The sequence below is a fragment of the Parabacteroides hominis genome, from assembly GCF_014287585.1.
Classification (GTDB): Bacteria; Bacteroidota; Bacteroidia; order Bacteroidales; family Tannerellaceae; genus Parabacteroides; species Parabacteroides hominis.
The window spans coordinates 1-115,343 of sequence record NZ_JACOOJ010000006.1 but is presented as its reverse complement, the minus strand read 5'-3'; the positions used below and the strand labels follow the sequence as shown (position 1 = coordinate 115,343).

Below are 115,343 nucleotides of genomic sequence, written 5' to 3'. Positions count from 1 at the left end.
TGGGCGAACACATGGCGCTCTGGCCATTCCGATAACGGCTTTTGGCGTATGTCAGCACACAGTTTTCTTCCGCACGGGTAATGGCGACGTAGAAGAGGCGGCGTTCTTCCTCCACCGCCCTCGGATTGTCTTTCGACATGGCGGAGGGAAACAGGTCCTCTTCCAGCCCGACAACGAAAACATTCCGAAACTCCAAGCCTTTGGCTGCATGCACCGTCATCATCGTCACCTTGTTTGCCTGTTCTTCCTTATCGTTATCCTGGTCTGTCAACAGCGATACTTCAGACAGGAAGTCTGCAAGCGAGACGTGCTCCGCCCCTTCCTCGCGGCGTATCTCACAAAACTCGGCAATACCTTTCAATAACTCCTGCAAGTTTTCCTGCTTGCTGATTCCTTCCACCGAGCGGTCTTGAAACAAAGTACTGACAATACCGCTTTCCTTCACCACCGCAGAGGCGATTTCTTCGGCAGAGAGTTTAACATTCCGTTGGATAAAGCCGGAGATAAGTTCCCGGAAATCGCTTAGCTTCTTTGCCGTACCATTATTTATCTGCAAGGCATAACCGATCGGATCGTCCAGTACGGTCCACAAGCTGACGTTATGCTCGGTCGCGGCTGCAATCAGCTTGTTCAGGGTGGTATCGCCTATTCCGCGAGCCGGATAGTTTATCACACGTTTGAAAGCCTCCTCGTCATGCGGGTTGATGATCAGGCGAAGGTACGAGATGACATCCTTTACTTCCTTACGCTGATAGAAAGACAAGCCTCCGTATATCTTGTAAGGAATCCCCCGTTTGCGCAGGGCTTCTTCCAAGATGCGTGACTGGGCGTTGGTCCGGTACAGGATGGCAAAATCAGCATAATCGTAATTCCGCATCCGCATATCGTTAATCTTGCCGGCAACGGCATATCCCTCTTCATAATCGGAATAGGATGAACAAATGGACACCTTGTTACCCTCTTCCTTTTCCGAATAAACAGTTTTCTGTATCTGTTTCGTATTCTTATGGATCAAGCTGTTTGCCGCGTTTACGATATTCTGCGTCGAACGGTAATTCCGTTCCAGTTTGAAAATGCGGCAACCCGGATACTGGTTCTTGAATTGCAGGATATTATCGATATTGGCTCCACGGAACGAATAGATGCTCTGCGCATCATCCCCCACCACGCAGATGCGGCGATGCACTTCGCACAAGCGTTGCACGATCAGATGTTGGGCAAAGTTCGTGTCCTGGTACTCGTCCACCAACACAAACTGAAAAAAGCTCCTGTACTTCTCTAATACGTCCGGATGGTCGCGGAACAGGATATTCGTTTGCAGCAGCAAATCGTCGAAATCCATTGCTCCCGCTTGCATGCAACGGTTCTGATACCGCTTATAAATCTCACGCAGCAAAGGAACTTTCGAATCTATATCATGTTGCACCAGCTCCTTGTTCTGCTCGTAGGCCTTATAGGTGACAAGCGCATTTTTTGCATTCGAGATACGGCTCTGTATCATTCCCGGCCGGTACACCTTGTCGTCGAGCTGCATCTCCTTCATAATGGAACGGAGCAGGCTTTTGGAATCGGTCGCATCGTAAATAGTGAAATTGGAAGGATAACCGATACGCTCCGCCTCATAGCGGAGAATGCGGGAGAAGATGGAATGGAACGTCCCCATCCATAGCCGTCGTGCCGTCTGTTCATCCGTCAGGGAGGCTACACGCTCTTTCATCTCGCGTGCCGCCTTATTGGTAAAAGTAAGTGCCAGAATGCTTTGGGGAGGCAACCCTTGTTGCAAAAGATAAGCTATCTTGTAGGTCAGCACACGTGTCTTTCCCGATCCGGCTCCGGCTACCACAAGCGAAGGTCCGTCGGTATAGACAACCGCTTCGCGCTGACTTTCATTCAATTGTTTCAGATATTCTTCCACGTATCTTGTATTTTTAGGGCACAAAGGTACGAATTTTTATTTACCTTCCGACCGTCTTCGTTGTGCATGACCTCGGCATCTCACGGGGATGGCGACCGTCTTTGTGGCTATAAACTGCGCACCTCCTGGCAGGAAGGCCTTTTTCCTCCATAAATCACCGGAATTTGCAGCAATTCACAAAGGATGTGCCTTGTTGTTAAAAAAACAACATTATACAATAACCCTAAAGGAGCTGTGTCAAAATCCACGATCCGAGATGACAGGATCGTGGATTTTGACACAGCTCCTTCACATTTGTCAATATGCAATATCTACCTATTGGTTATACGGCTTATAAGGCGAATGCATCACATTCAATGTCTTCGGCAACCACACCCGGTAACGCTGCGTCTTATCCCAGGTATTCCCGGCAGAGGCAAAATCGCAGAAATGGATCTGCTTCGGGACCCGGTTGCTTTCTAAATCCGTACCTAACACCATCGGAGCGGTAAAAGCCAGCCATGCAAAATCGGGAGCCTCCACAGGAGTCAGTTCCACATACCCGTCTTTGCTTACGATAACAGACGCTTCATCGACAAAACCATCCCCAAAACGACTGTCGCGAGCCAATACAAGCGGACCGCGCACAATGGCCTGTGCCTGGTTCCTTTCCACCAAGCGGGCACGCAAATCGAGCTTGACAGTGATCCGGTCGCCCTTCTTCCACTTACGGCTTACCGGTAAATAAGCTCCTTGCAGGACACCGCTCTCCGGACTTCCATTCACGGAAACCGTTGCAATCTTGCTCCATGCCGGAATACGCAAGGCAATAGTGAAAGCCGCCTCTTTAGCCGGATCGACCTCTATCTCGATCTGGTCCGTTCGCGGATAATCGGTCGTCTGCTTCAACCGGACCGGTTTCTTGCCCGGCAATACCAACTCCGCCTCCGAAGGAGCATAGAAATTCACCCGGACACAATCGTCCTGAACCTGATAGGCGAATTGAGGGATCATGGCAAAAGCACGCGGACCGTTCGCATTGCAACAGTTGATGTGCATGCCGCATTGCTCCTCCCCTTCATGACGCCAGCCTTCCAGCGGGCTATATTTGGCTATCTGCGAAGCATCCGCTTTCAAAGAAGCCATCAAAGCATTATAGATAGCAGTCTCCATATAATCGGCATACAGGGAGTTGCCCGTCATCTGCAACAGGCGGTTGCAAAGTTGCATCCAGGTAAAGGTCACGCAAGTCTCCATCGTATGGTAAGTAGGCTGTGTCTGCCGTTCCTTCCCGCCATACCAGCATTCGAATGCGCTGCCCGATCCGGCCACATTGATCTCTTCGCGTACGATATGCCCGACCGTCTTTTCGACGACGGAGAGATAAAGCGGATTGCCCGTCACCTTATACAGTTCGAGCAAGCCTTCGTAGCAAGACATCATTTCATAGGCTTTCTGCCCGTTCTCCCTTGAAAACCAGGTTTTCGGATGCGGGAAACGGTTGGCTACGGGCACTTCGTCAATCGCTTTGCTGATCAACTGCGGGCCGCCGGGTGTCTCCCACTGTCCGACAATATATTTGGCAAAGTCGAGATAGCGCGCCTCTTTCGTCCGGTTATACAGATACATGACAGGTTCGAGGACAGACGAGCTCGGCATACCGATATAATTGCCCGTCGAGACGATATCCACCTTTCCGGGGCCGACCTGCGTCATCAAATGATCGACAACTTTGCAGGCAGCTTCCAACGCTTTCTTATCTCCCGACAAATCGTACCAGGCAATCAGACCCAGCGAGGTATATTTACGTCCCCAGACATCCCACTGCTGCAATTGGTATTCCGGCGCATAATTTCCGATATATCCGTTTGCCGACTGCGTCGCCATAAGAGATTCGGCTGCATCCTTTATGATCCGGTAGAGTTCCGGGTCCTGGTTATAACGATAAGAAGCGATCGCCCCTTGAATCCATTTCCCCCAGAACTCGCTTTGCCAACGCGACTTCTCCGTCTGGTGACGGAACGGCTCGACCAGATGATCCACATCCTGCGCTTTCACACGATGTTCGATACAATCAGTTATTCGAGTCCCTACATAACCGGATATTTTCACCTGTTTTACAGGAGAGTTATTGACTACCTGCGCCATGCCCGACGCCGAACATGCACAAGCCAACAAGAAGGAAAAGGTTTTCACCTTGAACAGTATCATCATAATATTAAGAAATTAAGCATTACAGAAACAAAAATAGAGAGTTAACCGTGATGTCGTGTTATAAAATTGACAGAATACCTGTCATTTATGATAAGTGTCTTTCCCTCCATAACACTCCGTTAGACCATCTTCGTTAAGGGTACGAATTATAGTGCTTCCAGGTAAAGTCCCGTTTTCGATTGCGCTTTTTATCCCGTTCGCTTTTCCAAAAGGCGTAACGCAACATATCTTCCATTGAAAAATGGAGCGTTATGGTAACCCCTGCCGATCCTCTCCGCTGCCCGTCCTTCACCTCCGGCAGAAAAAGATTCTGTGTCCCGGCTCTTCCGTAAAAAGGTGAATTGCCCAATCGTATCTGATTGCTTATAACCAACGATTTGATAGGCTTCTTATAGTCTCCCCGACTATCAGCATGTAGCATGTCCACCCCTCGATAGAGCCAAAACACTGCCGGAGGAAGGGAGTCGATTTGCAATAATCGCCGAACAGTATCCGCTTTTATATATTCCGAAAAGTCTTTCAGGATCGGCAATCGGGATGATTCGAGTTCCAGGGGTTGTCCCAGATTTATCAAGGTTCCGTTCCCGATCGCTTTCAGATATTCCGGATTAAGCCGTATCGTATCTTTGCCTGCCAGCATCTCGGACACCCATACCGAATCCTGGTACAAGGAATTTTGTGCCAAGAGAAACGTCGTAGACAAAAAGAGGGATAAAAAAGCCAATCCGCATCGCCACATATCATCGTTGTTTTTTATAATGACAATAAGAAGTGGAAATCCCCCTACCGGACAGTTCATTAAAAAGCTTAAAGTATCATCTTTTCCACAGCTTCCTCATCCTCAGATCATGCTTAATCGCACGGCGGATAAGCCTGTATCGCGGGTGAAGAGCATGGAACGGGCGGGCGGAATTCTCGTTTATCAGGAAAAGGAAAAGACAAAAGAGACTGACCAGCGTAAGCCAGCCGTACAACTCTTTCATCGACACCATCAACGCCTGCTGGTGCAAAGCACCGTAAAGCTCACCTAATGGCAAATGGTTTGCCAACAGGTTCACATGGTCGAGCGTCGCCCCCAAATGCACAGCATTCTTCTTCATTACGATTGTCAGCACACGTCCGAGCAAGGCTGTTCCCAATGCGCCCCCGAAAGCCGCACTGACAAATGCCTGTACCGATACAGCTTCAAAGAAGTTCTCGAAAGGGACGCGGGACAATGCCGTGATAAAGCAGATCGCAATAATCACATACCCGAAACTCCTCAGGAACAAAGGCAGCATCAACGACTCTTTCGGCAGGTTGTAATCGAGCGTAAAATAGAACATCATCAGATAGGCCGTTATCAACAGGAAAGCGATAACCGTCATTTTCCGGTACGCCCATTTATGGCGGGCAAACGTCAAATAGGTGAATATGCTTCCTGACACAATACCTAAAAGTACGACCCAGTTCAATGAAATCAGATTCAGCGAATCATATTTCAGGATCGATTCCATATAAATATGCTCGAACAGATGCTCCGGCGCCAACAAAATATCGACTATGATATAAAGCAAGAAAGTCGTGTAGACCGCTTTGAACCGCCAGGTCCTCAACGCTATGAACGGATGCCGGATGAAAGAGGCGCGCCAGAGATTCAGAAGCAGCAGGACTATTCCCGCCAAGGCCGCCATCCGGATATAAACAGAATCGAACCAATCATAATGCTCCCCGTATACACAAATGAAGATCAAACACATCAAGATCGCTCCCCACATAATCGCACCCAGCCAGTCGATCCCGTAAAGAGGCAGTTTGGGCATCGAGCGGTAGTTGCGGAAGATCAGCATGGTTACGATCATCACCAGCAAAAGAAGTCCGATTATCAGCCAGTGCATAAACTCCCATTTCGCCCAGAACGCCGTATAGACCGTGATCAGCCCTGACAGTTGGATACAACTTTGCACCAACAGGTAGATATAACAAAAGAAAACAGACAAATCGCGCTTAGGCGTTATCCAGAGCTGAACCGTTGAATTGCATTCGAACGTCCCCCACATACGGAAAAAGCCGGCAATAAAACTGACCGTAACCAGTATCGGGACACTGCGGGTACACATACAGATCAGATTACTGGCTATAAGCACGGCACTGCAAACCAGCAAAGCCGTCTTCGACGGAAACCGGAACTTCAGCCGGAACATCACGGCAAAAGTCAGCGACATTCCCACCAAAGAAGCATATCCTGCCATCATCACATCTTCCTGCAACAAAGCTGTCGATCCGACCATCTCGCTGACGGCCGCTAAATAGACACCTCCCGAAAGCTGAAAGACAATGACTATGGCTATCACAATCCACGGCCTTAGCTTTTCAGGAACAAAGTCGCGCATGGCAGGAATCGAGAAAGGTCCTATATCATGCATACATCAATAGTTTACGATACATTCAACATTCATACCGGCACGCAAACGCTTCATATCTTCCGGCTTATTATTCTCCGCAAACTCGATACGCACAGGTATGCGCTGTTCCACCTTGACAAAATTACCAGCCGAATTATCCTGCGGGATCAGTGAAAAACTGGCTCCCGTAGCCCGTGAAATAGATTTGACAACCCCTTTAAAGACCACGCCGGGAATGGCATCCACTTCCAGATCGACCGGCAGTCCTTCATAGATATTGGCCGTCTGCGTTTCCTTGTAGTTGGCAACTACCCATTTTTCATTCTCGTCCACCAGATCCACCAATGTCTGTCCGGGCTGCACCAACTGTCCTTCCTGGATTTCCTTGCGTCCGGTAGTTCCGTCGCACGGGGCGATGATAACCGTATAGGACAAATCCAGACGGGCAATCTCCAAAGCTGCTTCCGCCAACTTGATACCGGCCTCTGTCTGTTCCAACCGCCGGGTCTGCTCCTGCTTGACAAGCGCCGTCGAATGTTTCTGCCGGGACAACAGTTCGTAACGGGCTTTCGACGCTTCATATTCCGTCTTGATGGCATCATACTGCTGGCGAGTAACGGCATCCTGGGCCAAAAGGTTCTTATAGCGTTTATATTCACGCTCCGCATTTTCCAGCCTGATTTTAGCCTCCTGTACCCCGGCATCGGAAACGGAGATATTGTTCTGAGTCGTATGGATAGTCGACGTCATCACCGTCTTTCCGGACAGGGCATTTTGATAATCAGCCTCCGCCTGTGCCACCCGGAAACGGAATTCGGCCTCTTCAATCAAAGCCAACGTATCGCCTTTATGCACTTCCTGGTATTCCGTGAAATAGATTTTCTTGATAAAGCCCGGTACGCGGCTGTTCACCGGCACGATCTGCTGGCGAACCTGCGCATTATCGGTAAATTCGACATTCCCTAAATGGATAAAGCGAGAACAAACCCATGCAAAGGCGGCTACCAATAGAATAATGATACAGATATTGAATGCTATTTTCTTATTTCTTCGAGTCATGACTGTAATATTTATAATGTTCCTGATATATAAAGAAGTTTGTAATAATTGTATACGGTATTAATCTGGGCGTTTACCAGTTGCAGCTCGGCTGCCAGCTTGGAGTTGCTTGCATCCAGCATATCGGTGATGAGTGCCATGTCATTCTTATAGCGGTTGCTGACAACGGCATAATTCTGGTTAGCCAGTTCCACACTCTTCTCCTGCGTATTGAGTTCGACAAAAGATTCCAGATACTTGATATGCCCGGCTTTCACTGCCAATTCGGTCTGCTCCTTTGCATCGTCATACTGCTCGATGTTACGGCGTATGGCATATTTGCTCCGGTTCAGGGATTTATTCGTCTTGTAGAGGGAAGAGAAATTATACTTCACACCTACGCCCACATACCAGTAATTAAAGTTCTTGTCGATTGGCGGCACTTCTATGATGATCGGCCCGTCCAACTTATTACCGGCAAACAAAGCGACTTTGGGTAAACGCTCCGAACGGATGATTTTATCTTGATGCTTGCTCATCTGTACACCCAATTCCAGTTGTTTCAGGACAGGAGAATTAGAGAATGCCGTATGGGTCCAACTTTCGGTATCTTCTACCGGCAGGACTTTAGACAACAGCGCCGTATCGGGTTCAAGCATGACTGTTGCCGGCAGTCCGAGTGTCGTCGTCAGATTATTATTCAGGATCACGATCGTATTTTCAATCTGCGTACGGGTCAGTTCGAGGTTAGACAGCAACAGCTCATAACGGGTAATGTCGTTCTTCAGCACGATTCCCTCGTTGCCTTTCGCCCGGATGTCCTTCAGCACTTGCCGGGTCTGTTCGATATTCTTTTCATACACCCGATACATGTTCTGCTGCTTAAAAAGGTCGAGATAATAACCGACCAGCATAAAGCGTATCTTATCGCGGTTGTTTTCCATATCCAAGCCGGCAAGTTCTTCCTGCAACTTGGCGATCGCTATCCCGTTGGAGACGGCCCCTCCCGTATAGACGGCCTGCGTAGCTTCGATGGCAAAATTATTGCCAAAATGCGGCATCGGTGCATTAAAACCATCGGAGAAATTCCGGTCCATCATACGGCCGTCCCCTAAATAACTAAAAGACAAAGAAGCATCAATCTCCGGCAACCGGGCATTCCTGGCCACCCTTACTCCTTCCCGCGCTTCTGCCATTCCGGTAGCAAACGGGCGTAGTGATTTACTGTTTTGGTCGGCAAGCGAGAACATCTCATCGATGGACACGACTCGCCGGGCCACATTCTGGGCATGCGAACCCATAGGACATAATGACGCGCAAAGCGACATTATGAACAAAGTGAATTTGCTCATACGTTATTGTTTACGAGTTTTAAATTATAAGAATCGGATAATAAAGATCAAGTAAAGAAATTACTTAATCGGAGTTTTCTCTTCCCCACTGGTGGAAGAGTGAAAGCTTGGTTAGTACATCTTTCAATAAGGGAAAATACGCTATTCTATTTTGCTTTTTCATTTATCGCATGAGACTGTATGCCCCATTCAAGGGGCAAAGGTACGAAAAATCTTTTTGATGAAAAAAACAGGCACGTGATTATATTATTCCTATATTTACGAAAATTATATATGGGAAACATGGAAGAATACATTGGTACAGTCATAAAAGTCGGAGGTATCGTGATCGGAAGCGTCATGGTACTGTTCGTCATTTGGTACATAGTCAAAGACATACTGGATATTAGCGGAAAAGATTCATCCGACGGTAAATAACCCCCTCGAAATCCTCTCCGCTACATGACTTTCTGTTCAACGAAAATAAATGAATATTTAAAACGGGACCTCATTATTTCCCGGTGCTAAGAAATCTGCGCCGGTCGGCGGTATGGGCGGCATAGCTCCCATCGGGGCCGAACCATTCATATTGGAAGAGAACTCACGGACCGGGACATCTTCGTCCACATTCATAAACTTGGCGAACTCGCTCTTGAAACGAAGGCGTACATCCCCGACCGCACCGTTACGATGCTTGGCTATAATAATCTCGGCCAGGCCGATCAGGGAATTACCCCGTTCATCTTCCGTTATCTTATAATATTCAGGACGGTGGATGAAACAAACCATATCGGCGTCCTGCTCGATAGCACCGGATTCACGCAAGTCGGCCAGTTGCGGGCGTTTCCCTTCCACTCCTTGACGCGCCTCCACACCACGGTTCAACTGCGAGAGGGCAATGATCGGAATGTTCAGTTCCTTCGCCAACCCTTTCAAAGATCGCGAAATGGTACTTACTTCCTGTTCACGGCTGCCGAAGCTCATGCCACTCGCGTTCATCAACTGGAGGTAGTCGATAATGATAATCTTAATGCCATGTTCACGCACCAGGCGGCGGGCTTTCGTACGCAGTTCGAATACCGAAAGGCTCGGCGTATCGTCCACATAGATCGGAGCGTCGTACAGTTCTTTTATCTTGAAATCCAACTGTTCCCATTCGTAGTTTTCCAGACGTCCGCTCTTGATCTTCTCGCCCGGAATCTCGCATACGTTCACGATCAGACGGTTTACAAGCTGGACGTTACTCATTTCAAGGGAGAACAGGGCTACCGGCGTGTTATGGTTCACCGCCATATTCTTAGCCATAGAAAGGACGAAAGCGGTCTTACCCATCGCAGGACGGGCGGCAATAATGATAAGGTCGGAATTCTGCCATCCGGAAGTCATCTTGTCCAATCCTTCGAAGCCGGTGCGCAGACCGCTCAACCCTTCTTTTTGATTGGCTGCCTTCTCAAGCAAGACCATCGCTTCCTTGATGACGGGGTTGATCTGGGTAACATCCTTTTTCACGTTGCGCTGGGAAATCTCAAAGAGTTTTCCTTCGGCTTCCTGCATCAGGTCTTCCACATCGATCGTCTCGTCGAAAGCCTTGCCTTGTATCATGGCAGTGAAGGAGATCAACTCACGCGCCAGATATTTCTGGGCGATGATACGGGCATGGTATTCGATGTGGGCGCTACTGGCCACCTTACTGGTCAGTTGGGATATATAGAACGGCCCGCCTACCTCTTCCAGTTCGCCGCGCTTTTTCAATTGCTCGGTGACAGTAAGCATATCCACCGGGCGCTGGCTGATCGCCAGATCTACGATAGCGGCATAAATTTTCTCATGCGCCTTCTCATAGAAACACTCCGGCTTCAATATTTCACTGACTATCGAATAGGCATCTTTTTCAAGCATCAGAGCGCCTAACACAGCCTCTTCCAACTCACGGGCTTGCGGCTGCAAGCGCCCCATATCGGGTACTATAACCGGTTTCTGCTTTCCTTTGCCTCCTGTATTTTTTCCTTTTTCTGCCATTGTTCTAATTATTATCGGGCATCAAAAGTAATACTTTTTATCCGGTTCTCCGAACCCTGCAAGGTTGTATTAAGGCAATCCTTTCAAATTTATTCAAGGGGGAGGAGGTCTTATTTGTCGAAATCAGCATGTACAGGTCCCGCTTTTCTTAAAGCAATACTTATTGTATAGTTTCCTCAAATACCCGCTGGTCCAAATCGAAACAGTAGCGCATAAAAATTGATTTTATACCCCATATAAATCGAATTACCCGCAAGGATAATATTTTTTAAGAAACAAGCTATTCGACAATACATTATCAATCAAGCGAATACGAAATAATGCCTTTTCAAGGGGGATATTGTAAGTTTTAACATATCCCCCAAAAGAATTTACCGATGCAAGACGTGGATAATACGGTCAAATCACATCGATTTTCCGAAACGGGAAGCATCCACCGCTTCATGCTCTTTCTTCTTATAACCACCGAATTTCCAGACAAAAGAAACCGTCACGCAACGCTGGTCGTCCAGTTTCCAAAGGCGGCTATATTGGCCTGACTGGTTGATTTCCATCGTATGAGGCATATTGCTACGGAAGATGTTGTTACATTTCAGGATCAGAGTAGCACGATCGTCGGCAAACTGCCATTTCAATGCAGAAGAGACATCGTAGAGATAACCGAGATCATAAACGCCCTGCACAGCACCTGTCACGAAATAGCCATTCAAATCCAGTTTCAGGTTCGGACGGGACTTGGAAAGGGTAAACGTATTATCCATCTTGAACTGCCCGGTGTATTTCTCATTGTTGAAAGACAGATCATGAAAATGGTCCAGCTTCTCCTGTATACGCTGGCCGGTCAAGGTCACCTGGCTGTTCCAGAACTCGCCGACACGGAAAGGAACGATCACCCCCACTCCGAATTGCAACAGGTAGTCCATGTTCTCAAACCGGAAAACGTTTTTCAGTTCCGAGGTATTCTGATAAGGCAATTGGACGAAGTAATCGGGCACATAATCACAAAAAGCCAGGATCGTATATTTCTGCTTCAGGATATAAAGCAACTGCCCGCTATAGGAACGGTAAGGTTTCAAAGAAGGATTGCCCAGGACAACGGAATAAGAATTGATCGGGCTTGCCTGCGGCGTCACATCCCAGTAAGACGGATAGGTCTTGTCGCTGCTTACATTCAATTGCAGGATGTTCATCGGATCGATCATATAGCTGAGTGTCGCATTCGGGAACAAAGTCCAGTTATTCCAAAGCGTGGACTTCACGCCGTTAGAGATATAATCGGATTTAAAATATTCTGCTTTCAGGGAAGCGGTCCCTGAAAAGTGAGAACCAAAATCCTTAGACACTTCCAGGAATGCATTTCCGCTATACTCTTTCTGGCGGTTATTTTCAAGCTCGTCGGGAGCCAATTCATAACCGTTGCCTTTATTATACAGATAGTCGATGTAGGTTTTCGAAGAGGTGAAACCGCCGTGGACACCGTAATTCAGTGCCCACCCGGTCTCAAAAGTGTGGCTATGGTTAATAAATAGTGCTCCTTGTGAAATATTCTGTTTGGAATTATTCTGCATATCCGTCACTGTCGTTTCACGGCTTTGATCGACAAATGTCTGGAAACCGGGTGAATGATAACGCGTAAAATCGGCCCCTGCCATAAGCCCTGCATGGCCGTCATACTGGATACGGACATTGTGCAACGCACTGTTTCCTTCCACATAAGTACGGCTAAAACGTTCTTCTGCCGATTGTCCGGATTCCAACGCCTGGAAGGTAGTGGTTGCCATCCGTTCGATATCCGATTTACCGGCTTTGAGATAATAGGCGGCGGATAGTTCGTCGTCATTCCTAAAAGTATAGTCTACGCCTAAACGCATCGTCCCATCCATGCCATTCCGGATTCCGCGTCCCGATTGGTTGACCTCCGTTACCTGATCTTTCAGGGTGTGGCGGGCCAGGATCTCTTCTCCCATATAATTCCGTCCCTTAGCCCCGTTGACCAAAAAGTCTATATTGAGGCGCGACGTGGAGTAAAGCAAGTTGCCGTGCGCTTTCCCTTCTGCGTAATGACGCTGCAGATAATCGACGCCGGCTTCTCCCTGAAAAGAATTATTTCCGGTCGTTTCCTTATCCAGCACGACATTGATCATGGCTCCTTTGATGTTATATCTGGCAGGTGCATTATACATGATCTCAACATTGCTGACAAACGAAGCAGGGATAGTCTTCAACAAACCGACTAACTGGTCGACCGACATAGTGGTTAGCTGTCCGTTGATCACAATACTCGGACTGCCTGCCCCTAACAGTTGGATGTTATCATCCGTACCGATCACACCCGGTATCTGTTTGACTACTTCAAAGGCATTACTTACAGCCTTGTCCTTCATGAGTTGAGGAACATCATATTTCAACGCGCCATTCTCTACTTTCACCTGCGGACGTTCGGCTTTCACTACGACGCCTTCCAGTTCATAATCTTTCCCCTTCAGGAATATCGTGCCGGCCTCAGCAGTCGATATTTCTTTACAGGCCGGTTCGTACAGCAAATGCTGGAACAAAAGGCGATAAGCCTGGCCGGCTTCCTGGTTCAACCGGAAAGTGCCGAGGCTATCCGTAACCGCTGCATCTATATAGATGGAATCCAATGTTTGCAATACGACAGCCACCCCGTCTACCGGTTGTTCTTCCTTATCGACCACTTTTCCATGAATCCAATCCTGCGCCTGTATCATTTCGCTACCGGCTACAAATAAAACCAAAGAGTAATAAAGTATTCGTTTCATCTTCGTTCGTTTTTTTTAATTGACACTGCAAAGGAAAAGCCTTCTGATGAGAAACTGTGTTATCACTCGCTTATGGAGTGTTATTTAGTCTTACCACGCTTATGTTGCAATATATTTTTAGAAGTTTATCTACCCGAATTGGAAAAATATCAGATATGGATATATGCCATAGATAATGAGGAAGACTATGACGAAAATCAAGATGAATCCTGGTTAAAACCAATGATGATCTTTGGATCAGGTTGCAGTCGAATTTCATGTCTAATACGGTTTATAGCGCACAAAATCACTATATTTTGCAGACGTTTTTGTATTGCAGACTATCCATTTCACTATTTAGTGTTATTTAGTCTTACCGGATTCGTGGTAAATTGAATCGAAACATATACTTTTGTTACAAATATAAAAGGGAATGAAGACACGTCTCCGATTCAAAATAATAGCAACACTCATCTGCCTTTCTCTTGCCGGGTTACTGATATCGCAGGGCTACTGGCTAAAAGGTTTGTATGTTTCAAATAAGAAAAGCACGTGGGAGAAGATAGAAGAATCCATGCGGATGGCCGATTATATGGAATTATTCCTACGCCTGGATTCGCTTAGCCAAAATAATTATCATGATGAAATATCACCCAAGATTTCGATCAGTCGGGATACGGATTGGGAAGACAAAAAAGATTCCCTCAGCCAGGATCAAACCATATCGTCTCCACCTGGCACTACAGTCCAATATATAGCAGCAGCCCAGACCCTTAAAGAATACCTGCAGATGATCAGTACAATGGAAAGAGGCGTCCAGATCATGATGCACCAGAAAATAGACTCACTACTACCTATTGATTACACGCAATATAAGAACTTGCTGCAAATAGAATTGCAGAAAAGAGGGATTGCAGCACCGTTCGTCCTGCAAGTGATCCGGCAAGGAGCAACCGACTCCGTCATTTACACCGGCGGTGATTCGATATATAGAAAACAACCCTGGAAGAATATGGTCTGTTTTACTCACACAATCGAGCCGGAACAGTATTATTATAGCCTGAAACTACCATCCCCCGACCGGATCGTATTCCGTCAAATGGCAGGTATCCTGACATCTTCATTCCTGCTTATCGTTATTATTCTGATAGCCTTCATCTACCTCCTTTATACCATCCTTCGGCAGAAAACGATAGAAGAACTGAAAACAGATTTCACCAACAACATGACGCATGAACTGAAAACGCCGATATCGGTAGCCTATGCCGCCAATGATGTACTGCTGAATTACAGTGACACCACTAACGAGAAGCAAAAGAAATATCTGAATATCGTACGGGAACAACTCAACCACCTATCCGGACTTGTCGAACAAATATTGACCCTTTCTGTCGAAAACAGGAATACTTTCCGCCTACGGCCCGAACCGATATTGGTACTGGAACTGCTCATTCCGCTTATCGAGCAATTCAAGCTGAAGACAGACAGACCTATCAACCTGACGACAGAGATACCGGCTAAATTAGTTGTAACGGCCGACCGGACCCATCTGTACAATATGCTCAGCAATCTGATCGGGAATGCAATCAAATACTCTGGCGAGAAGCCTTGCCGTGTCACAATCAAAGGTGCTGTATCACCCAAAGAAACAGTTCTTTCAGTTACAGACGAAGGAATCGGCATCAGCGAGACTAACCTGAAAAGGATTTTTGACAAATTCTACCGCGTCCCAAACGGCAACTTGCATGACGTAAAAGGTTTCGGGCTTGGATTATACTATGTACACGATATGATGTCCAAGCACGGCGGAAGCGTTACCGTCAAGAGCCAGCCGGGGAAAGGTTCCACATTCAGCCTTCATTTTAAAAATTAACGACAATGGATAAGATCAGAGTATTATTGGTAGAAGACGAGCCGACGCTCGCCATGATTATAAAAGACACCTTGGATGGTGAAGAATTTGAAGTGATTCTCGCCGCAAACGGAGAAGAAGGGTTGTCACGATATAGAGAGACAAAGCCGGACATCATCGTCACAGACATCATGATGCCGAAAATCGACGGCTTCACGATGGTCCGGCACATCCGGAAAACGGATCAGCAGATACCGGTTCTTTTCCTTTCCGCCCGTTCCGCAGCCAACGATGTGGTCGAAGGTTTCGAGCTGGGGGGTAACGATTACCTGAAAAAACCGTTCGGCATGGCGGAACTTATCATCCGTATCAAGGCATTGTTGAACAAAATAAGTGTCCGTAAGGAAGAAAGCAGCAACTTCACACTCGGACAATATACATTCGACTCCATCACACAAACGCTTCAGTACTGCGGAGAAAAGCAATTGCTGAGCAACCGCGAATCCGAAATACTGAAGCGCCTATGTGAGAACAAAGACCATGTACTGCCCATGAAAGACGTCCTATTAGAACTTTGGGGAGACGATTCGTTCTTCAATGCCCGCAGCCTGCACGTATTCATTACCAAGTTAAGGCATAAACTGTCGGAAGACGAATCGATCAAGATATTAAATGTACGCGGAATCGGCTACAAGTTGATTATTGACTAAAAAAGCATCGGCCATCCATAATAACCTATACTTCTACTTTTATTCAGCCATAATTTTATACATTTGCACATAATTTGAATTATACCGATAGCTGATGAAAAACAATATAAACAGAAAACGAGGCAGAACTAAAGTTATCAACCTGTTATCCAAGTCGAACAAGCAGAATAATATTGAGGAATCGTTAGAATTTTTCAGGCACAACCTTCTGCGTAGCGATACTCGTTTCCGGATGATCTTTAAAAATCTGCCTATCGGAGTAGAATTATACGACACAGACGGCATCATGATCGACACCAACCAAGCGGATGCCGATATATTTGAAACGACTATAGACGAACTGATCGGCATCAATATTTTCGACGACCCGAACATGAAAGAACTGACCAGCCAGATGAAAAAAGAGGAAAGCATAACCATCGACATGCCGATCACCTACTCTTTCAAAAAGGTGAACGACACCTCATACTTTAAAACTAAAGGAGGGAATGCGGTCAAATATCTTCAAATGAAAGGCATCACTTTATGGGATGACGAAATAGGACAAATCGGTTACCTGCTTATTATAAACGATAACACCGAAAGCCACCGGAAAGCCGAAATGGAAGATAAACTCAGGAAAGCCGAAGAAGAAAAAATCAGGACCGAACTGGAAATGCAAAAAATCATGGAAGCCGATAAACTGAAGTCTGCATTCCTGGCCAACATGAGCCACGAAATACGCACTCCGCTGAACTCCATTGTCGGTTTTTCCAGTATTATCACTGAAACGGAAAGCCGGGAGGAACGGCTGGAATACCTCGATATCATCCTAAAGAACAACGAACTGATCCTGCAACTCGTCTCCGACATTCTCGACTTTTCGCAGATCGAATCGGGCGAATTGGACTATCAATGGTCTGATGTAAAAATGAAAGAGATATGCGATGAGGTTTTCTTGCAATGCTCGCAACTCCATTATTCAATTCCGCTCCTGTTTACGCCGGACGCACTCCCGGATATAACTCTCCGGACAGACCGTAAACGGGTCAAGCAGGTATTGACAAACCTCATCACAAACGCATTCAAGTTCACCGAAGCAGGGAAAATCACGCTGACTTATCAGAAAGAAGACGGTAAAGTCTGCGTTTCAGTGATAGACACCGGAATCGGCATCGCCCCGGAATATATCGATTCTATCTTCGAACGTTTCATGAAAATAGATAATTTCAGCCAGGGAACCGGCCTGGGGCTTACCATCTGCAAGACCATCATCAAGACACTCGGCGGGGAAATCGGTGTGGAATCCGATTTGGGAAAAGGCTCGACCTTCTGGTTCACCCTTCCCACCCGTTAACATTACCGGATCTGCTTCAATGCCTGTGCCAACTGGTCCGGGCATGAAGTTCCCCGTTCGCGGCAATCGATCCCTTCGAGACGCCGGATCGCATCGTGAACCTCCATGCCTTCCAGCAGCCTGGACAAACCTTGGGTATTTCCCTGGCAACCGCCAATGATCTGTACATTCTTAATTACGTTGTCTTCCGAGTCGATAATCATCATTTTAGAACATACTCCGCCGGTCGGAGTATAGGCTACGCGTTGTTTATTCATCCTTTTCTGTTTCTAATTCATTAATGTAACGGGGCACAAAGATAATAATAATTTGAGATAACGTCCAATCCTTAAGTATTGGCTTAATTTCACAAAAGAAACAAATTATTCAAGATATATCGGAAAGCATAGTATTTTATCCGAAAAGAATGCTTTCCTTTGTATCGACAAACAATGAGAGATTATATCGATTTGATTTTTCACATGTATCATCTCAATTATCTATATTGAGCATCTTCATCTCTGATAAATAACTTCTTTAAATTCGATTGTTGGATTATTAATTTTTTTATTTTTATATTTATGAACATGTATATTGGTAACCTTAGCTACAATGTTAAGGAATCGGATTTGAGAGAAGTAATGGAAGAGTTCGGAACAGTTGATTCAGTAAAACTTATTATTGATCGCGACACAAGAAGATCTAAAGGTTTTGCATTCATCGAAATGCCGGAAGTTTCAGAAGCACAAAATGCAATCAGAGAATTGAACGGAGCTACATACGAAGGCCGTCCTATGGTTGTAAAAGAAGCACTCCCAAGAAATTAATTCACTGAATTATAAAAGCTAAATTGAAAAGGATATCCGTTTCGGGTATCCTTTTCTTGTTTTTGATAGCTGAACATCCGCAAGAAACGTCTTGAATGAAAAGCTTTCCGCATTCAAGTCGATAAAGTAGTATTTTAAGCAATTCCTTTTTTCCTAAAATATTTGTACCTAACTTTGCGAGACATAAATTCTAACAGCATGACATACGAAGAGACGCTACACTATCTATATACCAGTATTCCTGTTTTTCAGAATGCCGGACCTTCAGCTTACAAACCCGGATTAGGAACCAGCATCGCGCTGGACGACCATTTAGGCAATCCGCATAAAGCATACAAAACAATACACGTTGCAGGCACAAACGGCAAGGGCTCCGTCAGCCACCTGTTAGCCGCGATCCTGCGCCAGTCGGGATATAAAGTCGGGCTTTACACCTCCCCGCACCTGATCGATTTCCGCGAACGAATCCGGGTAAACGGCCAAAAGATCCCTAAGGAATACGTTATGGATTTTGTAGAACGCAACCGTTCCTTCTTCGAGCCTCTCCAACCTTCCTTCTTCGAACTGACTTCCAGCATGGCATTCGACTATTTCCGTGCCGAGCAGGTGGATTATGCCGTTATCGAAGTAGGCATGGGCGGACGGTTAGACAGCACCAATATCATCACTCCTATCCTGAGCATCATCACGAACATCAGTCTGGACCATACCCAGTTCTTGGGAGATACGGTCGAAAAGATTGCATTTGAGAAAGCCGGTATCATCAAGAAAGATGTTCCGGCACTGATCGGCGAAGTAGACCGGCACAGCGTGGCACAAGTTTTTGCAGATGCAGCTGTCAAAGCCGGCACATTGGTTTATTTCGCCCAGGACGAAGGGCTGCTGAAAGAATCGTATCTGATGGATACGGGCGAATGGTATCTGGATTCTGCGGAATACGGGCAGCTATTCGGTGAACTGGGTGGCGTCGTGCAGTTCAGGAATGCCACTACCGTATTGGGAGCCATCAACTTGCTGAACGCAGCCGGCGCAGACATTCCGGTCGAAGCGATACGGGAAGGATTCGAACATGTGGTCGAGTTGACCGGACTGATGGGACGCTGGCAGGTTTTACAGCAAAACCCGAAAGTCGCATGCGACACCGGGCACAACGTCGGGGGCTGGCAATATTTGCAAATCCAACTGGAAGAAGAACTGAAATATCACAAACATCTCTATATGATTGTCGGCATGGTAAACGACAAAGACATCAACGGCGTATTGGAACTGATGCCGAAAGAGGCATTCTATTTCTTCACCCAAGCCTCCGTACAGCGGGCAATGCCTGCGGAAGACTTTGCCGCACTGGCCGCAAGCCACGGACTGTCGGGCGTAGTCTGCAACTCCGTACCGGAAGCAGTAGAAAAGGCACTGGCACGTGCCGGACAGGACGATATGATCTTTATTGGCGGCAGCACGTTTATCGTTGCAGATGCCCTGCCCTTGTTCCTCAAAGAAAACAAATAACATAATTCAAAAACAAATATCATGACAGAACAAATTCAGAGAAAACTGAGCGAATCGAAGACGGCGAGATGGTCCGTACTGGCGCTCGTTGCATTCACAATGCTCTGCGGATACTTCATCACGGATATGATGGCTCCGCTACAGGACTTATTACAAACACCGGTCGAAGGTGGCGGATTAGGATGGACAGCCAATGAATACGGCAAATTTACCAGCGCCTACGGTTGGTTCAACGTATTCTTCCTGATGCTTATCTTCGGAGGTATGATCCTGGACAAGATGGGCGTACGTTTCACCGGTTTGATGGCAACCAGCATCATGCTCGTCGGTGTGTTTATCAAATGGTTCGGCATATCACATAACTTCGACGGCGCAACCGTTGCCGTTTTCGGTACGGAATACGGATATCCGCTGGTGGTCGCTTCATTAGGATACGCCTTGTTCGGCGTCGGCATCGAGATTGCCGGTATCACCGTTTCGAAGATCATCGTAAAGTGGTTCAAAGGAAAAGAGATGGCATTGGCAATGGGGCTGGAAATGGCTTGTGCCCGTATCGGTACAGGTTTGGCAATCGGTGTTACGCCTTTGTTGAGCCGTGCGTTCGGTAACTCCATCAGCATGCCGATCTTCATCGGTTTGATTTTACTTTGCATCGGCCTGCTGTCCTTCATCGTATTCGTTGTCATGGACAAGAAGCGCGACGCGGAAGACGCCGCCGGTGCTACCGGGGAAGAAGAGGCAGAAGAACCGTTCCGTTTCAGCGATATCCTGGATATTATCACGTTAAAGGGCTTTTGGTATATGGCGCTCCTTTGCGTTTTATTCTATTCGGCAGTCTTCCCCTTCCTGAAATATGCTCCGAACCTTATGATCAACAAGTTCGGTATCGATCCGGAATGGTCCGGTGTCATTCCGGCTTTGCTGCCATTCGGTAATATCCTCTTGACCCCGTTCTTCGGGAACTTGTACGACCGCAAAGGCAAAGGTGCTACTATCATGATTATCGGCTCCATCATGTTGATATTTATTCACTTGACTTTCTCCATCCCGATGTTGAACAACTGGTTGATAGCCTTAGGACTGATCTTGCTGTTAGGTATCGCCTTCTCACTGGTTCCTTCCGCCATGTGGCCTTCCGTTCCGAAGATCATTCCGGAAAACAAATTAGGGACTGCCTATGCTCTGATATTCTGGGTACAAAACTGGGGACTGATGGGCGTTCCGTATATGATCGGTATCGTATTGGATGCATACTGCATCACCGGAGAGATCAACGGTAAACCGACATACGACTATACGATCCCGATGTTGATCTTCACCTGCTTCGGTGTTTTAGCTCTTGTGATCTCCCTGTTGCTGAAACGTGAAGACCGCATCAAAGGTTACGGCCTGGAACTTCCTAACATCCAAAAAGATGCCGACAAAGTACTGGCAGAAGAGATGATCGGCGAAGGACAGAGATAAGAAGAGAAAAAAAGAGACTGTGTCAAAATAACCTTGTTCCCGCGCTTGACGGCTATGAGAGCCAAGCGTGGAAACAAGGTTATTTTGACACAGTCTCTTTTTTTGTTACCGGATTACGATCTTATATGTCTTCCCTCCGATCTTCACAAGATACATGCCTCTGCCCAATTGTATCTGTGTACTTCCTGCGGATAAATCCTGTTGCCCGTAAAGAAGTCCGGAAAGCGTATAGACACTGACGGTTTCTGCTTTCGGGAGGTAGATATGCAAGGTTGAACCGATAACCTGAACCTTGACCTCTCCTTCAATCGTCGCATTGCCCGTCGGATCGTCTTTTATGATGCCTTCGATCGTTATTTCTATATCTTCCTCTATATTCCGAATGATGTATTTACCGTCGCTTTCACGGGGTTCCACTACTGCTCCGTTGGCTTTTACTACTGGCCGGGAGTTTTCGTAACCTTCATGAAGCGTCAGGGCAAAGCTGAACGAATAGCCTTCCTCGACGGTCCGCGTACCGGCTTTCGGATCGGTGGTGACTCCTTCCACTTCGGGGAGGGTAACGGTATAGTAAGTCGGGACAGGCGGAACATACGTGCTTTTGAAGGTAGCCTTGAAGGTCACTTCATTTTCAGGCATCACATAGGTTCCGTTGTTTGCCAATGCCACAGCCTGGCCATCTTTGGGAGTGGCGGTGATCGTTTCCAACCGATAGCCGCCTGCCGGGGTTGCCAGGACTGCCAATACCGTCTTATCGGCTACTTTGTCGTTAGACTTGATTTCGATATCTCCGGCTTTTACCGTAAAGGTATGGCCGTTGCCCGGATCAGCGACCGTAACCAAGTAGGTCTTTTGCAAATCCTCTCCTCCTTCGGTCTTGGCCTCAGCACCCTCTTTCACGACAACAGTCCCTTCATTACTCAGGCCGGAAGTGGTAAGAGTAGTGCCTGTCTCAGACACAATGACCGCGCTATTGCCAACTTGGATTCCTTTATCGCTACCTCCATTCGTATTGGTCGATGTGATCGTTGTCGATGCACCTGCAATGGTCAGGCTTCCTTCGTTCCGGATACCGTATTGGTCGGCATTGCCTGTCTTTACTTCCAAGCTGCCGCTGAAGGAAACGTTCGCTCCGTTCTCGATTGTCAATGCCGGAGCCGCGATCGATGTCGAGTTGATCTTTGCGCTCTCAAAGATCAAAACACCCTGTGCGGTGTTATCGATCAACATGCGTTTGCCATCGGCAAGAGTGTTCTTGATTGTACCGTTGAAAGAGGTTGCTGCCGTAGCGGTTTTTGTAATGGCGGCTTCCGTATATTTCCAATCATCACCATCTTTCGAGATCGTGACATCATTGCTCCGCAGGGACAAATCCAACGGTTGGACTTCTGTTTCCACCGTTATATCGGCATCAGCGGACAAGGTCAGTTTTTCGCCGCTCGTTATCGTTTGACCGTTGTTTTTGAGAACAGCAGTAATACCTGCATCCGCCGGGGTGACGGTAACGGTCAACTGAGTATTTGCCGGAGCCTGGTCGCCATCTTCCAGCTCGACATCTTGCCCATTGACTTTATCCCACACAACAGACAAAGTTCCGAGTTTTCGATCCGGTTCCGTAATGTTTACCGTATAAAGAGTTTCACTGTCTTTTTTCAGGCGATAGGTGTTTCCGGCTTTGTAGACGGGGATAGTAACGGCATTGCCGTTCTCCATCTTCACATGTTTAGCGAATGTGGTAGTTTTGGGAAGGTTGCTTGCAATTACCAACGGGAGGTTTTCCGGCAAGTTCTCTGTCCCGAACTTATTAAGAAGAATATCGGTCCCGACAAGTTTCCCATCCCCGCTTATATTTAGCGGATGGTCCTTATGCAAAATAAAACTATGCACTTTGTAAGCACTCGAAACCAACTCAATAGGTTTAAGTTTCACAGTCGAGCTCTCAAGTACGAGATCGGTAATAGCATATATCCCCGGCAACATAAAAGGAGCACTCTCCGAACCTGTATTCCGGATCGTCAACGTACAAGATTTATATTCGTTTCCATGAGGTTCATTGCCCGATTGTATCACATACGTCACTTCTCCCCCTTCGATTGTGATATTCATGTTTCCGCTGACCGGAACGGCTTTTCCGGACTCCTGCCCTCTGGCGGCACCGACAGTCCCGATCGTTCCTCCTTTGATAAGCACGTCTACATTGCCGGCAACGCTACCGCTTGTGTTGGTATAGTTATAACCGCCCCCGTAGACGGCATTGATATTTCCTCCTTCGACCGTTACTTGCGTATTTCCTCCTACATTTGAATACAGGCCGCCGCCAAAGACAGTTACATTACGGCTATCCTCTGCAAGGCTTTTGATAAGGACTTGTGCAGAGCCGACTTTTCCTTTGTCACTTTCTGCCACTTCTCCAAAACCGCCGCCATAAATGCCTCCTCCGCTATAGGTTCCAGGGTCTATTACTATGGGTACGATATGAGCGTCGTCGATTTCTACATATGTAGCTCCGGTCACAGTTCCCAACTCGCCACCGCCATATATTTCACCGATAAATGTTCCACCTGAAATTCTCACTTCCGTATTGCCACATGTACCTTCATAACCACCTCCGAAAATAGATCCGTTAACTGTTCCGCCACTCATCGTTATTTTAGCAGTTCCAGTGACAGCTCCGGTAGAAGCGCTGCCGCCAAGTATCCAACCAAACTGGCCGCTTTTGATCGTAATGTCGGAACTTGCAACATCGCTCGATGAATCTGTTCCTCCCCAGATATTCCGGATACCTGTTAGAGTCGTATATCCATCATACTCATTACCAATCCTATATGTGCTCACAACAGTGACTCCTTCGTCAAATGTTAACGCATGCCCGTTCGAAGCAATCTGCCATATCTGAAGCGTAATGTTCTTAAATGTCAATGGAGCCGACATTTGTATTCTCGTAAGATAGCTCTCATCATTAATATAGGCGAAATTGATCGAAGACGTACTTCCGCTAATCGTACACGCTTTAGACGGCATTATCTTTGCATCCATTACGTGATTCAACAATACGATATCGAACGAAGTCTCTGTCGCATTTGAATTGATCGCTGCAACAGCATTTGCCCAGGTATCGTATTCCGTACCATTTACAGAAACGGCATTACCTCCGCTTTTAGTCATACGGGGCATTACCGGCTTTTGTGGCGACACAACACTACTGGCGGAAGAGCCGCTCCCTCTCTCCATCGGGTTTTGTGCCCCGGCTCCCTGGCTTCCTGCCAGACATAAAAAAGACAGCATCAATATCGTCACACGTGCTGTCAAACTCTTTAAGTACCTATTTTTCATACGCTATAATTATTATGTAATTTATAAATATGTGTTACTTGTTTTATTACGGCCATCGTAACAGAGGCTTTACGGGGATCGTAACAACCCGGTTACGATAGTCGTAACAGAGGCTTTACGATGACCGTAACCTCTCTGTTACGGTCATCGTAAAAAAAGAGGGCATCAGAGTTCGCCCGGTCTTTCCTCATCCTCGCCAACTCTCAGCTTATAGGGGAAGCGGTTACGGCGCACCTCTTTAAGGACTGTTTTACTGTTACCGCCATATTGGGTAGCGATTTCGAGATAGTAGTAGCCTTTTGCCAGTTGTGGAATCGTAAAAGAGAAGAACGACGGATCGTTGCGGGAAATAGAAGTTTTCGGAACGGCAGTTTCTTCTTCCGTCTCGGCATTGATAAAGAAGAATCCGACGATCGAACCTTCCGAACCTACCACTTTGACGCGCTTGCCTTCGCCGTTGAGGTTGCCTAACGGGGTGAGCTGCGAGTTGACCTTTTCGGTCACGACATCGGTAACGGTGGTGATCGTAGGGAGATTTTCCTCGATACCTGAAATGATTACATTTATACTCTTCAAATCTTCACGGAAAACCGAGCGGGTGGTGCTGCGGATGGATACCTTGTTCTTGGCAGGATCAAAAGTGGCTCCCGGTCCGATAAACGGCCCGTCGACTCCAAGAGAGTTGTTCGTAAAGCCAAATTCTACGGTAGAACCTGAGTACATTTCTTCTTTCGCCGTCTCTTCAAGATCGTTGTACATGCTCTCATACTCTGCGGCAGTGTACTTGCTCCCTTTGGCCGCTCTTATCCGGCAAAGGTCTTTGATAGAACGGTTTGCCACATAGGTTACATTACATGTGAAGTCGTCTTCACGTTCGGTCAGTACGTTGGCTACCAATTTGCCTGTGATACTGCGCTTTTTAGGTTCGTTTGCCATGATAATCTAATTTACTTAGTTCGTTATGAACTAAGTCGATTACTCAAAATCAAGGCCTGATATAGTTCTTGAAATCGGCTACAGTAAAGAGAAAGGCGATAAAAAGCCAGCGGATGATCCCCCTGTTTATACCATAATCAGAGATTCAAAGTATAATCTAATCCGTTCACAGGCAAAATAAACTCATAAAATGCCAGATAAATAGGAACTATATATAAGCAGTTATGGGATATTTACTATCTTTGTCAATAGTATAACCATAGTTCATAACGAACTAAGTAAACATTCCCCATCTGCAAACTTATCAGATTCACCTTCCACAAGCCATAATTTAATACAGTTACCCCATGATTTGTATGGAAAAGTTTGTATTAATACTTACATTTGCCAATCATTAAAAGTAATTAGATATGATCTGTTTTCCTAATGCCAAAATAAATCTGGGGCTGAATGTCGTAAGCAAACGTCCCGACGGCTATCATAATATCGAAACGATTTTCTATCCGATTCCGGTGAAAGACGCGCTGGAAATAGTTGGAGCCGGAAGGTTCTCTTTCACGCAAACAGGCATTCCGGTAGATGCTCCGGCAGAAAAGAACTTAGTTGTCAAAGCGCTGAACCTGCTGAAGTCACGGCATGAAATTCCGGAACTGGAAGTCCATCTGCTGAAAGCTATTCCTTTCGGAGCCGGACTTGGGGGAGGTTCGGCTGATGCAGCCTTTATGCTGAAGTTGGTGAACGACTATTGCGGGCTTCATATCCCACAGGATGATTTGGAGGAACTGGCTTCCTCGATCGGGGCGGACTGCCCGTTCTTTATCCGCAATAGGCCGGTATTCGCATCGGGCACGGGAAATATCTTCGAACCGGTGGAACTGTCGTTGGCTGGTTATCACCTCTGTCTCGTCAAACCTGATGTAGCCGTTTCGACTCCCGAAGCCTATTCGATGGTGACGCCCGAAGCTCCGGAAACCTCTTTAAAAGAAATTATCGGCAAACCGGTCGAAGAATGGCGGGAACTGATGGTAAACGATTTCGAGAAAAGCGTCTTCCCGAAGCATCCGGTCATTGCCGGGATTAAAGACACACTGTATGAAAAGGGAGCCGTATATGCTTCGATGTCCGGTTCCGGCTCTTCCGTATTCGGACTGTTCAGAGAGGCAACCGACCTCAAAGCCCTCTTTACCGGTTGTTTTGTCTGGGAGGGGCAATTGCCATGAACAAGGTGGCGGACTTCTTCGATACTCTTGCCGACCGGTGGGACGAACTTTGCTACCATGATCCGGAAAAGCTGAATGATATCCTGCAAAAGACCGGACTGAGGAAAGGGCTTCGCATACTGGACATAGGATGCGGAACCGGTGTATTGGAGAGTTACCTCCTGCCCCATTCTCCCCGGCAAATTGTGGGAGTGGATATCTCTCCGGGGATGATCGAAAAGGCAAGGAGCAAATATGCAACACCGATCGTCGACTTTCGTTGCCAGGACGTGTGGGATATACAGGGAGAATCTTTCGACTATATCATCGCCTACAGTGTTTTCCCTCATTTCCCGGAACCGCAGAAGCTGATCTCCCATCTGGCCGGCCTGCTGCCGGAAGGCGGCGAACTGGTGATCTGCCACAGCGAAAGCCGCGACAAGATCAACGGACACCATGACAAGCACGCCGGAAAACTGTCGGAAGGACTGCCTCCCGTAGCCGAACTGGCTCGCATGTTGTCTCCTTTCTTTAGCGTCAACGCGATGGAAGACAATGACCGACTCTATATGGTCAGTGCAACCCGCAAATAAACATTCTAAATATACACAATACATGAATCAGAAGATTAAACTTATCCCGTTACTCCTCTTTTCGGCTTTCGCCACGCAGGCGGCGGAAGACGTCAAAGTGATGCAGTACCTTCATGCCGGGCCGATAGCGGTCAACAAGCCGATCCTGGCAGACAGCCTGAATGTCAATGGCAAACCTTTCGAGGCCAAAAACCTGGTCAAATCGACTATTCCCTTCGACCGCGCCCTGAGCAATGCGGGCGTTATCGATGCAGATACCGCCGGACTGATCACCGTCCCGGCGCCTGAAAAGGGATATGCCTTGCACCTCTATTCGTTCTACCTGAACAGCGACCGCTACACGAAAGGCTCGCTTGAAGTCTCCGGACCGGGCACATTCGAAGTGTTTGTCAATAATAAACCGGTAGGCGCGACTTCCGAACTGGCGCTGGAACCGCATCGTTACGAAGTGGTGGTCAAATACCTGACCGCCGACACCGATACATGTTCGTCCACCCTGAAAGCCATCTTCAAAAGCGAGGAAGAGGCACAAGTAATCGCTTCCCTTAATCCGGAAAAGCGATATACGTCGCGCGATATCCTGGAAGGGACACAATTCCGGGGAACGAGCGTATCGCCTAACGGGAAATATGTGCTGGTAAAATACTATACCCGCATGGAAGGAGGAAAAAGCGAACAATACGCCCAATTGCGGGATGCAGCGACCGGACGGATTTTATTGCAGGACAAAGGATTTATCCTGACTGCCGACTGGATGCCGACGAGCGACAAGATGTATTTCACCCGTACCGGAATGAACGGGAAAGAGCTGGTAACCGTCGATCCGGCAACCATGCAGGAAGAAGTCTTGGCGGAAAACCTGCCGGAAGGCAGTTTCAGTTTTACACCGGATGAAAAGACATTGCTCTATACCATCCAGGAAGAAGGTCCTAAAGACGGTCCGGATATGCTTCGTATCCTGGAACCGAACGATCGCCTGCCGGGATTCCGCAACCGTTATTTCATCTGGCGCTACGACCTTCAGACCGGCCTGTACGAACAGTTGACATACGGGCATAACAACACCTTTATTAATGATGTCAGTGCCGACAGCCGTTACCTGCTGTTCAGCACCAGCGAGATGGATTATACTTCATTGCCCCACTCCGGCAATTCCATGTATAAGTTGGATTTGCAGACCATGGCGATCGACACTTTATGGGAAAAAGCCAAATACATCAATGGGGCGACTTTCTCGCCGGACGGCAAGCAGTTGATGGTGTTCGGTTCGGGCAATGCATTCGACAATATCGGCCTGAACATCCAAGAGGGACAGATATCCAACACCTACGACGGACAGCTTTTCCTGTACGATCCGGCAAAACGGAAAGCAAAGGCGCTTACCAAAGACTTCAATCCGAACGTCACGACTGCGCAATGGAGCAAATTCGACGGACAGATCTATATGCTGACGGAAGACCAGGATTACCAGCGTGTCTATACCTGCAATCCCGCCAACGGCAAGATCCGCCGCCTCGACCTGCCGGAAGACGTCATCTACAATTATTCGCTGGCCGAAGCTGCTCCGGTCATGTATTACTACGGACAGAGCGTATCCAACGCCAACCGCCTGTACAGCTACAACACCAAGAACAACAAGACGCAGTTGATTTACGACTTGTCGGCCGACAAGCTGAAAGACATCAAATTCGGGGAAGTGCACGACTGGAATTTCACCTCTACCGACGGGACTGTCATTCAAGGCCGCTATTATCTTCCGCCCAACTTCGATGCATCCCGGAAATATCCGATGATCGTCTATTACTACGGCGGAACCTCTCCTACTAACCGTGCGTTGGAATTCAGCTACTCCATGCATATGTATGCCGCCCTCGGCTATGTGGTCTACACTTTGAACCCAAGTGGCACGACCGGCTTCGGACAAGAGTTCGCCGCCCGCCACGTAAACGCCTGGGGAGACAAGACTGCCGATGAAATCATTCAGGGGACAGAACAGTTCTGCAAAGAACATTCGTTCGTCAATCCGAAGAAAATCGGTTGTGCCGGCGCAAGCTACGGCGGTTTCATGACGCAATATCTGCAAACAAAGACCGACCTGTTTGCTGCCGCAGTCAGTCATGCGGGTATCAGCGCCCTGAGCAGCTATTGGGGTGAAGGTTATTGGGGATACGGATATTGCTCGGTTGCCAATACGGGCACTTACCCGTGGAATAATCCGGAGTTTTTCACAAAGCACAGTCCGCTGTTCAATGCAGACAAGATCCAAACGCCTCTCCTGCTGCTTCACGGAAATGCGGATACGAATGTGCCCATCGGAGAAAGCATCCAGATGTTCCTGGCTTTGAAGTTACTTGGGAAAACGGTTGAGTTCGTCCAGGTAGACGGTGAGAACCACGGAGTGGCGGATTACAAGAAACGTCTTGAATGGCAAAACACCATCTTCGCCTGGTTTGCCAAATACCTGAAGGACGAGCCGCAATGGTGGGATGCACTTTACCCGGAAAGACATTTATAATTGCAAAAAAAGGAGTATGTCGGGGATGAAAAGCCCTTTTGACATACTCCTTAAAATAAATATCTACAACCTATTTTCTGATAACCTAAATCTCTTTACCTGTCTTTTTGACTTTTCACTTAATATTCGGATTCAATGCATGCCACTCGGAGATCGGAGGCAAAACACCCATTGCGATCACTTCGTCGCGCAATGCGCAAAGATGTTCGTAGCTCTTTTCCAAAGCAGCTTCTTCTTCCGGAGTTCCTTTTACTTCTTTCAATGCTACGCCGTCTTTTGTAATGGAAGTTTCCCACGCCATCATGATATGGTCGAACTTGCCATTGGAGACATAAGCGCCGGCAGGCCAGCGGAACGGTTTACCGCCCATAGCGGCAGCAATCATCTCGATGGAAACATAAGACGGGCTTTGGAAAGAAGAACGGCCGCGCAAAGCAATGATATTGGCGCCACCTTTCGTCACCTTCGTCTGGATTTCAGCCCACTGGTCTTTAGTCAAGGCATCCGTGCCGATCATGTCAGCCAACGGTTTGCCTTCCACTTTCGCAGTAGAAGCGTAAACAGCCATTTGTTCGCCATGGCCGCCGTATGTACGGCAGTTCTCTACAACATCCATAGATACGCCGAAATGTTTAGCCAGTTCGCTACGCAGGCGGGTAGAGTCCAAAGCAGCCAAAGTCGTCACCTGCGAAGGTTTCAAACCTGAATACAACAGTGTGATCAAACCGGTGATATCGGCCGGATTGAAAATAACTACGATATGCTTGACATCCGGACAATAAGCCTTTACGTTCTTACCGAATTCTTCGGCGATAGCGGCATTTCCTTTCAGCAAGTCTTCACGGGTCATTCCTGCCTTACGGGCAGCCCCACCGGAGTTTACGATATATTTAGCACCAGTCAACGCTTCTTTGATATCGGAAGTAAAAGTGATATTAACGCCTTCGAAACCGCAATGGAACAATTCTTCAGCTACTCCTTCCAAACCCGGAGCGTACGGATCATACAAACAAATATTAGAAGTAAGTCCCATCATGATGGCTGTCTGAGCCATATTCGAACCAATCATACCTGCTGCCCCTACGATCGTGAGCTTTTCGTCTGTCAATGTTTTCATATTGTATTGTTTTTTAATGTATGTCTTCCTATAAAACATTCCGAAGAATCATAAAGTTCTCTTGCAAACCTTATTTTTCTTTTCCTTTGCAAAGATATGGGATTTAAGGATCACTTGCTAATCATTAATTCCTATCTCCCATAAGCAAAAGTTATGGCTTGGCCCCATCATGACGGACAGAATATAATTCGTATCTTTGCCTGCATGAAAACATTCAGACCGGAGGCATGGCTGCCTACTACAAAGAAAGAAGTTGAAGCCCGCGGATGGGACTATATAGATGTGATACTTTTCAGCGGAGACGCATATGTGGACCATCCTTCATTCGGGGCTGCCGTCATCGGGCGGACACTCGAAGCGATGGGACTGCGCGTAGCAATCGTTCCGCAACCGGACTGGCGCGGGGATTACCGGGACTTCAAGAAACTGGGAGCACCCCGCCTCTTCTTCGGTGTCTCTGCCGGAGCGATGGATTCGATGATCAACCACTATACCGCCAACAAACGCCTGCGCAGCGATGATGCTTATACGCCGGACCGCCGCGCCGGCATGCGCCCGGATTATCCCAGCATCGTTTACACGAAGATACTGAAAGAAATCTACCCGGATGTTCCCGTCGTATTAGGAGGTATAGAGGCTTCCCTGCGCCGAGTCACGCATTACGATTACTGGCAGGACAAGCTGCTCCCCGGAATCCTGAAAGACAGCCCGGCGGATTTACTGATATACGGCATGGGAGAACTTCCCCTGAAAGAACTGGTCAGCCGGTTACAAGCCGGAACTCCCTTCCATGAGATCAAAGATATACGGCAGACCGCCTATTTAACTGATACGGTAGAGCCGCTACCTGACGATATCAATCTCTTTTCCCATGAAGAATGTCTGCGCGACAAACTGAAACAGGCCAAGAACTTCAAACATATAGAGGAAGAATCCAACAAGCAGCAGGCTTCCCGCATCCTGCAAAAGGTAGGCAAACAGACGATAGTCGTCAATCCCCCTTTCCCGCCTATGACGGAAGAAGAGATAGATGCGTCATTCGACCTGCCCTACACCCGCCTGCCCCATCCTAAATACAAAGGGAAGACGATACCGGCTTTCGAGATGATCAAGTTCTCGGTAAACATCCACCGGGGATGTTTTGGGGGCTGTGCTTTCTGTACGATCTCGGCGCATCAGGGAAAGTTTATCGCCTCACGAAGTAAAGAGTCCATATTGAAAGAAGTTAAGGAGATCACCCAAATGCCGGACTTCAAAGGATATCTGAGCGACCTGGGCGGCCCTTCGGCCAATATGTACCGGATGAGAGGGAAGAATCCGGATATCTGCGCCCAGTGCAAGAAACCTTCTTGCATCTCTCCTGTCGTCTGCAAGAACCTGAATGCAGATCATACGCCGTTGTTAGATATATACAAAGAAGTGGACAGCATGCCGGAAATCAAACGTTCGTTTATCGGTAGCGGCATCCGCTATGACCTGCTCTTGCACCGGTATGCGGATGACAATCTGAACAAGGCAGCCCATACCTATATGGAGGAACTGATAGCCCGCCATGTCTCCGGCCGTCTCAAAGTCGCACCCGAACATACGGAGGACAATGTCCTGAAGATGATGCGCAAACCTTCATTCGAGCTTTTCGGACAATTCAAGAAGATATTCGACCGTGTAAACAAGCAACACGGATTGAACCAGCAATTAATCCCTTATTTCATATCCAGCCATCCCGGTTGTACCGAGGCGGATATGGCAAACTTGGCTATCCAGACCAAGAAGCTGCATTTCCAGCTCGAACAGGTACAGGATTTTACACCTACCCCCATGACACTGGCAACGGAGATGTACTACACAGGGTATCATCCCTATACATTGGAAAAGGTATATACGGCCCATACGAAAGAACAAAAACTGGCACAACGTCAGTTCTTTTTCTGGTATAAACCGGAGTTCCGCCGCCAAATCACACAAGCATTGCAGAAGATAGGAAAGAAAGACTTGATCGGAAAGCTATTCGGAAAGTAATTTCACTTCTTTGAGCGAAGAGGAACAAAAAAATTGCATGACCGATACAAGTTCACGAAATACATTTAGCAAAAGCTGTCTTTAATTACGAATATAACTGTCTTTGAAATCAAAAGCAGTTATATTCGTAATCAAAGACAATTGTTTTATTCCTTTACGGCAATCACTTCGATTTCCACCAGGCCATTCTTCGGCAATGTCTTGACTGCGACAGCTGAACGGGCTGGGAAAGTACCTTCGAACTGAGAAGCATATACTTCGTTCATAGCAGCGAAATCACTCATATCAGCCAGGAATACGGTTGTCTTTACGACATCGTCGATGCTAAGACCGGCTTCTTCCAGAATTGCATGTACATTCTTGAATGCCTGTACGGTCTGTTCTTTCACTCCTCCTTCTGCGAAATTGCCTGTTGCGGGAGCAAGACCCAACTGGCCGGAAGCAAACAGCATATTTCCTACTTGTACCGCCTGGCTATACGGACCGATAGCGGCAGGTGCATTTTTTGTTGCGATAACTTTCTTCATTGTTTCTTTATTTTAATAACGTTATTGTGCTTGTTCATTCATCCGCTGGCGAACCACTTCATAGATCAGGATGGAAGAGGCGACCGATACGTTCAGCGAACCGATCGTACCGAACTGCGGGATCTTCACCATGCTGTCGCAGATACGAAGATTATCCATCGAGACTCCCGTATCTTCGGCTCCCATCACGATCGCCACAGGTCCGTCATATTTGATAGCCGTATAATTCTCATAGGCTTTTTCACTGGCTGCATAGACTTTTACTCCTGACGCCTGTAAGAAACGGATGGCCTCCGTAATGCTTTTTTCCTTGCAGACAGGCAATACATGGAGCGCACCGGCCGAGGTCTTAATCGCATCGGCATTCACCGTTACGCTGCCCTTTGAAGGAATCACGATCGCATCCACACCGGCACATTCGCAGGTACGGGCAATCGCACCGAAGTTACGGACATCCGTAATCCCATCCAACAACACGATAAACGGATTCTTTCCCTGTTCATACACAAACGGAATAATATTCTCCAGCCGCTCGTACGTGATAGCCGGGATAAAGGCTATTACCCCCTGATGGTTCTTACGCGTCAAACGGTCGAGACGTTCGGCAGGCACACGCTGTACAGGTATGTCACGTCCTTTCAGAACTTCAAACAGTTCACGAGACAAGTCTCCCTGCAGTTCACGTTTCACCAATATTTTATCAATCTCTTTACCGGCCTGGATTGCCTCGATCACGGCACGGATGCCGAACACCATTTCGTTTTCTTTCATTATTCTATATCTTTTCCGTTTTTTATCACCGGGCAATTCGACTATTCCCGGCTTTATGTGGACAAAGATACAAAGATTTACGCTTTTATTATATACTCTCGTATATATTAGCTATCGCTTTTCAGCTTATGGCGGGACGATGAATAAGCCCGGATCAGGAATAAAATACCGGTAATAATCAAGGCAGATGAGAGTCCGGTATAAAATACCGAAATAAAGGAGTTGGGGAGCAATTGGAAATGACGGATCGTAACGCCGAAAGTAATCATAAAGATCATCACGATCCAGCCTTTCACATCAAAAAATGAAAAAGGACAGTTCTTTTCCCCTTTCTGTGAAATCCGCTCGGAATGTTTAACAAACAAACGACGAAAGACAAACTGGAAGAAAAGCAGGAAAACAACAATTGCCTCTCCGACTTTAAACAGCCAGTAATGGGCATCGTTCAACCACGTGACGATGCCGATCCTTAAGATATTGATGCCTGCTATGATCCAAACGCACCCGGCTATCAAAAGCAGGGTGCGTCGGTTTACTCTAAATCCCATTATCAGATACTTTTCTCTATGCTCCGCCTGTTGCTCGTACGTTGCCGACTATTCGTACGATCCTTGTCAGAGCGTTTGTCCTCTTTTTTGTCCTTATCGTAATGCCTGTCTTTATCCCGGTCCGGACGTTTCTTGTCATATTTGTCCTTATCGTGCTTATTCTTGTGATTATCGGAACCGGGACGGCCTCCCTGAAGGTTCGGACGATCGTATTTGTCGGGTTTCCACTGTCCATTGTCATGGTGGGGACGGCCATTGTTATGATTCGGCTGAGGACGATCATGCCTGTCCGGCCTCCACTGTCCGTTATCATGGCCGGGACGATCGTACTTACCGGGATACCATTTGCCGTCGTCAAAGCGGTCGAACCATCTATTGTTCGTATATTCCCACTGGCAATGCCAGTAATGATCTTCATAACGATGGCAGGAACTGGACGGACGGTAGTTCGGATAATGCGGGTTATTATACCAACCTCTCCAGTCGTGGATGCGTGTCGGTGTCTCACGGACGAAACGCACATATAGACGGAACTGCGAAGGGGAAAGGAGACGCTGCAATTTCCGGTCCCGCTCCATACGCAACTTATAGATCTTCTGGGCGGACTGGTCCCAATAGCGATAATGCTTACGCGCTTCACGCTCGATCTTCTCCCCGTATCGATGAATGATCTTATGATACTCGGCAGCCTGACGGTTCGTCATACGAATTGCCTGTTCCATCCAGAGGCAGTTCTGGCAATGGGGTTCATTCCATCCGAAACTGATCCAAAATTGTGCATGTCCCTGCAAGCTGCAAAAAAGGACCACCATTAATATAATACTCAATCTCTTCATGTCACTCAATTTTTAATTAGCACTTACACTTTGTTGCTATTATGACCAGACAGCGATGAAAAGGTTTAATTTTTAGCTTTCAACAGTTCTTTCGCATTTGCAATAGAAGCACTGGTCAACGAAGCACCGCTCAGCATACGCGCAATCTCTTTCACGCGCTCTTCCTTATTCATTTTCCGGATACGGGTAACGGTCCGTTCATCCGTATCTTCCTTATAAACAAAATAATGGTCTTTTCCCTTTGCTGCGATCTGGGGAAGATGAGTAATGGCAAAAACCTGCATCTTCGTACCTAATTCCTGCATGATATCCCCCATTTTATCGGCGATATCCCCGGAAACACCCGTATCCACTTCGTCAAAGATGATGGCAGGCAACGCCGTAAATCCGGCAATCATAGCCTTAATGCATAACATCAGGCGGGAGATCTCGCCTCCGGATGCCGTCTGAGCTACCGGTTGCAGTTCCGCACTCTTATTGGCGGAAAACATAAACCGGATTTCGTCCATTCCATCGCTTTCCGGCTCCTGTTTAGGCACAAAGTCGATCGCAAAACGCGTATTCGGCATACCTAACGGAACAACCATTTCCACCAATTGGGTGGCGATCGCTTTCGAGGCGATCTTACGTTGTTCGCTCAACACGGCAGCCTGTTGAAGCAATTCCCGATGAGAAACCTCCAACTGCTTTTTCAACGATTCGATCTGTTCATCAAAAGAATCGATCTCCTTTAGCTGCTCGTTATATTTTTCCTGCAATTCTATCAGCTCTTCCACATTGGATACCCGGTGTTTCTGTTCCAGGGAGTATAACGTATTGAGACGTTCGTTCACCCAATCCAAGCGTTCAGGATTAAATTCGATATCCTCCTTCAACACATCCGTTTCGGAAGCCAGGTCGTTCATATCGATATAGGCGGAACGCAGACGCTCGGCTATTTCTTTCGCTTTCGGATAATAGCGTTCCAGGCTGTCTGCGGTGGAAAGGGCTTCTTTTATCAGTTGGACGGCTCCCTGTTCCTCCCCGTCCAGCAGTTGGGTTATCTTATAAAGAGAACCTTTTATCTCTTCGGCATGGGAAAGGGTTTCCAGTTCCTGTTCCAGTTCTTCCTGTTCACCGGCAACCAAACCGGCATCGGTCAACTGCTCCAACTGAAAACGCACATAATCTTCCTCCTGCTTGGTCTGGAGAGCCTTTTCGGTCAGTTCTTTCAGTTCCTTTTTCAAAAACAAATAACGGCTGTATTCCTTCCGGTAAAGGATCAGCAGGATATCGTTTTCGGCCATTACATCGATTACTTTCAACTGAAACCGGTTATCCCCCAACAAAAGATTCTGGTGTTGCGAATGGATATCGATCAGCCGGCTTCCCAATTCCTTCACCACGGAAAGCGGGACAGGCGAATCGTTTACAAAAGCACGGGACTTTCCCGATGCAAACAATTCCCGGCGAAGAATGCAAATCTCCGCATCATACTCCAGGTCATTCGTGAGAAAAAATTCTTCCAGCTTATAGCGGGAGACATCGAAGACAGCTTCTATCACACATTTTTCAGAACCGTTCTTAATGCTCTTTCCATCTGCACGCTGTCCTAAGACCAGGGAAAGCGCCCCCAATATAATAGACTTTCCTGCCCCCGTCTCACCGGTTATCACAGAAAAACCTTTATCGAACTTAATGTCCAGGCTGTCTATCAGAACAAAGTTCCGTATGAATAAAGATTTCAACATAGTTATTCCAGATTACTTTTTAAGCGATTCCATACGTGTCGTGAGGGCAGGATACAGATTGGACAACATTTTATAGCCTTCCTGCTTCTCCGGCGCAGTAGCTTTCGAATAGATCAAAACGACTTCATCCAGTTTGGAATCGGCGAACATCTGAAGCAACGGTGACGTCGGACGGGCACTCTTAACTTGCTCCAAAACCGGAAGCAAACCGATTATAGTCGTACGTCCGCGATCCGGATTTGCGGCCATTTCATCGAGTCCCTTACGATGATAGTTATACCACATATCCCGGAACAATTCGGAAGTATTGTCCGTCAGAGCCGTAGCCAAAGCATGGCGGTTACGGTCGTTTTCAAAAGCTTTCCAACCTGTCCAGGCAGGTTGCGCCTGTGCCAGGCTCACGATCTGCATGGCCTGTCCGAGGAAAGCAGTGCCTCCTTTCGGGGAAAAGCTGTCGAAATCCAGGCCGAGGATCGTATAGATATAGAAAACAACCGTTGCAATCAGATTGTTGCTCAATGTATTTTCCGTATATTCCAACGGTTCGAATTCGGTATAGTCGAAAGAGAGTTCCGTATCACGATAATTCAGCAACGTTGTCGTATAGCTGGAATTATATACCGGACGGCGAGCCTGCACCTGTATCTCGCCTTTAAAACTATTGTCCGATACCATTTCGTTGATGATGAGAGTCATGGAGCAGTCGATACGTTCGTTTATGGCGAAAGTAGCATCCGTCCATTTTTTGTTATTGACGAAATCATTCAATGCATCCTGCAGGGTTTTGAACACCTGTTTATTCGTACTCTGCACCTTATCACTGTTTATGGTGATGCGGGCATTCAACTCCTGCGCCTTACCCATAAAAGGAGCAGCTCCCAACAAGCATATGCATAACAATTTCTTAATCATTCTCATTTTAATAATGTTGCCAATTTATTTATAATATCAACGGCCACTCCCTGTTTGCTCTTCAAGGGATAAACAGTCGTCCCGCCTTCCTTGTCGATGATCGTGATCTTATTCGTGTCGCAACGGAAACCGGCGCCTGCATCCCTCAATGAATTCAACACGATGAAATCGAGGTTTTTCCGTTTCAGCTTTCCTTCGGCATGAGCCGTTTCATCATTTGTTTCCAATGCGAAACCGACTAAGACCTGGTTTTCCCGCTTGATCGCTCCCAACGAGGCTGCGATATCCTTATTCGGAACCAGACGGAGCGTCATTTCCCCTTTCGTCTCCCGTTTGATCTTTTCGCTTGCCTGCTCATCCGGACGATAATCCGCCACGGCGGCACAAAGGATACCGGCATCCGCCCCCGGAAAAGCCGTCATGGCCGCCTGATACATTTCTTCGGCCGACTCGACATCGATCCGTTTGATATTCGGATGAACCGCCTTCAAAGACACCGGCCCTGCGATCAATGTCACTTCCGCCCCCTGCCCTGCACACGCTTCCGCCAATGCAAACCCCATCTTTCCGGAAGAATAGTTACCTATAAAACGTACGGGATCTATCTTTTCATATGTCGGACCGGCAGTTATTACAATCTTTTTTTTTTCAAGCCGGGTTTGGGAAGCGAAGAAATCTTCCAGGACCGCCACGATCCTATCCGGTTCTTCCATGCGCCCCTTACCTACCAGATGGCTGGCAAGTTCCCCTTCGGCAGGTTCGATGATACGGTTGCCGAACGAACGGAGCCGGTCTAAGTTCTGCCCGGTGGAAGGATGTGCAAACATATCCAAATCCATCGCCGGTGCGACAAAAACCGGAGCTTTGCAAGACAGGTATGTCGTGACCAGCATATTATCGGCAATGCCATTCGCCATCTTTCCGATTGTCGAAGCAGTAGCCGGTGCGACCAGCATGGCATCCGCCCAGAGGCCGAGATCGACATGGCTGTTCCACGTACCGTCTCGGTTCGAGAAAAACTCGCTGATCACCGGATGGCTGCTCAACGTGGATAACGTGAGCGGCGTAATGAATTCTTTTCCCGCAGGGGTAATAACAACTTGAACCTCCGCCCCTTTCTTCACCAGGGCACGGATGATATAGGCGGCTTTATAGGCAGCGATGCTCCCTGTTATCCCCAATATGATATGTTTACCTTTCAGACTATTTTCCATAACCTATTTATATATACTTCCGGATAAAACCGAAATTTCGTAAGCATGAAATTACAAGCGCAATGCCATTATCTCGCGAGCCACACGGCTGTCTATATTATGATGTTCGCCCAATTTCCAGCCCTGTTTGTCCACAGGAGCGGCAAGGGTATCCAAATCCTTTTCCGTAATGCCACATTCACCGAGGCGCGTTTTCAGTCCCATCCGGCTGAAGAAATCCTCACAGGCCGCAATTGTCTTGCGTGCCTTTTCCTCTTCCGTCCCATCCGCAATGCCAAAAACGACTTCGCCCATACGAGCTAACTTGGCCTGCTTCTCTTTAAACATATAGGTCATGACGCCCGGCAAGAGAATCGCCAGTGTTTGTGCATGATCCAGGCCGAACTGCGCCGTCAGCGAATAGCCCATGCGGTGGGAAGACCAGTCCTGCGGAACCCCCTGCCCGATCCAGACATTCAACGCATTGGTCGCCGCCCACATCAGGTTGGCACGGATATCGTAGTCGTTCGGATTATCCAAAACCTTCAATCCTTCTTCATGGATGACACGCATCAATCCTTCCGAAAAGGCATCCTGCACCTTCGCATTGACCGGATAGGTCAGATACTGCTCCACCACATGAATAAAAGAGTCGACCACCCCGTTCGCCACCTGGCGTGCGGGGAGCGAGTAAGTCACTTCAGGGTCCAGCACAGAGAATTTCGGGAATACCAACGGACTGGCGAAATTCAGTTTCTCACGAGTCGAGACACGGGAGATAACCGAACGTTCGTTCATCTCCGAACCGGTCGCAGCCAATGTAAGCACCGTACCCAAAGGCAAGGCGCTCTTTATCTCGCCGCCTTTCGAAAGGATATCCCACGGATCGCCTTCGAAACCGACAGATACCGCGATGAACTTCGTGGCGTCGATCACCGAACCGCCGCCTACGGCCAGCAGAAAATCAATCTTCTTCTCTTTGACGACCTCCACGGCCTTCATGCAGGTTTCGTAATGCGGATTTGCTTCGATTCCCGGAAACTCGGTCACTTCAAAACCTTCCAGCGCCTTTGTCACCTGGCCGTAGATGCCGTTTTTCTTTATGCTTCCGCCGCCATACACCATCAGCACTTTACTTCCTTCCGGAATCAAAGCGGACAAACGGGCTATGGAACCTTTGCCGAAAACAACCTTTACAGGGTTACAAAACTCAAAATTATTCATGGTTCTTATTTCGAATTAAAACCTCTCAATTTTATTTCAGTCAGTATTTTCTTGGTGTTCAGAGGAAAGTCGCCATTCATAATCCAGGAATAATATCCGGGATCGTTCTTCAGCACTTCCTCGACCAGACGGCCTTTATATTTGCCAAAGTTTATCACCTCTTCCCCTTTGTCGTTATATACCATACGCCCGGCAAAGTCCACATTATTCGTATAGCTTGAATATTGGGAAAGGAAATTGATATCATTCTGCAAGTCCGGATAACGGTCCAACTGCGCTTTCAACACTTCATAGGTCGCCATCGTATCGGCCTCCGCCGTATGGGCGTTTTCAAGGCTTTTGTCACAGTAGAACTTATAGGCGGCCGAAAGCGTACGCTGTTCCATCTTATGGAAAATGGTCTGCACGTCTACAAACTTGCGTTTGTTCAAATCGATATCGACACCTGCCCGCAGAAACTCTTCCGCCAGCAAAGGGATATCGAAGCGATTGGAGTTATATCCGGCCAGATCGCACCCTTCTATCTGGGTGGCCAGCGACTTGGCTATTTCTTTAAAGGTTGGACAGTCTTTTACATCTTCGTCGGTGATGCCGTGAATAGCGGTCGATTCCGGTGGAATGGGCATTTCCGGATTGATCCGTCTCGTTTTAGATTCTTCTTTTCCATTCGGGTAAACCTTGACAAAAGAGATTTCCACGATACGGTCTTTAACAATATTAATACCCGTAGTCTCCAAGTCGAAGAAGACTAACGGGTTTTTCAGGTTTAACTGCATTTCTTATATTTTAATCATTCAACATCATAGGCATCAGCAGCATCAGCAGATCCTCGTTCTCTTCGTTTTCAGAAGGAACGATCAGGCCGGCACGCGAAGGATCAGCCAATTCGAGTATCACCTCTTCCGAATTGATGTTGCTCAGTATTTCAATCAGATAAGTAGCCTTGAAACCGATGCTTAATTCGGTTCCGTCAAAGCTGCAAACAATTTTTTCTTCCGCCGAAGTGGAAAAATCGATATCCTGTGCGGAAACAATCATCTCGCTCTCCTTCAACTGCAACTTGACAAGGCTGCTTGCCGGGTTGGAGAAAACGGAAACGCGCTTCAAAGCATTCAGGAAAGAGACACGGTCGATCGTCACCTTGAAAGGATTTTCCTGCGGGATCACGCTGTTGTAATTCGGGTAACGGCCTTCGATCAGTCGGCAAACCATTTCGAAATTAGAACAGTTGACATAGGCATTGTTATCATCGAACTTGATGCTGACCATCTCCCCTTCTTTTGATAAAAGGCCTTTCAGCAGGTTAGCGGGCTTCTTCGGCAAAATGAAAGAAGCTCTTTCCGGTGATTTTACCGAAAGGTTGCGCAGGCGCACCAGCTTATGTCCGTCGGAAGCCACAAATGTCAGATCGTCCGTATGAATATCGAAATAGATGCCGTTCATTACCGGACGAAGCTCGTCGTCAGCCGTTGCAAACAGCGAGCGGCTGATGCCGTTCAGCAACATCTGCGCATCCATCATGACAGATATCGCATTCTCATTCAACGGTTTCTGCTGCGGATACGTGTCTCCCTTCTGTCCGATAAAATTATACTTACCGTTCTGGAAATGGATAAAGATTTCCAGGTTATCGTCGTTAATATCGAAAGTCAGCGGTTGTTCGGGCAACTCCTTCAACGGGTCGAGCAAGATTTTTGCCGAGACGGCGAAAAGCCCGCTTCCCTGTGCATTCATCACGTCAACGGATGTAACCAGACGTGTTTCAGCATCCGAAGCTGTTATGGTGAGTTTATTACCTTCCAGGTTGAAAAGGAAACTGTCCAGGATCGGTAATGAATTCTTAGAAGCAATGACTTTGCTAATAGATTGCAAACGTGATAACAGCGCTGTGCTGGATACATCAAATCTCATGGTTCTTAATTATTTATTTGTTTTTATTTATTATTCATCAAATGTATTTTGCAGGTCCGGCTCACGGACAGCCCTTAACCGGACAGCCGCGGATTCGCCCACACAAAATTATGAAAATATTCCATATAACCACCCGAATGGAGACAAAAAAAGAGGTCCTTCCCGCTATGGAGAAGAACCTCTCTTCGTATCTTGATATTACGCTCTCTTATTTAGCGAAATAATCTTTGACAGCTTCGTTAGGAATCATTTCTTCCTGGAAGATGTAAGCACCGGTCTTCGGGGACTTAACCATCTTGATTACTTTAGAATAGGTACGACCGTCACCTTTCTTAAATGTTGCAACCGCTTTTTTTGCCATTGTTTAATCTCCTCTTACTTAATTTCTTTGTGTAACGTCATCTTCTTCAGGATAGGATTGTACTTCATCAGCTCCAATCTCTGAGTTGTATTCTTTCTGTTCTTTGTTGTAATATAACGGGAAGTACCCGGCATACCACTTTCTTTGTGCTCAGTGCATTCAAGAATTACCTGAACTCTGTTACCTTTTGCTTTCTTTGCCATTTCTTATTTCCTCCTCAAATTAAGCGTTTAAATAACCTTTTTCAGCAGCTCTCTTAATTGCTGCATCCAAACCAAGTTTATTGATAGTACGCAAGCCAGCGGCTGAAATATTCAGGCTAACCCAACAATCCTGTTCTACCCAGTAGAACTTTTTAGTAAACAGGTTCACATCAAACTTACGTTTCGTTCTTCTCTTAGAGTGAGAAACGTTGTTGCCAACCATTGCTTTCTTTCCGGTAATTTGACAAATTTTAGACATCGCTAATCTTTCTTTTTAATATTACGAAATTTAAGTCAACTCCTGCTATCTGTCTTCCCTTTTTGAACTGCATCTTGAACAAAAACAAAGATTCTAATAGAGTTTCTCTTCTTTTACGGGGCACAAAGGTACAAATTATTTTGATTCACACACAAGAAATCAGCAAATAAATCAGCACTTTCTGCTATTTTTCTTTAATTTATTCTGTATGAGAGTGTCAAGCCCCGCTGCCGCATAGATTGTTATCGCAAACAAATAAGGATAATGATAGCGGGAAGTGATCACGAACAAAACCGTTACAGCCGTACCTAAAACAGGGATCAGGAGATAGACATTCCGCTCCCGGAACAGATCGCGCCGGTTCGTCCAAACGTAATAAAGGAATAACAAAAGCACGGTGTAATAGACAATGCTCTTCAACGCCAGGACAACGATTAACTCAATCAATTTCAAGCTATTATCCTTCATTTTTGAAAGCACTACTCTAAATCCCATATCCGGCTTCACACGCTCCGTCCAGGTATCTTCACAATATAAAGCGGCCAACTTGAAGGGCAGTTGGGAAATATACTTAAACGGGTGCTCCGATATCCAGCGGACCGACGCACGCTTTAACAGGCTGTCCCGCTCCATATAGGTATAATCTCCGGGAGGAAGGCAAATATAATTGTCAGGATCACCGAAGCCGTTAAAATTGACTAAACCGTTTGCTTCATCAAAAGAACTCATGGCTAAGTTATAGCCTCCGGACACCGCTTGATAGACAAAATGACCGGTTCTCTTCTTCGCACTCTGTCCGATCAGGAAAACAGTCAAGACAAGCGGCAGAGCCAAAGCGACATAAGACTGCCACCGGCGCTTTTGCACGATGAAAAGGAGCAAAATCACGCATAAAAAGACAATTGCCAGAGGACGGAACCAGTTAGCCAGAGCAATCAGCACTCCGGCGACAGCCACAGGAAACAGCCGGCGGAAGTTGCACAACAGCAGGGCTGTCAACAACAGGAAAGTAAAAGGCAAATCAGTCAATACGGCTATCGGAGCATATAGGTTTGAAAAAATCGACATATATAAAATAGCAGCGTAATACCCCGTTTTATTCGAAAACATCCGTCCGGCCAACTTCCGTATTTCAAATACCATTGCAATATTCATCAATAAATTCAGCAACCGGACAAAAGAGAAAGATCCGAAAAGATGATAGATCCCGATCAAAAGGTTTACATAGCCCGGACCGAAAATAAAATCGTCATATTGGTTATGCACGTCCGGATACCAAGTGCCCCTCGCAATACATTCCGAAGCCAGTTCCACATAAGCCAGGGCGTCATCGTGGTTAGGCATATCCCAGTATTTTACCATTAGGCAAACCTGCAGGATCACCCATATGGCAAACACGATCCGAAAAACAGCCGGTATTTTTTTTCCAATCATTCCTCTTTAACTCTTTTTGGGAGACAAAGATACAGCCTTTTCACCAGTAATCCGCCGTGATAGATTAATTCTATCGGCTTATTCGAGAAACAACGGGACGTATTTGCAACAAAACCAGACTCCGGATGGTTTTCTTTTCAAAGAAACATAAAATAAAAACGCATTAATTATGGCACGAGATTTTAAAGAAGCATTGAGACATCGCAGAACTTACTATCACATCACGAACAGTTCCCCGATATCAGACGAACAGATCAAAGAAATCATAGACTTCGCAGTCATGAACGTCCCTTCAGCCTTCAATTCGCAATCGACCCGCATCGTATTGCTGTTAGGCAAGAACCATAAAAGACTTTGGGAGATCACGAAAGAGACATTGAAGAGAATTGTCTCCGCGGAAGTTTTCAAAGGAACGGAAGCTAAAATAGACGGAAGCCTGGCCGCCGGCTACGGAACGATCCTGTTCTATGAAGACAAAGCGGTCGTCGAACAGTTGCAAGACTCCTTCCCTACTTACTACGACAAATTCCCGGTTTGGGCACAGCAAACATCCGCCATGCACCAACTGGCTATCTGGACAATGCTGGAAGATGCCGGCTTAGGAGCATCCCTTCAACATTACAACCCGCTGATCGACGAAACCGTATGTGCGGAGTGGAAACTCGATCCGAAATGGGAACTGGTTGCCCAGATGCCTTTCGGGACGCCGACGGAAGAGCCCGGACCGAAAGAGATCAAGCCGCTGGACAAAAGAGTCCTGGTTTTCGGGTAAAAGAGAAAGTGCCCCATTAGCAAAATGTCACTACGCCCCCATCTAAATCGGATTAGTAGTGCATATAAATGGAATTAGTAGCAAGGATAATATTTTTTAACGTTTCTATTTGGAAGCGATAACCCTCTTTTTGCTGTCGAAATGGCAACGGAGCATCTTTCTCTTTTTAATGTCAAACTAAATTAAGCACAAATATGAATTACGATATTGCAATCATAGGGGGAGGGCCGGCGGGCTATACCGCCGCCGAACGGGCAGCCGAAGGGGGCTTGAAAACCGTCCTCTTCGAAAAGAACGCCATCGGGGGCGTCTGCCTGAACGAAGGCTGCATTCCCACAAAAACGTTATTATACTCCGCCAAAATACTGGACAGCTTCAAAACATCCTCCAAATATGGCATTCTGCCGGAAGGGACGCCGTCTTTCGACATGGACAAGATCATCGGGCGTAAGAACCGGACGGTCAAAAAGCTGACATCCGGCGTGAAGATGCGGCTCACTTCGAGCGGGATCACGATCGTCGAAGGGACTGCCGTGTTGAACGGGGAAACGGACGGAATGATCCGCATAGAGTGCGGAAACGACCTTTTCACCGTCAAAAACATACTCCTCTGCACCGGTTCCGAAACGGTAATCCCTCCTATCGAGGGACTCTCGGACGTAGAATACTGGACTTCGCGGGAAGCACTCGACAGTAAAGAGCTTCCCAAAGAACTTGCCATCATAGGCGGCGGCGTGATCGGGATCGAGTTCGCCTCTTTCTTTACCAGCATGGGAGTAAAAGTGAAGGTGATCGAGATGATGCCGGAAATACTCGGTGCGATGGACAAGGAGGCTTCCGCCATGCTCCGGAGCGAATATGCCAAGAAAGGCGTGGAATTCCATCTGAACACAAAGGTGATCGAAGTCACCCCGAAAGAGGTCATTGTCGAGAAAGACGGCAAGACGGATGCGATCCCGGCAGACAGGATCCTGGTCAGCGTAGGGCGCCGGGCCATCACCAAAGATTTAGGCTTGGAAAGCCTTTCCATCGAGACGGACCGGCGGGGCGTCCGGGTGAACGAATATATGCAGACTTCCCATCCGCACGTTTACGCAGCCGGCGATATCACAGGATTCTCGCAACTGGCCCATACGGCCTATCGGGAAGGCGAGGTTGCCGTCAATCATATCTTAGGGCATGAGGACCGGATGGACTACAGGGCCATTCCTGCCGTCGTCTACACCAATCCCGAAGTGGCGGGTGTCGGCAAGACGGAAGAGGAATTGAAGGCGAACGGAGAATATTACAACCTTGTCAAGATACCGATGACCTACTCCGGCCGTTTTGTCGCCGAAAACGAAACCGGCAACGGGCTATGCAAGCTCCTGACAAACGTGAACGGCCGGATCATCGGTTGCCACCTGTTGGGAAATCCGGCGTCGGAGATCATCGTCATTGCCGGTATCGCCGTCGAGCACGGTTATACGGTCGATGAATTCAAGAAAACCGTATTCCCCCATCCGACTGTCGGAGAGGCGATACATGAAAGCCTCTACCTCTGATTTATGATTTATATCGATAATCCATACACCGATGCCTGGTTCAACCTGGCAGCCGAAGAGTATCTGCTTAAGAACTTTTCGGACGACATCTTCATGTTGTGGCAGAACGAACCGTCCGTCATCATCGGCAAGCATCAGAACGTATGGGACGAGATAAACCGGAACTATATACAGGAGAAGCATATCAAAGTCGTACGCCGTTATTCAGGTGGCGGAGCCGTCTATCACGATTCCGGCAACCTGAATGTCACTCTTATACAAAACAGCAAGGAACTTGCATCCGGCACATTCACAGCCCGGCTGATCGCCTTCCTTGCCACATTCGGCATCCGGGCAGAGGCTGACGAACGGCAGGCGCTCACGATCGACGGGCTGAAAATATCAGGCAGTGCGCAATCCATCCACAAAGGCAGGATCTTGCACCATGCCACCCTCCTTTTCTCCACCGACCTGTATCGCCTGGCGACCGCCCTCAAAAGCACAGGGCGGAGGCCGGAGAAAAACGAGGTGAAGCCCGCTCCTTTTTATGTCAAGTCCGTAAGAAGCCCGGTCACCAACATATGCACCTATACCCGCAAAGCGGTATCTATCGGAGAATTCAGAGACGCGCTTCTGAACTATTTTACAGAAAACAAGACGGCCACCCGTCCTTATTCATTCACTGAAGACGATTTGAACGCCATCCGGACCCTGCGTGACAACAAATATGCAACGCCGGCCTGGAACTTCAATATCAGAACATAAAATACACATTTAAACTATGTCGACATTTGAAATAAAAATGCCCAAGCTGGGCGAAAGCATTACGGAAGGGACGATTGTCTCCTGGTCCGTCAAAGTAGGCGATGCTGTTCAGGAGGACGATGTCCTCTTTGAAGTGAGCACGGCCAAAGTCAGTGCGGAAATACCCTCTCCGGTTGCCGGAAAGGTTCTCGAACTGCTGTTTGCCGAAGGCGATACGGTAGCCGTCGGCACAACCGTCGCCCTGATCCAGTTGGAAGGCGAAGAGGGAGAAGCGCCGGAAAGCCCCGCTCCCGCAGCGGCCAAAAGCAACGAAAGCACAACGGTACAGTCTGCACCGGCAGAACCCGTCCAGCCCGTCAAATCGTCCAAGGAAGAAGACGGAAGATGGTATTCTCCCATCGTGCTGCAATTAGCGCAGGAAGCCAAAATATCGCAAGCCGAACTGGACGCTATTCCGGGAACCGGCTACGAAGGGCGTCTCAGCAAAAAGGATATCAAAGATTATATAACGACGAAGAAAAGCGGAGTAGCTCCACAAAGTGGAACCGAAAACTTGCGCCAACCGTCGACGCAACCCACCGTCGACGACCTACGCAACGCGCCATCACCGGTCGACGGTGGACACCATCATCGGTCGACGCCGCCCACCGTCAACGACCGACGCAATCCGGCAGCTATTGCCGAAGACGAAACAGTCGAAATGGATCGCGTAGCCCGTATCATATCCGACCACATGGTGATGTCGAAAAAAGTGTCTCCGCACGTTACGACCGTTGTCGAAGCCGACGTTACCCGCCTCGTCAAATGGCGCAGCCGCGTGAAAGAGGCTTTCTTCAAACGCGAAGGCGTGGCGCTCACCTTTATGCCTGCCATTGCCGAAGCCACGGCCAAGGCATTGGCTGAATTCCCGTACGTGAACGCATCGGTAGACGGCTACAAGGTCATTCTGAAAAAGCATATCAACCTGGGTATCGCCGTGTCGCTGCCGGACGGCAACCTGATCGTTCCGGTCATACACGATGCGGACAAGTTGAATCTGAACGGTCTTGCCGTCAGTATCGACAGCCTTGCCGCCAAAGCACGCACGGGTAAGCTGATGCCGGACGATATACAAGGCGGAACTTTCACGATCACCAACTTCGGTTCGTTCAAGAGCCTGTTCGGTACGCCGATCATCAACCAGCCGCAGGTAGCCATCTTAGGCGTCGGCTTCATCGAAAAGAAACCGGCTGTAGTGGAAACACCCGAAGGAGATACGATCGCAATCCGCCACAAGATGTACCTGTCCCTGTCGTACGACCACCGGATCATCAACGGTGCGCTCGGCGGAGAGTTCTTGCGGCGGGTTGCGGATTATTTGGAGAACTGGGATAAATGATGATTTATCGGTGAGCAAAAAGACAAAGCAGGCCTTATGCTGCACGCTCTCTTTTGCCGTCTGCTGAAGCAGACGGTTTAAAAGATTTAGAGGCAAAGCCTCTTCCTCTGTGGACTTTAGTCCCTTTCATAAGATTATATTTAAAGGGGTTAAAACCCACAGAGGAACCGGCAAGGCCGGAAGCAATCACCTGTCCGTCTGCTGAAGCAGACGGCAAAAGAAACCTGCGGCATGAGGCTCGCCTCACTTGAATCGCAAAGAAGCAGGTGGTATCGGCCATCCCCAAAGAGCCGTCAGGCTCTATCTCCGGCCTAAGCTGGTGAGCGTTAAGCGTAGAGACCGCAGTGAGCGAACGGAACGTCTGCTGTCCCAAGCGAAGCGAGTTTCAGATGCGACAGCGAACGGAGGGAACGGAGTAGCGAAGCAGGTTCGGCCTTGAACTTTTGGTTACTTTTCTTTCAAGAGAAAAGTAACTGATAAATCAGCATTTATCAGCATTTATCATAAAACAATTAAAACAACACATAAAATAATCAAGTATGAAACGATACGATATAAAAACGACCGATACCGAGACGCTTCGCAAATGGTATTACCTGATGAGTCTCGGCAGGGCGCTCGATGAAAAGGCGCCTTCTTACCTGCTCCAGTCCTTAGGATGGTCCTATCATGCCCCTTATGCCGGACACGACGGCATCCAGCTCGCCATCGGGCAGGTATTCCACCGGGGAGAGGATTACCTCTTTCCCTACTACCGTGATATGCTGACGGTCCTGTCTGCCGGAATGACGGCGGAAGAAGTCATCCTGAACGGTATCTCGAAAGCGACCGACCCGTCCAGCGGCGGACGGCATATGTCCAACCATTTCGCCAAGCCGGAGTGGCATATCGAAAACATATCCTCGGCAACCGGGACACACGACCTGCACGCCGTAGGTGTCGCCCGCGCAATGGTTTATTACGACCACAAAGGCGTTGCGATCACCTCGCACGGTGAATCCGCCACTTCCGAAGGCTACGTCTACGAAGCCATCAACGGGGCGAGCAACGAGCAGCTCCCCGTTATCTTCGTCTTGCAGGACAACGGCTACGGCATCTCCGTCCCCAAAAAGGACCAGACGGCCAACCGCAAGGTAGCCGACAACTTCTCAGGCTTCAAAAACCTGCGCATCATCCACTGCAACGGAAAAGACGTTTTCGACTCGATGAACGCCATGACCGAAGCCCGCGAACATGCGATCAATACGCATAATCCGGTGATCGTCCATGCAAACTGCGTACGCATCGGCTCCCATTCGAACTCCGACAAGCAGACTTTATATCGCGATGAAAACGAACTTGCCTACGTGAAAGCAGCCGATCCGCTGCAAAAATTCCGCCGTATGCTGCTCCGTTACAACCGCCTGACCGAAGAAGAACTGAAGCAGATAGAAGCACAGGCGAAAAAAGACCTGAGCGCTGCCAACCGCAAAGCGATGGCGGCTCCCGAACCTGATCCTGCAACGATCTACGACTATGTCCTGCCCGAACCTTACAAGCCGCAAAAATATACAGACGGCACGCACAAAGAAGAAAATGGCGAAAAGAAAACACTGGTAACCGCAATCAACGAAACACTAAAAGCAGAATTCCGCCATAACCCGGATACATTCCTGTGGGGACAGGACGTGGCTAACAAAGACAAAGGCGGCGTGTTCAACGTCACCAAAGGCATGCAACAGGAGTTCGGACCGAAACGTATCTTCAATGCTCCCATCGCCGAAGACTACATTGTGGGCACGGCCAACGGCATGTGCCGCTTCGACCCGAAAATACACGTCGTGGTAGAAGGAGCCGAATTTGCCGATTACTTCTGGCCGGCCATCGAGCAATACGTCGAATGTACCCACGAATACTGGCGAAGCAACGGGCAGTTCACCCCTAATCTGACGCTCCGCCTGGCATCGGGCGGTTATATCGGCGGCGGACTCTACCATTCGCAAACGATCGAAGGCGCGCTGACCTCCATTCCGGGAGCCCGCATCGTCTATCCTTCTTTTGCCGACGATGCGGCAGGGCTGTTGCGAACCAGCATACGCTCGAAAGGCTTTACCGTCTTTCTCGAACCGAAAGCGCAATATAATTCGGTCGAAGCAGCCAGTTTCGTGCCGGATGACTTCGAAGTCCCTTTCGGAAAAGCCCGTATCCGCCGGCCGGGCAGCGACCTGAGCGTGATCACGTATGGCAACACGACACATTTCTGCCTGACCGTCGCCGAAAAGCTGAAGAAAGAGCATGACTGGGATGTGGAAGTGATCGATATCCGCTCGCTGATCCCGCTCGATACGGAAACGATCTTCGCCTCCGTGAAAAAGACCAGCAAGGTGCTGATCGTACATGAAGACAAAGTGTTCTCCGGTTTCGGAGCGGAAATAGCCGGTATCATCGGCACGGAAATGTTCCGGTACTTGGATGCTCCGATCCAGCGCGTCGGTTCCACCTTCACCCCAGTCGGTTTCCATCCTGTCCTCGAAAAAGCGATCCTGCCCGGAGAAGAACGGATCTACAACGCTGCAAAAGCATTATTAGAATATTAATGAAAGAGACGGGGCAATCCGTCTCTTATAAACAGTATACAGAATGAAGAAAATAGGTTTATTCTATGGTGGCGCAACCGCTAAAACAGCCGTAGTCGCCTTGAAAATACAAGAAGCGTTCGCTGAAAACGAAGTCGTCCTGATCCCGATCGAAGGAGCGACACGCAAGGAATTCGAATCGTTCGACAACATCATTGCCGGAACTTCCACCTGGTTCGACGGAGAACTGCCGACCTACTGGGACGAGTTTCTGCCTGAAATAGAATCTATCGACATGACGGGCAAGAAAGTCGCCCTTTTCGGTCTCGGCGACCAGGAACGCTACCCCGACAATTTCGTCGATGGAATCGGCATTCTGGCGGAAGCCTTTACCAAGAGCAATGCGGAACTGGTCGGCTTCATGCCCGTCAGCGACTACCAGTTCACCCAATCACGAGCCGTTAAGGAAGGGCATTTCCTGGGGCTTGCCCTCGATGTCGAGAACCAATCCGAACAGACAGAGGAACGCATCCTGAAATGGGTGGCGGAACTGAAAAAAGAGTTCCGGTAATCAATCATTATCAGACTAAAGTCCACTCGCTAAGCGAATATAATTTAGGCACGGATTTCCGTGAAATCCGTGCCTAAAAAATTGTAATAAAGGTGTTTTCCGATTACTGCAAGCGGCGAATACCCACCGCCTTATTATACTGGGCAAGGGATGCTTTCTGCTGATACCAGGTCTGGATCAGGCTGCTATAAGACTGAATCCAGGAAAGCTGGGCGGAAAGGACGTCGAGGATCGGAAGTTTCCCCTCGTTATAGCTGAACGTATTCAGGTCGAGGTTTTCTTCGGCGATCTTGCAGGCTTCTTCGGCAACATCGATCTGCTTCGTGTTTTCCGTCAGGCTGGTCCAGGAATTGGCTACCTCCTGGGAAATCTGGTCGCGCGCATAATCCATCGCATATTCCTTACTGCGCAAAATGGCTTTCTGGGAATTGACCTCCTTGAAACGGGCGCCCCAACGGAACAAAGGTATCTTCAGGGAAGCGAATACGGCAGGTGTCCAAAGCTGGTCGGAACCTTTCACGTTCAACATCGGAGTGCCCCAGGTTCCCTGGAAACCGATCGCCAGTGTCGGATTATATTTTGCTTTTGACAAGTTGATCTGCCGTTTCTGGTATTCGATATTCAATCGGGAGATCGTGAAGTCCGGCCGGTTCTGCAAAGCTGCCTCCTCCCCTATGTGCATAGGCAACGGCTGGACCATCGTGATGGCATCGGCAATCTCTACCGGCGTCATAGGAGGAACACCCATCAGCACGTTGAGGTTCTGCAAGGCGATCTGATAGTCTTTGTATGCAGCACTTTTGTTCAATTCCGCTTCTTTCAAACGGGACTGTACCTGCAAGAGGTCGGTTTTACTGATCTGCCCGTCATTGAAACGGGTAGTCAGCACGTTTGCCAATTCCTGCACGATATCGACATACTGGCACATGACATCATACATACCTTTGCGGGCAGCCGCAGACCAGTAGTTCAGGTCAGCGGCATACACGATATTATCCGTCGTCAGGTCTTCCGCCTCGGAAGCGATCTGTCCCTGTATCTGGGCGGCCTTGTAATTGTTGTAGATTTGTCCGCCGGCATAGATCGGCTGGCTTACGGTAGCTCCCAAACTATAGGTGTTATGATCCATTTCGACAGCCATGCCGGGGCCGAAATCCAAGTCGTACTTATTGATACGGTACTGGTAGCTGCCGGAGAAATCGACAGCCGGGAAGAAAGCGGTCTTGGCCGCCTTGATAGCATGCTGCATCGCAATACGCTCTTCCGCACTCTGTTTGATCTGGCGGCTATATTCAAGCACTTTCTGCTTGTAGTCTGCAGCCGTGACAGGCTTTTCCTGTGCTCCCACAGATAAAGCCCCCAACAGCATGCAACCGATAATTATTTTATTTCTCATATTATTATACCGATTTAATCTTAAAGAATATACAATAGGTCACCGGAAGGACGAAAATGGTCAGGATAGTCGAAACGAACAGACCTCCCATAATCGTCGCCGCCATACCGGCAAACATGGCATCGCCCAGCAACGGCAACATACCTAAGATCGTTGTCCCCGATGCCATCGTCACCGGAACGATACGGGTTTTAGTCGCCTCGATAACAGCATTCACCGGCGCCAAGCCGCTGTTAAGCTGCAAACCGATCTCGTCTACCAGCACGATCGCATTCTTGATATTCATACCGATCAGACCTAACAGACCTAACATGGCAAAGAAATCGAGCGACTTGCCGAAGACCAGCAATCCCAATACCACACCGATGAAGATCAACGGCAACATACACATGATCAAGACCGGCTTACGATAGTATTTCGGGAACAGGAACAGCAGGGTGATATAGATCAGACCGAACATCAACGGGATGTTGGCGGCAATCGCCTTGTTACCCTTATCCTGCTCGGACTGCTCGCCGAAATATTGCAGCTTATAGCCTTCAGGCACTTGTACCTCTTGTTCGATCTGTTGCCACAACTGGCTGAAAGCAGCCATTGTATTGGCGCCGCGCTTCGGTTCGCACTGCATCATCATATAACGTTGGCGATTGTAACGCTTCACAACGCTATATTCATAATCGAGCGAGAAGTCGTCGATCACCTGCTCTACTTTCACGGAACGGCCTTTGGCACTATAGACCGGCAAAGTCTTGATGTCGTTCAGGTTCATGGAATCCCGGTCAGCATCTTTCAGCAGGATCGGCATAAACACATCCCCTTCGCGATATTCGCCCAGCGGCACACCATTTGTAGCCGAACGAAGCGAATAGGCCATCTGCTGGCGGGTGATACCTAAGCGGAGGCCTTTCTCCTGCGAGTACAACGGTTTCCATACCGGAACCTTGTTTCCCCAACTGTTGCGCACTTCCATCACCATCTCGTTCTTGCGGGCGATCTCCTGTGCACGTTGCGTCAAGGCCACCAGCGTATCGATATTATCGCCTACGAAACCGATCTCGATAGCGGCATCAGGCACGGGAGACAATGCGAACAAAGCGGAACGCGTCAGGATGTCCGGATAGTTGGCTACCATATATTCATAGAACTTGTTTTCCTCGCCCTGCGCATCTTTCGCATCCTTCGTTTCGATCAGGACATTGGCGAAGTTCGGCTTCGGGCCGATAGAAGAACTTGCCAGGTAATAACGCACCGGCGAGCCTCCCAACGTGAACGAATAGGATTTGATATTCTCGTTGTTCTTCAGATATTCTTCGATCTTGATCACATTCCTTTCCACATCATCGATACCGTAACCTTCCGGGAAGATCAGGTCGGCACGGAAATACGGCTTGTTCATGATCGGGAAGAAGCTCTGCGGCATGATGCTCATGATAAACAGGGACAGGAACAGTGTCGCCACAACCGAGGCCAGCGTAATATAACGGCGTTTGATCAGGCGTCCCAGCACTTTTTCGAATTTATGATACAGCTTCGTGTCATACGGGTCTTTGGATTCACCCGGTTTCGCCTCTTTCAGGATAAAGTTGCCGAATGTCGTTGTCTGTGTCAAAGCCAACACCCAGCTCAGGCCTAATGAGACAGCAAGCACGATAAACAACGGCTTGACGATCTCGGCCACTGAAGCCGGCGCCAAGTACATCGGCAGGAAAGAACAAACAGCGATAAAGGTCGCGCCCAACAAGGCCCATTGCGGCTTGGTGGCTCCGTCGACCAACGCCTGGTAGCGTGACAGGCCGCGCTTGATGCCGACCTGCGCGTTATCGGTCACCACAATCGCGTTATCCACCAGCATACCCATCGCGATAATGAAAGCGGCAAGAGACGTACGGTTCAGCCCGACACCCCAGATCAACATGATCAGCAACGTACCGCCGACCGAGAAAAGCAGCGAACTGCCCACCAGCATTCCGGCACGCGATCCCATCACAAGGAAGATGATCACAATTACGATGAGCAACGATTCGATCAGGTTCAGGATAAAACCGTTATTCGCATCGTTGGCGATCTGGTTTTCCGGATAGATGGTTTTCAGTTCCATGCCGATCGGGAAAAGCTGCTCCATCTCTTTCAGATGGGCGGCAACCGCATCGCCGACAGCTACCACATCGTCTTTCGCACCCGTAGCCACACCGATACCGATAGCCCGTTTGCCATCCACACGCATCAGGTTGGAAGGCGGGTCCATATAACCACGTTCGATGGTGGCGATATCGCCCAGGCGCACCTCGCCGCCGCCTTTGGTGACGATCAACTGGTCGCGTATATCTTCTATACTTTTATAAGTACCTTCGGCACGCACGCGAAGCTGATAAGTCCCGGTCATGATCTCGCCGGTATTGACCAGGAGGTTCTGCGTTTGCAGGACTTGCTGGATCGAATTAGGGTCGATCCCCAAGTTCGCCAGTTTGGGTACGGAGATACGCACATTCACGACCTGCGTTTGTTCCGCAAACAGGTAGACCTTCTGCACGCCTAAGATAGGGGTCAGCTCGGTCTTGATCTTCTGCGCCCAGTCGCGCATATCGTCGTAGGTAAAACCTTCATCGGCAGTCAGGGCGTAATAGATACCGAACACGTCCCCGAAGTCGTCACTCACGTTAATGGCGGAGGCCCCGCTCGGAAGGCGGGGTTGTATGTTAGACACCTTACGACGCAATTCGTCCCACTTGACCGGCATATAATCCGGGGCTAAAGTGGGCTGCAACTCGATCGAGATCTTCGACATGCCGAAATAAGATTCAGACTTGATCTGAAAAACATCCGACATGGACTGAATTTCCCTCTCGATAGGTTCCGTTATCAATTTTTCTACCTCCTGAGGAGTAGCACCCGGATATTGCGTAACCAAAACAGCCTGCTTGATTACGAAAGGCGAGTCCTCCTTCTTCGGCAATTTAAAGAAAGAATATATACCCCCGATCAGCATCACTGCCAAAAAGAAATATATAATCTTCTTATTCTCTAAGGAATATACTGGAAGATTCATTGTTTATCAGCTTAATCTGTTAATACTTTTACCTGTTGCCCTTCAACCAGGCGGGTAGCTCCGGCAGAAACGACCTGGTCGCCGGCCTTCAGTCCTTTGGTGATCACGACATTGTCTTTTCCCACCAGTTCGGCCTCTTCAACCTGGCGACGTTCGACCTTTTGTGACTGGGCATTATAGACAAATACAAATTTGTCGTTATTTTCTTCGCTGGCTACAATGGCGGAAAGAGGCGCTAACACCGCTCCTTCGTTGAAACTTTCACTCTCGATATGCAGGACCACACGACAAGAGAAACCGACGGCAACTTTGTATTTGTCCAGATTAAATTCGGGATCGTCGATATACAGGAAGACGGGAACGCCGGAACCATCGGGAGACGCTTCCACATATTCCTTGACCTTTGCCTTGAAACGGATTCCCTTGTAGTTGTCAAACTCCACATAGATATGATAAGGAGTAGAGAAATAAGTGATGTTCGTCTCCGGCATCGTGTACTGGATCTGCAACTTGTTCGGGTTGATCAGGCAGACAATACCCTGGCCTGCCTGCACCTTCTGATAGTTCTCCACATATTTCTTCTGGATGAAACCATCGAACGGAGCACGCAGCTTGGTTTGTTCCAACTGGTTCTGCGCATATTCGAATGCAGCCTTTGCATTTGAATAGGAGGCTTCGGTCGTTTCATATTCCTGTTTGGAAATAGCCTGTTTGGATAACAGCCTCTCAGCACGTTGCAACTGTGCTTCGGCTGTTTGAAAAGAGGCCTTCTTCGCTTCATATTCCCATTTGAAGTCCTGCGGGTCGATCTCTGCCACGACCTGTCCCGTACGGACTTTTTGCCCTTCATCTACATTCAGCGAAATCAGCGGTCCGGACATTTTAAAGGCCAGGTCGCTGAACTGGTCCGGCGATACGACGCCGCTAAACGACTTTTCCACAAGATTCAATGAGGTCACTTCCGTCAGCTTTACCGGACGGGGACCTTGCTCCTTCACCGGCGGCTGACTACACGACATCAATGCTGCCAATACAAAAACGGGGATTAATTTACCATTCATGATAACTTGCATTTAGTTATTTGTTATTATTATATTCTGATTATTAATTGCATACCTTAGTTCTACACCATAGGAATACAACATCTTTTTAAATTCTATTGTTCCGGTTTCCACCGGATTTCAAAGCGTATCCTCCGATAATTTTCCGGATAGGATGCATTAAAACGACCAACTGCTCCAGTCGACCGCCTTCTCCATTTCTTTCTCCTGATCGTCGGGGATAGACGGGAAGAAGTCAATGCCTGTTACCTTTTCCACGCTGTCGACAGGTATCGCCATCGATTTCAGCGAATTATCTTTATAATCCCTGTTCTCGAAAAGGAATCCGATACTTTTATAACCTTTCTCCGTATGATAACATACTACTTTATAAAAAGATTTGGGGATCGCTACCCTATTTTTCCCCAGCCGCTCCATATCGCCTGCAATGACCGGTCCCGTAACAATCAGTAGCGAACCGTTGTCCAACGCCCACAAACGGCATTGTTCTTCCAGCTCTTTCCAGATGCCCCGGTTCAATTTCGGTTTCTGCAGGCAGATATTACTCAGATAGAAGGATTCGCGCATGGCTTTTGCAGACCATTTCATATCGCCTGCCGGAGCCAGATGCCCCCGGTCGTAGCCTGTGCGTGTATAATCTTCATTGGTTGCCGTCGCGCCTTTTACCAACGGGTCTGAAACAAACTTGTTAGAACGTTCCGTCTTTTTGCTTTTGGCTTCCGTCGCTGTCAATTCGTATGCGACCCAGTTGGCAATACGATATTCGGAATTATAAGAGACCGTATATCCCTCATGCTTGATTACCTGCTCCTGGCGTTTCACCTTTAAGCGGGGTATCTCTGTGCCTGCAGGGATTTTAAATGTCTTTGTGGAAGATTTGGCAGGGGCTTTCTTTGCTGAAATTTCTTTTACGGGGACTTCCTTCACAGGCGGTTTTTCCTGTGCGTTTTTCTCCAAAGCCACCGGTTTACGGCCTGTCGCCGGAGCAAAATAATCATATATAAACAGAAATCCTATAAAACAAGCCACTACGATAAAGGCTCCAATAAACATCCGCTTCACAGTGGAAAGGAAGGACGAAGTCTTTTGAACCTTTTTCCGCGGTTTCCTTGCGCTTTTTCTTTTTGCCATCTCTCTTGATAAAACCTATTCCTATTGGGCGCAAAAGTAGGCAATATAAAGATGCTATACAACACATGTATTGGTTTGGATTGTTAGAAAAGATGGTTTAAATGCAGTTTTTATTCTATTTCTATCTCCCCTGCAATTCCAGTATCAATTTTTGAAAATCCCCCCGATAGCCTCCTATTTTTCACTAAACCACATACAATTCTGTAATCACCGCCGCTGATTATAAAATCACCGCCGACAATTATATAATCTCCGGTGGTGATTACATAATCACCGGCCAAAATTAGGAAATACCATGCCATATAACTATATTTGTATGCAGAGAGCGAAAAGATTTTCTCATAACATTCGAAATAATTTATATACAGCAGTTATGGCAAGATATATCACACAGGAAATGAATGACCTGGACGGCAAGGGCGAGAAGCGCGTGTACTACAGGATGAAGATAGAAGAAAACATCGACGCGAACCAATTTATGGATGAGATCGCCTATCCCGGATCGGGGCTGAGCCGGGCAAGTGTGGTGTCGGTAATGACCGCCGTGGCGGAACAACTGGCACGGTGCATGGCTGACGGACGGTCGGTGACGCTCGAAGGGATCGGGACGTTCAAACCCAAATTAGGTGTAGTGAAAGACAAAGAGATAGACACGTTGGCGGAAGGAGAGCCGCAACGGAACGCACAGAGCCTTAAGGTGAACGGGGTCAGCTTCCGGGCGGACAAGAAATTAGTGCGCGACACCAACCGGCGGTGCAAGCTCACGCGTGGCGGGACAAGCCGCATCAAGTCGTCGCCCTACGCAGAGGAGGAGCGCCTCGCACAGGCTTTACGGTTTTTGGATGAGCATCACGTCATGCACGTGTCCGACTATATGCGCATCACCGGGCTGAAACGGACAAGCGCGACATTGGAACTACAACGTTTCCGCCATGCCCCATCCAGCGGGATCACCTTCTCAGGCAGCGGGAAACACAAAGTGTATATACGCAAAAAAGAGGGCTGAACGCCCTCTTTTCCCTATTTTATTCCGGAATGACAATATTATAACACAGGAATGACAAACGAGTGTTCGCCTGCTTCCAACCGTTCCATCCGGCTTTTCGACACCGGGACTTCGGCAGCCGTCCCTTCGGGGACGGAAAGGGCGACCTGAATCTTTTTTCCCTTTCGCTTCAGCGACACCTCGATCTTGCCGAAATGCGTGTCGATCGTGGCGGAGGCATCGGTCAGGGTTCCCATCTGCGGGCAGACTTTGAAGGAGCGGAAACCTGGGGAAGTCGGTTCTACACCGCATACTTTCTGGCTCAACAAGGTCAGCGGGCCGCCGCTCCAAGCATGGTTGATCGTGCCGCCGCCGAAACCGTCCGGGCCGATTCCCCATCCTTCGAACAGGGTCGTATATTCGGGGTAATTCATCATTTTCGTATAACGCTGTTTAATCCTTTCTAAGGCAAACGCCGGTTCATCCATCCGGAACAAGGCTTCGAGCACATACTTCTCCATATACGGGCTGGCATGATATTCCTTCTTCAAGACTTTAACTAAGGCAGGGTATTTATCGGCGGAAGCCAGGCCGGAAACGACGGCCATCGCCTGCGCACGGTCGTCCGTTTCTCCCTTATAGCCGGGGGAGCGATAGGCTGATCCTGTCCAGAACTTCGTGTCGAAGCATTTCTCGATGCTATACATCATGCGGCTGATCTCTTCGGCATCAGCCGTCTTGCCGAGTTGGAGGGCAAAAGCCTTCTCTGCCTTCAACGCCAAGTAATACCAGCAATTGGACAATACGCCCATGTCGATGTTCTCGCCCCAGTCACCCCAGCTCCAATCGCCGTCGCGCTCGACGACCAGGCCGCTCTTGCCGACTTGCCATACCTCGTGCAGGTAGCGGTGCATGCGGTCATAAATGCCGGCCACGAAACTGCTGTCGCCGCTATAATAATACTGGGTGTAGAAACCGTACCAGCCTACGGATGCCAGCATTTGCAACGGCAATTCCTTCCGCCAGTTGCCCGCCGGGGCCGGAGAGAAGATCACGCCGTCTTCGCGTTGCCAGTTCATCAGCTCGTGGATGCCTTTCAACGCCAGTTTATGGCTGGAGGGAGAAAGGGCATAGAAGGCCTCGCCCAATTCGTTCACCTCGTCGCCCCACCATTGCGCCCGTTCGCGATCCGGACAATCCATATAGCTGTCGCGCATCGTTATATATAAGGTACGGACCGAACGTTTCCAGAGTTCGTTCATAAACGGATCGTTGCAACTGAAAGAACCCGTAAATTCGGCATTGTAGCCGGTCTCCCTGAATTTCACGTCCAACACCTTCACGCCTTCCGGCAGGATATATTGCATCTCATGGCCGTTCATCCAGCCGTAGTTCTCATATTCCTGCACACCGTCGCGCGTGATATATTCGGCGCGGACGTTGTATTGGGAACCGCCCTCGTAGTTGTCCGTCCGGATATGGATCACCTTGCCGGCAGGAGCTTCCACTTTCAGGTAAGGAGTCACTTGGCTGTTATAAGGCAAGCGGCAATAAAGCGTATCGCCGGCAGCCGACCGGCGGACACTGGCATACGGTTTCAAGCCGTAGTCTTTCCATAAGGGTATCGGACGCTCGACCAACTTGCCTAAAGGGGCGACACCGACAGGCGAAATGATCTCGGCATTCGGCATCTTGCCCGTATAACCGGGCCGGTTCCATCCGGACATCTCCATCCGGGCATCGAAGCGGATGTTGCTTTCCGGCAGGCGGTAATTCGGATGGGGAGCATCTGTATTCTGATAGGCTTCATATACGGCGCATTGCCAGCTCTTGTCGGAAACGATCTCGATTCCGGGAGCGACCGCTTCGAACAGCAAAGCAGCCAGGCCGCTGTTCACATGGCTGAACCCGCTCTTGCCGAAATGCCAGACCAGCACGGCAATCGTATTCTCGCCGCTTTGCAGATAGGGCGCGATCTCGACCGGATCGTAATAGGTGTCGTATGGGGAAGGCCCCCGTTTCAATCCGCCTTCGAAGACGACTAAGCGGCCGTTTATCCACAACCAGTATTTGCTATCGGCAGCGATGCGGGCGGTAAGTGTTTGCGGGACCTTGTCTATATGGACGGTTTTACGGAAAGCCAGCCAGGTATTCGTCGCGCTCTGGCAACGTTCCGTATTGATCCAATGGGCTTTCCAGCCGGATTCGGCCCGGCCGGAAGCGATACATCCGATCAACAGCAGCAACAGGAAATAATGTTTCATGGTATTCTCGTTTAAAAAGTATTCATATGTGTACCTGATCCGACCGTTTCCGTCTTATCGCCGACCCGGATCTCTGCCGTACAGCCGGACGGGATCGTCACGGTGAGCGTAACCTTATCTCCCTCGCGTTTCCATTCGCTTGAAATCAATCCCCTTACGGAATGATACTCACCTTTCGCCCAATCCAGTCCTTCCACAAAATGGGGAGTGATCAGAATGCGGCGGAAACCGGGTTCGGCAGCATCGTAATTGATACCGGCAAGCTGGTTCATCATCCAGGCAGAGACATCTCCCATAAAGACATGGTTCAGGGAGGCATCCCGGAACTCAGGGCTTAGCGTCCAGGTTTCGGGCAATGTCGTATACCCCATTGTCTCCACCCAATATCCCCACGAGGGTGCTTCCGTCTTCGTGATCATCTTCATGGCATCCTCGACATAGCCGTAGCGGGTCAGCATGGCCGGAACCGATTTGCTTCCCAACAGGCCGAAATCGAGGAAATGGTTGTTGACACGCACGACCTCGCAAAGTTTATCGGCAACCAACTGCTCCTTCCCTTCCGGTACGATTCCCAAATAGAGGGCGATCGCCTGTGCCGTCTGGGTCCCTTCGGCATAGACTCCTGTTTCGGGATTGAAGAATTTACGGTTGACCAAGGCTTTCAGTTCATCGGCTTTCTGCCGGTAAGGGGCGGCATCTTTACCCAATAGTCCGGCAAAGCGGGCCATCAAGGTGTAATCTAAATAATAATAAGCCGTAGAGGTATAGGTGTTATTGGTCGTGGACTTCCAGTACACCCAGTCGCCCAGGCCGAATGTCAGGTAACCGCCGTCTTTCTCCTTCGTCTTCAGGTAATCCAGATAGCGCAACATGGCCGGATAGAGGTTCTCGATGCTGCGGGTCTCGCCGTAATAATCATACAGCGCATTCGGGATGATAAACATGGCGGCATCCCATACCGGGCCGGGCCATTCGCCGTATCCCCAACCGCTGGACGGGATAATGCCGGAGATGTCGCCGGCTTCGCGCTGGTTGTCGATAAAGTCGTTCATCCATTTCTCATACAATGTGATGCCGTCGAAACCTAACAGGCCGAGGTCGATCGCGACATGCGCATCGGCCGTCCAGCCGTTCTTTTCACGTTGCGGGCAATCGGTCGGGATGCTGTGCAGGTTGCTGCGGTAGGCTTCCATTGTCGCTTTCCATATCTTGTTCAGCAACGGATCGGAGCAGGAGAATGTTCCGACGGGTTCTACCGCCGTATGCATGAACAGGCCGGTCAGGCTCTCTTTAGCCAGGGTTACGGGAGCCGAACTTGCGACTTCCACATGCTGGAAACCGTGATAGGCGAATGAAGGCATAAAGACTTCCTCTTCGCCTGTTCCTTTCAGCGTGAACACATCCATCTGGAATACTTCTCCCGGTTTTACAGGATGATAATAGACATCGATATTGCCTGGTTCCAGCCGACCGTCGGCTTTCAGCAGTTCACCATGCTTCAGGGTGATCCGCGTGCCGGGAGCGCCTTTCACTTTCAGGCGGGACAAGCCGGCAAAGTTCTTCTCGAAAGAGAACACATAGAGTTTGTCGCTAAACTTCTTCATCGATACAGGCGGCAATTCTTCCGTAATCCGGATACCCGGCATTTGCTGGGCGACCAGCAAGGGAGCGGGAGCTTCCGTAATTTGTACCGGAGCCCACTTGCTGTCGTCGAAACCTTCCGCGTTCCAACCGCTCTCTTCCAACGTGGCGTCGTATTTGTCGCCGCTGTAGAGGTTGTTATAGGTATAGGGGCCGGTCGCTGTGCGCCAGCTTTCGTCGGTGGCGATGACCTCGGTCGTACCGTCGGTATAGCGGAGGCGCAGTTCGCAGAGCATCCGGGGACGGTTGCGCCAACGGGCAGTCTCGAAATCCCAGACGGCCTTGGATTGTACGTTGTGCCAGCCGTTACCCAAAACGGTAGCGATGGCGTTGCCGCCCTGTTTTAAGAGAGAAGTCACATCGTGCGTCACATATAGGATACGTTTGTCGAAATGCGTATAGCCCGGATCGAGGTAGTTCTCTCCTACCCGCTTGCCGTTGATAAACAGATCGTAATAGCCGGCGGCAGCCACATACGCGCGGGCTTCTTCGATCTCTTTTCCAAGTGTAAAGGCTTTGCGGAACATGGGCGCCGGCTCGAACTCCTTATCGTGGCTGTCGGTTATCCATTTTCCGCCCCAGTCGGACGGAGCGAACTTGGCCGTTTCGAAAGTGGCCGTTTCCGAAGTTTCGCAAATATCCCCGTCCTGATCCCATACCGTCACGTTCCAATAGTAGCGGGTATGCGGTTCCAGGGGCATATTGCCGGTGTACGGTTGCAAGTTATCCGGCGATGTCCCGATGCGGATTTCCGAACGGGAAGCAAGGAAGTTCTTCTCGCCTCCTTTGTATTCCCAGGTGAAACGGGGATTTTTCGTATCCAGACCGATCGGTTCGCGCAGGTATTCGGTTCGCAGGTTCACCGGAACCGTAAGCTCGTTCTTACCTTTACAACCTATCAACGAGAGAAAGGCAAGCGAGCAGATCAACAGAGTGTTTTTCTTTCCCATATCTTATCTGATTTGATTATCGTAATACTTTTACTTCGGACGGCGCATCGATCCGGCTCCGGACTTTCCCGTCGGCGCCTTTTTCGTGACGGATGGTGATCACGCCGTAAGGAGTCGGGAACGTTCCTTCCACCCACTCCAAATCACCTAAATGCGGTGTGATCCGGACAACGCGGCAACCCGGTTCCACAACCTGGACACCCAATACATATTCGCTCAGCCAGGAGGTCGGGCCGGAAGCCCAGCCATGACAGAGGCTATGGCGGAAACCTTTATAGCAATAAGCCCCGTAATCGCCATGAACATCTTTCTTGCCTGCCGGAACCGGTTCATCAATTCGGGAAGCGCCGGGCAACCAGTCTAAATTGAAATCTTCCCAAAAAGTAGTAGCCCCAAGATCTATCATCGCACCCCAATACTGGCGGATCACGTCGATCGCTCCTTGATAATTGCCGGCGGCGGCCATCGCACGAAGCATATAATAGCCATAAAAAGTAGAGAATCCATGCCCTCCATTGACTGCGAGATATTTCTGATCGGCCTCTTCCGGCTTCATCAGTCCGGCCAATGCCAACAGGGAAGCCGCCTGCTTCGAACCCGGTGCGTCCGGGGCGACACCTGACTTAAGGAAAGGTTTTATCACTTTCGAAGCGGCTTTGGTCATCCTGCTTTTCACTGCCTCGCATTCGGTCGCCAATGTATCTTCGCCCAGCACCTTACAAAGTTCGCCGCCCGCTTTCATAGCCTGTAACATCAAGGCTTGCAAGCCGGCATCGATGGCAACCGGATTTTCACTGGACGGCCAATCGAGGAAACGTCCTCCTCCGTCGAGCTTTTCCACGCCGTCTTCACCGACTTTAGAGATCAGGAGGCGAAGCAAACCGGTCAAATAGTCCCTTTGCTCTTTCAAGTAAGCCAAATCACCCTGATAATAATACCAGTCGCGCTGGATCAGCAGCCACCAAATGGAGTAACTGCACATCCCGTTCATCCATCCGGGCAACGGCGTGATATCGCGAATCAGGTCGAGGCTTTTCGGGACGACTTCATTATAACCGAAAACGGTATTTACGGTCATCACTTCCGGATGCAGGTCGCCCACCCAAACCAGGCGGTCGCGCTTGATCCCGTCCCAGAGGTATTCCTGCATATTCAGATGCACGGTGTAGGCCCCGGTCTGCCAGATTTTGTTCAACCGTTCGTCATTGCAACGGAAAGAACCTTTATAGGGAATATCACGGAAAGTAGAGATCGCACGGACCTCCTTCAAATGCAGTTCGGCAGAATCGTCCAGAAGGTCGATGCGCACAAAACGGAAACCGGAATTACCCACTTCCATGACTCCCAACCAGGGCAGGCAAATGGTAAAATCGCGCATGGCATGATCGTTGGTAGCTCCGTTTACTCCGTCTATTTCGCACATCGCTTCGCTTGCCGATTCCCCAAAACGAACACGGATGGCTATCGGTTCGTGTGAAGTCGGCATGCCGGTCACGATTTGCAAGCCGCCTTGCAGTTCTTTCCCGAAATCGAAGAGTATGGCGGGGTGTTGCCGGTCGGTACTTGTCAGGCGGCAGATCGAGCGGTTTGCAAGATCGGATTGTCCGTTTCCTGGAAGAAGCAAATGGTCTGCGCCCTGTATCAATTGGCTTTCCTGTTGCCATACGATACGCGCAGGAGGAAGATATTCACGCACACGGCTATCGCGCTGCTGGGCAAACAACGGAACGGAGATGAACAGGGATATGAGAATGAATAGTTTTTTCATGGTATATGGTGTTTATATGAATGATGATTTATCTGTTACTTTCGGCTTGACCCAAAAGTAACGGATAAATCAGCATTTACGATCATAATCTATCACAAACCGAAAGCCGGAACCAAATCATCCAGCTGCTTGTCGGTCATGCCGGCGGGTTCATATCCTGCCATGCGTGCGCTGAAATAGATTTGGGCGGATTTGCTCAGGGTGTCGATTGCGTCAAAGCATTCGATCAGGTCTTCGCCGACTGCCAGAATACCATGCTTTTCCCAGAATACGACATCGTGTTTTTCCAATTGCTTGATTGTGGCACGCGCCAGATCCAACGTTCCGGGGATTTCATAAGGAACAATACCGACTCCTTTCGGTACAATGATACGGCATTCGGGAATCATGCTCCACAACGTACGGGTGATGACGTCCGAATCCAGGAACGGTTTGCAATGCGTCATACCGATCAGGTCGGTCGGGTGCGTATGCAGAACGACTTTATTATCACGGCCCAAGCCACGCAGATAATTATGCATCATCAGGTGTGAAGGCAACTCGGAAGTCGGCAAAATCAACTGTTCGGCAATAATATCATAACTTTTGCCATCCCCGGCGATACGGATCAGGGAACCGTTGGCAAACGGGTCCTGTGCAACATAACGCATCCGTTTTCCGGTGCCGGTAACATAGAAAATATGTCCGGCAAGGGCCGTCATCGCCTCCTGTAAAGGAATAGCCGGCCCCAGTGCGGGAAGCGCTTTTTCGACGTCGCTCATCAGGTCGGTCAGGTTTACGGAAATGTTACCGCCATTGCGTTCCGCCCACCCTTTTGTCCAGAGATAGCCGGCCACTTCGGCGATACGGCCGATCTCGGCCATCAATTTTTCATTGTTTCTGATTGTTTTCATTTTACTTATATATATCTTTTTTATAAGCATGGAATCTTAATTCCATACCCATGAAACTAAAATCCCATGCCTATCCATTTTCAGCCCGATTCTTATTATTTTATTTCTTCCTTAAATCAAATTAGGCAGCAAAAGCGAGAATATCAGGAGACACATGCCGCAGACCAAAACAACGATCGTCTGCCGGCTCACCCCTTTCCACTCTTTCAGGATAATCCCCCACACATTACTGAAGATCACATTCAGCGACATCAGGATGCTCCATGAAAAGGCCAGCATCACCGGGGAATCGGCAAAATAACTCTTTCCCATTCCCAGCCCGAAGAATTGCGAATACCACAAAACACCTGCCAGCGCACAAAATAAGACATTATTCAGCAAAGTACCGCCCGATACGGAGAAATAATCTTTCCCCGTCTTGTTCCTTACATTCTGGAAGAGACAATAAGAGGCGTTCGTGATAAAACCGCCGATCGTCACTAACAGGATTACCGGGTTCAGTGCGAACAATTCGCTTGCGCCGGACTGCTTCGCCTTCTCAAGGATCGGAGCGCCGGATTCCAGGCCCAGATTGAAGCAGGCGCTCATCACACCGGCCAAAAGAGCGACAAGCAAACCTTTCGTCAACGCAAAATCCTTTACAGCCGCTTTCTTTTCCTCCTCGGTCATATTGCGGGCGCGAAGACTTCCGGCATATCCGATCACGGCGATACCGGCAAGCGTGATACACACGCCGATCAGCAGGACCAGGCCATCGCCATGAAACAAATCCGTTCCGGCAAAGACAGCCGGGAAAAGCGTTCCGAAGCCGGCACACGTTCCAAGCGCAATGCTCTGGCCGAGCGCAACCCCCAAATAACGCATACTCAACCCGAAGGTCAGGCCGCCGATCCCCCACAAGATTCCGTAAACAACGGCTCCCGTAGCTCCGCCGGCACTCCACAGTTCCAGGAGGCTGCTACCGTCGGGAATGGCAAGCTGCGCTCCCAAGAACGGGAAGACGAGCCAGGCAAAAACGCCCTGCACCAGCCAGAAACTTTCCCAACTCCAATCCTTGACTTTATTGATCGGAACGTAGGAACTGCTCTGCCCGAAGCTGCCGATTGCGATTATGATTAATCCGATGATTATTTCCATTATCGTTTACTTGTTACTTCGGCTTCATATTTTTCTATCTCGGCAATGTAATCCTCGCCTACCGGGACATCGTTTTGCAGGCAGAACATATCCCAGACGGCTGTCCACGGAAGGCTCTTCATTTCCTCCTGCAAAGCTAAGCGCTGGAAATATTTGCCTTCGGCTTCGTATTGCTGCAAGGTTGCGGACGGTTCGAGAAGGGCTTGTATAAAGGCTTTCTGCGTTGCACGGCAACCGATCACGTATGCGCCGATACGGTTGATCGTCGCATCGAAATAGTCCAGACCGATATGTACACGGTCCAATGCCTTGCAACGGATAATTTCGCGTGCCAGATCGAGCAGGTCGTCGCCCAGGATCACCACATGGTCGCTGTCCCAACGAACCGGACGGCTCACATGCAACATGATCTCCGGCGTAAAGAGAAGCAAGGCCGAAACCTTGTCGGCAATACTTTCCGTCAGATGGAAATGGCCCGTATCGAGCGTCACGATCTTATTCTTCTTCGCACCGTAGCCCAAGTAGAAATCGTAGGAACCGACGGTATAACTTTCCAGACCGATACCGAACAGTTTTGCTTCGATACAGTCCTTCATATTTTTATATTCCGTTGTAAAAATCTCGTCCAATGACTGTTCCAATATCTGGCGGTATTTGAGACGGCTGGCGGGAACTTCCTTGCTGCCGTCGTGAATCCAGAGGTTCATGATACAGGGATCATCCTGGTATTTGCCCATCTCCTCGCTGATCCAGCGGCAACGTTTCGTATGTTCGATCCAGAAATTGCGGATCGCATCGTCGGGATTTGCCAATGTCAGGTCGCCACTCTTCGGATGTGAGAAAGAAGTGCTGTTGAAATCCAGTTTCATCCCGCTTTCCTTCGCCCATTGCATCCAGCTTTCAAAGTGGACAGGCTCCACTTCATCGCGGTCGACCTTTTTGCCCTGGAAGTCGCCATATATTTCATGCAGGCTCAAGCGATGTTTGCCGGCGATCAGCGAAGCCGCTTTCAGGACATCGGCGCGGACTTCGTCGATCGTGCGGGCACGTCCCGGATAGTTGCCCGTCACCTGGATTCCTCCCGTCAACGAGCCGCCCTGGTTCTCGAAACCGCTCACGTCGTCCGCCTGCCAGCAATGCATGGAGAGAGAGACCTTCTGCAATTTGTCCATTGCCTCTTTTACATCCACACCGACAGCTGCATAGCGTTCAACAGCTGCCTCATACGCTTGTCTGATAATGTTTTCTTTTGTCATGGTCTTATTTTTTTGAGGTTATAGATTGATATTTCTTAAAAGCCCCTTCCCACTCGCCGCTGCCTTCCGGCAGAAAGACAGCCGGTGAGAGGAAAGAGTTGATTAAACGGCGCATCTCCCAACGGTCGGCCACTAATCCTGCCGCCCTCGCCTGCACCATACAGTTGCCGATTGCCGTTGCCTCCGAAGGCCCTGCCACAACCGGCATGTTAATTACATTAGCCGTAAATTGATTGAGAAGATTATTCATCGAGCCTCCCCCGATCACATGCAATTTGCGGATCGGGAAAGGAGCTATTTCGGATAGCAGTGCCAGCACCTCCTTGTACCGGAATGCCAGGCTTTCGAAGATACAACGGATAAACTCGTCGTCCTCGGCAGGTTCGGGCTGCCCCGTCTCGCGGCAATAAGCCACGATTGCCTCCGTCATGCTCGGCGGATTGGCAAAACGCGGATCGTCAGGATTCACAAAACTGCGGAAAGGCGTCGCCCGCTCCGCCATCTTGACTATCGCAGGGTAGGAATAATCGCGCCCGGCCTTCTCCCACTCTTTCCGGCACTGTTCGAGCAACCACATCCCAGTAATATTTTTCAGGAAACGGGTCGTCCCGTCTATACCGCCTTCGTTCGTAAAGTTATGCAGGAAGGATTCTTCCGAGATGATCGGTTCTTCCGTCTCGATCCCCATAAGGCTCCATGTGCCGCTACTAAGGTAGGCAAACTCCCGGTCCGCAGCCGGAACAGCCGCTACAGCCGAAGCCGTATCATGGCCGGCAACCGCTATGACAGGCACTTTGCCTATTCCTGTTTCCCTGGCAAGCGCGTCAGTCAGTTCCCCGACAAATGTTCCCGGCATCACTACCGGACGCATAATGGACGGAGCTACCCCAGCCGCTTCCAACAAGGACGCCTCGAACTCTTTCGTCACCGGATTCAGCAATCCGGTGGTGGAAGCATCCGTATATTCACAAACCTTTTTACCCGTCAACAGGTAAGAAAGCAGATCGGGCATAAACAGTATCTCTTCGGCAGCCTCCAACGGCCCGAAACCTTCCTTTTTAGCCCTGAATAACTGGAAAACACTATTAAAATTCATGATCTGTATGCCGGTAAGCCGGTAGACTTCCGACCGGGGAACACGCTGGAAATATTCTTCCGGCGCACCGTCCGTATAAGGGTCGCGATACGCACGCGGCAACCCCAACAGCGCACCATCCTTTGCCAGATACCCGAAGTCGACGCCCCAGGTATCGATCCCGATAGAATCCGGAACCACATTCCGGCGCGCACAAATCGCCAGGCTTTCTTTCAAGGCATCATACAACTGATATATGTTCCAGTAATATTTCCCATGCAACTCCATGATCGCATTCGGGAAGCGATGAAGTTCCTGCATTTCAAATTTGTCACCAATCAAGATACCAAGTACGGCACGTCCGCTGGTCGCTCCTATGTCAAAGGCTAAAAAGTTATATTTCTTCATGGTACAACAAAGTTGTTTGTTTTATGATTACAAAAGTAAAAGGTAAATTACTATCTTTGCTTTTGAAAATGATTTTAAACCTTTCAAATCTGACAGAGGAGATGGAGAAACAACTAAGCGATCAATTGAGATACCTGACGATAAGTGCGATAGACGAAGAATGGGGAATTGTCGTCACGACCGTCGGCTACCAGTTTATTCCCCCGAAAGGGAACTACCCTCTTTCGAAGCATCCGGACAATTATAACTTCAAGCCGCAGACCGGGCGAATCCTGAACGAATACCAATTAGTCTATATCACGAAGGGAAGCGGCTACTTCTCTTCACAATCCTGCAAGATGCAAAAGATAAACGCAGGCACGATGATCCTGCTTTTTCCGGGAGAATGGCACAGCTACTATCCCGACAGCGAGACAGGCTGGGACGAATACTGGGTAGGCTTCCGCGGCGTCCACATCGACAAGCGCGTGGAGAAACGCTTCTTTACCCGTGAGGAGCCGTTGCAGCGTATCGGACTCAGCGCGACGATCGTCGGGTTGTATGAAGACATCCTGAAATTCGCCTCACAGGAAAAGACGGGCTACCAGGAGATGATTTCGAGTATCGTCCTCCATATATTGGGTACGGTCTATTATAAAAGGAGAAACAACTCTTTCACAAACACTTATGTAGTAGATAAGATCAACGAAGCCCGCATCTTGATGAAAGAGATGGTAGAGAATCCGCTCACACCCGAAGAGATAGCCTCCCGGTTAGGACTCGGTTACTCCTGGTTCCGCCGGATGTTCAAAGAATATACAGGCGTCTCGCCCGCCCAGTACCAATTGCAGCAAAAACTCCTGAAAGCAAAGGAACTGCTCACCAGCAGCAACTTGAATATTTCGGAAATAGCCTACAGCCTCAAGTTCGAGAATGCCGGACAGTTCTCTACCTTCTTCAAGAAAAAAGAGGGTGTGACACCGTCGGAGTTCCGGGAACGGGCGCACTGAGGAATTAAAAATTAAAAATTAAGAATTAAGGGGTGAGTTGGAAGGTGATTTTTTTGTTCATCATGTAGTTGACTGCACCATAGATAAACAATCCTAAGAACTGGGCGAGGTATTCGTTCAGGCCGAAGATTTCCACCATGATAAGCAAAGCGAGGAATTGGGCGCAGTAGGCACACCCGAAAGCGATCAGGAAAAGAGGGATCTCGCGGCGGAACCTGCCGGTACGGGAAGAAAAGATCCAGTATTTGCTCCAGAAGAAGTTATTGATCTGCGCAATCACATAGGCGGTGATATTGGTAGCGATATAGTTACAATCGAGCTTGTCCATCATCAGCCAGACAATCAAGACTGTAATTAATGCATTCAACGTGCCGATCAATATAAAGCGGATCACGCGTACCATATTTTTTGATTGTAAAGTCAAATGTATTCCTTGCTGTTTTGTTCTTTGATATTTGAAATTCCGGGACAAATATACAGGATAATATGCAAATAGCCATGCAAAAAGTCACAAAGTATGGCGATCAACCCGTATCTTTGTCTCCATGAAATATTTATTGTTTTACATAATCAGCCTGTTATCCTTCACTGCCTGCATCCGCGAAGATTTGCCGCCTTCGGGTAGTTTTGCTTTGAAAGAGGGCGATCCGTTGCCCGAATTCAGTATTTCCAACCCGAATGGAACCGTATCGAAAAAAGACCTGGAAAATAAATTCGCCCTGATTATTTTCTTCAGCACGACCTGTTCCGACTGCCGGGAGGCTTTTCCGGATATCTCTGCTTTATATAATGTTTATCAAGACGATCCTTCCGTCTGCATGCTCCTGATCGCCCGTAACGAAACCGAAGATCAGGTAACGGCCTACTTCCGGGAACATCAGTACGATATGGATTTTTTCGCCGATCCGGACCGTAAAGTCTACTCCCTCTTTGCCGACAACACCATCCCGCGCGTATTCCTTGCCGGAAAGGACGGCACGATTATCCTGACGCAGACGGAAAAGGTGGATGCCGGAGAAATCAGGGCCATTGTCGCCAAATAAAGAGCGCAGGCCTCTTTCGTGACCTGCGCTCTCCTTCATCGCTGTATGATACTTCCCTTACAATTCGCCGGGCCGCTCCTCTTCACCTCCGCCAGTTGATCCGGAACCACTGACAACGAAGGCGAACCGTTCGAACTTGGCATCCTGTTTCGCCTTGCGGAGCAACGAACCCGGACTGAACACGATGCGCGGGGTCTTGATCATCTCCGGATCAAACTCTTCGTCCGTCGCACTTCCGGTCGAACCGACACCATAGCGGAAATTCCCGAACTCTCCGAACTGCACACGGCGGCCGGCATCCAAATGTTTGCGGATCAGATAATTCATACGGTCGATCACCCCTTTCACCTGGTTGGTCGGAATACCCGCTTCCACAATCTCGTCCAAAAGGGATTCAAAACTGACCAGTTCCATATAGACCGGCTGTGCATACATCTTTTCAGGAACCTCTGCCTGATCTTTACCCAAATTCTTCTTTTTTACCAAACGATACTTTACTGACATAACTGTTTAATTTTTTAATCGTGAATAACTTGAAATGCTTTGTTCTCGAAAACATGACAAAGATACTCCCCGAAAAAACAGCCCTGTCGCCATCTGTCGGTATCGGTCGGCATTTGTGGGGATGTGTGGGCGGATGTCGGCAAAGAACTGTAATTACCGTGTTATTCATTAAGCAGGCAGACCAAAACGAAGTATGCAACTTAATTGTGTGTGATTACTCCGTCAACGTTTGTCTCACCTTCTTTACTCTTTGTAAGTAATGGTAAGCCAAGTTCTGCAAGAAATTTATTATGTCTTTCGGAGGCATCAGCTATTTTACCTTCCAGCTCGATCAACTTCTTATTGACTTGCAACAAATCAATTTTCACATCCTCTTTGGCAATGCTAACATAGCGTGAAATATTCAGATTATAACCGTTTCTTTCGATTTCGTCCATCGAGACAGGACGAGAGTAACGTTCTTCTTCTTTCCGCTGCTTATAGGTGTCTATGATTTTGTCAATGTCTTTAGCCCGTAGTTTGTTCTGCTTTTTGCCTTTCTCAAAATTTTCCTTGTCGCTGGCGTTGATAAAGAGTACGTCGTCGTACTTTTTACATTTCTTGAGTACCAAGATACACACAGGAATACCTGTTGAAAAGAAAAGATTGGCAGGCAACCCGATTACCGCATCTATATTACCGTCTTTGAGCAATTTTGTGCGAATACGTTCTTCTGCTCCCCCTCTGAAAAGCACACCGTGAGGCAAAATAATCGCCATCGTGCCGTCTTGTTTCAAAAAATGGAAACCATGAAGTAAGAAAGCGAAATCTGCCGCCGATTTAGGTGCAAGCCCATAGTTCTTAAAGCGGAAATCTTTCCCCATCTCTTCCGTAGGTTCCCAGCGGTAGCTGAATGGAGGATTTGCGACAATAGCATCGAACTCTACTTTTTTGGCCGGGTTCATTTCATTCAGCATGTCCCAATCATTCAAAAGCGAGTCACCGTGATGAATTTCGAACTCCGAATCTTTGACTCCGTGCAGGAGCATATTCATACGAGCTAAGTTGTAGGTCGTGATATTCTTCTCTTGCCCGTATATCTTGCCAACACTTCCCCCATTTTCTTTCATTTTGTGGCGCACATTGAGCAACAAAGAACCTGAGCCACAAGCGAAGTCCAAGACGTTTTCAAGTTTCTTCTTCGGTCCGGACTTAGGATCTTGGGTATCCAATGTGACGATACCCGACAGAATGCTCGACAATTGTTGTGGCGTATAGAACTCGCCAGCCTTTTGTCCTGAACCTGCGGCAAACTCACCGATCAGGTATTCATAAGCATCCCCTAATATATCCGTATCGGTAGAAAACTGAGCGATTCCTTCGGCAATCTTTGTTATCACTTTACAAAGTAGTGCGTTGCGTTCGTCATAATTCTTACCTAACTTGTCCGAGTTCAAATTTATTTCGGAGAAAAGTCCTTGAAACGCCCTGTCGAAAGATTCGTTTTCGATATATTTAAACCCTTTCTCAAGTGTTTTCAGAAGATCATCATTTTGCGTCCGTGCAAGTTCGTAAATATTAGTCCATAGATAGTCCGGTTCAATCACATAATGCACTTTACGGCGCATCTGTTTTTCAAAATCCAATACATCTGCCGGGTTCTCTCCGTACCATAACTGCAACGGTGTCGAAACACCATGCTCTTTCAATTCTTCCGGTGCTTTATCTGGATAATCCCCTCCGAGTTCTTTTCTTGCGGCCTCTATATAGTTATCTGAAATATAACGCAGGAATAGGAAAGACAGCATATAATCGCGAAAATCATCTGCCATCATTGAACCACGAAGGTCATCTGCTATTTTCCACAGGGTTTTACCCAGTTCGTGCTGTTCTTTTATTGTCATATCTTTATCTGTTTTCTTGTTCTGTTTCTATTAAAATCTCGGGTAGGTAAAACTCATACTTTCTCAAAAAAGCATCAAGGATTCGGACAAACAGTTGTTTTGTGTCTCTTCCCATTAATACGGGTTCGTATATCGAGTATTTACCATGACTAAGTAAATCCAAAGCTCGTGCAAATAACACTTCATCTTCTATACCATGAATACATTCTGAAAAGCGGTTATAGCCGAAAAACACTGCTGTTTTTTCAATAACACTGCGTAACATATTAAAATGGTAAGTGTTTATCAGCACATCGTCTATCGTTTGCCCTTCTTTAGGCAAGAGCCGTTTTAATTCACATAAAGTTGCAACATGATGAAAGAACGGTGTCTCGTCGGTCGCTCTCAGCGTATAGCCGTTTGCCCCGTTTTTGTGAAAGAAATAACTTTTACGTCCATTCCTTTTTAAGTCGTTATACATCACATTAAAGAATAAATGGTGATGAGAAGAAATAACGATTTTTCTTTTTCCGGAATCCTTTTTCAGCAGATTGCCCAAATCATTGGCAATTGCGATAACGTTATTATCATCAAGCGAAGACACAGGATCATCTATATAAATATATTTAACCCATGAATATGCCTCGGCTCCATCAATGACCAATTCGCAGATGGCAAGGAATACACACCATATAAATATGTTTTCTTCACCACGAGAAATCTTTATTTTATCTTCTTCCCCCTTTGAAAAAGAGATATGCCACTCTTCGTAATCGATCTTGAAATCGAACTCTGCATATCGTTGCAAATAACCGAATATCTTCTCTTCCAATGCTAATTCTTTAAACCCGTTAAAGAAGTTCGAATCTGCATTGATCTTGAGAACCCTATCCGTATCATTTTCAAGGTCGTTATCCCAATAGAAAAGATCTTCGGTAAAAGCATTGAAGTATAGTGTATCTCTTGTATCAGCTTCCGTATCTCTACCTTTGTTCTTAAATTCCATGGAAAGGCGAGTTTTCCCCGTTCCATTATAGGCATATAATAAAACATAGTCGAAATCGTTTAAATCAGAACGAAATCTGACGGCAACATCCGACAATGTGTCGTATTTGAATATTTTTGCTTCGTTACTCATTATAATTTAGGAAATAGTTGTTGTATTAATCCTTTTTTATGTTTTTTCAGTTGGTCGAGTTTGGCAGTCTCGGTGGATATGAGCTCGTCTACTGATGACAGGCAGTCGGCGATTTTTTGTTGTTCGTCAATTGATGTATGAGGCAATTTAGTCTGATACACAATGTCACTGCTGATATTCAACACTATACCTCCAGCTGACAATTTCAAATATTGATTTTGCATATATTCAGAATTGAGAAGATGCAATAAAAATGGCTTATAATAATTATTTTCATACTCACGAAGTACGAACCAACCGTCATATATACATCCCTCTACCTCTAAAAGATAAGTTTTACCAAAACTCATAGAGTTTGCTAATATCAACTCTCCTTGGTATACATATCTTGATTTAGTCGATCCCTTTTGTGTTATTTTTTCCTCTACATTATTTATAATATAATTTTTCGATGATTTGGTATCCCCTATTTTTATCCAGTTCACTCCATCTATATCTTGAGTTAAATATTCTTTTATTGGGCGAGGAGAACTACCACGATAAAGTTTAATGTATTGAGAAAACTCATTATCAACTTCCCACTCTCCTGCATTCTGAAATTCGGGGAAACGAATAGCCGGAATTGTTTTGCCTTCGGCAGGAAATAGTTGCTGCATCAATCCCTTTTTATACTCCTTCAATGTTTCTATCTTATCTGCTACTGCGCTTATCAAATCATCCAAACTACTCAAACAGTCAGCTATCCTTTGCTGTTCTTCAATTTCTGGCAATGGCACATGAAGGTTTTTAATTTCAGCAGATGCAATGCCCTTAATAGAGGTACCTTGTGTTTCTTGAACCTTTTGTTTCATTATGATTGAAAGCAAATAAGACAGAAAAATATAGTTGCAGTTTATATTACACAGATTAGTAAAATCTTGGCTGGTACATATATCTACTCTGCTAAAAGCTACTTTTCCTACACCTACACGGGATACGATGTGAATACTTGGAGCTTTACAAAGTTTGGTCGCAGAGTTTTTAATCGCATCTTTTGTTATATGTCTTGTAGGAGTTATTTCAGATATGTTATTTTCGTTAATGTCTGATGAGGATATCCAAGGAATGTCACCATTCCAATATACGTCATTAGATGATGTTGGAGTTCCTCCACCTATAATTTCACATATTTCCAATATTGGTGTTCTCTTCCACCCTTCACCATCCCGAAACTCCGGAAACCGCAAAGCAGGCACAACCGTTTTTATATCCTTATCTTTTGTCATAACATCAATCTTCATAAGCCGACAATCCTGAAATTTCACGGCCAGCGGCCAAACGTTTCAATAATGGAACGAGATCATCCATCAGGGCCAATTCAGCCTTGGTACGAGCTTTCCATCCTAATTCTAACGGAGCTAACAAATCACTCAGTTTTTCACCATCGAAGATCATTCGTTCCATTATCTGTTCTACAAATTCGCGCAACGAATCCGCTATGATACCGTGTTTGTCGGCAATGGATGCCAATTGTTTAGCATATTTCTCCGCCTTAAATGCTTCGTACCCCTCTTTTATCTCCTGCTCCGTCTTACCGTTCACTTCGTCGAGACTATCGATGTATTCTCGAATATCGTCCCGTTCATCAATCAGGTTGGCGCTCGATGCCACAAGGCTGATCAACTGCTCTTTGGTTACTCGTTGCTTGCTGTTTCCGCTATTTGTGTAGCGGGCGATCAATCCCATTATATAATCGTAGTCAATGACAGTCGAAGCAAAAAGTACAAATTCAAAATCAAGGTCTTCAACCTGTTGACTGACCTCTTGACCTTTACCTTTCTCCCGCAGTTTGCGTAATTGCTGTGCCGTTTCAAGATAAGCCCCACGGAACGAGCGCAAATCCTCTTCCGGAAACAGTTCTTCTATTTTCGCTTTCTCCTGCTCGTCAATATCTGTATATTGTTCCAACTGGGTCCTGTACCGTTGTACCTCTTTGAAACAATTGATAAAGCCGGCACGGGCCTCATCACCTTGCAGATTATAAACATCCTCTGCCCGGCACTCCAATTCCTGAGATTGCATATATTCACTCAACTTCCGAACGGCATCCTGGAACTTTTCGATCACTTTCGGAGCAGAATCCACAAGCCATATCTCTTTCGGATTATCGGTCTTTTCCCCGGAGAATAACGTGATTGCTTCATCGACGGCATCTTGCTGACCTCTGAAATCCAGAATATTACCATATGGCTTAGTATCATTCAGAATGCGATTGGTACGTGAAAACGCCTGTATCAAACCATGATACTTCAAATTCTTATCCACATACAATGTATTGAGATACTTGGAGTCAAAGCCTGTCAGCAACATATCCACGACAATCGTTATATCGATCTTATTCTTGTGTGGATAGTCTTTGTTACTATATTGTTGATCTTTGATGCGTTTCTGCACATCCTGATAGTAGGCATCAAACTCTGCAATCGTATGGTTGGTCTTATACTGCCGGTTATAGTCATCAATAATCGTTTTCAGTGCCTTTTTCTTTTCTTCAGGCTCTTCACGGTTATCATCCTGCTCTTGCGGCAAATCTTCCTGTATTTGCTGAATATCTTTATTTCCTTCGGCAGGAGGCGAGAATACACAAGCGATGTTAAGCGGTTCGTAATTTTCATCCTGCTGCTTCAAACTTTCTTGTACGCTGCGGAACAGTTCGTAATACTCAATAGCTTCATTGATAGAAGCTGTGGCAAGTATGGCATTAAACCTACGGGAATGGGTGGCAGCATCATGTTTCGATAATATCGCATCTACCACCGCTTGTTTCTTGAGCGTACCATCTGCCCGGCGGTCGCCTGTCTCTTTGGGCTTAAAGTAATCGACATGGAAACGTAAGACGTTTTTATCCTCGATAGCATGTGTTATGGTATAGGCGTGTAGCCTGCTTGGGAAAATATCTTCCGTGATCTTGTACGAGGCTTGCTCTCCACTTATTTTTGTATAGGTTGCATTCTGTTCAAATATAGGTGTTCCGGTAAAGCCGAATAGTTGGGCGTTCGGGAAAAATTCTTTGATTGCCTTGTGATTGTCTCCGAACTGAGAACGGTGGCATTCATCGAAAATAAATACAATCCGTTTATCCTTTAGATGGATTAAACGGTCCTTATAGTTGTTTTTATTGGACGAATCGAGAGCGACACCCAATTTTTGAATGGTAGTTACAATTACTTTGTCGGCATAGTCGTCCGACAACATGCGTTTAACAAGAGTCCCGGTGTTGGTATTCTCCTCTACGCAATTTTCCTGAAACTTATTAAATTCCTCACGCGTTTGTCTGTCCAGATCTTTACGGTCTACCACAAACAAACATTTATCAATATCGGGATTATCTTTTAGCAAAGTAGAAGCCTTGAACGATGTGAGCGTCTTGCCACTGCCTGTCGTATGCCAAATATAGCCATTACCCCTGTTTTGATGAATACAATCTATGATTGCTTTTACCGCATATATCTGATAGGGACGCATAATGAGCAGTTTTTGTTCACTGGCAACCAAAACCATGTAGCGGTTAATCATCTCTCCCAACGTACATTTCGACAAAAATGCCGTGGAAAACGCATCAAGGTGAGTTATTTTTCTGTTTGACTCTGTCGCATATTGATAGACAGGCAGAAACTGTTCATCTGCATTAAAACTGAAATGCTGATCATTATTATTGGTAAAATAGTAAGTATTCGACTGGTTGCTTACGATAAAAAGCTGCATAAAACAAAGCAATGTATTTGTATATCCATTACCTGTATCATTTTTATAATCAACAATTTGTTGCATTGCCCGACGAGGACTTACATCCGAAGCCTTCAACTCTACCTGAACTACAGGAATGCCATTGATCAATAAAATCACGTCATACCGATGATAGCTGTTATTGGTGTTTATACGCAGCTGATTAATCACCTCATAATCATTCTTACACCAATCTTTGATATTGACCAGCGTGTATTGTAACGGCGTCCCGTCTTCACGCATAAACGTATTGATTCCTCGTAATCTCTTAGAAGAAGCAAAAACATCAGCGTCAATGATCTCTTCAAGTAGACGACTAAATTCGGAATCGGTCAAATGAACTCTGTTCAATGTTTCGAACTTTGTTCTAAAATTCCTCTCTAATGAATTCCTATCACGAATATCGTCACGACAGGTATATTTTAAATCTATTAGTTTATTAATAAAATGATTTTCTATTTGTTTTTCCTTAGATATCATACTTATCCACTCTTTAGCTATCTATTGAATCCTTTATTTCAATACCTAACATATTTGCAATCTCTAAGAGTCGCACCTACTATCGATATTTTTTATCAGGCCATAAAGATATGAAATATCCCCTTTATATAAGCCCAATTTTCTCATTTCATATCATGACACATCGATTTTGTAGGGTAAATTATGCTAAATCATGTCTCCCTTTGGACATTTCCACCCCACAAGCCCCACCTTCCCCCTTATTGTACCATTCCCCCAAAACCCCATTAGTCCAAATCGAAACACCATCGCGTTTATTTTGATTTTATACCCCATATATTTCAATTTTCCTGCAAGGGTAATATTTTTTAACAAACACTGTTTTTACTAACCATCTATGATCCAACTCAATACGATATTACACGTTTTTAAGGGGGATATTGTCTGTTTTAACATTCAAATTCATCCTGCCGGTTCTTATTTTTCCGGTTTCGGGGAAAGGGTCGAAAATAGACTTTCAAACTTTGATTTACAAAACCTTTGGCACTATAAGAGTTTTCCGTTACTTTTGCCGGCTGGAACCAGGAAGTCGAACCTTTAATGGAAATTCCGGAGTTCGATTTCTTGGTTTACGCTAATACTAAATCCATCAATTCATTCTCCCCCTTTTTCATACCGGAAAGTTAACCTACGGTTTTTTAATAACTTAATAAACAAAAAATGGCACGACCCATAAGAAAGGGGCTCGACTATTTCCCGTTGGACACCCATTTCATGTCCGATAGGAAAATACAACGCCTTGCGCAACGATACGGATGCAACGGCATCTGCATCTATCTCGCCATCTTGTGCGAGATCTACGGCGGGAACGGATATTACGCCCGCTACGACAGCGATTTCTGTTTCGACATCGGTTTCACGACCGGACAGGACGAAACGCTTGTGAAAGATGTGATCGGATTCTGTGTGCAGATCCGCCTCTTCGACAGCGAATTGATGGAATACCGGCAGATACTCTCGTCCGTCGGCATCCAACAACGTTTCGAAGAGATCAGCCGGCGGACGGCGGTACGGATTGACACGGACATCAACCTGCTTGCACCCCGAAAATTGTCAGCAGACAAAAACGGGACTACTGCGCCCCATGAGGAAGTTAATGTGACAGAAACCACCGTTACTGCTGCAAAAACCACCGATCATGAGGCTGATGCCGGAGTTATTGCAACGGGAACAGGTGTTTCTACCGCAAAAACCCCGGTAAATATAAATGGAAATATAAATAAAAATACAACAACACAACATGGCGGATTTTATGGAAATCAATCATCAAACGATCATGGGGAAGCAGCCCGACGGGCAGAAATCCTCCGCATGGCTCAAGAAGCAACAAAAGGTTGCTGACATGCGCAAACGCTACGGGCCGGCCGAACAGTTCCTGAAACTCTTCACCCCCGACCTGCAAATCGCCACCGCACGCAACGAGGCGCGGGCTTATCTCGGCTCCGCCCCGTCGCTCGAGGTCATAGCGGAAGGCTATGGCTGGCAGACCGTCATCGTCTGGCTCTGCATCCAGATCGAGAATCTCAACAACTTCACTGGCGTACGGGAAAAGATGACGGTCGCGCGCCAGAAGGACCTGGCGGCACTGATACTGGCGGAATACCCGAACTTGAAGGCTTCGGAAATCCTGCTCTTCTTCCATCGCCTCAAATGCGGGCGCTACGGACGGTTCTACGGGATGGTGGACGCGCTGTTCATCACCTCCTCGCTCCTGCAATTCACGGAGCAGCGACGCGCGGACATCATCCGTTACAAAGAGGAACAATCGCGCCTCGAAAAGAATGTATTGCCTTCCGTCGATACAGGAAAGTGCATCACTCGTGAAGAATATTTCAAACAAAAACGTTTAAAAGAAAACAAGAATGGATAAGGACAGAATCTACGGCCATGCCGAACTGGCCATGCTGTATTTCAAAAATATACAGCCGAAATCGGCATCCACGCAGTTGGCGCGATGGATCAGACGTGACGAAGAATTGTGGGAAGAACTGTTGCTCGCCGGCTACCGCAAGGGGCAAAAAGTGTTCACCCCGCTGCAAACCACTATCCTCGTCGACCACTTGGGCGACCCGGAAACCTGGGAAGTTAAATAACTACAACCGCCGGTAAGGCTTTCCACCTGTCCGACTTCCCAGGTCCTGCCCGGCAACGGCAGTTTATGCCGACTTATACCGACAAATAGCGACACTCGCCGACAGAAGCCGATTCCTTCTCCCGCTATCCTCATACCTTCGCTTTTGAGAATTAAGAATTAAGAATTAAAAATTAAAAATTAAAAATTAAGGATTATGAGAAAAATCAATTTGATCGTCTTGCATTGCTCCGCTACGAGGGAGACACAGGACTACACGCCTGAACAGTTGGAACGCGACCACAAAGCACGCGGGTTCGTCCGGGCCGGCTACAACTACTACATCCGCCGCAACGGCCAAATCATCTCCATGCGGCCTCTCGAACAAGTCCCGGCGCATGTGAAGGGCTACAACCGCAACAGCATCGGTATTTGCTACGAAGGCGGGCTGGATGCCGCCGGCAATCCTGAAGACACCCGGACGGACGGGCAAAGGGAATCGCTCAAAATTTTGCTAAAACTCTTGAAAATAAGGTTCCCGATGAGCAGGATATGCGGACACCGGGATTTAGGGGCCCGGAAAGCCTGCCCTTGTTTTAATGCGGAGGAAGAATATGCGGGACTGTAGGAAAATGCACCATCCGTTCACCTGCCAGCTGGCCGTAGCCATCGCGCTGTCGCTGGCAGGGGTCACATTGCTGTTCATGGGATTCTGGTGCTCACCGGCAGGCGAGATACATAATTCCGTATTGGTCGGGTTCGGCGAAATATCTACTTTCGCCGGCGCGTTGTTCGGAGTCGACTATACATATAAATACAGATATGGGAAACGGGATGATAGGGAATGAATGGTTTCGGTTCATGGCCGGATGCCTGCTAACGGGACTAATCCTGCTCCCGACGGCCTGCTCGGTACGGAAACAGCAGGAAAAATCAGTACGGCGGCAGGTGGAAAGTTTTCGCCTGCATACGGACAGCCTCTCTTTCATCCGTGGACGGCAAACGGAGTGCGAGGACATCCGCCTCTATGAAATGATCCGCCTCTCTCCTCCCGACAGCGCAGGCAGGCAATATGTCTCGGCAGTCGTCCACAGCCGGACAGCCCGTAACCGGCGTTCCTACACGCAGGACAGCCTGAAACGGAACAGCGCCGGGGCTACCAAGCTCAAAAAGGAAAACCACTCAGCCGAAATAACCGAAAAACGGCGAGACCCGCTTTCCATTTGCAAATGGGCAGCCGGGATCATCGCCGTAATCGGGGGAATCGTCATAGCGCGCCGCAGGTCCGTCCGCCCTGCGTAGGCACTGAGATCAGAAGGGATCAGCGTTCGGCAACAGGAACGTACTTCAGTTCTTCGAGGACGTTCTTGTAGGCCGGGCGGATGATGCGTTTGCCTTCGAAGTTCAACTCTTCGATGCGGTGGGCGGTCCATCCGACGATACGTGCCATGGCGAACAGCGGCGTGTAAATCTCCTGCGGCAATCCGATCATTTCATAGACAAAGCCGGAATAGAAATCGACGTTCGAGGAGACGCGCTTCTTCGTCCCTTTATGTTTGGCAAAGCATTCGATGGCGCGCGCTTCGAGCAATTCGAGGAAGGCAAATTCTTCTTCGCGTCCTTTTTCCTTCGCGAGATCGCGTGCCAGTTCTTTCAATACGACGGCACGGGGATCGGAAATCGTATAAACGGCATGTCCGATACCGTAGATCAGGCCGGTCTTGTTATACGCTTCCTTGTTCAGCATCCGCATGAAATAGGTGTCTATCTCGTCCACATTCTTCCAGTCGGCAATGTTTTCTTTCAAGTGATGGAACATATCGACTACCTGGATATTGGCCCCTCCGTGCAACGGGCCTTTCAGCGAACCGATGCCGGCGGCAATGGAAGAATAGGTGTCCGTGCCGGTCGAGCTGGTCACGCGAACGGTAAACGTGGAGTTGTTACCTCCGCCATGTTCGGCCTGCAGGACAAGCAGCAAATCGAGCGTACGGGCTTCCAGGTCGGTAAAATCTTTTTTCAGCATGTGAAGGAAGTTTTCCGCAATCGAAAGGTTTTCATGCGGGTGGCGGATATGCAGCGAACGGCCTTGCTGGCTATGCCGGTAAATATTGTAGGCATAGGCGATGATGGTCGGGAAACGGGAGATCAGTTCGATCGACTGGCGCATCAGGTTGTCGCGCGACGTATCGTCTGGATTCGGGTCGAACGTGTACATTTCGAGGACGCTACGGGCCAGGATGTTCATGATGTTTTGCCCCTCCAAGTCCAAGATGTTCATCTTCGTCTTCTGTTCGAGCGGCATGTTGTCGCAGATCAGTTCCTTGAAGCCTGCCAGTTCTTCCTTGTCGGGCAGTTTACCGGACAGAAGCAGGTAGGCAACTTCTTCGAATCCGAAACGTTTCTCCTTGATCAGCCCGTGCGCGATGTCTTCCACATCATATCCACGGTAAAACAGTTTTCCGGGGATCGCTTTCAGGCCGCCTTCGGGCAGGCGTTCGTAGCCGACCACGTTACCGACTTTCGTCAGCCCGACCAGCACGCCCGTACCGTCTTCGTTACGAAGGCCGCGCTTCACATTGTACATCGGGAACAGTTCGTTGTCGATCTTGCATGCATCTTTGGATGCATCGGACAATTTGTAAATGATATATTCCTTTTTCATCGTAATAAATTTTAATCGGTTTAGAAACTGTTTTGATTTTTTCGCCCCATGATTTGAGATGGCTTTTTGAGGCAGATCCGTCACTCTGATGAGGAAGATAGCGGGCTATCTGACGAAGAGGAGGGACGGATATGACTGAAAAGACGCTCAAAGCATAGGCGAAAACAACAATAAAATAATAAATAAGGCTGTTTGTAAAAAATCAAAACAGTTTCTTAATATTTCCCTTGTCGCAACTATAAAATAGACATGATATATTCACCAAACTCTTTGGTTCCGAGAGATTGTCCGTTCGGCATGAAGCGGGCGAGATCGTGGGTGGCCTTTCCTTCGGTGAAGGCGTGTTCGAGCGCGGCGGTTATCAATCGTCCGGCTTCGTTCCATCCCATATATTCGAGCATCATGACGGAAGATAGCAAGAGCGAGCAGGGATTGACGACGTTTTTGCCGGCGATGTTGGGCGCCGTTCCGTGTGTCGCTTCGAAGATCGCATAGCCGCTGTCGTAGTTGATGTTGGCTCCCGGCGCGATGCCGATACCGCCTACCATCGCCGCCAACTGGTCGGAGACGTAATCGCCATTGAGGTTCAGCGTGGCAATCACCGAATATTCTTCCGGCACGAGAAGGGTGTTCTGGAGGAAGGCATCGGCAATCACATCTTTGATGACGACCTTTCCGGCTGCTTCGGCATCCAACAGAGCAGTGGCGGCGGCATCCTCTCCTTTTTCCTTCTTAATCTTCTCATACTGGGGCCATGTAAAAGTCCTGTCGGGAAACTCGCGTTCCGCCAACGCATATCCCCACAGTTTGAATCCGCCTTCCGTAAACTTCATGATGTTTCCTTTATGCACCAACGTGACGCTGGGCAGGCGGTTGGCCAGTGCAAATTCGATGGCGGCGCGTACGAGACGTTCCGTGCCCTCGATTGAAACCGGTTTCACGCCGAAGGAGGAAGTTTCGGGAAAACGCACCTTCGTCACTCCCATTTCTTCCGTCAGGAATTGGAGGAATTTACGGGCTTCGGGCGTCCCTTGCTGCCATTCGATACCAGCATAGATGTCTTCGGTATTCTCGCGGAAGATATACATATCGACTTTTTCCGGTTCTTTGATGGGGGTCACTACGCCACGGAACCAGCGCACCGGACGGAGGCATACATAGAGGTCGAGAGTTTGCCTGAGGGCGACGTTCAGCGAACGGATGCCGCCGCCGATAGGGGTTGTCAACGGCCCTTTGATCCCGATCATATATTCGCGAAAAGCATCCATCGTTTCGTCGGGCAACCAACTGCCGGTCTGTTTGAAGGCTTTCCCGCCAGCCAGTACTTCTTTCCATTCAATCCTTCGTTTGCCACCATAAGCCCTACCGATCGCTTCATTGACAATGCGCTGGCAGACCGGCGTGATCTCCGCACCTACCCCGTCACCTTCGATAAACGGGATCACTACTTTATCGGGGACATGGAGGATTCCGTTTTGTTTTGTTATTTTGTTCATAATCTTCATTTTTTATTTTTGTAAATGATGATTTACCGGTGAGCTAACAGACAAAGTTGTGCCTTATGCCGTAGGCTCTCTTTTGCCGTCTGCTTCAGCAGACGGATAGATGATTGTTCCGGCTTTGCCGGTTCCTCTGTGGGTTTTAACCCCTTTTGATACAATAGATAAAAGGGACTGAAGTCCACAGAGGAAGAGGCTTTGCCTCCAAATCTTTTAAACCGTCTGCTGAAGCAGACGGCAAAAGAGAGACTGCGGCACGAGGCTTGCCTCGCGTTTGCCAGCTCACTGATAAATCAACAATTTATCATCGGGCTGCATTCAACGCTGCCCCCGCTTTAAACCATTTAATCTGCAACTCATTATAGGTATGATTCACCGCGAACGATTCTTCCGTGCCGTCGGCGTGGTAAAGGATTGCCGTCAACGGTTTTCCGGGTGCGAACTCTTTCAGGCCGATGATCGAGATCTTGTCTTCTTCACGTACTTTTTTGTAATCATCCTTATCGGCGAAAGTGAGGGCAAGCATACCCTGCTTTTTCAGGTTCGTTTCATGGATGCGGGCAAAACTCTTGGCAAGGATCACTTTCACATTCAGGAAACGGGGTTCCATAGCGGCATGTTCACGGGACGAACCCTCGCCGTAGTTTTCTTCCGCAACGACGATAGAAGAAATTCCCTTTGCCTTATACTGCTTAGCGACAGCCGACACCGCCTCATACTCGCCGTTCAGCTGGTTCAGCACGCTGTTTGTCTTGCCGTTGAAAGCATTCACGGCGCCCATCAGCATATTGTCCGAAATATTCTCCAGATGTCCGCGGAAACGAAGCCACGGACCAGCCATCGAGATATGGTCGGTCGTGCATTTGCCTTCGGCTTTCAGCAACAGCGGCATCCCGATCAGGTCTTTGCCATCCCAGGGAGCAAAAGGTTTCAGCTCCTGCAAGCGGTTGGATCCGGGATTGATCACTACCTCGGCATCCTTGCCCGTCGGAGCGAGATAACCGTTGTCTTTCACTTCGAACCCCTTCGGCGGGAAGTCAGTGCCTTTCGGTTCTTTCAGTTTCACTTCGCGGCCATCGGCGGTTTTCAGCGTATCGGTCAGCGGGTTGAAGCAGAGGTCTCCGGCAATGGTCAACGCCAGCGTCAGTTCCGGGGAAGCGACAAAAGCATGCGTGTTCGGATTGCCGTCTGCCCGTTTGGCGAAATTACGGTTAAAGGAGGTGACGATGGAGTTTTTGCGCGTATTGTCGTCGGTATGCCGTTTCCATTGCCCGATACACGGACCGCAGGCGTTGGCCATAATCGTCGCGCCGATTTTCTCGAAATCGCCGAGGATACCGTCCCGTTCGGCCGTATAGCGGATTTGTTCGGAGCCGGGGTTGATAATCAGCGGAGCTTCCACCGGTATCTTGTCTTCGGCTGCCTGGCGGGCGATCGAAGCGGCACGGCTCAAGTCCTGGTAGGACGAGTTCGTACAGGAACCGATCAGTCCGACTTCCATCTTACGAGGCCAATCGTTCTCCTTCACTTTGGCGGCAAACTCGGAAATGGGCGTTGCCGCATCCGGCGTGAACGGGCCGTTGATATGCGGTTCCAGTTCGGACAAATCGATTACGATCACACGGTCGTAGAAAGAATCCGGCTGTGCCCGTACGTCCATATCGGCTTCCAAATAGTCGGAGATGGCTGTCGCCCACTCGGCCACAGTGTCGCGTCCTGTGGCACGCAGGTAAGTAGCCATGTTCAGATCGAACGGGAAAAGGGAAGTCGTGGCGCCTACCTCGGCTCCCATATTACAGATCGTCGCTTTGCCTGTCGCGGACAAGGATGCGGCGCCGGGACCGAAATATTCGATGATGGCATTCGTTCCCCCTTTCACGGTGAGGATTCCTGCCAGTTTCAGGATCACGTCTTTCGGGGATGCCCATCCGCTCAGGCTACCGGTCAGTTTTACGCCGATCAGTTTCGGCATTTTCAATTCCCATTCCATGCCGGTCATCACATCCACGGCATCGGCTCCACCTACGCCGATAGCGATCATTCCCAAACCGCCCGCATTAGGCGTATGCGAGTCCGTGCCGACCATCATGCCGCCGGGAAAAGCGTAGTTTTCAAGCACCACCTGGTGGATAATGCCGGCTCCCGGTTTCCAGAAGCCGATACCGTACTTGTCGGAAACGGATTTCAGGAAATCGTAGACCTCGCTGTTGCTCTGCGTAGCCGTTGCGATATCCGTCTTCGCTCCCATATTCGCCTGGATCAGGTGATCGCAGTGCACGGTGGCGGGAACGGCAGATTTGGATTTCCCTGCATTCATAAACTGAAGCAACGCCATCTGCGCGGTCGCATCCTGCATCGCGACACGATCGGGGCGGAAATTCACATAATCTTCGCCCCGGCGGAAAGGACGGATGTCCGATTCGTTATACAAATGTGCATATAAGATCTTTTCGGCCAGGGTCAACGGACGGCCAACGTGTTTGCGGGCTGCATCCACCCGCTTCGGAAAATTAGAATAAAAGCTTCTCAGCATGTCAATGTCGTACACCATATCTATTCTTTTTATTAGTTAGCAATATCATTCACGTTCCACACAAATATACCGGTTCGTAATCACCCATTATGTAATATTTAAGACACCATACTATTTGTTATGTCATTTCTTACTTTTAACAAAAATAGTATTTATATAAATACCTTTTATTCAATAATTTCTATCGATTGATAAAGGGCATCTATGAGAACGGGTTCCCTATACGTCCAATAATAGAACGTAGCGGAAACCCGTTTTGTTCAAAGGCTTTATTTATTTCTTCAACGATTCTTTCCATTTGTCCGCATAGCTGTGCAGGATCGAGGCGATCCCCTCCCCGATACGGACGTAATCTTCTCTTTTCAGATTGGCAAGCGAACAACGGATAGACCACTCCGGCGCATCGAACCCGCCACCGTTGAGCAATACCAGTGAAGTTTCCTGTGCCAGGCGGAACACGACGTCGACCGGCTCGTAGTTTTCCTGCAGGTAGACAACGAAATCATCCCCGTAAAACTTCTTTGCCCAGACCAACATATCTATCTCGCTGTAGTAACCGGCTCGCAACGGATCGTCGAGCAATGTGAAACCGGTGCTTTCCCAAAGCGTATGGAGGCGGTCGTGAATGATCTGCTGCATCTTCGTCTTATAGGCATTCTCGCGGTCTAACAGGGAGAAGGAGGCAAAGAGTGCCATTTGCGTCTGTTGCGGCAGCGAAAGCCCGGCGGTATGGTTCAGGGCGACCTGGCGGCTGTCGGCAACCATGCGGTCGATGAAACGGATTTCCTCTGGATGGAGCGAAATACTGCTATAACGTTTGTTCAACTGCTCTTTCTGCTCTGCCGGCAGTTCCTTCAACATCCGGTCGTATATATTATCTTCGTGCAGCGCGACAACGGCCAGGCGCCAGCCCGTAGCTCCGAAATATTTGGAGAATGAATAGACGCAGAGGGTGTTCTCCGGCAGTTCCGCCATGATCGAACGGAAATGGGGAATGTAAGTCGCATAGACATCGTCGGTTATGATCATCAGGTTCGGATTGTCATTGCGCACGATATCTACGATACGCTCCATCAAGCCGTCTGTCAGGCCGTACGAAGGCGGGTTGCTCGGATTGACGATAAAGGCGGCTTTGACAGACGGGTCTTTCAGGATATCCAGGTCTTTTTCCTTGTACTGCCAGGTGTGGTAGCCGTCTTTTGTCATTTTACAGGCGTGGATTTCGGTTACATCGAATAAGTAGCGGGCTTGTTCCGGTATCTCTATATAAGGAGTGAATACCGGGGCAAACAGGACGATCTTGTCGCCTTTGTCGAGAAGGAAATTTTGTTGCAGGGAATCGAATATATAGCACATCGCGGCAGTTCCCCCTTCGGTGGCGAAGAGATCGAACTTCCCTTTGGGCGGGCGGTTGTCGCACAACTCCTGCTTCAGGTAGTCTTCGACCAGCACTTCCGTATATTTCAGGATGCGGTCGGGAACGGGATACTGGTCTCCGATGACGCCTTCCGCCCATTCGTGCACGAGGTCGTTCTCATCGACTCCTTTCTCGTCCACAAGGTAATCGTAGGTATCTTTCAGCAGTGCCATGCCGGGGGAACCGGCGTGCTTCATCAGGAATTGCGTGAAACGGGTGGCGATACGTTTCTTTTCGGGGATGCCGGCCAGCCCGACCATCTCTCCGGCATATTCGGAGGTACGGGCGCATTCTTCCAACGCGAACTGGCCGAACAGGAAAAAGGCTTCGCGAGGCGCCGTGCTGATCCAGTTCGGATTGCCACGTCCTGCGTTCAGCATGATATGCGTACTCTTGCGGGCGCTTTCATCCGCAAGGTCTATCAGGATATTTTTCAGTTCGAAGGGACTGATCTCTGACATCTTCTTTTCGTATTCACGAGTGATTTTGTGTTTCATAGAGAAATAACTTATTTATTGAATATAATGAGTATATAAATCGCGAGACCTTTGCTTAGGTGGCATACCACCTAAATTTCAGGTCATCAGCAGGACGATCACGACACCCCAGATGATCAACAGGGTATTACCGACCGCGTATGTTACCGTATAGCCCAATGCCGGCGTCTGGCTCTCGACGGCATCCTCCACAGCTCCTAAAGCAGCGGTGGTCGTACGGGCTCCGGACGTACAGCCGAGCGTAATCGCCGGATGGAACTTAAAGACATATCTTCCCAACAACACACCGACAATCAGCGGGATAGCGGTAGCCAACGCACCGATAAAGAAGAGGCTGACGCCGACCTCCTTCAACCCGGTGACAAAACTCGGCCCGGCTGTAATGCCGACAACGGCGATGAACATGTTCAGCCCGACGTTATTCAGCACCCAAAGGGAAGGCTCCGGGATTCGTCCGAAAGTAGGATGCTTGGAACGCAACCATCCGAAGACCAACCCGGCAATCAAGGCGCCGCCGCTCGTACTCAGACTGATGGGAACACCACCGAAATGGATTGCCAAAGAACCCACGACACCTCCGAGGAAAATTCCGAGGCCGACGAAAATCATATCTGTCTGGTTCGTCGGGCGGTCGGCATAGCCTAACGTATCGGCTGCCGCATTCACCTCCTGTTTCGTGCCGACCAGTTCCAGCATATCGCCGGGATCGATCGTCGTGGCGGCCAAAACCGGTATGTTGATGCCGGCACGTTTGATGCTCTTGATGCTGACACCGTGCATGACCGGCAATTTGCGCAGTTTGGCGACTGTCATGCCGGCATATTTCTTGCGGGAGATCAGCACAGGCAGAGTTTCGGCGGGGAAATCCAACAGTTCGATATCATTGACTTCATCGCCGATCCAGTCCTCCTCTCCGATCACAAATTCACGGCGACCGCTGAGCACGACTTCGTTGCCTTTCAGGAGCATCTGGTCGGGCTTTGCATCCCGGATCACATGATCGATGCGGACACGTTCGACGAAAAGGCGTCTTCCCTGTCCCTCCAGATAATCTTCCAGTTCTTTCACGGTCTTCCCCGCCCCGAACCAGTCGTTGCTGATCTTGTAGGCGCGGAACGTGATCGGACGGGCGGCAGGCATGAAGCCAGGCTGTTCGCTTTCGTCATCCGAACCCATTTTGGCTTCCAGTTCGCGACAGGCCTTCTTGACCGATTCGATCCCGCCCAACAGACGGGGAGCGATATCGCTCATGATCCAGGCGGAACCTGCCGTACCGAAAATATAAGAGACGGCATAGGCAACCGGCATGACATTGATCATATCCGTTTTATTTGCCGCCGGTATCCCCAACTGGTTGATCGTATCTTCGGCAACTCCGAGCACGGCCGATATCGTCTGCGAACCCGCCAGCAGGCCGGCAGCTTCCCCGGCAGAGTAGCCCATGATCTTCGCCAGCACAAACGGAGCCAGCAGACAGAACAGGCACATCACGACGGCAAACAATACCTGCGGCAATCCCTCCTTTTTCAATCCCCGGAAGAATTGCGGACCGACACTATACCCTACGGCAAACAAGAACAGCAGGAAAAACACCGATTTCAGCGGGGCTCCGATATCGATATGCAATTGCCCGATCAACACACCGACCAGCAAGACGCTGGTCACTGTCCCTAACGTAAACTTTTTAATTTTGAACTTACCGATCCAGAAGCCGAAAGCCAGCGTGAGAAAGATGGCAAGCTCCGGGTAATGCCGGAGCAAATTGGCAAACCATTCCATATATCTATTTTTTTTGGCGTTAATAAAATTGATAATGAAACACGACAGGGGAAAGAGTTGTTGTGTTAAACCAAACGAAAGCAGAGTTAAATTTATAATTGACATTTCTAAATAAATATATATCTTTGCCCCCGCTTAGGTGATATAACTGCCATCCGGCAATTGTATAAAAGGGAATCCGGTGAAAATCCGGAACAGTGCCCGCTACTGTAAAGCCATATTGAAGAAGAAAGCAATCTCCATGCCACTATCCGGAAGGATGGGAAGGCCGCTTTCCGAAAAGGCTGAGTCAGGAAACCTGCCAGGCAAGACAATAATAACTCTCCCGGGGCCAGGAAAGCTATTGACACATACATAAGACAAACTTTTTTTAATGAAAAAGAAATGTTGGCTGACAGCCCTTTTTGCGGGTTGTTCTCTTTGCATGTCTATATCTATTTAATAATAAATTAATTGCTTATGAACAAGAACAAATTAATCAACCTGCTATCTTTCCTGTTTTGCATCTTCATGCAATCCATACAGGCAGAAGGTAATTTTGTCGAATCGGATATGTTTGCCTCCATGCAAACGGGTGATAAAGCAGCCGTACTGGTCGTACATTTCGGAACGACTCACGACGACACGCGTGCCCTAACTATCGACGCCATCAACAAAAAGATGGCTGATGCTTTTCCTGGTATCGAAGTCCGCGAAGCCTGGACTTCCCGTATCATCGCTTTCCGCCTGAAAACACGCGGCATACACAAATCAAGTCCGGAAGAGGCGCTCGCCAGGCTGAAAGCCGAAGGATATACCCATGTATTGATTCAATCGTCCAACATCATCGAAGGGATCGAGATGGAATCCCTACGCAAAGACGTAACCTCACAGGAAAAGGGTTTCAAGGAAATACGCATCGGCACTCCACTCCTTTTCACTCCGGAAGATTATGAAGCCACCATAGCCGCGATCACGCCTAATGGAATCCGGGACGGCGCCGTCTTGCTGGTCGGACACGGCACTTACACGCCTACCACGGCACAATATGCCATGATGGATTATATGTTGAAAGCTAAAGGATTCGGCAACTACGTAGTCGGGACAATCGAAGGTTATCCTTCTTTCGACGACGCATTGAACCAGATAAAAAAGGGAGGATACAAAAAAGTCAGGCTAATGCCTTTCATGTTCGTTGCCGGCGAACATGCCAAGAATGATATTGCCGGAGATTGGAAGGACGAACTTGAGAAACAGGGATACGAAGTAACGGTCTTCATGGAAGGACTCGGACAAAATCCGGCTATCCAGAATATATTCGTGGAACATGCCCGCTTCAACGCTACCCACAAATATCTGGACATAGTCAAGAAGAAAAAGGATTATGCCAAGGGTAAAGAAAAATATGAATAAGACATGTTTACAAAACTACTAAAGAATCTACACAAGATATTGGGCCTGCCGCTCAGTATCTTGTTTTTCCTCTGGTTTGCTTCCGGGATCGTCATGATCTATCATTCCTTCCCGCGCGCCTCCCAGGAGAAAAGAATAGTCAATCTACAATCCCTTCCAGACAAGTTGCCGGACCTGCGCCTTCTATCGGAAACACTGTCCGACACGGTCCGGCTGCAATCTCTGACGTTGGAAATGCATGATAACCGCCCGGTACTGATCCTGAGAGGTAAAAACGTGCCGGATAAGGTTTATGCAGATTCACTGATCCCGATGAAACCGTATAACATAGGCGAGATCGGAAAGATCGTCACACAATGGTGTACAGCACCTGTCCTGCGGGTGGACACGGTCTACGAACCGGACCAGTGGATTCCGTTCGGCAGACCAAAAGAGGCGTTTCCCATTTATAAATATATTTTCACCGATACGGACAGGCATGAACTGTATATATCTCCAAAAGATGGAAAAGTTCTGCAAATGACCGATAAGGAAGAGCGTCTATGGGCCTGGCTGGGAGCGATCCCGCACTGGGTTTACTTCACCGTGCTCAGGCAGAACCAGCCGGTATGGATCGATTTCGTGAAATGGAGCTCCGGTATCGGAACGGTCATGTGCCTGGCAGGGTTCGTCCTCTCGCTCCGTATCACCTGGAAAAACAGAGATCACAGGTGGGGAACTCCGTACCGGAAAAGATGGTATCGCTGGCATCATATCAGCGGACTGCTTTTCGGGATTTTTGCCGCCACTTTCGCTTTCAGCGGGATGATGTCGCTCATGGATATTCCAGACTGGTTAAAAAAAGCGCCGAAGGAACAACGCCGGGGACATCCTTTTCGAATGTTCGGCAACGGCAAGCCAATCTTGTTGAACACCTATGTGCTCGACTATCGGAAAGCGACAGAGGCAGCCGCAGACGTCAAGCAGGTCGAATGGGCAAGCTGGAACGGCCATCCGTATTACCGGCTGACAACCACTGGCCGGACAATCAACATCGATGCATCGGACAGCACTGCCGCCCGGCCTTTCGTCATCACAGAAGAGATGGTCCGTAGCGAGATGCGGAAAATATACGGAGACAGCATCACGTGGAAAATGGAACTCATCACGGAGTATGATAAAGATTACTTCTCCCGGAAACGGGAACCGAATTCGCTGCCGGTCTATCGTGTGATTGTGGAAGACGACATGCATACCCGCCACTATTTCAATCCGCTAACACTCCGCCAGCAGCGGACGGACGACGACGGGCGTACGCGCCACCTGTTATACCGGGGACTGCATTGCCTGGACTTCAAGTTTCTGACCGACCGCCCCTGGCTCTGGAATATCGTCATGTACACGCTCATGATCGGGGGCACTTTCCTGTCCTTGACAGGTGTGGCACTCACTTTCAAATGGATTACCCGAAATATAAAACATAGATTTCATAACAAATAAAAAAATGAACAAAACAGTACTACTTTTAATGTGCATCGGATGCACCGCTTCCGCCACTGCGCAACGCAGCATTACGGACACAACATTTACCGTCAACAACGTAGAGATCGTTGCCAGCAAGAAACAGGCTTTACAAGACAAGCCGGTCGAACTTTTAGGCATGGACGTCCCCTTGAAATTCCTGCCGATCACAGTAACCCGGCTGGATTCCAAAACGATGGAACGCAAGCACATCACGAACATGGAAGACGCCGTGCATTTCCTTCCGGGCGTAGTCATGAGTTCGAACCAACTCGGTGCTTTCCAGCGATATAGCGTCCGCGGGACGACAGACGCCGTCTTCGCCTTCGACGGCATCCGAGACGACCGTACCTTGTTGAACACCATGCCTTTCGGCGATCTCTCGTCCGTCGAATCCATCGAAGTCATCAAAGGGCCGGCTTCCGTCCTGAGTGGCTATTCCGTCATGGGAGGCGTCATCAACATCATACGGAAAAAGGCATCAGCCGAATTTACGGCTAATGCGAGCCTCAGCTACGGTAGCTGGGATCAGAAAGAAGCGACCGTCGGATTCGGCGGCAAGCTGTTCGGTCCGCTAAACTACCGCGCCAATGTACACTATGCCAATGGAGACGGCTATCGCATGGTCAACGCCGACCGTTTTTCGGGACTATTCGCCATCGGGATGGAAGTCACCAAGAAGGGTTACCTCGAAGCCAACGTCTCATTCAACGACGACCATTATACGACCGATATCGGAGGAGCCCCGGTCATGCCTGGCGAAATTTTTGTTGCTGCAACCGGCAATCCTTTTGCCGCCAGTGGCGAACGGAATCCGATGGCAGACTACGAAACGGTCTACAACGATCTTGCCAACAACAAGATGCGCCGCCGTAACGTAGACATGACGCTCGACTACAAGCACGAACTGACACATTGGATGTCGCTCCGCGAACGTTTCTCCTACGGGCACAGCAACTTGGACTATACATGTGTGGAAAGAATGAGCTACCGTACAAGTACAGATCCCATTTACGACTGGTATTACATCAATAATAAAGGAGTCAAAACCTACGTCGAACTCGACTCTCTCCGTTCAGGCGACCCGCTTTGTTTTAATCCGGACAACTATTCCTACACGAACACATTGGAACTGACGGGTAAGTTTTTCACCAACATCCTGACCCACCATTACACGGCTGGCTGGAACTATTCGTTCTTCGACTATACCAATTACACAGGATATAAGGATGGCGACGTTTACGGTCCGGGCCTCAACGCGATGCTCCCGGTCCAGAATCCGCATTACGTGCGCGACTGGTGGGACAGCAAGGTTTCGGCAGCCTCCATCAGCCGTTACCAGACCAACGGTTTCTACCTTCACGACGTCATCGAGGTCAACGATCAATGGAAAGGGATGTTCGGATTGCGTTACGACAATTACCGTTATAAAAAAGCGACGGCAACCATCGACGACGGACGCCAGCACTACGACGAAAAGAACCGTACGGACTGGACAAGCATTAAAAACAACGCTGTGACCTACCGCGCCGGCCTTGTTTATCTGCCCATACCGGAAGTTTCCGTCTATGCTTCGGCAGCCTCTTTCTTCAAGCCGAACAATACGACTTACAATGCCAACTATATTTACCTCGACAAGAACGGAAAAGAATTCAATCCCGACAAATCGGATGGTGAAGTATTCAAACCAGAGAAAGGTTACCAGCTCGAACTCGGAGCACGTTACGAACTGAACCGTATGTTGGAATTGAACGGTAGCGTATTCTACATCCGTAAACACAACGTTGTAAAAAACATCGGCAACAAAACGATCGAAAACAACGGGGCGGTAGAAGAAAAAGGCGTTCGGGCGCAAATCGGCCGCGAAGTTTCGAAAGGTTTCGACCTGGATCTGACGTTCCGTCCTGTTTCCACACTGGAAATCGTTGGCGGTATGGGTTGGTCGGACAAGCGGACGATTGCCAGCAACCTCGACTGGATTCCTGCCGACGCCGACTGGGTGACTTATAACGAAGACGGATCGATCAACCTTCGTGCCACCGGTGTACCCCGCACTACGTTCTACACGTATGCCGATTACACGATACCTAAAGGTGTGCTGAAAAACCTCTCTTTCCATTTGAGCGGGACTTTCACCGACCGTATCTACAGCGATGTCAAAAACGATGTGTACGAACCGGCACGCTACATCGTCGACGCAGGCATCTTTTATACGATCAACCGGCAGGTTACACTGGGATTCAATGCCTACAACCTGTTCAACAAAAAATACTTTGAATACACAACCCGATTGGCTAAACCATTCCATTTCATGGCCACGGTTTCATACCATCTCTAACTCAAAAAGGGGTGTGTCAAAATCCCGTTTTGTCCTGGAGGTTGTTATCATACCTTTAAAAACTATCCCCCGATCGTCGTTTCGATCCCGTAACCGGCGAGTATCTCCCGGCAGCGTCCGACCGTCTCGTCCGAAGGGGCTGCGAAAGCATATTGATCCGGATTGTAGACCGTACCCAGCTTTTCATGCTTGCCCTTGCCTATGTCATGATACAAAAGCAGGTTTACAGTCCGGTGTTCCCACGGCAACGAAGCCAGGAAAGCAGCACTGCGCGTTATATTTTCTTCATCGGCATTCACGCCTTCGATCAAGGGAATACGAAGATAGAAATCGTGCCTGGCTTCTGCAACCATCCGAAGATTGGAAAGGATCAATTCGTTCGGGACACCGCAATACTTCTTATGCTTGGCCGAATCCATCTGCTTCAAGTCTACAAGGAGAAGTTCGCAGTTGTCCATCACGTCGCGTACGATCTCCGGCCGGGCGAAAAGCGTCGTATCGACAGCCCGGTGAATCCCCTGTTCCCCGCAACGGCGCAACAAGTCCAGTAACGGTTCGGGATGCAACAACGGCTCTCCCCCGCAAAACGTCACGCCTCCCTCCGAGCGGTCCATGAAAACAGTTTCCTTCTCTATCTCCTTCATCAGGGCATCGGCCGAATACTCCGTGCCGGATATCTCCATTGCCAAAGCCGGACACACCTCTGCACAGGTCCCGCACAGGGTACAACGCGCCCCGTCCGTCACAATCCCCTCCGGCGTGAGCGTCAATGCCTGCTGCGGACAAGCCTGCACGCACGTCCGGCAACCAATGCATTTCTTCTTCGTATAGAGCTTTTGCCTCCGGCTGGAAACACCTTCCGGATTATGACACCACACACACGACAGGGGGCATCCTTTCATAAAGATCGTGATCCGGATACCCGGCCCGTCGTTGATGGCATATCTTTTTATATCAAATATCAACATAATACCGCTTGCCGCAACTTTCAATTTTCAACTAAAAACTCTCCTGTTCCGTCCGCATGATCACATCCGCCTGCAGATCGGCATTCATGTCGTTGAAATAATCACTGTAACCGGCTACGCGAACCAGAAGGTCGCGATAGTCTTCCGGACATTTCTGGGCGGCATAGAGCGTCTCCGTATCGACGATATTGAACTGGATGTGATGTCCGCCCAAGGCAAAATAACTACGGATCAACGAAGACAACTTGGAGATGTCTTCCTCCCGCTTCAGCAGGCTCGGCAGGAAACGCTGGTTCAGCAACGTTCCACCGCTCTTCACTTGGTCAAGCTTGCCGAGAGACTTGATAACGGCAGACGGCCCGTGCCTGTCGGCGCCATGAGACGGAGACGTACCGTCCGAGATGGCCCGTCCCGCCAAACGTCCGTTAGGAGTCGCCCCCATCACCTTGCCGAAATACACGTGGCAGGTGGTAGACAGCATATTCAGATGGAAACATTCGCCTTTTGTGTTCGGCTTTCCTTCGATCGTATCATACAAATCATCGAACATCTTCACTGCGATATTGTCGGCATATTCGTCGTCGTTGCCGAAGAACGGCGTACGGTTCAGGATCGTCTGTCGCATTGCCTCGGCTCCTTCGAAATTGTTTTCCATCGCTTTCAGCAATTCATCCATGGACCAGCGTTTATCTTCAAATATATGTTTTTTCAGCGTAGCTAAGCTGTCGGTGATCGTGCCGAGCCCCGTACACTGGATATAGGTCGTATTGTAGCGCGGGCCGCAGTTGTAATAATCCCGTCCTTTCGCTATGCAATCGTCGATGAAGAGAGACAGGAAAGTGGCCGGCGCATATTTAGCAAACATACGGTCGATATAGTTGCTGACACGCACCTTCATATCCACGAAATAACGTACCTGTTTCATGAAAGCGGCATATAGTTCGTCATAGCCGGCGAAACCGCGCGGATCGCCCGTTTCCAGTCCGACCTTACGTCCGGAAACCGGATCGACGCCGTTGTTGAGCGTCACTTCCAAAATCTTCGGCACATTCAGGTAACCGGTCAGCACGTATGCCTCCTTGCCGAACGCCCCGACCTCGATGCAGCCGCTGCAACCGCCTTCGCGCGCATCCTGCAAGGATTTACCCTGCCGCATCAGTTCCTGAATATACACATCCGGATTGAAAACGGACGGATAGCCATGCCCCTGGCGGATCACCTTGCAGCCGGCACGCAGGAAACGTTCCGGCGTACGGGCACTGATATGGATGGCACTGCCGGGTTGCAGGATATGCAGTTCCTCGATCGTTTCGAGCATGATATAGGAAACCTCGCTCACCCCGTCGCTGCCGTCTGCCTTCACCCCGCCGATATTCAGGTTCGTGAAGTCATTATATGTACCGCTTTCCTTAGCCGTTATGCCGACTTTAGGAGGAGCCGTATGGTTGTTCACTTTGATGAAGAAGCACGACATCAGTTCCTTTGCCTCGTCGCGGGTCAATGTGCCGTCGGCAATTCCCTTTTCGTAGAAAGGAGCTAAATGCTGGTCGAAATGGCCGGGGTTCATCGCGTCCCAGCCGTTCAGTTCGGTGATCGTCCCCAAGTGGACGAACCAATACATCTGGATCGCTTCCCAATAGTTGCGGGGAGCATGGGCCGGAACCTGCCGGCAAACTTCGGCGATACGGCGCAGCTCGGCCACCCGTTTCGGGTCTTTCTCCATCAGCGACATTTCATCGGCGAGGTCCGCATGCCGTTCGGCAAACAGGATGGCGGCATCGCACGAGATCGACATGGCAGTCAGTTCCTCCTGCTTGTCGGTCGCTTCGGGATCGTTCATGAAATCAAGCCCGTCCAGTTCTTTCCGGATACGTTCCTTCAAATCCAGCAACCCGTACTTATATACCTTTCCGTCCAAAGCGGTATGTCCCGGAGCGCGTTGTTCCATAAACTCGGTGAACATCCCCACCTCGTAGGCGTCTTTCCATTCCTGGGGCACATGGCTGAAGATACGTTCGCGCTGTGTACGTCCTTTCCAGTAAGGGATCACCTCGCATTCATAGGTGTCGATGTCTTCCTGGCTGATCGTATAACGCTGCAATTCGCGCGTATTCAGTACATGCAGGTCTTCCACGCTATGGCAGGTCAGTTCCGGGAAGGTCGGCACGCATTTCGGTTTCGGTCCGCGTTCGCCCACGATCAGTTCGTCCTTGCCGATATAGATCGTCTTTTGCTTGCAGATCTCATAAAAGTTCATGGCCCGAAGAATCGGAATCGGATATTTCCCGTAGTTTTCCTTGTAGAAACGAGTTTCTATCAAAGCGCGTTCAATAGACAGGGAGGGCTCGGCATCGAACGTTTCCTGGCGAAGACGTTTGATCCGGTCATTCATTCCATAAGCATTTGCCTCTACTGCTGGGGCAAAATTGGATGCACTCTGCGGTGCACGCTGAGCTGTGATTGTAGTCATATTTATAAAAGGCTATTTTTTATTCAAGTTATTTTTAATCTGATAAATCCCAGATAGGATGATACAGAGATAAAAGCATCGGCATAGGCCGACGAATTCAGATACCAGTACAAACCGAATGAACTCCTACCAAGAAACGGTAAAAGCGAAGAAAGGAATCGCCATTAAGAAATCAGGCAATTGAATAATCGTCTATAAGATTTAACGAGCATATTGTTATAAATTAAAACCTACACTTTAAGTTAAGTGTATAGATTGCCACAAATATATATATTTTTCAAATACAAACGATAGAAAGCGATAAAATATTCAAAGAATATATTTCCATAAGATCCACTACATCTACAACTCCATCTGTCTTTGGTTTCATACCGAGGATTTATTCCTCAATCCGGTAAGCTTTCAACTTATTATAAAGCGTTTTGCGGTCGATCCCCAACAACTGGGCGGCTTTGGTCTTGTTATTACCGGCTTCTTGCAGGGCACGCTTGATCATTTCGCATTCGTGCGATTCGTTTTTCAACTGGATGTTGGCCGGAGCGGAAACCGGGCTGGCAGTCAGTTCTTCCGGGAGTTCCTTGCGGGTGATATAGCGGCCGGTCGCCAACAGGGTGGCATACTTGATGGCGTTCTTCATCTGGCGCAGGTTGCCCGGCCACGAATAAGACTGGAAAATCCGGATCACTTCATTATCAAAACCGATAATATCTTTTTGCAATTCCATATTGGCCTGGTCCAGGAAATTGTCGGCAAACAACAAAAGATCCTCTTTCCGCTCTTTCAAGTCGGGGATGCGGACGGTAAACTCGTTGATACGATGATACAAATCTTCACGGAAATCACCCTTATCGATAGCAGTACGCAGGTTCTCGTTTGTCGCGGAGATAAGACGGACGTTGATCGCGATCTCCTGGTTGCTGCCGACCGGTTTGACTTTCCGCTCCTGCAAAGCACGTAGAAGCTGCACCTGCACCTCGTACGACAGGTTGCCGATCTCGTCCAGAAAGATCGTCCCGCCCTGGGCAGCGACAAAAGCGCCTTCTTTATTGTCGATAGCTCCGGTAAACGAACCTTTCACATGCCCGAAAAACTCGGATGCCGCCAGGTCTTTCGGGATAGCCCCGCAGTCAACAGCAATAAAAGGGGCTTTCCTGCGGTTGCTCTGTTCGTGAATACGACGGGCGACATACTCTTTTCCCGTACCGCTCGAACCGGTAATCAATACGGACATATCTGTCGGAGCGACCAGGCGCACATGCTCGTAGAGCTGGCGGGCAGGCTGGCTCTGCCCCTCCACATACCGGCTATGCGTTCCTCCCGACGGTTCGGGACGTTTCGCAGAACGCAGAGGCCGTTCCGGTCCCGCCATCGGAGCAGCCGGTTCTACTTCCGCCTTGATCACATCCCTGATTTTGCCTAAAAGCTCTTCCGGGTTCAACGGTTTGGCGATATAATCGGACGCCCCTAATTTGATTGCTTGCACGGCGGTTTGTATCTCCGCATAGCTGGTCATCATAATCAGGGGGATTGCAAAATTATTTTCTTTTATCCATTTCAACAGATCGATCCCATCCCCGTCCGGCAAACGCAAATCAGACAGGATCAGATCGAAAGAGGCATCCTCTATCCGGCTTCGTGCATCCGAAACCGATGATACCGAACTGACTTCGAAGCCTTTCCTTCCAAGCCAGGTTTTCAGCATCAACGAAAATGTTATATCATCTTCTAAAATCAGAATAGACGGCATATTATTCTTTTTTGTTTCGTACACAAAGATAACTAAGAATTGATAATTAACAATGGACAATTGACAATTTGAAAAACCGCCGCACTAATTTTTAATTATTAAAAATCCACGTCGCCCTGCGCCACGCCCCTTCGAACGGGCCTTGCTTGAATTTCTTCAACCACCAATGGCAGAAACCCAACTGGAGGATGAATAAGAGGACACCCACACCGAAACTGGCTGTCGTTCCTAAAACATTGTAGAGCGACAAACCGTAGCCGAAATAGACGAACGATCCTATAATGGACTGTGTCAGATAGTTAGTCAAGCTCATCTTTCCATACGGAACCAGGCCGTGCAATACCTTATGGGTCGAAACTTGTTGCCACAGGAAGACGAAACAAGCAACTAACACGCACATGAAAGAGAAATTGCGGAAAGAAGAAACAACCGTGTTCATCGGAGTCAGCATCGCCTTATTGGGGATCAGATCCGGAAGCGAAGCCGTAATGAAATACAACGGGACAAAGCAGATCGCACCGATAACCAACGTCCGCATCCAGAACACGCGGTGTTCGGAAAGGTTGACAAACAACTGCCTGCGCCCGATCAGCATACCGAACAGGAACAAAGAGGCCGTCTGGAAGAAACGTCCGTAGCCCCACGCCCACAACAAGCTGAACAACTGGCCGTCCCAAAGGTTGGACTTGACCATCGCCCAGAAATCCGGCTGCGAGAGGAACGGGTACATGCGTTGGCTGTGAATGCGCCATACGCCGGCTGCCGGCACATAGTCGGGATTCATCATCGCATAGAAGAATTTGCCGAGTTCGAGCGGCTGGAGCATCAGGATAATGGCGGCAATCAGGACTGCACGGTCACTCCATTTGCAAACCAGTACAAGCACAACACCGATTATGGAATAAAGGACTAATATGTCGCCGGGAAAAAACGCCCCGTTGAAACAACCGATAATGAACAGGAGGAAAAGCCGCCACAGGAAACGCAGCCGGAAGTCTTTGCCTTTTTTCGCCTGGTTGTTATACTGGATAAAAAAACTAAAACCGAACAACAGTGAAAAGATCGCGTACGCCTTCCCGGAAAAAAGGAAAAACAAGGTTTCCCATATTCCTTTGTCCATCGCCTGCATAAAAGCCGAAGAGGCTGCCGGGAAGTCATAAAAATTAAAATGTTCGATGTTATGCAGTAACATAATAGCCATAACGGCAAAACCGCGTAGTGCATCCACCACCTCGATACGAGGCGACTTAGCCAAAAGTCCGTGCTCCATGAGTAAGAATTTATGATTTTTAATTTATGATTTATGATTTACGGGGGCAAAAGTAGGCAAAGAAGTCATATAAAACAAAAAAAGCACCCTTTTAGGCGCTCTTTTTGTTTGCAGACTTAAAATAGATACTCGAACATAGTAACTTTAAAACGGTTTAAATGTAGAAACGTCCACTTACGCTTCTTGTCAGATAAGAAGCGAATATCGTGCCAAACTTAGCCCGGAACACGATACTTTTTTGTAAGCTATTCTATTTTAACAGATAAGCCATCCAGAATGTTTTACAAAGGCTGATTATTACCGCATCACAAATGGGGAATTGTGGACACATGTGGGGAATTTTTCTACAGATACCGTTCCACAGCCTGATCGACGACAACGGTTGCCTGCCGGATCACATCGGATAGAAGCCGTTCCCAACCGCCGTCTGTCAACGCTCCATCATTCTTTTCGAGGATTCTCAGCTGGGCTACCAAGTCGGAAGCTCCTAACATGGTGAAAAGAGGGATCAGCTTATGGGAGATTTTGGCTGCCGAACCACGTTCGGTCTTTTCCAAGGCTTGTTGCAGCAATGAAATGCTCTTGTTCGTCTCCTCGGCAAAAGTCCGGATAATGGATGCGGAGGCTTCCTTGTCTTCGCCGGCAAAAGCTGTGAGCGAATCAAAATCGAATTCAGGCGACACCTCGGCTTGTATATCGGCCTGCAACAGGTTGTTCAACAAGGCGATCAACTGCTTAGCCGTGAAAGGCTTGTTCAGGAATCCGGTGAAACCGACTTCCAAGTAGTGGGTATGTTCGTTTTCCACACTGGCCGAGAGCGCGATGACGGGCACGGTGTCTGTTCCGGGGACACCCGACGAACGAATGACGTTGAGCAGGCCATAGCCATCCATCCCCGGCATCTGTATATCGGTTATGATCGCATCGAAAGAACTATTACGCAAAATATCGACCACGGCAAACGGATTCGAACAACTGGCGACCTCCACATGGTTCCGTTTCAAAAACTCTTCCGTCAGCGCCAACTGCAACGGATCGTCGTCGACCAGCAAACAATAGATTTCGCGTCCTCCGAAGCTCCCGGTTTCCGTTTCATCTTCCTCTGCGACAGGTGCGGCAGGCAATGTCTGCACTTCCGATTCCTGCAACGGCATGACAATCGTAAAATCACTTCCTTTTCCCGGAACGCTCTTTAGCGACAATGTCCCTCCCATCAGTTCGATCAGCTTGCGGGTGATGGAAAGTCCGAGGCCGAAACCTTCTTCCTTTTCGGTTCCCGACAAACGGGCGAACTCGCCGAAAATCTTCTCCTGCTCTTCTTCCGGGATTCCCGTGCCGGAATCGCTGACGGTGATCGTCAAATGTCCATGATTCTCCGTCGACAATTTAACGACAAGAACGACGCGCCCTTCATGCGTGAACTTGATCGCGTTGGAGAGCAAATTACTGACTACCTGGCGGAGGCGTATCGGATCACCGGAATAAATGCGGTTCATTCCTTCCTCCTTCATATTCAGGACAAAAGCCAGTCCTTTCGCCTCGGCTATCGGACGGAAGCTCCCGTATATTTCGTTAAAAAGCGCAGGCACGCTGAAAGGCACGTCCTGTATCTCCATCTGCCCCGATTCCAACCGGTGGAAATCGAGCAAGCCGTTCACCAGCGAAAGGATATGGTCGGCCGATCCGGTCATGTTCCCCAAGTAATACCGTTGCCTTTCGTCCGGATGGCGGCGCAGCAGCAGTTCGATATAACCGATTATGGACGAGAGCGGCGCCCGGATGTCGTGGCTGATCGTCAGCATCAGCTTCTCCCGGCTATGGAGCAGGTCTTCGGCATACTGCTTGGCTTTCTCCAATTGCTGCCGGTAATACTGGCTCCTGGAGATATCGCGTGTGATCAGGATGATAAAGACGATCACGATAATCAGCGACAGGACGGCTATGCCGGCAATGAGATAAGAGGTTTCGCGCAACACCTCCTGCTTCTTCACGACACGCTCCATCGACGCGTTCATCTCTTCTTCTTCTATGGCCCGCAGCATCTGGTTGATCCGGCTCGTGATGATGCTGTTATCATAGCGCAGGTTGGCGGCACGTTCCAAGAGCTGGTCGACAAGCAGTTTGCGCTGGTCGGCCACGCTGTCCTGCAGGTTTTTCAGAACCGTCACGATCGTATCTGCCGGGTTAAAGGTGTTGACCAGCGTGTCGGTCACGATCTGCCGGGTCGTATTTACAACAACGGCGGAATCTGCTTTGGGCGGGGAAAACACATCGGCAAGGCGGCGGAAAAAACCGCGGGGCTTATGATCCTGGGGAGTCTTTACGGAATCCTGATGGACGATCACGCGCTCCTGTATTTCGACTTGCCTGATCATCGTATCCTGCCGGGCGATCACCTTCTCGATATTTTGTGCATACAGATGTTCCGCGTTCGTCTCTCGCCAGGTTTCCAGCAGGCGGCGCGTGTTCCGGCGCTTCTGTTCGATCAGCATGTCGATCGTGTCGATCTTGGGATATAACGCCGGATTCGATACCAGCGAACGCAGGGAATCCATATTCTGCAAAGCCTTGTTCAGCGTACGGTTGAAATGGTTGATCTCTCCTTGCGGACGTCCGATCACTTGCCCAAGCGCCTCGCTTTCATACAACAAAGACAAGGTATTGGTCACGAGATAGACTTTCTCGCGCGATTTGTTGTTCGGGTCGTCTTCGACGGCAAACCGTTCGATGATGTTATAGATGTAAACGACCGCACATACGGCTATCAGGATCAATAACAAGTATCCCAATATGACTTTACTTGTAATATGCCCGTTCTGTGCGCTCATCAGTCTTTCTTATAGGCCATTTTCCATTTGTCCAACATAATGAAATCCGCTTTCTTGAGCCCGACCTTCCAGAACGGGACCGGTTCGTCGTGATCTCCGAGGAACATACGGTCGCGCACGGCAAAAGCCGGGTTGGTCAGAGCCAGTGTGGAATCGGACACCGAAGTCCGGACACCGGCAATGTCCAATACCGTATGGAACACGCTGTTCGTGCTGACCGGATAAGCGCCGTGAGACATCGCCGTCCGGTATTTCTCCGGAAAAGCCTCCCGGTAATCGTCCGAGAACCAGATGATGTACGGGATATGGAGCTGATAGTAAGTCGGTATAGGCGAAGCATGCAGGTAGCGGGCGCGCGAATCATCGAAAATATCTTCTCCGTGATCGCTCAGGTAAAGCATCGACGAACAAACATTCTTCTTTTTCAGCATGTCGACGATTTCTCCCAACACATAATCCGTATAATGGATCGAATTGTCGTAGGCATTGCGCAGTTCCTTCTTATAAGATACCCGGATGCCTTCGGCCTTATCCGGCGTATGAATCCGGAACTCGGCCGGATAACGCTCATGATAATTGAAATGCGACCCGTATGTGTGGAGGACGACAAACATATCATCGTCCGATTTGTCCAGTTCCTTTTCCAAATACGGCAAAAGGGCGGCATCGTGCAACGAAGTCAGATACGATCCGGTGTTGAACGTGCTCATATCGATAAACGTATCGGCCTCCCGGTAAAAAGCTCCGATCATCGAAGTGGTAAGTTTCTGGTTGGCGATGACGAGCGTACGGAAACCGGCTTCCTTGAAAGCGGTGACGATGCTTTTTTCGTCGTAAATCACGCCATAGTTTTCCGCGCTGGCGGCAGACAGGATGATCGGAACGCTTTTGTGCGTATTGTTGGATTGCGTCACGACATCCGTAAAATGGACCAGCCCGTCGAGCCCTTTCATCCGCGGAGTCGTATTGCGTTCATATCCGTACAGGCTCCATTCCATTGCCCGCGAAGTTTCTCCCACCACAAGCACGTAAATCTCCCGTTTGCCGTCCGCCTGTCCCGTCCGGACCGAGTTGAACTTGAAATCGGCGGAAGAAACGGAATAGTTGGCATTCTTATTCGATTTGGTAATCGCGAAATAAAGATTATAAAGCGCATTGACCGGATAGACATCGTTTTTAAGCGAGAAACGATGTTTTTGCAAAGAGGGCAGGAAACAGAGAAGCACTCCCACTACAAACAGGCCCAGGCTTCTGAACGCCCATTTCTTACGGAACAGGCCGGTCAGCCCGTCTTTCATCCGGATCGAACGCGTAGCCAGCCACAGGGCAGGAAGCGTATAGAAGATAAAGACGCAAATGATGACAAGAAAGATGTTTCCTAACAATTCGCTTGCCTCGGAAGCATTCGAACTTGTCAGGTTCAGGAACATATCCACCGCTATCACCGACTCGCCGAAAAGGTACAACAGGACCAACTGGCCTCCGTCCAGTATGATTTTCGGCAACAAACACCAGACCACCACTCCGGGTTTACGCGCCAGCAACAAAACTCCCATCCAGAACGCCAACGGCATGATGATAGATGCAAGACCTACCGAAACAGGAAGAGGCTCCGTGAACAGAAAAACACAGTTCGGGATGATAAACAACAAGCCGAACAAGAAATATAAGTGCTCTTGTGAAGATATCCAACGCAAAATATTAGTAAAGTACTTCATCGATTTTTGCCTAAAAAGCCAATTTTATCAACTATTCTTATCCCTTTTTACCACAGCACTGCTGCAATCGGCAAATGTAGGCGTTATCCACCAGATAGACATGCAGCAAAAGCACAAAAAAAGTTATTTCAATCTTATTTCAATCCCATTAAAAACAAACCGGATGTCATTTCGTTAGCAAAACAGGCATTACCATTCCCAAATAGAAACGTTAAAAAATATTACCCGCAATACTATTGCGAATATATGGGGTACTAATCCGATTTACATGGGGTGGTAATGACATTTTGATATTTCAAAAATCATGCAATTGTTTTCAATAATCTTGCAATATGCCGGCAGCAAAGCCTTATAGCTTCCGACTGTCGTTTTTTCTCTTTAACTTCGGGCGACCGAAAGGGGAATTATTCAGAATCAACAACAATAATAAGAAGACAAAATGAAAAGACAAATCATGCTGCTATCAGCTTGTACGGCCGTATTGTTGAGTGCCTGTTCATCGAACACGCGCACCGCAAACGAAGTATATGCTCCCGCAGCAAAAAACGAGCTACGGGCTCCCGCCACACCACTGGTAACGATCGACCCGTACACCAGTGCCTGGTCGTTTGCCGACCGCCTGAACGAAGAAAGCGTGCGCCACTGGACCGCCCGTAACTTCCCGCTGTTGGGAAGCCTGCGCGTCGACGGCGTTTCATACCGGTTCATGGGAACGGACAAAGTCGAAGTAACGCCGGTTATCGGCACGGCGGCTTCCGGCTTATGGGAAGCGACTTACACATTCGGCCAGCCGGAAGGAGAATGGACCGCTGTCGATTACGAGGCAAAAGGCTGGAAAACCGGAAAGGCGGCATTCGGGACGGACGACAATCCGTATCGCTCCACTCCCTGGCAGGACGGCGACATCTGGGTACGCCGCTCGTTCGACTGGCCGGAAGGGACGGATAAGGAAGATCTGTTCCTGCAATATTCGCACGACGACAATATCGAACTGTACATCAACGGACAACAGGTTGCAGTGACCGGCAACGGGCTGGATTACGACCTGCTGAAGGAAATTCCGCAAGAAGTGGCAAACACGCTCAAACCTGCAGGGAACATCCTGGCCGCCCATTGCCGCAACAACGGCGGGGGCGCATACGTGGACATGGGAATCATGAAGAAGGTAAAACGGGGAGATACGTTTGACAACAAAGCGGTCCAGAAGTCGGCCACCGTCATGCCGACACAAACATATTATACGTTCGAATGCGGCCCTGTCGAACTGGATCTGATCTTCACGGCCCCGATGCTGATGGATGACTTGGAGGCCATGACCGCCCCGTACAATTATATTACGTATCAGGCCCGTTCGTTGGATGGCCGGGCACATGATGTCCAGTTATACCTCGAAGCGACTCCGCAATGGGCCGTCAACACGACAGACCAGCCTGTCACCTTCGAAAAGATCGAAAAAGACGGGTATGTCTATCTGAAGACCGGATCTGTCGACCAGGAAGTTTTAGGCAAGAAGGGAGACGACCTTCGCATCGACTGGGGCTATTTCTATCTTTCAGCCGTACAATCCCCGGATGTGACAGTTGCCATAGACGAATATTATGCTGCCAAAAAAGCATTCATGTCCGACGGCAAACTGTCCGGCAAGGCAGAGAATGTGTCTCCGGATATGGAAAAACAGATGACGGTCCTCGCCTACTCCGACAACTTAGGCAAGGTCAACGAAAAGACCGTGTCAGGACACTTGTTGATCGGATATGACGATTTGTATGCGATCCAGTATTTCAATGACAACCGAATGGCATACTGGAAGCACGACGGACAGACGGACATTTTCGATGCCTTCGCCAAAGGTCAGAAAGAGTATGCCGGAATGATGAAACGGTGTGCGGACTTCGACGGACGCCTGATGCAGGAAACGGCGGCTGCCGGCGGACAAAAATATGCCGAACTGTGCGCCCTGGCCTATCGCCAGGCCATTTCCGCCCATAAGTTAGTGACAGACAAGGAAGGCAACCTGCTATTCCTGTCGAAAGAGAATTTCAGCAACGGTTCGATCGGGACGGTCGATATCACCTACCCTTCGGCGCCGCTGTTCTTATGCTATAACCCCGAACTATTGAAGGGCATGATGAACCCGATCTTCTACTACAGCGAAAGCGGCAAATGGAACAAGCCGTTCCCGGCACACGATGTCGGCACTTATCCGCAGGCTAACGGACAGACCTACGGCGGCGACATGCCGGTCGAAGAATCCGGCAATATGCTGATCCTCGCAACAGCCATCGCGACAATCGAAGGAAATGCGGATTATGCAGCCAAACATTGGGATGTGTTGACAACCTGGGCCGATTATCTGAAGAAAGAAGGTCTTGACCCGGACAACCAGTTATGCACGGACGATTTCGCCGGCCACTTCGCCCACAACACCAACCTCTCCATCAAGGCGATCATGGGTATAGCCGGCTACGGCAAGATGGCCGGGATGTTGGGAAAGAAGGAGATAGCGGATTCCTACCTGGCGACAGCCCGTGAAATGGCCGACAAATGGATATCGATGGCAAAAGACGGGGATCACTACAAACTGACCTTCGACAAGTCCGGCACATGGAGCCAGAAGTATAACTTAGTTTGGGACCGCCTGTTAGGACTGAATATTTTCCCTGCGGAAATAGCCGGAACGGAAACTGCTTATTACAAGACCAAACAAAACAAATACGGCCTGCCGCTGGACAACCGCGAAGATTATACCAAATCCGACTGGATTCTGTGGAGCGCCTGCCTGACTGGCAATGCGGCCGATTTCGAAACGTTTATGCTCCCGGTCTGGAAATATGCCGACGAAACGACCTCACGCGTCCCGTTGAGCGACTGGCACTATACCTCCGACGGAACGCAACGCGGATTCCAGGCCCGTTCGGTCGTCGGCGGCTACTATATGAAACTGCTGGAAAGCCGTTTGAAATAATATGCAAAAAAGGGATATGTCAAAATACTTCTCTCTCTTTTGCCGGGGGATTAATTTCCCCGGCAAGGGATTGATTCCTCTCTCTTTTTGACATACCTCTTTTTAGAACGTTTCCTTATTCACGCTTGCGCGATCTTTTGGACAATACCGATAAACTCCTCATTCGTCATCCGGATGTCCGGTTCCTTATAATTCACGTAATCTTCAAAATAATCGCTGGCGATATCCGCCACGATCTCCGAACCGTCCAACCCGAAAGAACTCACCAACTTCTCCACCTTGCTGCGGATCTGGCGGATCACCTGCAGACGGTCTTCGTAACGCTCCGGCTTTTCCTGCTCCGTCACATGCTCGTTGCGGGCAATCAGGTAAACGGCTGTATAAAACTTGTCCACATCTCCGAAAACCGGGACAAACAACGCTTTCTTTTCTTCTGGCAACGCAGCCAGAGTTTCCTGAATTTTTGTCATTATTGTGTTTATTTTAATTTGGTTGGCGAAGATAGTACATTCTGCTCATTGAAAAAGTCTATCCCGCAATAAATAATATACATTTCATTCAATGAACAAATTTCAAACAGGGAATGTTAGAATAATAGAAACAACATAAAACAGATTGATCATGCTTACATTATGTCTCAGTTTATTATTGTTGATAACAAATAATAGTAATAATAGTCAAATAACAGATAAAAAAGAAAAAGTTATGAAATTTGAATTAATCCAGTTACCCTATGCAGCCAACGCGCTGGAACCGGTTATAAGTAAAGAAACGATCGAGTTTCATCATGGTAAACATTTACAGACTTATGTAAATAACCTGAACAACCTGATTCAGGGAACCAAGTTCGAAAACGCGACTCTGGAACAGATCGTGGCAGAATCCGACGGTGCTATTTTTAACAATGCCGGACAGACGCTTAATCATAATCTGTATTTCACACAGTTCTCCCCGTATGGCGGCGGCAGACCGACCGGCGCCCTCTCCAAAGCGATCGACGAGACTTGGGGATCGTTCGAAAACTTCCAGAAAGAATTCGTAGCCGCCGGAACAGGCTTATTCGGCTCAGGCTGGGTATGGCTGGCTAAAGACAAAGACGGAAAACTTTCAATTACCAAAGAAGCTAACGGTAGCAACCCGGTTGCTCACGGATTGAAGCCGATCCTGGGATTCGACGTGTGGGAACATGCCTACTACCTCGATTACCGGAATCGCCGTCCCGATCATCTGAATGCCCTGTGGAAAATTGTTGATTGGGATGCCGTTAGCAAAAGATATTAATATTAAGGTTCTCTAAACCCAGATAAAAGCCGCCCGGCAACGCACCGGACGGCTTTTTTATTTGCAATATGACTGGCATCCAACATATATAGTAATATTGACAATTAAAAGGGAAAAATATCCAATAACGGAACGGAATAAATAGCGTAACTTTGTTATATAATTAATAAACAGAATATAAACCTCAATTAATAAGGAGAATAAACATGAAAGTACAAGAATTGACAAAAGCGGAATTTCTGAAAAAAGTAGCGAACTACGAAGCCAGCCCTGACAAATGGGTATATGAAGGCGACAAACCTTGTATCGTGGATTTCTATGCAACCTGGTGCGGTCCTTGCAAGATGGTCGCTCCTATCCTGGAAGAATTAGCAGAAGAATATGCCGGGAAAATCGACATCTATAAGGTAGATACGGAAAAAGAAGAAGGATTGGCCGCCTCTTTCGGTATCAGAAGCATTCCTTCCCTCCTTTTCTGTCCGATGAAAGGGCAACCGCAGATGGCAAAAGGCGCAATGGGAAAGGCCGACTTCAAAAAAGCTATAGATGAGGTACTTTTGAAGAAATAATGACAATATCCCAACGTAAAAAAGAAGTCCTCTCCGAGTCCCAAACAGAATTCGGAGAGTTTTTTTTGAAAAAATATTACACATTATGTTGCCGAACTATTGCATAATTAAAAATAATACGTACCTTTGCACCCGCAATCGAGAGAGATTGACACTGACAAAAAATGAATGCCTCTTTAGCTCAGTTGGCCAGAGCACGTGATTTGTAATCTCGGGGTCGTTGGTTCGAATCCGACAAGAGGCTCAAAAGAATTGTAAAATTCAAAATGGGGGCAGTTACCAGAGTGGCCAAATGGGGCTGACTGTAACTCAGCTGGCTTTCGCCTTCGGTGGTTCGAATCCATCACTGCCCACAACCAAAAGAAGGTGTCTGAAAAGGATGCCTTCTTTTTTTGTTATGCCGCCCGTTTATTATCCATTTTTATTTTTAAAACATCTTTGGTCTTCTCAATTGTCTCTCTTCGGGAAGTAATCCTACAGAAATAAGTAAAAAATAAAAGAGAACTG

The 115,343-nt window shown here is 48.5% G+C and carries 89 protein-coding genes, 2 tRNA genes, 1 pseudogene and 1 riboswitch (1 of these 93 running past the window's edge); of the genes and pseudogenes, 35 read left to right on the top strand and 57 right to left on the bottom strand.

Annotated elements, in window-relative coordinates; all coding sequences use genetic code 11:
• The 6 genes from H8S65_RS05275 to H8S65_RS05250 form a co-directional block, all read right to left on the bottom strand.
• Positions 1-1,915: the 5' portion of an ATP-dependent helicase gene (locus H8S65_RS05275; RefSeq protein ID WP_186928967.1), read on the bottom strand. Its footprint begins 395 nt before the window's first position; 1,915 of the gene's 2,310 nt are visible here — the first part of the coding sequence; it begins with the start codon at positions 1,913-1,915; its stop codon lies beyond the left edge, outside the window.
• 315 nt (positions 1,916-2,230) lie between these two features.
• Positions 2,231-4,108, bottom strand: coding sequence for a glycoside hydrolase family 127 protein (locus H8S65_RS05270; RefSeq protein ID WP_186928966.1), 1,878 nt, complete (start codon positions 4,106-4,108; stop codon positions 2,231-2,233).
• Positions 4,109-4,241: 133 nt separating this feature from the next.
• Positions 4,242-4,847, bottom strand: coding sequence for a hypothetical protein (locus H8S65_RS05265; protein WP_186928965.1), 606 nt, complete (start codon positions 4,845-4,847; stop codon positions 4,242-4,244).
• A 76-nt stretch (positions 4,848-4,923) separates the two neighbouring features.
• Entirely contained in the window at positions 4,924-6,513 is a 1,590-nt protein-coding gene (locus H8S65_RS05260) for an MFS transporter (RefSeq protein WP_186928964.1), read from the bottom strand.
• Positions 6,514-6,516: 3 nt separating this feature from the next.
• Positions 6,517-7,551 (bottom strand): HlyD family secretion protein, encoded by a 1,035-nt coding sequence (locus H8S65_RS05255; RefSeq protein WP_186928963.1) that lies wholly within the window; start codon positions 7,549-7,551, stop codon positions 6,517-6,519.
• Positions 7,552-7,562: 11 nt separating this feature from the next.
• A complete protein-coding gene (locus H8S65_RS05250; RefSeq protein WP_186928962.1) occupies positions 7,563-8,882 on the bottom strand; it encodes a TolC family protein in 1,320 nt (439 codons plus the stop codon).
• A gap of 282 nt (positions 8,883-9,164) precedes the next feature.
• Between H8S65_RS05250 and H8S65_RS21010 the strand changes: the two genes are divergently transcribed.
• The gene (locus H8S65_RS21010) at positions 9,165-9,299 is read left to right on the top strand and encodes a hypothetical protein (protein WP_255489036.1); all 135 of its coding nucleotides are present in this window, start codon (positions 9,165-9,167) and stop codon (positions 9,297-9,299) included.
• A gap of 57 nt (positions 9,300-9,356) precedes the next feature.
• On the opposite strand, the gene dnaB is transcribed toward H8S65_RS21010, so the two are convergent.
• Complete coding sequence (gene dnaB, locus H8S65_RS05245) at positions 9,357-10,880, bottom strand: replicative DNA helicase (protein ID WP_186928961.1); 1,524 nt, start codon at positions 10,878-10,880, stop codon at positions 9,357-9,359.
• A 404-nt stretch (positions 10,881-11,284) separates the two neighbouring features.
• Entirely contained in the window at positions 11,285-13,660 is a 2,376-nt protein-coding gene (locus H8S65_RS05240; protein ID WP_186928960.1) for an outer membrane beta-barrel protein, read from the bottom strand.
• A 412-nt stretch (positions 13,661-14,072) separates the two neighbouring features.
• Between H8S65_RS05240 and H8S65_RS05235 the strand changes: the two genes are divergently transcribed.
• The 3 genes from H8S65_RS05235 to H8S65_RS05225 all read left to right on the top strand — a co-directional run bounded on the left by H8S65_RS05235 (position 14,073) and on the right by H8S65_RS05225 (position 17,537).
• A complete protein-coding gene (locus H8S65_RS05235) occupies positions 14,073-15,512 on the top strand; it encodes a sensor histidine kinase (protein ID WP_186928959.1) in 1,440 nt (479 codons plus the stop codon).
• Positions 15,513-15,517: 5 nt separating this feature from the next.
• Complete coding sequence (locus H8S65_RS05230) at positions 15,518-16,201, top strand: response regulator transcription factor (RefSeq protein WP_186928958.1); 684 nt, start codon at positions 15,518-15,520, stop codon at positions 16,199-16,201.
• A 94-nt stretch (positions 16,202-16,295) separates the two neighbouring features.
• A complete protein-coding gene (locus H8S65_RS05225) occupies positions 16,296-17,537 on the top strand; it encodes a PAS domain-containing sensor histidine kinase (protein ID WP_186928957.1) in 1,242 nt (413 codons plus the stop codon).
• Between the two features lie 2 nt (positions 17,538-17,539).
• Here the strand turns inward: H8S65_RS05225 and H8S65_RS05220 are convergent, their stop codons facing one another.
• Positions 17,540-17,794, bottom strand: coding sequence for a TIGR03905 family TSCPD domain-containing protein (locus H8S65_RS05220; protein WP_186928956.1), 255 nt, complete (start codon positions 17,792-17,794; stop codon positions 17,540-17,542).
• Between the two features lie 303 nt (positions 17,795-18,097).
• On the opposite strand from H8S65_RS05220, the gene rbp reads away from it, so the two are divergent.
• From rbp to H8S65_RS05205, 3 genes are all read left to right on the top strand, one after another.
• Positions 18,098-18,343, top strand: coding sequence for an RNA-binding regulator (rbp, locus tag H8S65_RS05215; RefSeq protein ID WP_186928955.1), 246 nt, complete (start codon positions 18,098-18,100; stop codon positions 18,341-18,343).
• Positions 18,344-18,541: 198 nt separating this feature from the next.
• Complete coding sequence (locus H8S65_RS05210; protein ID WP_186928954.1) at positions 18,542-19,849, top strand: bifunctional folylpolyglutamate synthase/dihydrofolate synthase; 1,308 nt, start codon at positions 18,542-18,544, stop codon at positions 19,847-19,849.
• Between the two features lie 21 nt (positions 19,850-19,870).
• Positions 19,871-21,313 (top strand): MFS transporter, encoded by a 1,443-nt coding sequence (locus H8S65_RS05205; RefSeq protein ID WP_186928953.1) that lies wholly within the window; start codon positions 19,871-19,873, stop codon positions 21,311-21,313.
• A 105-nt stretch (positions 21,314-21,418) separates the two neighbouring features.
• On the opposite strand, the gene H8S65_RS05200 is transcribed toward H8S65_RS05205, so the two are convergent.
• The gene (locus H8S65_RS05200) at positions 21,419-24,646 is read right to left on the bottom strand and encodes an InlB B-repeat-containing protein (protein WP_186928952.1); all 3,228 of its coding nucleotides are present in this window, start codon (positions 24,644-24,646) and stop codon (positions 21,419-21,421) included.
• Positions 24,647-24,811: 165 nt separating this feature from the next.
• The gene (locus H8S65_RS05195; RefSeq protein WP_186928951.1) at positions 24,812-25,582 is read right to left on the bottom strand and encodes a DUF4469 domain-containing protein; all 771 of its coding nucleotides are present in this window, start codon (positions 25,580-25,582) and stop codon (positions 24,812-24,814) included.
• 410 nt (positions 25,583-25,992) lie between these two features.
• Between H8S65_RS05195 and ispE the strand changes: the two genes are divergently transcribed.
• Genes ispE through H8S65_RS05180 form a run of 3 tightly spaced genes read left to right on the top strand, consistent with a single transcriptional unit; the run spans position 25,993 to position 29,889 of the window.
• Positions 25,993-26,802, top strand: coding sequence for a 4-(cytidine 5'-diphospho)-2-C-methyl-D-erythritol kinase (gene ispE / locus H8S65_RS05190; RefSeq protein ID WP_186928950.1), 810 nt, complete (start codon positions 25,993-25,995; stop codon positions 26,800-26,802).
• Complete coding sequence (locus tag H8S65_RS05185; protein WP_186928949.1) at positions 26,799-27,374, top strand: class I SAM-dependent DNA methyltransferase; 576 nt, start codon at positions 26,799-26,801, stop codon at positions 27,372-27,374. The genes ispE and H8S65_RS05185 overlap by 4 nt, the downstream gene beginning before the upstream one ends.
• 22 nt (positions 27,375-27,396) lie before the next feature.
• Positions 27,397-29,889 carry a S9 family peptidase gene (locus H8S65_RS05180; RefSeq protein ID WP_186928948.1) on the top strand — a complete coding sequence of 831 codons (2,493 nt, stop codon included), beginning with the start codon at positions 27,397-27,399 and terminating at the stop codon, positions 29,887-29,889.
• A 115-nt stretch (positions 29,890-30,004) separates the two neighbouring features.
• Here the strand turns inward: H8S65_RS05180 and H8S65_RS05175 are convergent, their stop codons facing one another.
• Positions 30,005-31,006 carry a malate dehydrogenase gene (locus H8S65_RS05175; protein ID WP_186928947.1) on the bottom strand — a complete coding sequence of 334 codons (1,002 nt, stop codon included), beginning with the start codon at positions 31,004-31,006 and terminating at the stop codon, positions 30,005-30,007.
• Positions 31,007-31,210: 204 nt separating this feature from the next.
• On the opposite strand from H8S65_RS05175, the gene H8S65_RS05170 reads away from it, so the two are divergent.
• Entirely contained in the window at positions 31,211-33,025 is a 1,815-nt protein-coding gene (locus tag H8S65_RS05170; RefSeq protein ID WP_186928946.1) for a YgiQ family radical SAM protein, read from the top strand.
• 146 nt (positions 33,026-33,171) lie between these two features.
• Here the strand turns inward: H8S65_RS05170 and H8S65_RS05165 are convergent, their stop codons facing one another.
• The 14 genes from H8S65_RS05165 to H8S65_RS05100 form a co-directional block, all read right to left on the bottom strand.
• The gene (locus H8S65_RS05165; RefSeq protein WP_186928945.1) at positions 33,172-33,552 is read right to left on the bottom strand and encodes a RidA family protein; all 381 of its coding nucleotides are present in this window, start codon (positions 33,550-33,552) and stop codon (positions 33,172-33,174) included.
• A 21-nt stretch (positions 33,553-33,573) separates the two neighbouring features.
• Positions 33,574-34,323, bottom strand: coding sequence for a 23S rRNA (guanosine(2251)-2'-O)-methyltransferase RlmB (gene rlmB / locus H8S65_RS05160; protein WP_186928944.1), 750 nt, complete (start codon positions 34,321-34,323; stop codon positions 33,574-33,576).
• Between the two features lie 107 nt (positions 34,324-34,430).
• Positions 34,431-34,871 carry a hypothetical protein gene (locus H8S65_RS05155; protein ID WP_186928943.1) on the bottom strand — a complete coding sequence of 147 codons (441 nt, stop codon included), beginning with the start codon at positions 34,869-34,871 and terminating at the stop codon, positions 34,431-34,433.
• A gap of 2 nt (positions 34,872-34,873) precedes the next feature.
• On the bottom strand, positions 34,874-35,707 hold the full coding sequence (locus H8S65_RS05150; RefSeq protein ID WP_186928942.1) for a hypothetical protein: 834 nt from the start codon (positions 35,705-35,707) through the stop codon (positions 34,874-34,876).
• Positions 35,708-35,772: 65 nt separating this feature from the next.
• On the bottom strand, positions 35,773-37,437 hold the full coding sequence (gene recN / locus H8S65_RS05145; protein WP_186928941.1) for a DNA repair protein RecN: 1,665 nt from the start codon (positions 37,435-37,437) through the stop codon (positions 35,773-35,775).
• A 12-nt stretch (positions 37,438-37,449) separates the two neighbouring features.
• Entirely contained in the window at positions 37,450-38,355 is a 906-nt protein-coding gene (porD, locus tag H8S65_RS05140) for a type IX secretion system protein PorD (protein ID WP_186928940.1), read from the bottom strand.
• The gene (coaBC, locus tag H8S65_RS05135) at positions 38,352-39,563 is read right to left on the bottom strand and encodes a bifunctional phosphopantothenoylcysteine decarboxylase/phosphopantothenate--cysteine ligase CoaBC (RefSeq protein ID WP_186928939.1); all 1,212 of its coding nucleotides are present in this window, start codon (positions 39,561-39,563) and stop codon (positions 38,352-38,354) included. Before coaBC ends, porD begins: the two co-directional genes overlap by 4 nt.
• 51 nt (positions 39,564-39,614) lie before the next feature.
• Positions 39,615-40,766 (bottom strand): iron-containing alcohol dehydrogenase, encoded by a 1,152-nt coding sequence (locus H8S65_RS05130; protein WP_186928938.1) that lies wholly within the window; start codon positions 40,764-40,766, stop codon positions 39,615-39,617.
• Between the two features lie 5 nt (positions 40,767-40,771).
• The gene (locus tag H8S65_RS05125; protein WP_186928937.1) at positions 40,772-41,542 is read right to left on the bottom strand and encodes a 3'-5' exonuclease; all 771 of its coding nucleotides are present in this window, start codon (positions 41,540-41,542) and stop codon (positions 40,772-40,774) included.
• Between the two features lie 10 nt (positions 41,543-41,552).
• Positions 41,553-42,677, bottom strand: a complete 1,125-nt coding sequence (gene dnaN, locus H8S65_RS05120; protein ID WP_186928936.1) for a DNA polymerase III subunit beta — start codon at positions 42,675-42,677, stop codon at positions 41,553-41,555.
• A gap of 208 nt (positions 42,678-42,885) precedes the next feature.
• Positions 42,886-43,038 (bottom strand): DUF4295 domain-containing protein, encoded by a 153-nt coding sequence (locus H8S65_RS05115; protein WP_005638125.1) that lies wholly within the window; start codon positions 43,036-43,038, stop codon positions 42,886-42,888.
• A gap of 14 nt (positions 43,039-43,052) precedes the next feature.
• On the bottom strand, positions 43,053-43,241 hold the full coding sequence (gene rpmG / locus H8S65_RS05110; protein ID WP_005642977.1) for a 50S ribosomal protein L33: 189 nt from the start codon (positions 43,239-43,241) through the stop codon (positions 43,053-43,055).
• 19 nt (positions 43,242-43,260) lie between these two features.
• Complete coding sequence (gene rpmB, locus H8S65_RS05105) at positions 43,261-43,500, bottom strand: 50S ribosomal protein L28 (RefSeq protein ID WP_186928935.1); 240 nt, start codon at positions 43,498-43,500, stop codon at positions 43,261-43,263.
• Between the two features lie 171 nt (positions 43,501-43,671).
• A complete protein-coding gene (locus tag H8S65_RS05100; RefSeq protein WP_186928934.1) occupies positions 43,672-44,934 on the bottom strand; it encodes a glycosyltransferase family protein in 1,263 nt (420 codons plus the stop codon).
• A 169-nt stretch (positions 44,935-45,103) separates the two neighbouring features.
• On the opposite strand from H8S65_RS05100, the gene H8S65_RS05095 reads away from it, so the two are divergent.
• From H8S65_RS05095 to H8S65_RS21375, 5 genes and pseudogenes are all read left to right on the top strand, one after another.
• A complete protein-coding gene (locus tag H8S65_RS05095) occupies positions 45,104-45,706 on the top strand; it encodes a nitroreductase family protein (RefSeq protein ID WP_186928933.1) in 603 nt (200 codons plus the stop codon).
• 194 nt (positions 45,707-45,900) lie between these two features.
• Entirely contained in the window at positions 45,901-47,250 is a 1,350-nt protein-coding gene (gene lpdA, locus H8S65_RS05090; RefSeq protein WP_186928932.1) for a dihydrolipoyl dehydrogenase, read from the top strand.
• 3 nt (positions 47,251-47,253) lie between these two features.
• The gene (locus H8S65_RS05085) at positions 47,254-47,994 is read left to right on the top strand and encodes a lipoate--protein ligase family protein (protein ID WP_186928931.1); all 741 of its coding nucleotides are present in this window, start codon (positions 47,254-47,256) and stop codon (positions 47,992-47,994) included.
• 16 nt (positions 47,995-48,010) lie between these two features.
• A pseudogene (locus tag H8S65_RS21380) lies at positions 48,011-48,520 on the top strand (biotin/lipoyl-containing protein); the annotation flags it as partial.
• 27 nt (positions 48,521-48,547) lie between these two features.
• The gene (locus tag H8S65_RS21375) at positions 48,548-49,372 is read left to right on the top strand and encodes a dihydrolipoamide acetyltransferase family protein (RefSeq protein WP_436277869.1); all 825 of its coding nucleotides are present in this window, start codon (positions 48,548-48,550) and stop codon (positions 49,370-49,372) included.
• A gap of 34 nt (positions 49,373-49,406) precedes the next feature.
• On the opposite strand, the gene H8S65_RS05075 is transcribed toward H8S65_RS21375, so the two are convergent.
• Entirely contained in the window at positions 49,407-49,745 is a 339-nt protein-coding gene (locus tag H8S65_RS05075; protein WP_186928929.1) for a hypothetical protein, read from the bottom strand.
• A gap of 166 nt (positions 49,746-49,911) precedes the next feature.
• Here H8S65_RS05075 and H8S65_RS05070 point away from each other — a divergent pair, with 166 nt between their 5' ends.
• Both H8S65_RS05070 and H8S65_RS05065 read left to right on the top strand, forming a co-directional pair.
• Positions 49,912-51,948, top strand: a complete 2,037-nt coding sequence (locus H8S65_RS05070) for an alpha-ketoacid dehydrogenase subunit alpha/beta (RefSeq protein WP_186928928.1) — start codon at positions 49,912-49,914, stop codon at positions 51,946-51,948.
• Positions 51,949-51,991: 43 nt separating this feature from the next.
• A complete protein-coding gene (locus H8S65_RS05065; protein WP_186928927.1) occupies positions 51,992-52,498 on the top strand; it encodes a flavodoxin in 507 nt (168 codons plus the stop codon).
• Between the two features lie 103 nt (positions 52,499-52,601).
• Here H8S65_RS05065 and H8S65_RS05060 read toward each other — a convergent pair whose 3' ends face one another.
• The 5 genes from H8S65_RS05060 to H8S65_RS05040 form a co-directional block, all read right to left on the bottom strand.
• Positions 52,602-53,894 carry a TolC family protein gene (locus H8S65_RS05060; protein ID WP_186928926.1) on the bottom strand — a complete coding sequence of 431 codons (1,293 nt, stop codon included), beginning with the start codon at positions 53,892-53,894 and terminating at the stop codon, positions 52,602-52,604.
• A gap of 4 nt (positions 53,895-53,898) precedes the next feature.
• The gene (locus H8S65_RS05055) at positions 53,899-56,940 is read right to left on the bottom strand and encodes an efflux RND transporter permease subunit (protein ID WP_186928925.1); all 3,042 of its coding nucleotides are present in this window, start codon (positions 56,938-56,940) and stop codon (positions 53,899-53,901) included.
• Positions 56,941-56,951: 11 nt separating this feature from the next.
• Positions 56,952-58,001, bottom strand: a complete 1,050-nt coding sequence (locus H8S65_RS05050) for an efflux RND transporter periplasmic adaptor subunit (RefSeq protein ID WP_186928924.1) — start codon at positions 57,999-58,001, stop codon at positions 56,952-56,954.
• 159 nt (positions 58,002-58,160) lie between these two features.
• On the bottom strand, positions 58,161-59,132 hold the full coding sequence (locus H8S65_RS05045) for a DNA/RNA non-specific endonuclease (protein WP_186928923.1): 972 nt from the start codon (positions 59,130-59,132) through the stop codon (positions 58,161-58,163).
• A 110-nt stretch (positions 59,133-59,242) separates the two neighbouring features.
• Positions 59,243-59,434, bottom strand: coding sequence for a hypothetical protein (locus H8S65_RS05040; RefSeq protein ID WP_186928922.1), 192 nt, complete (start codon positions 59,432-59,434; stop codon positions 59,243-59,245).
• Positions 59,435-59,505: 71 nt separating this feature from the next.
• Here H8S65_RS05040 and H8S65_RS05035 point away from each other — a divergent pair, with 71 nt between their 5' ends.
• Entirely contained in the window at positions 59,506-60,138 is a 633-nt protein-coding gene (locus tag H8S65_RS05035) for an HU family DNA-binding protein (RefSeq protein ID WP_186928921.1), read from the top strand.
• 38 nt (positions 60,139-60,176) lie between these two features.
• On the opposite strand, the gene H8S65_RS05030 is transcribed toward H8S65_RS05035, so the two are convergent.
• From H8S65_RS05030 to H8S65_RS05000, 7 genes are all read right to left on the bottom strand, one after another.
• Positions 60,177-62,381: an alpha-L-rhamnosidase-related protein gene (locus H8S65_RS05030; RefSeq protein ID WP_186928920.1), complete on the bottom strand. Its 2,205-nt coding sequence runs from the start codon at positions 62,379-62,381 to the stop codon at positions 60,177-60,179.
• An 11-nt stretch (positions 62,382-62,392) separates the two neighbouring features.
• The gene (locus tag H8S65_RS05025; protein ID WP_186928919.1) at positions 62,393-64,972 is read right to left on the bottom strand and encodes a family 78 glycoside hydrolase catalytic domain; all 2,580 of its coding nucleotides are present in this window, start codon (positions 64,970-64,972) and stop codon (positions 62,393-62,395) included.
• Positions 64,973-64,988: 16 nt separating this feature from the next.
• Complete coding sequence (locus H8S65_RS05020; RefSeq protein WP_186928918.1) at positions 64,989-66,740, bottom strand: alpha-L-rhamnosidase-related protein; 1,752 nt, start codon at positions 66,738-66,740, stop codon at positions 64,989-64,991.
• A gap of 92 nt (positions 66,741-66,832) precedes the next feature.
• The gene (rhaD, locus tag H8S65_RS05015; protein WP_186928917.1) at positions 66,833-67,633 is read right to left on the bottom strand and encodes a rhamnulose-1-phosphate aldolase; all 801 of its coding nucleotides are present in this window, start codon (positions 67,631-67,633) and stop codon (positions 66,833-66,835) included.
• A gap of 111 nt (positions 67,634-67,744) precedes the next feature.
• Positions 67,745-68,770 carry an L-rhamnose/proton symporter RhaT gene (rhaT, locus tag H8S65_RS05010; protein ID WP_186928916.1) on the bottom strand — a complete coding sequence of 342 codons (1,026 nt, stop codon included), beginning with the start codon at positions 68,768-68,770 and terminating at the stop codon, positions 67,745-67,747.
• Positions 68,770-70,026, bottom strand: a complete 1,257-nt coding sequence (locus tag H8S65_RS05005; protein ID WP_186928915.1) for an L-rhamnose isomerase — start codon at positions 70,024-70,026, stop codon at positions 68,770-68,772. The genes rhaT and H8S65_RS05005 overlap by 1 nt, the downstream gene beginning before the upstream one ends.
• A 4-nt stretch (positions 70,027-70,030) precedes the next feature.
• Positions 70,031-71,509 (bottom strand): rhamnulokinase, encoded by a 1,479-nt coding sequence (locus tag H8S65_RS05000; protein ID WP_186928914.1) that lies wholly within the window; start codon positions 71,507-71,509, stop codon positions 70,031-70,033.
• A gap of 101 nt (positions 71,510-71,610) precedes the next feature.
• On the opposite strand from H8S65_RS05000, the gene H8S65_RS04995 reads away from it, so the two are divergent.
• Positions 71,611-72,498 (top strand): AraC family transcriptional regulator, encoded by an 888-nt coding sequence (locus H8S65_RS04995; protein ID WP_186929023.1) that lies wholly within the window; start codon positions 71,611-71,613, stop codon positions 72,496-72,498.
• 25 nt (positions 72,499-72,523) lie between these two features.
• Here H8S65_RS04995 and H8S65_RS04990 read toward each other — a convergent pair whose 3' ends face one another.
• Positions 72,524-72,901: a GtrA family protein gene (locus H8S65_RS04990; RefSeq protein WP_186928913.1), complete on the bottom strand. Its 378-nt coding sequence runs from the start codon at positions 72,899-72,901 to the stop codon at positions 72,524-72,526.
• A gap of 142 nt (positions 72,902-73,043) precedes the next feature.
• On the opposite strand from H8S65_RS04990, the gene H8S65_RS04985 reads away from it, so the two are divergent.
• Complete coding sequence (locus H8S65_RS04985; protein ID WP_186928912.1) at positions 73,044-73,541, top strand: TlpA family protein disulfide reductase; 498 nt, start codon at positions 73,044-73,046, stop codon at positions 73,539-73,541.
• A 57-nt stretch (positions 73,542-73,598) separates the two neighbouring features.
• Here the strand turns inward: H8S65_RS04985 and H8S65_RS04980 are convergent, their stop codons facing one another.
• The 5 genes from H8S65_RS04980 to H8S65_RS04960 form a co-directional block, all read right to left on the bottom strand.
• Positions 73,599-74,045, bottom strand: coding sequence for an HU family DNA-binding protein (locus tag H8S65_RS04980; protein ID WP_186928911.1), 447 nt, complete (start codon positions 74,043-74,045; stop codon positions 73,599-73,601).
• A 200-nt stretch (positions 74,046-74,245) separates the two neighbouring features.
• Positions 74,246-75,928, bottom strand: a complete 1,683-nt coding sequence (locus H8S65_RS04975) for a type I restriction-modification system subunit M (protein WP_186928910.1) — start codon at positions 75,926-75,928, stop codon at positions 74,246-74,248.
• 4 nt (positions 75,929-75,932) lie between these two features.
• Complete coding sequence (locus H8S65_RS04970) at positions 75,933-77,045, bottom strand: AAA family ATPase (RefSeq protein ID WP_186928909.1); 1,113 nt, start codon at positions 77,043-77,045, stop codon at positions 75,933-75,935.
• Entirely contained in the window at positions 77,045-78,310 is a 1,266-nt protein-coding gene (locus tag H8S65_RS04965; RefSeq protein ID WP_255489035.1) for a restriction endonuclease subunit S, read from the bottom strand. Before H8S65_RS04965 ends, H8S65_RS04970 begins: the two co-directional genes overlap by 1 nt.
• 4 nt (positions 78,311-78,314) lie before the next feature.
• Complete coding sequence (locus tag H8S65_RS04960) at positions 78,315-81,290, bottom strand: type I restriction endonuclease subunit R (RefSeq protein ID WP_186928907.1); 2,976 nt, start codon at positions 81,288-81,290, stop codon at positions 78,315-78,317.
• A gap of 699 nt (positions 81,291-81,989) precedes the next feature.
• Between H8S65_RS04960 and H8S65_RS04955 the strand changes: the two genes are divergently transcribed.
• The 6 genes from H8S65_RS04955 to H8S65_RS04930 all read left to right on the top strand — a co-directional run bounded on the left by H8S65_RS04955 (position 81,990) and on the right by H8S65_RS04930 (position 84,702).
• Entirely contained in the window at positions 81,990-82,670 is a 681-nt protein-coding gene (locus H8S65_RS04955; RefSeq protein WP_186928906.1) for a DUF4373 domain-containing protein, read from the top strand.
• A complete protein-coding gene (locus tag H8S65_RS04950) occupies positions 82,570-83,199 on the top strand; it encodes a DUF6633 family protein (RefSeq protein WP_255489034.1) in 630 nt (209 codons plus the stop codon). Before H8S65_RS04955 ends, H8S65_RS04950 begins: the two co-directional genes overlap by 101 nt.
• Positions 83,192-83,422 carry a DUF4248 domain-containing protein gene (locus H8S65_RS04945; protein WP_186928904.1) on the top strand — a complete coding sequence of 77 codons (231 nt, stop codon included), beginning with the start codon at positions 83,192-83,194 and terminating at the stop codon, positions 83,420-83,422. The genes H8S65_RS04950 and H8S65_RS04945 overlap by 8 nt, the downstream gene beginning before the upstream one ends.
• 195 nt (positions 83,423-83,617) lie before the next feature.
• Positions 83,618-84,028, top strand: coding sequence for an N-acetylmuramoyl-L-alanine amidase (locus H8S65_RS04940; protein ID WP_186928903.1), 411 nt, complete (start codon positions 83,618-83,620; stop codon positions 84,026-84,028).
• Positions 84,015-84,248, top strand: a complete 234-nt coding sequence (locus tag H8S65_RS04935; RefSeq protein ID WP_255489033.1) for a hypothetical protein — start codon at positions 84,015-84,017, stop codon at positions 84,246-84,248. The genes H8S65_RS04940 and H8S65_RS04935 overlap by 14 nt, the downstream gene beginning before the upstream one ends.
• Entirely contained in the window at positions 84,223-84,702 is a 480-nt protein-coding gene (locus H8S65_RS04930) for a hypothetical protein (RefSeq protein ID WP_255489032.1), read from the top strand. The genes H8S65_RS04935 and H8S65_RS04930 overlap by 26 nt, the downstream gene beginning before the upstream one ends.
• Positions 84,703-84,721: 19 nt before the next feature.
• Here the strand turns inward: H8S65_RS04930 and H8S65_RS04925 are convergent, their stop codons facing one another.
• The 5 genes from H8S65_RS04925 to aspT all read right to left on the bottom strand — a co-directional run bounded on the left by H8S65_RS04925 (position 84,722) and on the right by aspT (position 93,790).
• Entirely contained in the window at positions 84,722-86,065 is a 1,344-nt protein-coding gene (locus H8S65_RS04925; protein WP_186928902.1) for a citrate/2-methylcitrate synthase, read from the bottom strand.
• Between the two features lie 236 nt (positions 86,066-86,301).
• On the bottom strand, positions 86,302-87,561 hold the full coding sequence (gene icd / locus H8S65_RS04920) for an NADP-dependent isocitrate dehydrogenase (protein ID WP_186928901.1): 1,260 nt from the start codon (positions 87,559-87,561) through the stop codon (positions 86,302-86,304).
• A gap of 307 nt (positions 87,562-87,868) precedes the next feature.
• A complete protein-coding gene (locus tag H8S65_RS04915; protein WP_186928900.1) occupies positions 87,869-90,115 on the bottom strand; it encodes an aconitate hydratase in 2,247 nt (748 codons plus the stop codon).
• A gap of 255 nt (positions 90,116-90,370) precedes the next feature.
• Positions 90,371-92,011 carry a bifunctional aspartate transaminase/aspartate 4-decarboxylase gene (locus tag H8S65_RS04910; protein ID WP_186928899.1) on the bottom strand — a complete coding sequence of 547 codons (1,641 nt, stop codon included), beginning with the start codon at positions 92,009-92,011 and terminating at the stop codon, positions 90,371-90,373.
• Positions 92,012-92,089: 78 nt separating this feature from the next.
• Positions 92,090-93,790 carry an aspartate-alanine antiporter gene (aspT, locus tag H8S65_RS04905; RefSeq protein ID WP_186928898.1) on the bottom strand — a complete coding sequence of 567 codons (1,701 nt, stop codon included), beginning with the start codon at positions 93,788-93,790 and terminating at the stop codon, positions 92,090-92,092.
• A gap of 120 nt (positions 93,791-93,910) precedes the next feature.
• A riboswitch (cobalamin riboswitch) is annotated at positions 93,911-94,110 on the top strand.
• A 139-nt stretch (positions 94,111-94,249) separates the two neighbouring features.
• Between aspT and H8S65_RS04900 the strand changes: the two genes are divergently transcribed.
• Genes H8S65_RS04900 through H8S65_RS04890 form a run of 3 tightly spaced genes read left to right on the top strand, consistent with a single transcriptional unit; the run spans position 94,250 to position 99,020 of the window.
• A complete protein-coding gene (locus tag H8S65_RS04900; protein WP_436277868.1) occupies positions 94,250-95,182 on the top strand; it encodes a sirohydrochlorin cobaltochelatase in 933 nt (310 codons plus the stop codon).
• Positions 95,183-95,185: 3 nt separating this feature from the next.
• Positions 95,186-96,661, top strand: a complete 1,476-nt coding sequence (locus tag H8S65_RS04895) for a PepSY domain-containing protein (protein WP_186928897.1) — start codon at positions 95,186-95,188, stop codon at positions 96,659-96,661.
• Between the two features lie 4 nt (positions 96,662-96,665).
• Positions 96,666-99,020, top strand: coding sequence for a TonB-dependent receptor (locus tag H8S65_RS04890; protein WP_186928896.1), 2,355 nt, complete (start codon positions 96,666-96,668; stop codon positions 99,018-99,020).
• Between the two features lie 62 nt (positions 99,021-99,082).
• On the opposite strand, the gene H8S65_RS04885 is transcribed toward H8S65_RS04890, so the two are convergent.
• The 6 genes from H8S65_RS04885 to H8S65_RS04860 all read right to left on the bottom strand — a co-directional run bounded on the left by H8S65_RS04885 (position 99,083) and on the right by H8S65_RS04860 (position 110,021).
• Positions 99,083-99,988, bottom strand: coding sequence for a glycyl-radical enzyme activating protein (locus H8S65_RS04885; protein ID WP_186928895.1), 906 nt, complete (start codon positions 99,986-99,988; stop codon positions 99,083-99,085).
• Between the two features lie 31 nt (positions 99,989-100,019).
• The gene (hypD, locus tag H8S65_RS04880) at positions 100,020-102,458 is read right to left on the bottom strand and encodes a trans-4-hydroxy-L-proline dehydratase (protein ID WP_186928894.1); all 2,439 of its coding nucleotides are present in this window, start codon (positions 102,456-102,458) and stop codon (positions 100,020-100,022) included.
• 379 nt (positions 102,459-102,837) lie between these two features.
• The gene (locus tag H8S65_RS04875; RefSeq protein ID WP_186928893.1) at positions 102,838-104,205 is read right to left on the bottom strand and encodes a sigma-54-dependent transcriptional regulator; all 1,368 of its coding nucleotides are present in this window, start codon (positions 104,203-104,205) and stop codon (positions 102,838-102,840) included.
• 91 nt (positions 104,206-104,296) lie between these two features.
• Positions 104,297-105,475 (bottom strand): DUF418 domain-containing protein, encoded by a 1,179-nt coding sequence (locus H8S65_RS04870; protein WP_186928892.1) that lies wholly within the window; start codon positions 105,473-105,475, stop codon positions 104,297-104,299.
• A gap of 344 nt (positions 105,476-105,819) precedes the next feature.
• Positions 105,820-108,303, bottom strand: a complete 2,484-nt coding sequence (locus H8S65_RS04865; protein ID WP_186928891.1) for an ATP-binding response regulator — start codon at positions 108,301-108,303, stop codon at positions 105,820-105,822.
• Positions 108,303-110,021 carry a phosphoethanolamine transferase family protein gene (locus tag H8S65_RS04860; RefSeq protein WP_186928890.1) on the bottom strand — a complete coding sequence of 573 codons (1,719 nt, stop codon included), beginning with the start codon at positions 110,019-110,021 and terminating at the stop codon, positions 108,303-108,305. The genes H8S65_RS04865 and H8S65_RS04860 overlap by 1 nt, the downstream gene beginning before the upstream one ends.
• A gap of 439 nt (positions 110,022-110,460) precedes the next feature.
• On the opposite strand from H8S65_RS04860, the gene H8S65_RS04855 reads away from it, so the two are divergent.
• Positions 110,461-112,986 (top strand): glutaminase domain-containing protein, encoded by a 2,526-nt coding sequence (locus H8S65_RS04855; RefSeq protein WP_186928889.1) that lies wholly within the window; start codon positions 110,461-110,463, stop codon positions 112,984-112,986.
• A gap of 119 nt (positions 112,987-113,105) precedes the next feature.
• On the opposite strand, the gene H8S65_RS04850 is transcribed toward H8S65_RS04855, so the two are convergent.
• On the bottom strand, positions 113,106-113,456 hold the full coding sequence (locus tag H8S65_RS04850; protein WP_186928888.1) for a hypothetical protein: 351 nt from the start codon (positions 113,454-113,456) through the stop codon (positions 113,106-113,108).
• A gap of 235 nt (positions 113,457-113,691) precedes the next feature.
• Here H8S65_RS04850 and H8S65_RS04845 point away from each other — a divergent pair, with 235 nt between their 5' ends.
• The 4 genes from H8S65_RS04845 to H8S65_RS04830 all read left to right on the top strand — a co-directional run bounded on the left by H8S65_RS04845 (position 113,692) and on the right by H8S65_RS04830 (position 115,189).
• Positions 113,692-114,267: a superoxide dismutase gene (locus H8S65_RS04845; RefSeq protein WP_186928887.1), complete on the top strand. Its 576-nt coding sequence runs from the start codon at positions 113,692-113,694 to the stop codon at positions 114,265-114,267.
• 206 nt (positions 114,268-114,473) lie between these two features.
• Positions 114,474-114,836, top strand: a complete 363-nt coding sequence (gene trxA, locus H8S65_RS04840; protein ID WP_186928886.1) for a thioredoxin — start codon at positions 114,474-114,476, stop codon at positions 114,834-114,836.
• Between the two features lie 170 nt (positions 114,837-115,006).
• Positions 115,007-115,080: transfer RNA gene (locus H8S65_RS04835), tRNA-Thr, on the top strand.
• 26 nt (positions 115,081-115,106) lie between these two features.
• Positions 115,107-115,189: transfer RNA gene (locus tag H8S65_RS04830), tRNA-Tyr, on the top strand.
• Positions 115,190-115,343 lie beyond the last annotated feature (154 nt).

What these genes read in the sequence shown, in the direction of transcription:
- H8S65_RS05270 (WP_186928966.1), bottom strand. Translation starts at nt 4,108, where the DNA reads ATGATGATACTGTTCAAGGTGAAAACCTTTTCCTTCTTGTTGGCTTGT.
- H8S65_RS05265 (WP_186928965.1), bottom strand. Translation starts at nt 4,847, where the DNA reads ATGTGGCGATGCGGATTGGCTTTTTTATCCCTCTTTTTGTCTACGACG.
- H8S65_RS05260 (WP_186928964.1), bottom strand. Translation starts at nt 6,513, where the DNA reads ATGCATGATATAGGACCTTTCTCGATTCCTGCCATGCGCGACTTTGTT.
- H8S65_RS05255 (WP_186928963.1), bottom strand. Translation starts at nt 7,551, where the DNA reads ATGACTCGAAGAAATAAGAAAATAGCATTCAATATCTGTATCATTATT.
- H8S65_RS05250 (WP_186928962.1), bottom strand. Translation starts at nt 8,882, where the DNA reads ATGAGCAAATTCACTTTGTTCATAATGTCGCTTTGCGCGTCATTATGT.
- H8S65_RS21010 (WP_255489036.1), top strand. Translation starts at nt 9,165, where the DNA reads ATGGAAGAATACATTGGTACAGTCATAAAAGTCGGAGGTATCGTGATC.
- dnaB (WP_186928961.1), bottom strand. Translation starts at nt 10,880, where the DNA reads ATGGCAGAAAAAGGAAAAAATACAGGAGGCAAAGGAAAGCAGAAACCG.
- H8S65_RS05240 (WP_186928960.1), bottom strand. Translation starts at nt 13,660, where the DNA reads ATGAAACGAATACTTTATTACTCTTTGGTTTTATTTGTAGCCGGTAGC.
- H8S65_RS05235 (WP_186928959.1), top strand. Translation starts at nt 14,073, where the DNA reads ATGAAGACACGTCTCCGATTCAAAATAATAGCAACACTCATCTGCCTT.
- H8S65_RS05230 (WP_186928958.1), top strand. Translation starts at nt 15,518, where the DNA reads ATGGATAAGATCAGAGTATTATTGGTAGAAGACGAGCCGACGCTCGCC.
- H8S65_RS05225 (WP_186928957.1), top strand. Translation starts at nt 16,296, where the DNA reads ATGAAAAACAATATAAACAGAAAACGAGGCAGAACTAAAGTTATCAAC.
- H8S65_RS05220 (WP_186928956.1), bottom strand. Translation starts at nt 17,794, where the DNA reads ATGAATAAACAACGCGTAGCCTATACTCCGACCGGCGGAGTATGTTCT.
- rbp (WP_186928955.1), top strand. Translation starts at nt 18,098, where the DNA reads ATGAACATGTATATTGGTAACCTTAGCTACAATGTTAAGGAATCGGAT.
- H8S65_RS05210 (WP_186928954.1), top strand. Translation starts at nt 18,542, where the DNA reads ATGACATACGAAGAGACGCTACACTATCTATATACCAGTATTCCTGTT.
- H8S65_RS05205 (WP_186928953.1), top strand. Translation starts at nt 19,871, where the DNA reads ATGACAGAACAAATTCAGAGAAAACTGAGCGAATCGAAGACGGCGAGA.
- H8S65_RS05200 (WP_186928952.1), bottom strand. Translation starts at nt 24,646, where the DNA reads ATGAAAAATAGGTACTTAAAGAGTTTGACAGCACGTGTGACGATATTG.
- H8S65_RS05195 (WP_186928951.1), bottom strand. Translation starts at nt 25,582, where the DNA reads ATGGCAAACGAACCTAAAAAGCGCAGTATCACAGGCAAATTGGTAGCC.
- ispE (WP_186928950.1), top strand. Translation starts at nt 25,993, where the DNA reads ATGATCTGTTTTCCTAATGCCAAAATAAATCTGGGGCTGAATGTCGTA.
- H8S65_RS05185 (WP_186928949.1), top strand. Translation starts at nt 26,799, where the DNA reads ATGAACAAGGTGGCGGACTTCTTCGATACTCTTGCCGACCGGTGGGAC.
- H8S65_RS05180 (WP_186928948.1), top strand. Translation starts at nt 27,397, where the DNA reads ATGAATCAGAAGATTAAACTTATCCCGTTACTCCTCTTTTCGGCTTTC.
- H8S65_RS05175 (WP_186928947.1), bottom strand. Translation starts at nt 31,006, where the DNA reads ATGAAAACATTGACAGACGAAAAGCTCACGATCGTAGGGGCAGCAGGT.
- H8S65_RS05170 (WP_186928946.1), top strand. Translation starts at nt 31,211, where the DNA reads ATGAAAACATTCAGACCGGAGGCATGGCTGCCTACTACAAAGAAAGAA.
- H8S65_RS05165 (WP_186928945.1), bottom strand. Translation starts at nt 33,552, where the DNA reads ATGAAGAAAGTTATCGCAACAAAAAATGCACCTGCCGCTATCGGTCCG.
- rlmB (WP_186928944.1), bottom strand. Translation starts at nt 34,323, where the DNA reads ATGAAAGAAAACGAAATGGTGTTCGGCATCCGTGCCGTGATCGAGGCA.
- H8S65_RS05155 (WP_186928943.1), bottom strand. Translation starts at nt 34,871, where the DNA reads ATGGGATTTAGAGTAAACCGACGCACCCTGCTTTTGATAGCCGGGTGC.
- H8S65_RS05150 (WP_186928942.1), bottom strand. Translation starts at nt 35,707, where the DNA reads ATGAAGAGATTGAGTATTATATTAATGGTGGTCCTTTTTTGCAGCTTG.
- recN (WP_186928941.1), bottom strand. Translation starts at nt 37,437, where the DNA reads ATGTTGAAATCTTTATTCATACGGAACTTTGTTCTGATAGACAGCCTG.
- porD (WP_186928940.1), bottom strand. Translation starts at nt 38,355, where the DNA reads ATGAGAATGATTAAGAAATTGTTATGCATATGCTTGTTGGGAGCTGCT.
- coaBC (WP_186928939.1), bottom strand. Translation starts at nt 39,563, where the DNA reads ATGGAAAATAGTCTGAAAGGTAAACATATCATATTGGGGATAACAGGG.
- H8S65_RS05130 (WP_186928938.1), bottom strand. Translation starts at nt 40,766, where the DNA reads ATGAATAATTTTGAGTTTTGTAACCCTGTAAAGGTTGTTTTCGGCAAA.
- H8S65_RS05125 (WP_186928937.1), bottom strand. Translation starts at nt 41,542, where the DNA reads ATGCAGTTAAACCTGAAAAACCCGTTAGTCTTCTTCGACTTGGAGACT.
- dnaN (WP_186928936.1), bottom strand. Translation starts at nt 42,677, where the DNA reads ATGAGATTTGATGTATCCAGCACAGCGCTGTTATCACGTTTGCAATCT.
- H8S65_RS05115 (WP_005638125.1), bottom strand. Translation starts at nt 43,038, where the DNA reads ATGGCAAAAAAAGCGGTTGCAACATTTAAGAAAGGTGACGGTCGTACC.
- rpmG (WP_005642977.1), bottom strand. Translation starts at nt 43,241, where the DNA reads ATGGCAAAGAAAGCAAAAGGTAACAGAGTTCAGGTAATTCTTGAATGC.
- rpmB (WP_186928935.1), bottom strand. Translation starts at nt 43,500, where the DNA reads ATGTCTAAAATTTGTCAAATTACCGGAAAGAAAGCAATGGTTGGCAAC.
- H8S65_RS05100 (WP_186928934.1), bottom strand. Translation starts at nt 44,934, where the DNA reads ATGATTGGAAAAAAAATACCGGCTGTTTTTCGGATCGTGTTTGCCATA.
- H8S65_RS05095 (WP_186928933.1), top strand. Translation starts at nt 45,104, where the DNA reads ATGGCACGAGATTTTAAAGAAGCATTGAGACATCGCAGAACTTACTAT.
- lpdA (WP_186928932.1), top strand. Translation starts at nt 45,901, where the DNA reads ATGAATTACGATATTGCAATCATAGGGGGAGGGCCGGCGGGCTATACC.
- H8S65_RS05085 (WP_186928931.1), top strand. Translation starts at nt 47,254, where the DNA reads ATGATTTATATCGATAATCCATACACCGATGCCTGGTTCAACCTGGCA.
- H8S65_RS05070 (WP_186928928.1), top strand. Translation starts at nt 49,912, where the DNA reads ATGAAACGATACGATATAAAAACGACCGATACCGAGACGCTTCGCAAA.
- H8S65_RS05065 (WP_186928927.1), top strand. Translation starts at nt 51,992, where the DNA reads ATGAAGAAAATAGGTTTATTCTATGGTGGCGCAACCGCTAAAACAGCC.
- H8S65_RS05060 (WP_186928926.1), bottom strand. Translation starts at nt 53,894, where the DNA reads ATGAGAAATAAAATAATTATCGGTTGCATGCTGTTGGGGGCTTTATCT.
- H8S65_RS05055 (WP_186928925.1), bottom strand. Translation starts at nt 56,940, where the DNA reads ATGAATCTTCCAGTATATTCCTTAGAGAATAAGAAGATTATATATTTC.
- H8S65_RS05050 (WP_186928924.1), bottom strand. Translation starts at nt 58,001, where the DNA reads ATGAATGGTAAATTAATCCCCGTTTTTGTATTGGCAGCATTGATGTCG.
- H8S65_RS05045 (WP_186928923.1), bottom strand. Translation starts at nt 59,132, where the DNA reads ATGGCAAAAAGAAAAAGCGCAAGGAAACCGCGGAAAAAGGTTCAAAAG.
- H8S65_RS05040 (WP_186928922.1), bottom strand. Translation starts at nt 59,434, where the DNA reads ATGGCATGGTATTTCCTAATTTTGGCCGGTGATTATGTAATCACCACC.
- H8S65_RS05035 (WP_186928921.1), top strand. Translation starts at nt 59,506, where the DNA reads ATGGCAAGATATATCACACAGGAAATGAATGACCTGGACGGCAAGGGC.
- H8S65_RS05030 (WP_186928920.1), bottom strand. Translation starts at nt 62,381, where the DNA reads ATGAAACATTATTTCCTGTTGCTGCTGTTGATCGGATGTATCGCTTCC.
- H8S65_RS05025 (WP_186928919.1), bottom strand. Translation starts at nt 64,972, where the DNA reads ATGGGAAAGAAAAACACTCTGTTGATCTGCTCGCTTGCCTTTCTCTCG.
- H8S65_RS05020 (WP_186928918.1), bottom strand. Translation starts at nt 66,740, where the DNA reads ATGAAAAAACTATTCATTCTCATATCCCTGTTCATCTCCGTTCCGTTG.
- rhaD (WP_186928917.1), bottom strand. Translation starts at nt 67,633, where the DNA reads ATGAAAACAATCAGAAACAATGAAAAATTGATGGCCGAGATCGGCCGT.
- rhaT (WP_186928916.1), bottom strand. Translation starts at nt 68,770, where the DNA reads ATGGAAATAATCATCGGATTAATCATAATCGCAATCGGCAGCTTCGGG.
- H8S65_RS05005 (WP_186928915.1), bottom strand. Translation starts at nt 70,026, where the DNA reads ATGACAAAAGAAAACATTATCAGACAAGCGTATGAGGCAGCTGTTGAA.
- H8S65_RS05000 (WP_186928914.1), bottom strand. Translation starts at nt 71,509, where the DNA reads ATGAAGAAATATAACTTTTTAGCCTTTGACATAGGAGCGACCAGCGGA.
- H8S65_RS04995 (WP_186929023.1), top strand. Translation starts at nt 71,611, where the DNA reads ATGGAGAAACAACTAAGCGATCAATTGAGATACCTGACGATAAGTGCG.
- H8S65_RS04990 (WP_186928913.1), bottom strand. Translation starts at nt 72,901, where the DNA reads ATGGTACGCGTGATCCGCTTTATATTGATCGGCACGTTGAATGCATTA.
- H8S65_RS04985 (WP_186928912.1), top strand. Translation starts at nt 73,044, where the DNA reads ATGAAATATTTATTGTTTTACATAATCAGCCTGTTATCCTTCACTGCC.
- H8S65_RS04980 (WP_186928911.1), bottom strand. Translation starts at nt 74,045, where the DNA reads ATGTCAGTAAAGTATCGTTTGGTAAAAAAGAAGAATTTGGGTAAAGAT.
- H8S65_RS04975 (WP_186928910.1), bottom strand. Translation starts at nt 75,928, where the DNA reads ATGACAATAAAAGAACAGCACGAACTGGGTAAAACCCTGTGGAAAATA.
- H8S65_RS04970 (WP_186928909.1), bottom strand. Translation starts at nt 77,045, where the DNA reads ATGAGTAACGAAGCAAAAATATTCAAATACGACACATTGTCGGATGTT.
- H8S65_RS04965 (WP_255489035.1), bottom strand. Translation starts at nt 78,310, where the DNA reads ATGACAAAAGATAAGGATATAAAAACGGTTGTGCCTGCTTTGCGGTTT.
- H8S65_RS04960 (WP_186928907.1), bottom strand. Translation starts at nt 81,290, where the DNA reads ATGATATCTAAGGAAAAACAAATAGAAAATCATTTTATTAATAAACTA.
- H8S65_RS04955 (WP_186928906.1), top strand. Translation starts at nt 81,990, where the DNA reads ATGGCACGACCCATAAGAAAGGGGCTCGACTATTTCCCGTTGGACACC.
- H8S65_RS04950 (WP_255489034.1), top strand. Translation starts at nt 82,570, where the DNA reads ATGGCGGATTTTATGGAAATCAATCATCAAACGATCATGGGGAAGCAG.
- H8S65_RS04945 (WP_186928904.1), top strand. Translation starts at nt 83,192, where the DNA reads ATGGATAAGGACAGAATCTACGGCCATGCCGAACTGGCCATGCTGTAT.
- H8S65_RS04940 (WP_186928903.1), top strand. Translation starts at nt 83,618, where the DNA reads ATGAGAAAAATCAATTTGATCGTCTTGCATTGCTCCGCTACGAGGGAG.
- H8S65_RS04935 (WP_255489033.1), top strand. Translation starts at nt 84,015, where the DNA reads ATGCGGGACTGTAGGAAAATGCACCATCCGTTCACCTGCCAGCTGGCC.
- H8S65_RS04930 (WP_255489032.1), top strand. Translation starts at nt 84,223, where the DNA reads ATGGGAAACGGGATGATAGGGAATGAATGGTTTCGGTTCATGGCCGGA.
- H8S65_RS04925 (WP_186928902.1), bottom strand. Translation starts at nt 86,065, where the DNA reads ATGAAAAAGGAATATATCATTTACAAATTGTCCGATGCATCCAAAGAT.
- icd (WP_186928901.1), bottom strand. Translation starts at nt 87,561, where the DNA reads ATGAACAAAATAACAAAACAAAACGGAATCCTCCATGTCCCCGATAAA.
- H8S65_RS04915 (WP_186928900.1), bottom strand. Translation starts at nt 90,115, where the DNA reads ATGGTGTACGACATTGACATGCTGAGAAGCTTTTATTCTAATTTTCCG.
- H8S65_RS04910 (WP_186928899.1), bottom strand. Translation starts at nt 92,011, where the DNA reads ATGAAACACAAAATCACTCGTGAATACGAAAAGAAGATGTCAGAGATC.
- aspT (WP_186928898.1), bottom strand. Translation starts at nt 93,790, where the DNA reads ATGGAATGGTTTGCCAATTTGCTCCGGCATTACCCGGAGCTTGCCATC.
- H8S65_RS04900 (WP_436277868.1), top strand. Translation starts at nt 94,250, where the DNA reads ATGAACAAGAACAAATTAATCAACCTGCTATCTTTCCTGTTTTGCATC.
- H8S65_RS04895 (WP_186928897.1), top strand. Translation starts at nt 95,186, where the DNA reads ATGTTTACAAAACTACTAAAGAATCTACACAAGATATTGGGCCTGCCG.
- H8S65_RS04890 (WP_186928896.1), top strand. Translation starts at nt 96,666, where the DNA reads ATGAACAAAACAGTACTACTTTTAATGTGCATCGGATGCACCGCTTCC.
- H8S65_RS04885 (WP_186928895.1), bottom strand. Translation starts at nt 99,988, where the DNA reads ATGTTGATATTTGATATAAAAAGATATGCCATCAACGACGGGCCGGGT.
- hypD (WP_186928894.1), bottom strand. Translation starts at nt 102,458, where the DNA reads ATGACTACAATCACAGCTCAGCGTGCACCGCAGAGTGCATCCAATTTT.
- H8S65_RS04875 (WP_186928893.1), bottom strand. Translation starts at nt 104,205, where the DNA reads ATGCCGTCTATTCTGATTTTAGAAGATGATATAACATTTTCGTTGATG.
- H8S65_RS04870 (WP_186928892.1), bottom strand. Translation starts at nt 105,475, where the DNA reads ATGGAGCACGGACTTTTGGCTAAGTCGCCTCGTATCGAGGTGGTGGAT.
- H8S65_RS04865 (WP_186928891.1), bottom strand. Translation starts at nt 108,303, where the DNA reads ATGAGCGCACAGAACGGGCATATTACAAGTAAAGTCATATTGGGATAC.
- H8S65_RS04860 (WP_186928890.1), bottom strand. Translation starts at nt 110,021, where the DNA reads ATGAAGTACTTTACTAATATTTTGCGTTGGATATCTTCACAAGAGCAC.
- H8S65_RS04855 (WP_186928889.1), top strand. Translation starts at nt 110,461, where the DNA reads ATGAAAAGACAAATCATGCTGCTATCAGCTTGTACGGCCGTATTGTTG.
- H8S65_RS04850 (WP_186928888.1), bottom strand. Translation starts at nt 113,456, where the DNA reads ATGACAAAAATTCAGGAAACTCTGGCTGCGTTGCCAGAAGAAAAGAAA.
- H8S65_RS04845 (WP_186928887.1), top strand. Translation starts at nt 113,692, where the DNA reads ATGAAATTTGAATTAATCCAGTTACCCTATGCAGCCAACGCGCTGGAA.
- trxA (WP_186928886.1), top strand. Translation starts at nt 114,474, where the DNA reads ATGAAAGTACAAGAATTGACAAAAGCGGAATTTCTGAAAAAAGTAGCG.